The organism is Pseudarthrobacter sp. CCNWLW217 (assembly GCF_037203985.1).
GTDB lineage: Bacteria > Actinomycetota > Actinomycetes > Actinomycetales > Micrococcaceae > Arthrobacter.
The window spans coordinates 56129-160709 of sequence record NZ_JBBCBT010000010.1 but is presented as its reverse complement, the minus strand read 5'-3'; the positions used below and the strand labels follow the sequence as shown (position 1 = coordinate 160709).

103 protein-coding genes and 1 pseudogene are annotated in these 104581 nt (G+C 65.5%); 25 read left to right on the top strand and 79 right to left on the bottom strand.

What is annotated here, in order from left to right; all coding sequences use genetic code 11:
- Positions 1 to 137: 137 nt before the first annotated feature.
- The 8 genes from V9L18_RS13355 to V9L18_RS13320 form a co-directional block, all read right to left on the bottom strand.
- Positions 138 to 1430, bottom strand: a complete 1293-nt coding sequence (locus V9L18_RS13355) for an MFS transporter (protein ID WP_337347649.1) — start codon at positions 1428 to 1430, stop codon at positions 138 to 140.
- Between the two features lie 56 nt (positions 1431 to 1486).
- The gene (locus tag V9L18_RS13350; RefSeq protein WP_337347648.1) at positions 1487 to 2410 is read right to left on the bottom strand and encodes an SseB family protein; all 924 of its coding nucleotides are present in this window, start codon (positions 2408 to 2410) and stop codon (positions 1487 to 1489) included.
- Between the two features lie 20 nt (positions 2411 to 2430).
- Positions 2431 to 3177, bottom strand: coding sequence for a bifunctional 1-(5-phosphoribosyl)-5-((5-phosphoribosylamino)methylideneamino)imidazole-4-carboxamide isomerase/phosphoribosylanthranilate isomerase PriA (gene priA / locus V9L18_RS13345; protein WP_337347647.1), 747 nt, complete (start codon positions 3175 to 3177; stop codon positions 2431 to 2433).
- A gap of 54 nt (positions 3178 to 3231) precedes the next feature.
- Complete coding sequence (locus tag V9L18_RS13340; RefSeq protein ID WP_337347646.1) at positions 3232 to 3390, bottom strand: hypothetical protein; 159 nt, start codon at positions 3388 to 3390, stop codon at positions 3232 to 3234.
- Positions 3391 to 4125, bottom strand: a complete 735-nt coding sequence (gene hisH / locus V9L18_RS13335) for an imidazole glycerol phosphate synthase subunit HisH (RefSeq protein ID WP_337347645.1) — start codon at positions 4123 to 4125, stop codon at positions 3391 to 3393. It abuts the gene before it with no gap.
- A complete protein-coding gene (gene hisB, locus V9L18_RS13330; RefSeq protein WP_337347644.1) occupies positions 4122 to 4748 on the bottom strand; it encodes an imidazoleglycerol-phosphate dehydratase HisB in 627 nt (208 codons plus the stop codon). The genes hisH and hisB overlap by 4 nt, the downstream gene beginning before the upstream one ends.
- A 62-nt stretch (positions 4749 to 4810) precedes the next feature.
- Positions 4811 to 5929 carry a histidinol-phosphate transaminase gene (locus tag V9L18_RS13325; protein ID WP_337347643.1) on the bottom strand — a complete coding sequence of 373 codons (1119 nt, stop codon included), beginning with the start codon at positions 5927 to 5929 and terminating at the stop codon, positions 4811 to 4813.
- A gap of 56 nt (positions 5930 to 5985) precedes the next feature.
- The gene (locus V9L18_RS13320; RefSeq protein ID WP_337347642.1) at positions 5986 to 6396 is read right to left on the bottom strand and encodes a LysM peptidoglycan-binding domain-containing protein; all 411 of its coding nucleotides are present in this window, start codon (positions 6394 to 6396) and stop codon (positions 5986 to 5988) included.
- Positions 6397 to 6743: 347 nt separating this feature from the next.
- Between V9L18_RS13320 and lexA the strand changes: the two genes are divergently transcribed.
- Complete coding sequence (lexA, locus tag V9L18_RS13315) at positions 6744 to 7490, top strand: transcriptional repressor LexA (protein ID WP_337347641.1); 747 nt, start codon at positions 6744 to 6746, stop codon at positions 7488 to 7490.
- A 74-nt stretch (positions 7491 to 7564) separates the two neighbouring features.
- Here the strand turns inward: lexA and V9L18_RS13310 are convergent, their stop codons facing one another.
- Together V9L18_RS13310 and hflX are read right to left on the bottom strand one after the other, a co-directional pair.
- Positions 7565 to 9622 (bottom strand): ATP-dependent DNA helicase, encoded by a 2058-nt coding sequence (locus tag V9L18_RS13310; RefSeq protein ID WP_337347640.1) that lies wholly within the window; start codon positions 9620 to 9622, stop codon positions 7565 to 7567.
- Positions 9615 to 11183 (bottom strand): GTPase HflX, encoded by a 1569-nt coding sequence (gene hflX / locus V9L18_RS13305; protein ID WP_337347639.1) that lies wholly within the window; start codon positions 11181 to 11183, stop codon positions 9615 to 9617. Before hflX ends, V9L18_RS13310 begins: the two co-directional genes overlap by 8 nt.
- A 429-nt stretch (positions 11184 to 11612) precedes the next feature.
- Here hflX and V9L18_RS13300 point away from each other — a divergent pair, with 429 nt between their 5' ends.
- On the top strand, positions 11613 to 12227 hold the full coding sequence (locus V9L18_RS13300) for a class I SAM-dependent methyltransferase (RefSeq protein WP_337347638.1): 615 nt from the start codon (positions 11613 to 11615) through the stop codon (positions 12225 to 12227).
- On the opposite strand, the gene dapF is transcribed toward V9L18_RS13300, so the two are convergent.
- The 6 genes from dapF to V9L18_RS13270 form a co-directional block, all read right to left on the bottom strand.
- Positions 12208 to 13152, bottom strand: a complete 945-nt coding sequence (gene dapF, locus V9L18_RS13295) for a diaminopimelate epimerase (RefSeq protein ID WP_337347637.1) — start codon at positions 13150 to 13152, stop codon at positions 12208 to 12210. The two genes, V9L18_RS13300 and dapF, sit on opposite strands and share 20 nt — an antisense overlap.
- Before the next feature lie 66 nt (positions 13153 to 13218).
- Positions 13219 to 14115: a tRNA (adenosine(37)-N6)-dimethylallyltransferase MiaA gene (miaA, locus tag V9L18_RS13290; RefSeq protein WP_337347636.1), complete on the bottom strand. Its 897-nt coding sequence runs from the start codon at positions 14113 to 14115 to the stop codon at positions 13219 to 13221.
- Positions 14116 to 14118: 3 nt separating this feature from the next.
- Positions 14119 to 15666: a tRNA (N6-isopentenyl adenosine(37)-C2)-methylthiotransferase MiaB gene (miaB, locus tag V9L18_RS13285; protein WP_337347635.1), complete on the bottom strand. Its 1548-nt coding sequence runs from the start codon at positions 15664 to 15666 to the stop codon at positions 14119 to 14121.
- Between the two features lie 89 nt (positions 15667 to 15755).
- Positions 15756 to 16253 (bottom strand): regulatory protein RecX, encoded by a 498-nt coding sequence (locus V9L18_RS13280; protein WP_337347695.1) that lies wholly within the window; start codon positions 16251 to 16253, stop codon positions 15756 to 15758.
- 169 nt (positions 16254 to 16422) lie between these two features.
- Positions 16423 to 17478, bottom strand: a complete 1056-nt coding sequence (gene recA / locus V9L18_RS13275; RefSeq protein WP_337347634.1) for a recombinase RecA — start codon at positions 17476 to 17478, stop codon at positions 16423 to 16425.
- A gap of 191 nt (positions 17479 to 17669) precedes the next feature.
- Entirely contained in the window at positions 17670 to 17894 is a 225-nt protein-coding gene (locus tag V9L18_RS13270; protein WP_337347633.1) for a DUF3046 domain-containing protein, read from the bottom strand.
- Between the two features lie 41 nt (positions 17895 to 17935).
- On the opposite strand from V9L18_RS13270, the gene V9L18_RS13265 reads away from it, so the two are divergent.
- A complete protein-coding gene (locus tag V9L18_RS13265; RefSeq protein WP_337347632.1) occupies positions 17936 to 18484 on the top strand; it encodes a MarR family winged helix-turn-helix transcriptional regulator in 549 nt (182 codons plus the stop codon).
- A 52-nt stretch (positions 18485 to 18536) separates the two neighbouring features.
- Here the strand turns inward: V9L18_RS13265 and V9L18_RS13260 are convergent, their stop codons facing one another.
- The 8 genes from V9L18_RS13260 to V9L18_RS13225 form a co-directional block, all read right to left on the bottom strand.
- Positions 18537 to 18989, bottom strand: coding sequence for a helix-turn-helix domain-containing protein (locus tag V9L18_RS13260; protein WP_337347631.1), 453 nt, complete (start codon positions 18987 to 18989; stop codon positions 18537 to 18539).
- A gap of 151 nt (positions 18990 to 19140) precedes the next feature.
- Positions 19141 to 19620: a CinA family protein gene (locus V9L18_RS13255; protein ID WP_337347630.1), complete on the bottom strand. Its 480-nt coding sequence runs from the start codon at positions 19618 to 19620 to the stop codon at positions 19141 to 19143.
- Between the two features lie 42 nt (positions 19621 to 19662).
- Positions 19663 to 20286, bottom strand: a complete 624-nt coding sequence (pgsA, locus tag V9L18_RS13250; protein WP_337347629.1) for a CDP-diacylglycerol--glycerol-3-phosphate 3-phosphatidyltransferase — start codon at positions 20284 to 20286, stop codon at positions 19663 to 19665.
- A gap of 9 nt (positions 20287 to 20295) precedes the next feature.
- Positions 20296 to 23199, bottom strand: a complete 2904-nt coding sequence (locus V9L18_RS13245; protein ID WP_337347628.1) for an FtsK/SpoIIIE family DNA translocase — start codon at positions 23197 to 23199, stop codon at positions 20296 to 20298.
- A gap of 135 nt (positions 23200 to 23334) precedes the next feature.
- A complete protein-coding gene (locus V9L18_RS13240) occupies positions 23335 to 25026 on the bottom strand; it encodes a ribonuclease J (RefSeq protein ID WP_337347627.1) in 1692 nt (563 codons plus the stop codon).
- Between the two features lie 40 nt (positions 25027 to 25066).
- The gene (gene dapA / locus V9L18_RS13235) at positions 25067 to 25975 is read right to left on the bottom strand and encodes a 4-hydroxy-tetrahydrodipicolinate synthase (protein ID WP_337347626.1); all 909 of its coding nucleotides are present in this window, start codon (positions 25973 to 25975) and stop codon (positions 25067 to 25069) included.
- Positions 25976 to 26075: 100 nt separating this feature from the next.
- On the bottom strand, positions 26076 to 26822 hold the full coding sequence (locus V9L18_RS13230; RefSeq protein WP_337347625.1) for a carbon-nitrogen hydrolase family protein: 747 nt from the start codon (positions 26820 to 26822) through the stop codon (positions 26076 to 26078).
- A 48-nt stretch (positions 26823 to 26870) separates the two neighbouring features.
- Positions 26871 to 27293 (bottom strand): hypothetical protein, encoded by a 423-nt coding sequence (locus tag V9L18_RS13225; RefSeq protein WP_337347624.1) that lies wholly within the window; start codon positions 27291 to 27293, stop codon positions 26871 to 26873.
- 123 nt (positions 27294 to 27416) lie between these two features.
- Between V9L18_RS13225 and V9L18_RS13220 the strand changes: the two genes are divergently transcribed.
- Entirely contained in the window at positions 27417 to 28652 is a 1236-nt protein-coding gene (locus tag V9L18_RS13220; RefSeq protein WP_337347623.1) for a heparan-alpha-glucosaminide N-acetyltransferase domain-containing protein, read from the top strand.
- 13 nt (positions 28653 to 28665) lie between these two features.
- Here the strand turns inward: V9L18_RS13220 and V9L18_RS13215 are convergent, their stop codons facing one another.
- From V9L18_RS13215 to V9L18_RS13185, 7 genes are all read right to left on the bottom strand, one after another.
- The gene (locus V9L18_RS13215) at positions 28666 to 29145 is read right to left on the bottom strand and encodes a hypothetical protein (RefSeq protein ID WP_337347622.1); all 480 of its coding nucleotides are present in this window, start codon (positions 29143 to 29145) and stop codon (positions 28666 to 28668) included.
- A 3-nt stretch (positions 29146 to 29148) separates the two neighbouring features.
- Positions 29149 to 29919: a 4-hydroxy-tetrahydrodipicolinate reductase gene (gene dapB / locus V9L18_RS13210; protein WP_337347621.1), complete on the bottom strand. Its 771-nt coding sequence runs from the start codon at positions 29917 to 29919 to the stop codon at positions 29149 to 29151.
- 94 nt (positions 29920 to 30013) lie between these two features.
- Positions 30014 to 30475 (bottom strand): molybdenum cofactor biosynthesis protein MoaE, encoded by a 462-nt coding sequence (locus V9L18_RS13205; RefSeq protein WP_337347620.1) that lies wholly within the window; start codon positions 30473 to 30475, stop codon positions 30014 to 30016.
- Positions 30465 to 30992, bottom strand: a complete 528-nt coding sequence (locus V9L18_RS13200) for a MogA/MoaB family molybdenum cofactor biosynthesis protein (protein WP_337347619.1) — start codon at positions 30990 to 30992, stop codon at positions 30465 to 30467. The genes V9L18_RS13205 and V9L18_RS13200 overlap by 11 nt, the downstream gene beginning before the upstream one ends.
- Positions 30989 to 31483: a cyclic pyranopterin monophosphate synthase MoaC gene (moaC, locus tag V9L18_RS13195; RefSeq protein WP_337347618.1), complete on the bottom strand. Its 495-nt coding sequence runs from the start codon at positions 31481 to 31483 to the stop codon at positions 30989 to 30991. The genes V9L18_RS13200 and moaC overlap by 4 nt, the downstream gene beginning before the upstream one ends.
- Positions 31471 to 32760 (bottom strand): molybdopterin molybdotransferase MoeA, encoded by a 1290-nt coding sequence (locus V9L18_RS13190; RefSeq protein ID WP_337347617.1) that lies wholly within the window; start codon positions 32758 to 32760, stop codon positions 31471 to 31473. The genes moaC and V9L18_RS13190 overlap by 13 nt, the downstream gene beginning before the upstream one ends.
- A 24-nt stretch (positions 32761 to 32784) precedes the next feature.
- The gene (locus V9L18_RS13185; RefSeq protein ID WP_443197950.1) at positions 32785 to 34398 is read right to left on the bottom strand and encodes a molybdopterin-dependent oxidoreductase; all 1614 of its coding nucleotides are present in this window, start codon (positions 34396 to 34398) and stop codon (positions 32785 to 32787) included.
- 141 nt (positions 34399 to 34539) lie between these two features.
- Between V9L18_RS13185 and moaA the strand changes: the two genes are divergently transcribed.
- The 3 genes and pseudogenes from moaA (at position 34540) to V9L18_RS13170 (ending at position 37766) form a co-directional block, all read left to right on the top strand.
- A complete protein-coding gene (moaA, locus tag V9L18_RS13180) occupies positions 34540 to 35667 on the top strand; it encodes a GTP 3',8-cyclase MoaA (RefSeq protein WP_337347616.1) in 1128 nt (375 codons plus the stop codon).
- 4 nt (positions 35668 to 35671) lie between these two features.
- Complete coding sequence (locus V9L18_RS13175; RefSeq protein WP_337347615.1) at positions 35672 to 35938, top strand: MoaD/ThiS family protein; 267 nt, start codon at positions 35672 to 35674, stop codon at positions 35936 to 35938.
- Between the two features lie 156 nt (positions 35939 to 36094).
- Positions 36095 to 37766 (top strand): annotated as a pseudogene (locus V9L18_RS13170) (DUF222 domain-containing protein).
- Between the two features lie 173 nt (positions 37767 to 37939).
- Here the strand turns inward: V9L18_RS13170 and V9L18_RS13165 are convergent.
- The 10 genes from V9L18_RS13165 to truB form a co-directional block, all read right to left on the bottom strand.
- On the bottom strand, positions 37940 to 38401 hold the full coding sequence (locus V9L18_RS13165) for a DUF1579 family protein (protein WP_337347614.1): 462 nt from the start codon (positions 38399 to 38401) through the stop codon (positions 37940 to 37942).
- Between the two features lie 34 nt (positions 38402 to 38435).
- Entirely contained in the window at positions 38436 to 39779 is a 1344-nt protein-coding gene (locus V9L18_RS13160) for a M16 family metallopeptidase (protein WP_337347613.1), read from the bottom strand.
- Between the two features lie 109 nt (positions 39780 to 39888).
- Positions 39889 to 42153, bottom strand: coding sequence for a polyribonucleotide nucleotidyltransferase (locus V9L18_RS13155; RefSeq protein WP_337347693.1), 2265 nt, complete (start codon positions 42151 to 42153; stop codon positions 39889 to 39891).
- 248 nt (positions 42154 to 42401) lie between these two features.
- On the bottom strand, positions 42402 to 42671 hold the full coding sequence (gene rpsO / locus V9L18_RS13150; RefSeq protein ID WP_310166300.1) for a 30S ribosomal protein S15: 270 nt from the start codon (positions 42669 to 42671) through the stop codon (positions 42402 to 42404).
- A gap of 140 nt (positions 42672 to 42811) precedes the next feature.
- Positions 42812 to 44116, bottom strand: coding sequence for a kynureninase (kynU, locus tag V9L18_RS13145; RefSeq protein WP_337347692.1), 1305 nt, complete (start codon positions 44114 to 44116; stop codon positions 42812 to 42814).
- 2 nt (positions 44117 to 44118) lie between these two features.
- Positions 44119 to 44973: a tryptophan 2,3-dioxygenase gene (kynA, locus tag V9L18_RS13140; RefSeq protein WP_337347612.1), complete on the bottom strand. Its 855-nt coding sequence runs from the start codon at positions 44971 to 44973 to the stop codon at positions 44119 to 44121.
- A gap of 30 nt (positions 44974 to 45003) precedes the next feature.
- Positions 45004 to 45987: a bifunctional riboflavin kinase/FAD synthetase gene (locus tag V9L18_RS13135; RefSeq protein ID WP_337347611.1), complete on the bottom strand. Its 984-nt coding sequence runs from the start codon at positions 45985 to 45987 to the stop codon at positions 45004 to 45006.
- Positions 45988 to 46129: 142 nt separating this feature from the next.
- A complete protein-coding gene (locus V9L18_RS13130) occupies positions 46130 to 46588 on the bottom strand; it encodes a hypothetical protein (protein WP_337347610.1) in 459 nt (152 codons plus the stop codon).
- A gap of 19 nt (positions 46589 to 46607) precedes the next feature.
- The gene (locus V9L18_RS13125; RefSeq protein ID WP_337347609.1) at positions 46608 to 46961 is read right to left on the bottom strand and encodes a hypothetical protein; all 354 of its coding nucleotides are present in this window, start codon (positions 46959 to 46961) and stop codon (positions 46608 to 46610) included.
- A 2-nt stretch (positions 46962 to 46963) separates the two neighbouring features.
- Positions 46964 to 47899, bottom strand: a complete 936-nt coding sequence (truB, locus tag V9L18_RS13120; RefSeq protein WP_337347608.1) for a tRNA pseudouridine(55) synthase TruB — start codon at positions 47897 to 47899, stop codon at positions 46964 to 46966.
- A 98-nt stretch (positions 47900 to 47997) separates the two neighbouring features.
- Between truB and V9L18_RS13115 the strand changes: the two genes are divergently transcribed.
- On the top strand, positions 47998 to 49152 hold the full coding sequence (locus V9L18_RS13115) for a pyridoxal phosphate-dependent aminotransferase (RefSeq protein ID WP_337347607.1): 1155 nt from the start codon (positions 47998 to 48000) through the stop codon (positions 49150 to 49152).
- Between the two features lie 11 nt (positions 49153 to 49163).
- Here V9L18_RS13115 and trxA read toward each other — a convergent pair whose 3' ends face one another.
- From trxA to rimP, 7 genes are all read right to left on the bottom strand, one after another.
- Positions 49164 to 49616: a thioredoxin gene (gene trxA, locus V9L18_RS13110; RefSeq protein ID WP_337347606.1), complete on the bottom strand. Its 453-nt coding sequence runs from the start codon at positions 49614 to 49616 to the stop codon at positions 49164 to 49166.
- 21 nt (positions 49617 to 49637) lie between these two features.
- The gene (locus tag V9L18_RS13105; protein ID WP_337347605.1) at positions 49638 to 50123 is read right to left on the bottom strand and encodes a nucleoside deaminase; all 486 of its coding nucleotides are present in this window, start codon (positions 50121 to 50123) and stop codon (positions 49638 to 49640) included.
- A gap of 91 nt (positions 50124 to 50214) precedes the next feature.
- Positions 50215 to 50724 (bottom strand): 30S ribosome-binding factor RbfA, encoded by a 510-nt coding sequence (gene rbfA, locus V9L18_RS13100; protein ID WP_337347604.1) that lies wholly within the window; start codon positions 50722 to 50724, stop codon positions 50215 to 50217.
- Between the two features lie 244 nt (positions 50725 to 50968).
- A complete protein-coding gene (gene infB / locus V9L18_RS13095; RefSeq protein ID WP_337347603.1) occupies positions 50969 to 53863 on the bottom strand; it encodes a translation initiation factor IF-2 in 2895 nt (964 codons plus the stop codon).
- A 152-nt stretch (positions 53864 to 54015) separates the two neighbouring features.
- Complete coding sequence (locus V9L18_RS13090; protein WP_337347602.1) at positions 54016 to 54378, bottom strand: YlxR family protein; 363 nt, start codon at positions 54376 to 54378, stop codon at positions 54016 to 54018.
- 188 nt (positions 54379 to 54566) lie between these two features.
- Complete coding sequence (gene nusA, locus V9L18_RS13085) at positions 54567 to 55547, bottom strand: transcription termination factor NusA (RefSeq protein WP_337347601.1); 981 nt, start codon at positions 55545 to 55547, stop codon at positions 54567 to 54569.
- Positions 55547 to 56161, bottom strand: a complete 615-nt coding sequence (rimP, locus tag V9L18_RS13080; RefSeq protein WP_337347600.1) for a ribosome maturation factor RimP — start codon at positions 56159 to 56161, stop codon at positions 55547 to 55549. Before rimP ends, nusA begins: the two co-directional genes overlap by 1 nt.
- 106 nt (positions 56162 to 56267) lie before the next feature.
- Between rimP and V9L18_RS13075 the strand changes: the two genes are divergently transcribed.
- From V9L18_RS13075 to V9L18_RS13065, 3 genes are all read left to right on the top strand, one after another.
- Complete coding sequence (locus tag V9L18_RS13075; RefSeq protein ID WP_337347599.1) at positions 56268 to 57434, top strand: DUF4439 domain-containing protein; 1167 nt, start codon at positions 56268 to 56270, stop codon at positions 57432 to 57434.
- Positions 57435 to 57479: 45 nt separating this feature from the next.
- Complete coding sequence (locus tag V9L18_RS13070) at positions 57480 to 58238, top strand: VIT1/CCC1 transporter family protein (RefSeq protein WP_337347598.1); 759 nt, start codon at positions 57480 to 57482, stop codon at positions 58236 to 58238.
- Positions 58239 to 58322: 84 nt separating this feature from the next.
- On the top strand, positions 58323 to 59363 hold the full coding sequence (locus V9L18_RS13065; protein WP_337347597.1) for an aminoglycoside phosphotransferase family protein: 1041 nt from the start codon (positions 58323 to 58325) through the stop codon (positions 59361 to 59363).
- 58 nt (positions 59364 to 59421) lie between these two features.
- Here V9L18_RS13065 and V9L18_RS13060 read toward each other — a convergent pair whose 3' ends face one another.
- Genes V9L18_RS13060 through V9L18_RS13050 form a run of 3 tightly spaced genes read right to left on the bottom strand, consistent with a single transcriptional unit; the run spans position 59422 to position 63453 of the window.
- Positions 59422 to 60822, bottom strand: coding sequence for a pyridoxal phosphate-dependent decarboxylase family protein (locus tag V9L18_RS13060; RefSeq protein WP_337347596.1), 1401 nt, complete (start codon positions 60820 to 60822; stop codon positions 59422 to 59424).
- Between the two features lie 9 nt (positions 60823 to 60831).
- Positions 60832 to 61632, bottom strand: coding sequence for a sulfite exporter TauE/SafE family protein (locus tag V9L18_RS13055; protein ID WP_337347595.1), 801 nt, complete (start codon positions 61630 to 61632; stop codon positions 60832 to 60834).
- 9 nt (positions 61633 to 61641) lie between these two features.
- Positions 61642 to 63453, bottom strand: coding sequence for a proline--tRNA ligase (locus V9L18_RS13050; RefSeq protein ID WP_337347594.1), 1812 nt, complete (start codon positions 63451 to 63453; stop codon positions 61642 to 61644).
- Between the two features lie 425 nt (positions 63454 to 63878).
- Between V9L18_RS13050 and V9L18_RS13045 the strand changes: the two genes are divergently transcribed.
- From V9L18_RS13045 to V9L18_RS13035, 3 genes are read left to right on the top strand one after another with little or no spacing between them, the layout of a single operon-like run.
- On the top strand, positions 63879 to 64715 hold the full coding sequence (locus tag V9L18_RS13045) for an ABC transporter ATP-binding protein (RefSeq protein WP_443197951.1): 837 nt from the start codon (positions 63879 to 63881) through the stop codon (positions 64713 to 64715).
- Positions 64716 to 64723: 8 nt separating this feature from the next.
- Positions 64724 to 65467, top strand: coding sequence for an ABC transporter permease (locus tag V9L18_RS13040; RefSeq protein ID WP_337347690.1), 744 nt, complete (start codon positions 64724 to 64726; stop codon positions 65465 to 65467).
- A complete protein-coding gene (locus tag V9L18_RS13035; RefSeq protein ID WP_337347593.1) occupies positions 65464 to 66099 on the top strand; it encodes a TetR/AcrR family transcriptional regulator in 636 nt (211 codons plus the stop codon). Before V9L18_RS13040 ends, V9L18_RS13035 begins: the two co-directional genes overlap by 4 nt.
- 40 nt (positions 66100 to 66139) lie before the next feature.
- Here the strand turns inward: V9L18_RS13035 and V9L18_RS13030 are convergent, their stop codons facing one another.
- The 8 genes from V9L18_RS13030 to V9L18_RS12995 all read right to left on the bottom strand — a co-directional run bounded on the left by V9L18_RS13030 (position 66140) and on the right by V9L18_RS12995 (position 73176).
- The gene (locus V9L18_RS13030) at positions 66140 to 67030 is read right to left on the bottom strand and encodes a GNAT family N-acetyltransferase (RefSeq protein WP_337347689.1); all 891 of its coding nucleotides are present in this window, start codon (positions 67028 to 67030) and stop codon (positions 66140 to 66142) included.
- Positions 66993 to 68159, bottom strand: coding sequence for a flavodoxin-dependent (E)-4-hydroxy-3-methylbut-2-enyl-diphosphate synthase (gene ispG / locus V9L18_RS13025; protein WP_310166360.1), 1167 nt, complete (start codon positions 68157 to 68159; stop codon positions 66993 to 66995). The genes V9L18_RS13030 and ispG overlap by 38 nt, the downstream gene beginning before the upstream one ends.
- 46 nt (positions 68160 to 68205) lie before the next feature.
- Entirely contained in the window at positions 68206 to 68499 is a 294-nt protein-coding gene (locus tag V9L18_RS13020) for a YciI family protein (protein ID WP_337347592.1), read from the bottom strand.
- 77 nt (positions 68500 to 68576) lie between these two features.
- A complete protein-coding gene (locus V9L18_RS13015) occupies positions 68577 to 69095 on the bottom strand; it encodes a hypothetical protein (RefSeq protein WP_337347591.1) in 519 nt (172 codons plus the stop codon).
- Positions 69092 to 69757: a MarR family transcriptional regulator gene (locus V9L18_RS13010; protein WP_337347590.1), complete on the bottom strand. Its 666-nt coding sequence runs from the start codon at positions 69755 to 69757 to the stop codon at positions 69092 to 69094. Before V9L18_RS13010 ends, V9L18_RS13015 begins: the two co-directional genes overlap by 4 nt.
- Before the next feature lie 102 nt (positions 69758 to 69859).
- Complete coding sequence (locus tag V9L18_RS13005; protein ID WP_337347589.1) at positions 69860 to 71191, bottom strand: M50 family metallopeptidase; 1332 nt, start codon at positions 71189 to 71191, stop codon at positions 69860 to 69862.
- Positions 71192 to 71209: 18 nt separating this feature from the next.
- The gene (gene dxr / locus V9L18_RS13000) at positions 71210 to 72394 is read right to left on the bottom strand and encodes a 1-deoxy-D-xylulose-5-phosphate reductoisomerase (RefSeq protein ID WP_337347588.1); all 1185 of its coding nucleotides are present in this window, start codon (positions 72392 to 72394) and stop codon (positions 71210 to 71212) included.
- Between the two features lie 35 nt (positions 72395 to 72429).
- Positions 72430 to 73176, bottom strand: coding sequence for a sulfite exporter TauE/SafE family protein (locus V9L18_RS12995; RefSeq protein ID WP_337347587.1), 747 nt, complete (start codon positions 73174 to 73176; stop codon positions 72430 to 72432).
- A gap of 46 nt (positions 73177 to 73222) precedes the next feature.
- On the opposite strand from V9L18_RS12995, the gene V9L18_RS12990 reads away from it, so the two are divergent.
- On the top strand, positions 73223 to 74698 hold the full coding sequence (locus V9L18_RS12990; protein ID WP_337347586.1) for a lipase maturation factor family protein: 1476 nt from the start codon (positions 73223 to 73225) through the stop codon (positions 74696 to 74698).
- Positions 74699 to 74717: 19 nt separating this feature from the next.
- Here V9L18_RS12990 and V9L18_RS12985 read toward each other — a convergent pair whose 3' ends face one another.
- The 7 genes from V9L18_RS12985 to V9L18_RS12955 are packed head-to-tail and all read right to left on the bottom strand — an operon-like array spanning position 74718 to position 82720.
- Positions 74718 to 75557, bottom strand: a complete 840-nt coding sequence (locus V9L18_RS12985) for an HpcH/HpaI aldolase/citrate lyase family protein (protein WP_337347585.1) — start codon at positions 75555 to 75557, stop codon at positions 74718 to 74720.
- Entirely contained in the window at positions 75554 to 76111 is a 558-nt protein-coding gene (locus V9L18_RS12980) for a MaoC family dehydratase (protein ID WP_337347584.1), read from the bottom strand. Before V9L18_RS12980 ends, V9L18_RS12985 begins: the two co-directional genes overlap by 4 nt.
- A complete protein-coding gene (locus tag V9L18_RS12975; RefSeq protein WP_337347583.1) occupies positions 76108 to 76875 on the bottom strand; it encodes a CoA transferase subunit B in 768 nt (255 codons plus the stop codon). The genes V9L18_RS12980 and V9L18_RS12975 overlap by 4 nt, the downstream gene beginning before the upstream one ends.
- 2 nt (positions 76876 to 76877) lie before the next feature.
- Positions 76878 to 77660, bottom strand: coding sequence for a CoA transferase subunit A (locus V9L18_RS12970; RefSeq protein WP_337347582.1), 783 nt, complete (start codon positions 77658 to 77660; stop codon positions 76878 to 76880).
- 23 nt (positions 77661 to 77683) lie between these two features.
- Positions 77684 to 78847: an acyl-CoA dehydrogenase family protein gene (locus V9L18_RS12965; RefSeq protein WP_337347581.1), complete on the bottom strand. Its 1164-nt coding sequence runs from the start codon at positions 78845 to 78847 to the stop codon at positions 77684 to 77686.
- Between the two features lie 2 nt (positions 78848 to 78849).
- Positions 78850 to 81105 (bottom strand): ATP-binding protein, encoded by a 2256-nt coding sequence (locus V9L18_RS12960; RefSeq protein WP_337347580.1) that lies wholly within the window; start codon positions 81103 to 81105, stop codon positions 78850 to 78852.
- Positions 81106 to 81112: 7 nt separating this feature from the next.
- On the bottom strand, positions 81113 to 82720 hold the full coding sequence (locus V9L18_RS12955) for a carboxyl transferase domain-containing protein (RefSeq protein WP_337347579.1): 1608 nt from the start codon (positions 82718 to 82720) through the stop codon (positions 81113 to 81115).
- 302 nt (positions 82721 to 83022) lie between these two features.
- On the opposite strand from V9L18_RS12955, the gene V9L18_RS12950 reads away from it, so the two are divergent.
- On the top strand, positions 83023 to 83649 hold the full coding sequence (locus tag V9L18_RS12950) for an SACE_7040 family transcriptional regulator (RefSeq protein WP_337347578.1): 627 nt from the start codon (positions 83023 to 83025) through the stop codon (positions 83647 to 83649).
- Positions 83650 to 83716: 67 nt separating this feature from the next.
- On the opposite strand, the gene V9L18_RS12945 is transcribed toward V9L18_RS12950, so the two are convergent.
- The 3 genes from V9L18_RS12945 to pdhA are packed head-to-tail and all read right to left on the bottom strand — an operon-like array spanning position 83717 to position 87326.
- Positions 83717 to 85132: a dihydrolipoamide acetyltransferase family protein gene (locus tag V9L18_RS12945; protein WP_337347577.1), complete on the bottom strand. Its 1416-nt coding sequence runs from the start codon at positions 85130 to 85132 to the stop codon at positions 83717 to 83719.
- Between the two features lie 8 nt (positions 85133 to 85140).
- Positions 85141 to 86151, bottom strand: a complete 1011-nt coding sequence (locus tag V9L18_RS12940; protein ID WP_337347576.1) for an alpha-ketoacid dehydrogenase subunit beta — start codon at positions 86149 to 86151, stop codon at positions 85141 to 85143.
- Positions 86151 to 87326, bottom strand: a complete 1176-nt coding sequence (gene pdhA, locus V9L18_RS12935) for a pyruvate dehydrogenase (acetyl-transferring) E1 component subunit alpha (protein WP_337347575.1) — start codon at positions 87324 to 87326, stop codon at positions 86151 to 86153. The genes V9L18_RS12940 and pdhA overlap by 1 nt, the downstream gene beginning before the upstream one ends.
- 196 nt (positions 87327 to 87522) lie before the next feature.
- On the opposite strand from pdhA, the gene V9L18_RS12930 reads away from it, so the two are divergent.
- A complete protein-coding gene (locus tag V9L18_RS12930; protein ID WP_337347574.1) occupies positions 87523 to 87996 on the top strand; it encodes an Lrp/AsnC family transcriptional regulator in 474 nt (157 codons plus the stop codon).
- A gap of 158 nt (positions 87997 to 88154) precedes the next feature.
- Entirely contained in the window at positions 88155 to 88817 is a 663-nt protein-coding gene (locus V9L18_RS12925; RefSeq protein ID WP_337347573.1) for a hypothetical protein, read from the top strand.
- Between the two features lie 77 nt (positions 88818 to 88894).
- Here the strand turns inward: V9L18_RS12925 and V9L18_RS12920 are convergent, their stop codons facing one another.
- Both V9L18_RS12920 and V9L18_RS12915 read right to left on the bottom strand, forming a co-directional pair.
- Entirely contained in the window at positions 88895 to 90511 is a 1617-nt protein-coding gene (locus V9L18_RS12920) for a solute symporter family protein (RefSeq protein WP_337347572.1), read from the bottom strand.
- Entirely contained in the window at positions 90508 to 90888 is a 381-nt protein-coding gene (locus V9L18_RS12915) for a DUF485 domain-containing protein (RefSeq protein WP_337347571.1), read from the bottom strand. The genes V9L18_RS12920 and V9L18_RS12915 overlap by 4 nt, the downstream gene beginning before the upstream one ends.
- Before the next feature lie 178 nt (positions 90889 to 91066).
- Here V9L18_RS12915 and V9L18_RS12910 point away from each other — a divergent pair, with 178 nt between their 5' ends.
- The 5 genes from V9L18_RS12910 to V9L18_RS12890 are packed head-to-tail and all read left to right on the top strand — an operon-like array spanning position 91067 to position 95586.
- Positions 91067 to 92257 (top strand): sensor histidine kinase, encoded by a 1191-nt coding sequence (locus V9L18_RS12910; protein WP_337347570.1) that lies wholly within the window; start codon positions 91067 to 91069, stop codon positions 92255 to 92257.
- A 46-nt stretch (positions 92258 to 92303) separates the two neighbouring features.
- Positions 92304 to 93026 carry a LytR/AlgR family response regulator transcription factor gene (locus V9L18_RS12905; RefSeq protein WP_337347569.1) on the top strand — a complete coding sequence of 241 codons (723 nt, stop codon included), beginning with the start codon at positions 92304 to 92306 and terminating at the stop codon, positions 93024 to 93026.
- Positions 93023 to 93373, top strand: coding sequence for a DUF485 domain-containing protein (locus V9L18_RS12900; protein WP_337347568.1), 351 nt, complete (start codon positions 93023 to 93025; stop codon positions 93371 to 93373). The genes V9L18_RS12905 and V9L18_RS12900 overlap by 4 nt, the downstream gene beginning before the upstream one ends.
- Positions 93374 to 93380: 7 nt before the next feature.
- Positions 93381 to 94847: a sodium/solute symporter gene (locus tag V9L18_RS12895; protein ID WP_337347567.1), complete on the top strand. Its 1467-nt coding sequence runs from the start codon at positions 93381 to 93383 to the stop codon at positions 94845 to 94847.
- 49 nt (positions 94848 to 94896) lie between these two features.
- The gene (locus V9L18_RS12890; protein ID WP_337347566.1) at positions 94897 to 95586 is read left to right on the top strand and encodes a hypothetical protein; all 690 of its coding nucleotides are present in this window, start codon (positions 94897 to 94899) and stop codon (positions 95584 to 95586) included.
- Between the two features lie 24 nt (positions 95587 to 95610).
- On the opposite strand, the gene V9L18_RS12885 is transcribed toward V9L18_RS12890, so the two are convergent.
- The 6 genes from V9L18_RS12885 to rpsB form a co-directional block, all read right to left on the bottom strand.
- Positions 95611 to 96195 (bottom strand): DivIVA domain-containing protein, encoded by a 585-nt coding sequence (locus V9L18_RS12885; protein ID WP_337347565.1) that lies wholly within the window; start codon positions 96193 to 96195, stop codon positions 95611 to 95613.
- A 93-nt stretch (positions 96196 to 96288) separates the two neighbouring features.
- The gene (locus tag V9L18_RS12880; protein ID WP_337347564.1) at positions 96289 to 97212 is read right to left on the bottom strand and encodes a phosphatidate cytidylyltransferase; all 924 of its coding nucleotides are present in this window, start codon (positions 97210 to 97212) and stop codon (positions 96289 to 96291) included.
- Positions 97212 to 97769, bottom strand: a complete 558-nt coding sequence (frr, locus tag V9L18_RS12875; protein WP_337347563.1) for a ribosome recycling factor — start codon at positions 97767 to 97769, stop codon at positions 97212 to 97214. Before frr ends, V9L18_RS12880 begins: the two co-directional genes overlap by 1 nt.
- A 127-nt stretch (positions 97770 to 97896) precedes the next feature.
- The gene (pyrH, locus tag V9L18_RS12870; protein ID WP_337347562.1) at positions 97897 to 98634 is read right to left on the bottom strand and encodes a UMP kinase; all 738 of its coding nucleotides are present in this window, start codon (positions 98632 to 98634) and stop codon (positions 97897 to 97899) included.
- Positions 98635 to 98763: 129 nt separating this feature from the next.
- On the bottom strand, positions 98764 to 99600 hold the full coding sequence (tsf, locus tag V9L18_RS12865) for a translation elongation factor Ts (RefSeq protein WP_337347561.1): 837 nt from the start codon (positions 99598 to 99600) through the stop codon (positions 98764 to 98766).
- 129 nt (positions 99601 to 99729) lie between these two features.
- The gene (rpsB, locus tag V9L18_RS12860) at positions 99730 to 100611 is read right to left on the bottom strand and encodes a 30S ribosomal protein S2 (RefSeq protein WP_337347560.1); all 882 of its coding nucleotides are present in this window, start codon (positions 100609 to 100611) and stop codon (positions 99730 to 99732) included.
- Between the two features lie 435 nt (positions 100612 to 101046).
- Between rpsB and V9L18_RS12855 the strand changes: the two genes are divergently transcribed.
- Complete coding sequence (locus V9L18_RS12855; protein ID WP_337347559.1) at positions 101047 to 101622, top strand: M23 family metallopeptidase; 576 nt, start codon at positions 101047 to 101049, stop codon at positions 101620 to 101622.
- 40 nt (positions 101623 to 101662) lie between these two features.
- Here the strand turns inward: V9L18_RS12855 and V9L18_RS12850 are convergent, their stop codons facing one another.
- Positions 101663 to 102400 carry a VOC family protein gene (locus tag V9L18_RS12850; protein WP_337347558.1) on the bottom strand — a complete coding sequence of 246 codons (738 nt, stop codon included), beginning with the start codon at positions 102398 to 102400 and terminating at the stop codon, positions 101663 to 101665.
- 100 nt (positions 102401 to 102500) lie between these two features.
- Here V9L18_RS12850 and V9L18_RS12845 point away from each other — a divergent pair, with 100 nt between their 5' ends.
- A complete protein-coding gene (locus tag V9L18_RS12845) occupies positions 102501 to 103310 on the top strand; it encodes an alpha/beta fold hydrolase (protein WP_337347557.1) in 810 nt (269 codons plus the stop codon).
- A gap of 39 nt (positions 103311 to 103349) precedes the next feature.
- On the opposite strand, the gene V9L18_RS12840 is transcribed toward V9L18_RS12845, so the two are convergent.
- Positions 103350 to 104540 carry an acyl-CoA dehydrogenase family protein gene (locus tag V9L18_RS12840; RefSeq protein ID WP_337347556.1) on the bottom strand — a complete coding sequence of 397 codons (1191 nt, stop codon included), beginning with the start codon at positions 104538 to 104540 and terminating at the stop codon, positions 103350 to 103352.
- Between the last annotated feature and the right edge of the window lie 41 nt (positions 104541 to 104581).

Below are 104581 nucleotides of genomic sequence, written 5' to 3'. Positions count from 1 at the left end.
GGGCATGGGTCCGGCCGCGAAGTACCCCGGCGCGTTCATCTGACCAGGCCTCCCCCACGCTGGCGCCCGGCGGGGGGCTCACCTGGGGGGTCCCCCCGCCGCCGTCGTCAATTTTGCGGGTCGTCATGCGGGTGTCGTCAGGCAGCGGTGCGGCTGCGCCGGCGCTGCTGGAGCACCAGTCCCACGAGGCACAGCACAACGCCGGCGACGCCGACGGACACGAACCCGCCGGAGGACCCCATACCGTCAATAAAAATTCCCGCGAGCGGTGCGCCGAGTGCCACGCCGGCAGTCAGCGCGGAACCGTACCAGCCCATTGCCTCTCCGCGACGTTCCTCAGCCACCAGGTCCGCCACTTTCTCGGACGCGGCGGACAACACCGGAGCGCACAGGAGGCCGGGCAGGATCGAGACGAACGCCAGAGTCCACGTATCGTGCGCGAAGCCCATCGGGATGGTCAGGGCGGCCATTCCCAGAAGAAGGACAATCGGCGAAACCGGGCGGTGCATGGCGCCATAAACGAGCCCGCCAACCACGGACGCAGCACACCAGAAAAGGAACACAATACCGATCTCGCTTTGGTGTCCGCCTGTTTCGAGAGCTGCGACGATGCCGACGTCCGTGCCGCTGAGCACCATCCCGGCGCCCGCCGCAACCGCAAAGACGGCCGCGACAGTGGCCGTGAACCACGCGAAGTTGTGGGCCACCCTTCCCCGGAGACCGGGTCCGCCATGGGTAGCGGCGGGCATCAGGTCTGCCGCCGCCTCCTGGACGTGGGCCGGTGCGGCGGAGACCACTGCAACTTCCGCTGCGTGGCGTTGGTCCGCCTCACATTCCTCGGTCTGGGCGACGCTCCGGGTGGGCGGGTTGAACCACATCAGGAACAGCCCTGCCAGTGAGGTGGAGACGCCAACGATGGTCAGCCCCAGTACGGAGTAACCACTGGTAGCCACCACGGCTCCGACGGCGGGGCCGATCATGAACACCATCTCGGTAGTGATGGAGTCCAGGGCGAAGGCGGTCCGCCGCTGGTCGCCGTCTGCCAGGACGCCCAGGGACTGGCGGAGGACGCTGAAGATCGGGAGGGTCAGCAGCCCGCCGATGAAGACCAGCGGCAGCAGCCATTCGTACGTCACATGGGGCACGGCAGACCAGATGACTGTTTCGGAAACCACCGACGGGATGAGGGCCCTTCGCAGGCCCACAGTGTCCACGCGCCGGCCGCGCCATGGCGCCCCGAGCGCTATGCCGATGGTCATCACGGCCGCGGCCGCCCCGGCGGCAGCGTAGCCTTTGTCCAGCGTCAGGACGATGTGCAGGGTCAGCAGGACGCCGGCGGCGGAGTGCGGGATACGGGCAATCATGCCTACGAGCAGCAGCCGCCTAATGGGGCGGACGGAGAGCAGCTCCCGGTATAGGGCGAAATTCACGGAAATTCCTTTGGTCTGCCGCGGGCAGCCCGAGGGGTCACCCCGCTGACCGTCAGCTATTGAACAGCGCGCCTCAACTTGATTTCGATCGAGTCAACCCGCTCCCCAAACAATACATTCCTGGACCAGGCGGATTGGAGGCCGGCCACAAGCTCCTGGACCGCGGCGGCGTCGAGGCCGTCCTCAAGGTAAAGCACCACCTGCAGTTCGGGACCCGCGCCCCCACCCGGCAACGTGTCACCGATCCCAGTTGTTGAGGCGACGCCGGCCCCAGGCAGGAGTCCGATATTCCGGACGGCGGGGAATCCGGTAGCAGCCTCCGCTATGGTGGCGGCCACTTCGCGGTCAAGGTAGGAGGGCACCCAGGTGCGTTGCTGGGCCAGTGCCCACACGGCAGGACGACGGACCACAAACGTGACCTCAGAACCGGGATCCAGCACCAGGAGTTCGGCCTGTTCCGACACTGCGGAGAGGGCAGCCCTCGCGGCGTACACAGCCACCGGCCGGGCATCCGGGTGCCAGTTGGACAGCGCCTGGGCGGATGTGAAGGCGGGCATTGCGGTCCTGCCGTCGGCTGCCTTCAGCATCACGAGCGCCATGTCCGCTTGCTTGTCAGCCGTCAGGCCGTCTTCGCCTTCGGCTTCTTCCGCGAGCTGGGCAATGATGGGGATAAACACCCTTGCTGTCGCCAGCGAGGCGACGACGGCCGCCTCGTCTCCGCTTCCGTTCCGAAGCGCCGCCACCGCGGCGAGGTATCCGGCGTCGGCCGTTCCGTCGTCGTCCTCGAAGTTGTGGATCTTCCCGTCGTCCCCGGCCAGGCTTCGGCCCTGCCACGGCCGGCCCGCCGAGTCTGCCGCTCCACCGGCTCCGGCGAGGGCTGCTGCGATGTGGCCGGGCAGGTGCCGCTGCGCCGGTCCGGCCGTGCCGGAAATGCTGCCGGACGCGCCGTCCAGGCCAGGTGCAGTGCCGTTCGGTTCCATCCTGTCAGGCTGACCGGGGCCTAGCGGCGGCCAGCGACGTCGAGGGCTTCGGGCAGCGTGAAGGCTCCGGCGTAGAGGGCCTTGCCCACGATGGCGCCTTCGACGCCCAGCGGGACAAGGGAACGGAGCACCTTGAGGTCATCGAGGCTGGAAATGCCGCCGGAGGCCACCACGGGCTTGCCGGTCTTCTCCACCATCTGGCGCAGCAATTCCACATTGGGCCCTTGCAGGGTGCCGTCCTTGGTAACGTCGGTGACAACGTACCGGGCGCAGCCGGCCTCCTCCAGGCGGCCGAGGACCTCCCAGAGGTCACCGCCCTCCTTGGTCCAGCCGCGGCCTGCCAGCGTGGTTCCGCGGACGTCGAGGCCGACGGCGATTTTGTCGCCAAAGCGGTCGATGGCCCGGGCCGTCCATTCCGGGTTTTCCAGGGCCGCGGTGCCAAGGTTCACCCGTGCCACGCCGAGGTCCAAGGCAGCTTCCAGTGATTCATCGTCCCGAAGTCCGCCGGAGAGCTCCACCTTGATGTCCAGGCGGCCCACCACATCGCGGAGGAGTTCTGCATTGGAGCCGCGGCCGAACGCGGCGTCGAGGTCCACCAGGTGTACCCATTCGGCGCCCTGCTGCTGCCAGTTGAGGGCGGCTTCCAACGGAGTGCCGTAACTCGTTTCGCTGCCGGCCTCACCCTGGACCAGCCGGACGGCCTGGCCGTTCACGACGTCGACGGCGGGGAGCAGTTCAAGAACCGGCAGATCGTTTGCGGTGGTCATCTCAGAATCCTCAGGTAGGTGTGCAGCTGTTAGTGGGAGGTGGCCCGGTGCGGGCTAGCTTCCGGGAAAGGTCAGCAGGGCGGCAGCCAGCAGGGACATGCCGGCCAGGACGTAGAAGCCAATTTGGGTCCAGAGCGGCTTGTGCTGCTGCCGGAAGGACAGGGCACCGCCCACCAGGAGGCCGGCGAGCCCCATCAGGACAATGGACCACATCTAGGCGTTGCCATCCGCGGGTGCAGGCTTCCGCAGGGCGTCCACCCAGTTGCGCAGGAGGCGGGCTCCGGCGTCGCCGGATTTTTCCGGGTGGAACTGGGTGGCGCAGAGCGGTCCGTTCTCCACGGCAGCGATGAACGGCGCACCGTGCTCGGACCAGGTGACCTTGGGCGGTGCCATGCGCGGCTGCACCACGTCAAAGTTCCATTCCTGGACGCCGTAGGAGTGCACGAAGTAGAAACGCTGGTCCTCGACGCCTGCGAACAACTTGGACCCTTCCGGCACTTTGACGGTGTTCCAGCCCATGTGCGGCACGACCTCCGCCGGTAGGAGTTCCACCTTTCCGGGCCACTCCCCCATGCCTTCGGCCTCGGTGCCGTGTTCCACACCAGCCTCGAACAGGACCTGGAGGCCTACACAGATACCCAGCACTGGACGCCCGCCGGCGACGCGCCGGCCGATGAGGCGGATGCCGTCCACGGCTTTCAGTTCGCGCATGACCGTTTCGAAAGCGCCGACGCCGGGGACCACGAGGCCGTCGGCGTTCAGTACGTCCTCGGGCTTGGAGCTGAGGATGACTTCTGCCCCGGCCCGTTCGAGGGCGCGCACGGCGGAACGGACGTTACCGGACCCGTAGTCGAGCACGGTGACGGTGGGCTTGCCTTCGGGCGATTCCGGCTTCTTCAGGGAAGCCGGGTCGATCACGGCGCCGTCGCGGAGGATCTGGCCGCTCACAGGGCACCCTTGGTGGACGGAATGCCTTCTACACGGGGATCGGGCTCCACGGCTGCACGCAATGCACGGGCGAATGCCTTGAACTGTGCCTCGACGATGTGGTGCGGGTCCCGGCCGGCGATGACGTTCATGTGCAGGCAGATGCCTGCGTGCAGCGTGATGGCCTCGAAGACGTGCCGTGTCAGCGACCCGGTGAAGTGGCCACCGATCAGGTGGTACTCCTGGCCGGCAGGCTCGCCGCCGTGAACCAGGTAGGGCCGGCCGGAGACATCAACTACCGCGTGCGCCAGGGCCTCATCCAGCGGCACGGTGGCTTCGCCGAAGCGGCGGATGCCGGCCTTGTTGCCGAGGGCTGTGCGCAGGACTTCACCGAAGGTAATGGCGACGTCTTCCACGGTGTGGTGGACGTCGATGTGAGTGTCGCCGGTGGCCTTGACGGTCATGTCAATTAGCGAGTGCTTGCACAGTGCCGTGAGCATGTGGTCATAGAACGGGACCGAGGTGTCGATGTTTGAGACGCCGGTTCCGTCGAGGTTGATCTCCACGAGTACTGACGATTCGCTGGTGGCACGCTCCATGCGTGCGATGCGGGACGCGGCAGTGCTGGATCCGGTGGAACTCATGGTCATATGTCCTTTGCGAAGAAGGAGTGATTGCCGGCGCGCGCAGCGCGGCTAACTCAAGTTTAGGCGGGCAGCTTTGCCTGGCTCGCCAGGATGGCTTCCAGGGATGTGAGGAAGGCAGTGGTTTCTGTCTCAGTCCCGGCTGTGACGCGCAAATGGCCGGGGATTCCGACGTCCCTGATCAGGACGCCGGAGTCCAGCAGCTGCTGCCAGACGTCGTGGGGCCGGTCCAGTCCGCCGAAAAAGACGAAGTTCGAGTCCGAAGCGGCGGGTTTGAGGCCCATCCGTGTGAGCTCCGAGACGATGCGGTCACGCTGCTTCTTGATGTCCTCAACATCGGCCATCAGCGCCTCGCGGTGCTGGAGGGCGGCCAAGGCCGTGGCTTGCGTGACGGCGGACAGGTGGTACGGCAGCCGCACGAGGCGCAGGGCGTCCGTCACTTCGGGTGCGGCAGCCATGTAGCCCAGCCGGGCTCCGGCGAGGGCAAAGGCCTTGCTCATGGTCCGGGTGACGATGAGGCGTTCCCGGCCCGGCAGCAAGGTCAGGGCGCTCGGCGTACCGTCGTGGGCAAATTCGTGGTACGCCTCATCCACAATCACGATGGTCTGGCTGTCCTCGCCGGCGGCGTACACGGCCTCCACAACATCCAGCCCCAGCCCTGTGCCGGTGGGGTTGTTGGGCGAACTCAGGAAAACGATGTTCGGCCGGAGTTCCTTCACCTGCAGGGCGGCTGATTCGGCGCTGAGGCCGTAGCCGAGCGCACGCTGGCCGGCAACGTACTTTGTGTCGGTGCCGCTGGCCAGTAGGGGGTACATGGAGTACGTGGGAGGGAAACCCAGGGCCGTGCGGCCGGGTCCGCCAAACGCCTGGAGGATTTGCTGAAGCACTTCGTTAGAGCCGTTGGCTGCCCAGATGTTGGCTGCGTCAAGACCGTGGCCAAGGTATTCAGCCAGCGCAACGCGGAGATCGGAAAATTCACGGTCCGGGTAGCGGTTCAGGCCGGCGGCTGCCTCGGTGACTGCTGCGCTGATCGCGGCCCGTACGTCCGCAGGAACGCCGTGAGTGTTTTCGTTGACGTTCAGCAGAATGGGAACATCCAACTGGGGAGCCCCGTACGGGGTCAGGCCACGGAGGTTGCTGCGGAGGGGAAGGCGGTTCAGACGCTCTAGCTGGTCATTCACCTGAACAGTTTAGTGCCGAAGCATGGACCCCGAAAATGTGACGGTCAGCGGCAGCGTCACTTCACAGGTACAAACAGCTGCTGGCCTGGCACGACAGCGCCGGCAGTGAGGTTGTTGAGCTGGACGATGTCCGCTATCACGTCGCGGGGATCGCGCTCGGGTGCAACCGCTGCCGCGATCGCCCACAGTGACTCCCCGGACTGTACGGTGACGGACACTGTCGGTGTGACTGAGAGATCGGCTGCGGAGTCTGCTGCCTTGGCGGGGGCGTTCAAGAATCCCGCCAGCAGGAAGATCAGGACAGCGAGCAGGACCAGCGGGATGCCGATCAGGACCACCCGTCCGCGTCGCGTCAGGCGAAGGGGCGGCAACTGCTCCTTGCCGGGGCGGACCTGCGGGACTGACGTGAGGTGCTGTACCGAGACGAACTGCGGACGGGAGTCCTGCGATGCTGAAAACGCTGACATGAAATGAGCCCTCCTGGACCATGCTTTGCTGCCCGGAGTGTTCCTTCCGCTTGTCCGGCGAAGCGGACGTTCCCGAAGTATTCGAATCTTCGAACGCTTCCGGAAGCGAATAGAACACATGTTCGAACTTTGCTTCTTCTGTTTTAGCACTTATCAACGAACATTGTCGAGACTCGCTAGAACAAATGTTTGAAAAAGTGTTGCGGCTGGCCTACGTTTGAACCAAGGATCAACCACCCGAAGTACAGCCACCTCTGTAGTTGATCAGCAGGGTCTGACAATCAATGCCGGAGGCTCCCGGCACCCGGCGCCGGAGGCACCGGGGCAACGGAAAGGCATTGGCTAACATGGCAGCAGCAGCCGGCGGCAGGGCGACCCAGAGGGGTCCACAGCCCCAGAGGACTCCCAAGGGGCTGACTGCCCGTCAGAAGAAGATCCTGGAAACGATCCAGCGTTCAGTCAATGACAACGGATACCCCCCGTCCATGCGCGAAATTGGCGACACCGTGGGGCTGGCCAGCCTCTCCAGCGTGACGCATCAACTCTCGCAGCTGGAGAAGTTGGGATACCTGCGCCGGGACCCTAAGCGGCCACGGGCCATGGAGGTCCTGATGCCGCTCACCCTGGATGCCGGGACTGCCAAGGCTCCGGGCTCCGCCGCACCGGCAACCCTGCGGGGCATCAGCGGCGGGAAGGTAACGGAGCTTTCCACTGCCATGGATACGGCCATGGTTCCCCTGGTGGGCCGGATCGCAGCCGGCGGGCCGATCCTTGCGGACCAGGTGGTTGAAGACGTGATGCCCCTCCCCCGCCAACTGGTCGGTCAGGGCGAGCTCTTTATGCTCAGGGTGGCCGGAGACTCCATGGTGGACGCGGCCATCTGCGATGGCGACTGGGTGGTGGTGAGGCGCCAGGCCGACGCCGTGAACGGGGACATCGTCGCGGCCCTCCTGGACGACGAAGCAACCGTCAAGACGTTCCGCCAGCGGGACGGCCACACGTGGCTGTTGCCGCAGAACACGCAGTACGAACCCATCCTGGGCGACCACGCCACCATCATGGGCAAGGTCGTTTCGGTTCTGCGTTCACTCTAGGTACAGTGCCCAGCAGCAAAAAGATCAGCTGAGCCCGCCCACATGGGCTGGCTCAGCTGATCTTCGCAGTTAACTCAGGCGTGCTCTTTGGACAGCCGTTCCAGCGCCGCAAACGCAATCTTGCGATCTGTGGTGGGCCAGAAGGGCGGCAGCGCACCCCGGAGGAACCCGGCGTACCTCTCGGTGGCCAGCCGTGAATCAAGCACCGCCACCACACCTTTGTCCCCGGTGGACCGGATCAGCCGGCCGGCACCCTGGGCAAGCCGGATGGCGGCATGAGTGGCGGAGACCGACATAAAGCCGTTGCCGCCGGCCTGGGCGACGGCCCGGGAGCGGGCAGTCATAAGGGGGTCGTCCGGCCGAGGGAACGGAATGCGGTCAATCACCACCAGCCGGCAGGAGCCGCCCGGTACGTCCACTCCCTGCCACAGGGACATGGTTCCGAAGAGGCATGTGTCGGGCTCGTCGGCGAACTGCTTGACCAAGGCGGTCATCGTGGAATCGCCCTGGCAGAGGATGCTCAGGCCCAGACGGGGCCGCAAGGCGTCGGCTGCTTCTTCTGCGGCGCGACGTGAGGAGAACAGGCACAGTGCACCGCCGCCTGAGGCCCTGATCAGCGCCTCGAGCTCCTCCAGCGCCTCCGCGGACACACCGCGCCCGGGCTTGGGCAGGTGCCCGGCAACGTACAGTATTCCCTGCTTTGGGTAGTCAAACGGGGAACCGACGTCAATGCCCGTCCAGCTCGGGGCGCCCGGGCCCACAAGGCCCAGCCCGCCGGCGGCCGGCTCGAAAGCAGAGCCGATGGCCAGTGTGGCCGAGGTCAGCACTACGGTGTGGCCTTCGAACAGTCCCTCGCGCAGCTTCCCTGCGACGCTGAGCGGTGCGATGTTTATCAGTGCCGGTGCGGCGTCGTCGGGCTGCGCATAGCCTTGCTGCGGATCGAAGGTGCTGGCACGCGAGAACCACACCACTTCCCGGTTCTCCCGGGCCACGATCAGCCGTTCACACAGTTCCAGGATGAGCATCAGGCGTGAGCGCGCGAGCTGGCGCCCGCCGTCGGCCGTCTGGCTGCTGTCCCCCTTCGAGTCGGACAGGGCAGCCCTGCAGGCGTCACGCAGCTGGTCGATGCAGTCCAGCTGCTCGTCATTTAGGCCGTTGGGAAGGAGCCCGTTGGGAACCCCTGCCAATGCCAGTTCCAGGTTGGCGGCCGCAGCGTTGAGGGCGTCCACCGTAATGGCCGTGTGCTTCCGCGCTCCGGCAGCCGCCGCATGGACCATCGCTACGGACAGCTGCCCGGACACCGCACCGGTCACCCGGTCCTGGAGCTCGTGCGCCTCGTCAACCACCACGACGTCGTATTCGGGCAGGACAGCCAGCCCCTCGAACGCGCTGACGGCGAGCATCGCGTGGTTGGTGACCACAACATCGGCGTCGGCCGCGTCCTGGCGGGCGAGTTCGCTGAAGCATTCAGCGGCCATCGGGCACTTCTGCGCCCCCAGGCATTCCATCGACGTCACCGAAACCTGCCGCCAGGCACGGTCCGTGACACCCGGGAGGAGTTCGTCACGGTCGCCGGTAGTGGTTTTTTGCGCCCAGTCGCGCAGCCGCACTACCTCTTTGCCCAACTGCGACGCCGGTCCCCCGAGAGCGGCTGCGAAGTGCGGCACGCTGGTGTCCTCACCAAGGGAAAAAAGCTGGCCTTCGGAGGGTTCCTCCGAGGGAAACCCGCCTTCAAGCTTGTGCCGGCAGACGTAGTTGGAGCGACCCTTCACCAGCGCCACCTTGACGGGGCGGTCCAGGGCCGGGGTGATGGTCTTCAGCAGCCGCGGCAGGTCCCGGCCCACAATCTGTGTCTGCAGGGCCAATGTTGCGGTGGAAACCAAGGTGGGCTTGTTGCTCACCAGCGAGTGCGCAATGAGCGGAATCAGGTAAGCCAGCGACTTTCCCGTTCCAGTGCCGGCCTGGACCAGGAGGTGGTCGCCGGTTTCGATGGCACGGGCCACCTGCCTGGCCATCTCATGCTGGCCGCTCCGGCTTTGTCCGCCCATTCCGGCCACGGCGCGGTCGAGCAGTTCGATCACGAACTGCTCGCTGGCCGTGCCTGAAGGCTCACCTGCCACCGGTTCAGCCATTGCTGACGAATGATTCCAGTTCAGCCGCGAGGCCTTCCCGGACCATCACCACTGCCCGCGTTCCGTCCTCGCCATGGTCAAGGCTGAGGATTTCCGCGTCGGTGTCATGCAGTTTGCTGATCACGTCGCCACGATTGTAGGGAATGAGGAGTTCAAGCTTGACGCTGGGCCGCGGGATCGAGCTGCTGATCTCGCGCAGCAGCTCCGCGATCCCTTCGCCGGTCCGCGCCGACACCACCACATGGCGGGGTTCGCGCTGCTTGAGTCGTTCGATCACAAACGGATCCGCGGCGTCTGCCTTATTCAGGACGATGATTTCCGGCACCTTGCGGGCATCGACTTCGCTGAACACCTTGCGGACGGCGGCGATCTGGCCTTCCGGGTCCGGGTGCGAGGCATCCACCACATGCAGGATGAGGTCCGCGTCCGCTACTTCCTCCAGTGTGGAACGGAATGCCTCCACGAGCTGGGTGGGAAGGGAGCGGACAAAGCCCACGGTGTCCGCCAGGGTATAGCCCAGGCCATCCGCGGTCTCCGCCTTGCGCACGGTCGGATCCAAGGTGGCGAACAACGCGTTCTCCACCAGCACGCCAGCGTCCGTCAGCCGGTTCAGCAACGACGATTTCCCGGCGTTGGTGTAGCCGGCGATGGCAACGGACGGCACTGAATTACGACGCCGGTTGGCCCGTTTGGTTTCCCGGGCCGGCTTCATCGCGGCGATCTCGCGCCGCAGCTTAGCCATGCGGGTACGGATTCGGCGACGGTCCAGTTCGATTTTCGTCTCACCGGGACCACGCGAACCCATACCGGCGCCAGCGCCGCCCACCTGGCCACCAGCCTGGCGGGACATGGATTCGCCCCAGCCGCGCAGGCGTGGCAGCAAGTATTCGAGCTGAGCCAGTTCCACCTGGGCCTTGCCCTCACGGCTCTTGGCGTGCTGGGCGAAAATGTCCAGGATCAGGGCCGTACGGTCAATGACCTTGACCTTGACAATGTCCTCCAGCCCGCGCCGCTGGGAGGGAGCCAGTTCGGCGTCCACCACTACGGTGTCCGCCCCGGTGGACATCACGATTTCCTTGAGTTCCAGGGCTTTGCCTGACCCTAGGAACGTTCCGGGGTCCGGTTTGGCTCGGCGCTGGACCATGCCGTCCAGGACTTCCGAACCGGCGGTCTCGGCCAACGCTGCAAGCTCACGAAGTGAGTTCTCAGCGTCCGCGAGCGTTCCTTCGGCCCACAGGCCAGCCAGGACCACGCGCTCCAGGCGCAACTGACGGTATTCGACTTCGGTGACGTCTTCGAGTTCCGTGGACAGCCCTGCCGTGCGGCGGAGTGCCCGGCGCTCTTCGAGGTCCTGCTGGTCGCCGTCGTAGGCGCTGTGTTCTTCTTCGAGGCGGGAGATCGCCTGGGCTTTGCCGAACACCGCCCTGCCGTCGCCTTCTGCGGCGGGGCCTCGTTTTGCCGGAACATCCTTGGAAAGAATCCGGTCGATGACAGCTTGGATTTCCTCCGGGCTCATATCCTGGGCTGCTGGATCGGATCCGGTGTTGGGCTGGCTGGTCATGGTCTCCTTTGAAGATTCGGCATTTCCAGAATAGTGCCGATTGCTGGTGAGTGGGGACGTATTCGCGCTGGGCTGACGGCTGGCGGTCATCCAGGACTCCTGTCTGTTGCGCACACCGTACAAGCGATGGCGTGCAGCGTAGGATCCACGCCTTCGAAAGGGTGGAGGAAGTGGTATGCGCAGGCAACGTCAGGAGGGGCGCAGCGGGAAGCTGGCTTCGAGTATTGCCCGGCGGTCGGACCAGCCGGCGAAAGCTTGGTCGATGACGCATCTGCGGAAGGTAGGAAACCTGCATCGCTGCGGGACATGGCTGCGGGACGGGTTCAACCCGTGCCGGCTACTCGAAGATCAGGAACATGCCTTCCAGATTAGCAGACCCGATCCCCCGCGGTTTCCCTTACGCTTCAGGGCCAACTAATCTGGCCAGTTATGGAGTCCGCACACTATTTCAGCGCATCGCCCGCAGGGCCCTTTACCCGCAAGCCGCTCACGGTGGATCTCGCTGGGGAAACGCGCACACTGCAGACATCCGGTGGCATCTTCAGCCCTGACGGGATAGACAAGGGCACCGCCGTCTTGCTCGCCGAAGTCCCGGCGCCGTCGCCGTCGGGAAACCTGCTGGACATCGGCTGCGGCTGGGGTCCGATTGCGCTCACGATGGCCCTGAAGTCGCCGGCAGCCCATGTCTACGCCGTGGACGTCAACGAGCGCTGCATCACGCTGACAAACGAAAATGCGGCTTCGCTCGGCCTGGGCAACGTGACGGCCAGCATGCCGGAAGACGTGGACCCGGAACTCCGCTTTGACACGATCTGGTCCAACCCGCCGATCCGGATCGGTAAGGAGGAACTCCACTCGCTGCTGAAGCTGTGGATTCCGAGGCTGGCGCCTGGCGGCTCAGCATGGCTGGTGGTGCAAAAGAACCTCGGCTCCGATTCCCTTCAGCGCTGGCTGTCCCAGGAGCTGGACGCCTCGTTCACCGTCACCCGGGAAGCCACGGCCAAATCCTTCAGGATCCTGCGGGTCAGGAAAGCGTCCCGCTAGCCACAATCACGGCCGGGCCGCTGAGTTCGACGTGCTCGTGCCCACCGGCTCCGGCAAAGAATTTAACGCCGACGACGCCGCCTGGCACCTTGACGTTCCAGGCGTCTGGTGCGCCGGCCCCGGCCCAATGCCGGATTGCCACGGCAGCGGCGCAGGCGCCTGTGCCGCAGGATTGCGTTTCGCCGACACCGCGTTCGTGGACCCTCATGGTGATGGTGCCTACGCCGTCGTGCACCAGCGGCTCCGCGGGGACCACGAATTCGACGTTGGTTCCGTTGACGGGTGTTGGATCGACATGCGGCGCGGTGTAGAGCCGGGTGGCTTCCAGCTCGGAAAGCTCGGCGAGGGCCACTACGGTGTGCGGGTTGCCCATGCTGACGGAGATGGCGGGGCGGGGTACTTCCAGGCCATCGGCCGTGACCAGGGAGTCCATGGCTTTGGCGGTGGCCGCGCCGGGGAAGATGAACTGCCAGGGGCCCATGTCGACGGCGTAGTCCTCGCCCGTGCGGACGACGGTCTTGACCCCGCCGCGGGTTCCGATGGTCAGGGCCCCGCCGTCGGGCAGGTCAACCAGGCCCTCGGCCCGGAGGAAGTGGACGAACACACGGACGCCGTTGCCGCACATCTCAGACAGGGAGCCGTCTCCGTTGCGGTAGTCCATGAACCATTCCGCGTCCGGTGTTCCTTCGAGCAGTTCCCGGCCCTCGGGCAGGTATCGCGATGGCACGGCGCGGATGAGTCCGTCGCCGCCTATGCCGCGGTGCCTGTCGCACAGCGCGGCCACCTGGTCTGCGGCAATAGTGTGGACACCGTCAGGGTCAGCGACCAAGACAAAATCGTTTCCTGTACCGTGCCCTTTAGAGAAGCGGAGTCCGCCCAAGGCGGCGAAGGTTGGCTCGAGAGTCACAGCAGGGGTAGCGTCCATGCTCCAAGGCTACCGGCCAAAGGCAGGGCCACAGAAACCCGCCCCCGGCCAGGGAGCTGCGTGGGTTCAGGTGCAGAGCGCCGCCGCGCGGGTTTCAAGTTCGGGATCCTGCCAGTCCAGCCAGCTGATCCGGGGATCGGCGCGGAACCAGGTCAGCTGCCGCCTGGCAAACTGCCGGGTCGCCACGATGGTCTCCTCGACGGCTTCCTCGACGGTGGCGCCGCCGTCGAGGACTTTGAGGAACTGGGAGTAGCCCAAAGCCCGCGGGGCCGTCTTGCCGCGGCGCAGGCCTGCCGCGTCCAGTCGGCGGACCTCTTCCAGCAGCCCCTTGTCCACCATGCTATGAACGCGCTGCGCCAGCCGTTCGCGCAGCTGATCCCGGTCTACGGCCAGTCCGATCTGGAGGGCGGGCTGGAAATACTCCCGCCGGGGCATGAAAGAACTGAAGGGCCGCCCAGTGAGCTGGTGGACTTCCAGCGCCCTGATGATACGCCGGGCATCTGAGACACGGTCGGCCGAAATGGGGTCGACGACACGGAGCCGGGCAAGGAGCGGCCGCGAACCTTCGGCCGCAAAGTCCGCTTCCAGCTGGCCGCGTACGTCAGGGTCGGTTCCCGGGAACTCCAGGACGTCCAGCGCCGCACGGACATAGAGTCCGGAACCGCCGGCCAGGATGGCACGCTTACCACGTTGGTGGATGTCCGCGATGATGGCGCGGGCCTGCCGCTGGAAGTCCGAGACGCTCGCTTCCTCGGTGACGTCCAGGGTGTCGAGCAGGTGGTGGGGAACTCCCCTGCGTTCGGCGGTGGTGATTTTCGCCGTGCCAATGTCCATACCGCGGTAGAACTGCATGGCGTCGGCGTTGACCACCTCGCCGTCCAGGGCCAGGGCCAGGTTGACAGCGAGGTCGGACTTACCGGACCCGGTGGGGCCAACAACGGCAATGACCGGTGGGTGTGCCACCGGTCAGGCGCTGCGGACCGGCAGGGACGGCATGCCAAGCGAAACCCCGGTGCGGCCGGCTCCGGTCTTTGCCGAGCCCGGTGCCGGTGCGCCGCAGGAGTCGGCCTGCGACCTGTCCCAGGCGTCGCCAGCTCGTGAACGCCGAAGGCTGTAGTCCTCCACAGTGGGGTCGGCCACGAGGTGGAAAGCTGCGGCTTCGGTAATGGTAACAGTCACGAGGTCACCGGGGCGGGGCGACGGCGCCCCGACCGGGACTGAGAAATGCACCAGCCGCTGGTCCTGGGAGCGACCGGAGAGCCGGTGGGTTTCCCCGGCTTTGCGTCCGGACTGTGCGGTGACCATGACTTCCACCCTGCGGCCCAGCTGTTTGGCGTTTTCCTCCGCCGCGATTCTGTCCTGCAGGGCGGTAAGGCGCTCGAATCGTTCCTGGACGATGGCTTTGGGCAGCTGGTCCGGAAGGTCGGCCGCCGGGGTGCCCGGGCGCTTGGAGTACTGGAACGTAAAGGCAGTGGCAAAGCGGGATTTCTCCACGACATCCAGGGTGGCCTGGAAGTCCTCCTCGGATTCGCCGGGGAAGCCCACGATGATGTCAGTGGAAATGGCGGCGTGCGGGATTTTCTCTCGGACCTTGTCCAGGATGCCGAGGAATTTGGTGGACCGGTAGGACCGCTTCATGTCGCGCAGGACTTTATCCGAGCCGGACTGCAGCGGCATGTGCAGCTGTGGCATGACGTTGGGCGTTTCGGCCATGGCGTCGATGACGTCGTCGGTAAAAGCCGCCGGATGGGGGCTCGTAAACCGCACCCGTTCCAGGCCTTCGATCTCTCCGCAGGCACGCAGGAGTTTAGAAAAGGCCTGCCGGTCGCCGAACTCAACGCCGTAGGAGTTCACATTCTGGCCGAGCAGGGTGACTTCAATGGCGCCGTCATCCACGAGGGCCTGGATTTCGGCCAGGATGTCGCCCGGGCGGCGGTCCTTCTCCTTGCCGCGCAGGGCTGGAACGATGCAGAAGGTACACGTGTTGTTGCAGCCGACTGAGATGGATACCCAGCCGGAGTACACCGAGTCCCTCTTGGTGGGCAAAGTGGAGGGGAACACGTCAAGGGATTCGAGAATCTCCAGCTGCGCTTCGTTGTTGTGGCGCGCGCGGTCAAGAAGGGCGGGCAGAGCGCCCACGTTGTGGGTTCCGAAGACGGCGTCCACCCACGGTGCCTTCTTGAGGATCGTTTCGCGGTCCTTCTGGGCCAGGCATCCGCCGACGGCGATCTGCATGCCGGGGTTGGCCGCCTTCACCGGAGCCAGCATGCCGAGGTTGCCGTACAGCTTGTTGTCGGCGTTCTCCCGGACCGCGCACGTGTTGAAGACCACCACGTCGGCGTGGTCACCGTCTGCCGGCACGTAGCCGGCGTCCTCGAGCATGCCCGCCATCCGTTCGGAGTCGTGCACGTTCATCTGGCAGCCGAAGGTGCGCACCTGATAGGTACGCGGCTGCACGGCAGGGTCGGCTGACGGGACGGTACCGGATGCGGGGGAAGGAATGGTCAAACTCACCTGTTAAGGGTACCGGGTCGGCGGAAGAGCCGCTTCGCTGGCGAACCAACACAACCGATTACCCAAACCGGGGCGTCACGCGGACGGGCCTAGTCGTAGGGCAGACCATCCGGCGGACCGTCCTCACCCGCGTAGCCGGCGCGCGAGGCCAGCACTTCACCCACGATCCTGAATGCCTGCGATGGCTGGTATCCCTTGCGCGCAAGCATGGACGCGAGCCGCCGCGTGGTCTTATCCCGCTCTGACCGGTCCGACAGATCCGTGCCCGGACGGAGCTTCCGCTCCACAAGCACGCGGGCCGCGGCTTCCTCGTCCTCATCGGAGAGTTGTTCCAACGCTGCGGCGGCCGTATCAGAATCGATCCCCTTGTCGGCAAGCTCGCGGCGAAGAGCGCCCTTGGCCAGTTTCCGCGACTGGGCCCGGCTGCGCACCCACATGTCCGCAAACTCGGCGTCGTCGATGAGCCGCACTTCCTGGAATCGGTCCAGCACGGACTCGGCAACTTCCTCGGGGATGTTCCGCTCCGCCAGCTTTCGCGACAGCTGCAGCCGGCTCTTGGCCGAACTGGTCAGCTGGCGCAGCACTATCGCCCGCGCAACCGAGGCAGGATCCGGTTCCGGGTCTGATGCAACTGAGGAATCCGGGCTTGGCCCGTCCGATCCGAAGCCGGAGCGTCCGCCGCCCCGGCCCCTCCGGCGTCGACCTGGGCCGGTGCCAACGCCCGGGCCCTGCCCGTCCACGAAGTCCGGGGTACCCCTAGAAGCCGTCAACAGCCTTCAGCTTCGGCGTGTCCTTGGAATCCGCCTCGGCAGGCTTGACGCCAACCCCAAGCTTTTCCTTGATCAAGCGCTCAAGCTCGGCAGCGAGTTCCGGGTTGTCACGCAGGAACCGACGGGAGTTCTCCATACCTTGGCCCAGTTGGTCGCCGTCGTATGTAAACCATGAACCGGACTTCTTGATGATGCCGTGTTCCACACCCATGTCGATGATGCCTCCCTCGCGGGAGATGCCCTGGCCGTAGATGATGTCGAATTCGGCGATCTTGAAGGGCGGTGCCATTTTGTTCTTGACGATCTTGGCCTTGGTGCGGTTACCGACGGAATCGGCGCCTTCCTTGAGCGTCTGGATGCGGCGTACATCGATGCGGATGGAGGCGTAGAACTTCAAGGCCTTACCACCGGTGGTGGTCTCGGGGGAACCGAAGAAGACGCCGATCTTTTCGCGGAGCTGGTTGATGAAGATTGCTGTGGTTTTGGTCTGGCTCAGGCGGCCGGTGATCTTACGCAGCGCCTGGCTCATCAGGCGCGCCTGCAGGCCAACGTGGCTGTCGCCCATGTCTCCTTCGATTTCCGCCCGGGGCACCAGCGCCGCCACGGAGTCGATGACGATGACGTCAAGCGAGCCTGAGCCGATAAGCATGTCCATGATTTCCAGGGCCTGCTCGCCGGTATCCGGCTGTGAAACCAGAAGGGCGTCCGTGTCCACGCCCAGCTTGGCGGCGTACTCCGGGTCCAGGGCGTGCTCGGCGTCGATGAAGGCGGCAATACCGCCCTGGCGCTGGGCGTTGGCCACGGCGTGGAGCGCAACGGTGGTCTTACCTGAGGATTCCGGTCCGTAGATCTCCACAACGCGGCCACGGGGAAGCCCGCCAATTCCGAGGGCGACGTCCAGCGCGATGGATCCGGTGGGGATGACCTCGATGGGGGCGCGGACTTCGTCGCCCAGCCGCATAACCGAGCCCTTGCCGAACTGCTTGTCAATCTGTGCCAGCGCTGCGTCGAGCGCCTTTTGACGATCCGGGGCTGCCGCCATGGTTCACACCTCTAATGCTTTCTCATTGTGGAGTGGCCTCAGCGGCCGTTTCTTGGTCATCTCTGACGCTAATGGCACCCACAGACATTCTCGCCGGATGACATCGGCTATGTGGATAACCCACTACGAAAAGCATAGCTTTACCCGAACAGATATTCGAACAATCCGGCGGCGTGTCAGGTTGATGGCGGTCAGTCGCGGGCCGGCTTGATGTCCCGGCCCAGGCGGCGTTCCGGCGGGACGTCCTGGACGTCACACATCGCCAGCCAGACCTGCCGGGGACTCACTCCCGCGGCGAGTGCCTGGTCCGCGGTACGCCCGCCGACCCCGGCCAGGATCAGGGTACTGCTCAGGACCCGGGAGTAGCCGGAACCGAATTCGTCGTCCATCAGACGCCAGTAGTCACTGATTCGCACCAATAGAGTCTCTCATGGAGCGGGACCCTAGAATTGTTGCCATGAGCAACTCCCCTGACGTTTCCGCTCCTGCCAACCCTGCAGATAACACCGTTGACGCGGCGTTGAAGACTGTGGAGCACCAGATCAGCGTCTTTTGGCGAAGGGCACGGTCCGTCTCCCATCAGCTGTCCCGCCAGGTCCATCCCGACATGGAACCTGCCGCCTACGGGCTGCTGACGGTTATCCGGCGGGAAGGACCCATCCGGCTCACTGACCTTGCCCTGAGTATCGGCGTCGGGAAACCCTCGGTCAGCCGGCAGATCGCGTTCCTGGAGAGCATTGGCCTCATCTCCAAGGAGGCTGACCCCCTGGACGGCCGCGCGCAGGCGATCCGGCTGACGCCCAAGGGCGAAGAAAAAATGCACCAGGTCCAGGACGCCCGGCGTGAAGTCTTCCGCGAACGGCTGGGGGAATGGCCGCTTGAGGATCTGCAGGCACTGGCGAAATACATGGCCAAGCTCAACGCCACCTATGAGCGCGATGGCTTCCCCCAGGACGTGGCGCCCGCCAAAACGGAGCCCCAGCCACGAGACACCGAAAGCCTTTAAACACAGAAAGCCTCCGGCTGGTGCCGGAGGCGACTGTTATGGTTCAGGGTGCTTACCGTGCGCCGGAAAGCAGTCCCTTGGAAAGTTCGTTGGTGAGTTCGGCGTTCAGGTCGCGGTCAAGATCGCGGCCGTAGCGCTGCGAGAACTCCTGGGGAACGGTGTCCGGAACAGCCACGCCCTCTGCGACGGCAACGCGGTCGCTGACTTCACGGAGCATGCTGGACAGGGGTACGTCCAGAGCAGAGCAGATCGAGGACAGAAGCTCTGACGAAGCTTCCTTCTGGCCGCGCTCCACTTCACTGAGGTATCCCAGGGAAACACGGGCACTGTGCGAAACTTCGCGGAGAGTACGCCCCTGACGCTGGCGGACATCGCGCAGAACATCACCAATTTCGTGACGAAGTACAACCATCTTGCGCTCCTTCTGTTCGCTCTTGCCCTGATCGGCGAGGCCCACATCCTTCCAGCGGACAACGCCGTTTACGGATACGGGCTGCTTTACCATCTGTATCGCCTTGCTCCTTATAAGTCCGGTTCGCCGTGGAGCGAACCGTGGTGGTGTATTCATCCTAGGCGCCTCCGCTATCCGGAAGCGACACAATGTAATAACTAATGGGTACCAGGATTTGTTCCCGGCTACTTTACCCCCGGTAACTTCAGGAAGATAGGGCCGCGAGGAGGCGCTCCAGCGCAGCGCCGCAGGCTTGGCCCCGGATCTCCGCGCGGTTGCCGGAAAAGCCGTAGTCGAAGGACTCGGTGCCGTCCGCGGTCGCGATCCCGATGTACACCGTCCCCACCGCCTTTCCGTCGTGTTCGTCGGGGCCGGCTACACCCGTGGTGGCAACGCCGATGTCCGAGCCCAAAGCCGTGCGGACGCCGGCAGCCATGGCAGCGGCTACGTCCCCGTCCACGGACCCGGCGGACGCAAGCAGCTCTGGCGAGACACCCAGGACGTCCACCTTGACGGAGTTCTGGTAGGCCACCACTCCGCCCTGCAGCATTCCGGAGGCACCAGCGGTGTCTGCCAGGATGGCTGACACCATTCCGGCCGTCAGGGATTCTGCTGTAGCTACGGTCAGCCCCCGGCCCAGGGCATTCTTGACTGTTTCCCCTGCGAGGTGGTGAAGGTTTGTCATGCCTGCTCCTTGTCTACAATGGCGTGCCGGATCAAGAGCCGCCTACTGGCTGGCAGCGCGTTTGCCCTGCGAACGGAGCCGCAAAGCTTCAACTACATACTCGACGCCGGTCCAGACCGTGATCAGCACGGCCGCCATCATCACGGCGAAAGCCACCCAAGCCAGCCACGGGGCGAGGGCGGCCAGCGGCAGGAGGTACAGGAAAATCGCGGCGGTCTGAACCACCGTCTTGAGCTTGCCGCCGCGCGATGCCGGGATAACACCGTAGCGGATCACAAAGAAACGCAAGGCCGTGATGCCCCACTCACGGACAAGGATCACGATAGTGACCCACCACGGCAGTTCCCCAAGGACGGAAAGCATGACCAGCGCGGAGCCGATGAGCAGTTTATCGGCGATGGGATCGGCAATCTTGCCGAAGTCTGTGACGAGGCCGCGGCTCCTGGCGATGTCGCCGTCGAGCTTGTCAGTGTAGATCGCGACGGCGAACGCCAGCACTGCCGCCCAGCGCCACAGCCCCGACTCACTGCGCAGCCCGGGCGCATCGGCCACGAGGAACCAGATGAAGAACGGCACGAGCGCGATGCGCAGCATGGTCAGGATGTTGGGTAGATTCCAGATTCCTGAACTGCTGGAGCCGGCGGCGGTTGCTTCGGTGCTAGTCACCTTCCTAGGCTACCGCCCGGTGAGTGACCAGGCGTCTTCGGAACCGTCCTCGTCGTCGTTATACGAACTGGTGTCCGCCCCATCGAAGTATTCAACGTTCTGGCTGCGCTGGTCCAGGTCCTTGGCAACGAGGTCCTCGGCGTAGCCGCCCTGGGCAATGTTGGCGTTAGCGTTGTCGCTCAGGGCAGCAGTCTGGGAATCCGGGGCCGCGGGGGCATCCAGGCCCTTCATGGCGGCCAGGACAGCGGCCAGGTCATCCGGTTTCACCAGGACGTCGCGGGCCTTGGAGCCTTCTGACGGGCCAACCACTCCCCTGGACTCGAGCAGGTCCATGAGGCGCCCGGCTTTCGCGAAGCCGACCCGGAGCTTGCGCTGCAGCATGGAGGTAGAGCCAAACTGTGTGGTGACCACGAGCTCCGTGGCCTGCAGCAGGACCTCGAGGTCATCCCCGATGTCGTCGTCGATCTGCTTTTTCTGCGCCTCAGGAGCGACGTCGTCGCGATACACGGCCTTCAACTGGCCCTTGACGTGCTCAACAACCTTGTGGATCTCGGACTCTGTTACCCACGCGCCTTGGACGCGCATGGCCTTGGAGGCACCCATGGGCAGGAAGAGGGCATCGCCCTGGCCGATGAGCTTCTCGGCGCCAGGCTGGTCCAGGACAACGCGGGAGTCGGTCACCGAGGACGTGGCGAAAGCCATCCGCGACGGGACGTTGGCCTTAATCAAACCGGTGACAACATCCACGGACGGACGCTGGGTGGCAAGGACCAGGTGGATGCCGGCGGCGCGGGCAAGCTGGGTGATGCGGACAATGGAATCTTCCACGTCACGCGGTGCCACCATCATGAGGTCGGCGAGTTCGTCCACGATCACCAGCAGGTACGGATAGGGGCGGATGACGCGCTTGGAGTCGACCGGCGGGTGGACCTTGCCGGCGCGGACTGCCTTGTTGAAGTCGTCGATGTGCTTGAAACCGTAGTTGGCGAGGTCGTCGTAGCGGGCATCCATCTCACGGACCACCCACTGCAGGGCTTCCGCCGCTTTCTTGGGGTTGGTGATGATGGGCGTGATGAGGTGCGGAACGCCTTCATAAGCCGTGAGCTCCACGCGCTTGGGGTCCACCATGACCATGCGGACCTCGTCCGGGGTGGCGCGCATGAGGATGGAGGTGATCATGGAGTTCACGAATGAGGACTTACCCGCACCAGTGGCACCTGCGACGAGCAGGTGGGGCATCTTGGCGAGGTTGGCCACGACGTAGCCGCCTTCAACATCCTTGCCCACGCCCATCACCATGGGGTGGTCCGTGCGGCGGGCGTTCTGGCTGCGGAGCACATCGCCGAGCGAGACGGTTTCGCGGTCCGTGTTGGGGATCTCGATGCCGATAGCTGACTTGCCCGGGATGGGGCTGAGGATCCGGACGTCCGAGCTGGCCACGGCGTAGGAGATGTTCTTCGAAAGCGCCGTGACGCGTTCCACCTTGGTGCCGGGCGACAACTCGATTTCGTACCTGGTGACCGTGGGCCCACGGCTGAAGCCTGTCACCTGCGCCTCGACGTTGAACTGGTTGAGGGTTTCAGTCAGGGACGCCACGATGGCATCGTTGGCCTCGGTGCGCTCCTTCGGAATGGAGCCGGGCGTCAGGACATCCGAGGATGGAAGCGTGTAGGTGACGTCGCCGGCCAGCGAGAGCTGTTCCGTCCGCTGCGGAATCGGTGTGGGCAACGGCGCCGGCGCGACCGGGTTGGCGGGCACCTTGACCGGGTTCAATGAGCCCGCGGCAACCATGCCGGGCGTCACCAGCGGAATTGCCTCAGTGGCGTTCTCCGCCGCCGAGGGCGCAGGTGATGCCGTTCCCAAGCCCTGGGCGGCCTTGATTTTTTCGACGGCGATTTCCGCCTGGGTGGGGCGGCGAACGCCGGGGGCCAGACGGGGCCCCGAGCCCGGCTTGGGGTCGTTGGCGGGGTCGTCGTCGTCAATGACGGCATGCTCGAACGCTTCGTCCCCCACGTAACCCTCAAGGCCGGCGTCGGGGTCCTCGTCTTTTCCAAACAGACGCCGCTTCTTCTTTTTGGGCGCCGCCGCAGCCGCCGTCTGCTCCAGGTAGCTGCGATCGTGGCCATCCCCGGCCTCGTCCGGATCCTGCAGGTCAATTCCCATCAGGTGCTCGTAGGCTGCCCGGAGGCGCCGCGGAATCGCACCGAACGGCGTGGCCGTAATGATAAGCAGCGAAACAAATGCCAGCAGCCCATAAAGGGCCACCGGAACGGCCGCGTGAATGGCAGCAAGCGGAGAAGCGGCCAGGAAACCCAGCATGCCACCGGCCTGGCGAAGCCCGTCGAAGCCGTCAGCAACAGTGGGCTGGCCGCCAACGATATGGGCCAGGCCGCAGCCAGCGAAAGTCATAATGAGGAAACCGATGCCCACCCGGTTGTTGCCCCGCCCGTCGGACGGCTGCCGGAAGAGACGGAACGCACAAACAAAAAGCATCAGGGGCAGCAGCAGGGACATCCAGCCGAACGTGCCGTTGACCACGCTGTAGACGGCGTCGGGGAACCACCCAGTGAGGCCCCACCAGGCAAAGGTGGCGATGAAGACGCCGAGCCCAAGGTTGAACAGTGCGGCGCCGTCCCGGCGGTCCTCTGCCGGCAGGTCGCTGACGTCGTGGCCGATCCTGCGGACGCCGCCTCCCACCAGGTGGCCAATGCCCAGCCACGCACCGCCCACCACGCGCACCGGCCACGGCTGGCGCTCTTCGACGGCAGGCAACTGGCGCGTGCGGGCAGTGCTGGAGGTCCGGCCGCTTTTTGACGCCGTGGAGCCGGCCCCGCGGCCAGTGCTGGTGCCGGATTTGGCACCGGCGGTGCCTCTGGCGGGGCCCTTGGGCGCGGAAGTAGTACGAGTGGCCATAGTTGCCACGCTACCCGAACCACGGCGGAATTCCGCGGATTTCCGGCCTGTTCCGGCCCTCATGTTGCCCAAAGGGAAAGGGCCCGGTTCCGAAGAACCGGGCCCTTCAGTTACCCCACTGGCGGCTCGAGGTTGTTACGCCTCAAGCACCACGGGGATGATCATGGGGCGACGGCGGAGCTTCCGGTTGACCCAGGTGCCCACCACCCTGCGGACAACCTGCTGCAGCTGGTGGCTGGTGTGGTCGGAGTGGTTCAGCACCGCCTCTTCCAACGCGGCGTTGATCTTGGGGATGATGTCGTCGAAGACAGAATCATCCTCGGCGACGCCACGGGCGTGGATTTCCGGTCCGGAGACCACCTTCCCCGTGGCACGGTTGATCACCGTGATGATGGAAATGAAGCCCTCGTCCCCCAGGACCCGGCGGTCCTTGAGGTCCGCATCGGTGATTTCGCCAACGCTGGAGCCGTCCACGTAGACAAAGCCCACTTCAACCTGGCCAACGACGTCGGCGCGGTGGTCCTTGAGGTCGATGACAGTTCCGTTGTCCGCCAGGATGACGCTGGCCGTGGGTACGCCGGATTCGATGGCGATTTTGCCGTTCGCGATCAGGTGGCGGGTCTCGCCGTGCACCGGCATGGCGTTGAGCGGTTCCAGGATGTTGTAGCAGTACAGCAGCTCCCCCGCGGCGGCGTGCCCCGATACGTGCACCTTGGCGTTGCCCTTGTGGATCACGTCTGCGCCCAGCTTGAGCAGGCCGTTGATGATCCGGAAGACCGCATTCTCGTTGCCGGGGATGAGGCTGGAGGCCAGGATGACGGTGTCGCCGTCGCCCACCACCACGCGGTGGTCGCCGTTGGCCATCCTGGACAGGGCAGCCATCGGCTCTCCCTGGGAACCCGTGGACATCAGGACCACGCGGTTATCGGGCAGGTTGTCGATGTTCTTGATGTCGACGATGAGGCCTTCAGGAACGTCCAGGTAGCCAAGCTTCGCCGCGATGGCCATGTTGCGCACCATCGACCGGCCCACAAAGGCAACTTTGCGGTTGTGCTTGGCCGCGGCATCCAAGACCTGCTGCACGCGGTGCACGTGCGAAGAGAATGAGGCAACGATAATGCGTTTGGTGGCCTGGCCGAAGAGCCGTTCCAGGGTGGGACCGATTTCCTTCTCGGCCGTGGTGAAGCCGGGAACGTCCGCATTGGTGGAGTCGGACATAAAGAGATCCACGCCTTCTTCGCCCAGCTTGGCAAAGTGGCGGAGGTCAGTGATGCGTCCGTCCAGCGGCAGCTGGTCCATCTTGAAGTCACCGGTGTGCAGGACTGTGCCTCCGGCCGTGCGGATGAAGACTGCCAGGGCATCCGGAATGGAGTGGTTGACCGCGACGAATTCGCATTCGAAGGGGCCGAACTTCTCCACCTGGCCCTCTTCAACCGTCAGGGTGTAAGGACGGATGCGGTGTTCCTGCAGCTTGGCCTCGATCAACGCGAGGGTCAGCTGGGAACCTACCAGGGGGATGTCGGCCCGCAAGCGCAGCAGGTACGGGACGGCCCCGATGTGGTCCTCGTGGCCGTGTGTCAGGACGACAGCGACAATGTCATTGATCCGATCCTCGATATACGAGAAATCGGGCAGGATCAGGTCGACGCCGGGCTGCGTTTCTTCAGGGAACAGGACACCGCAGTCCACCACGAGGAGCTTGCCGTCGATTTCGAACACGGCCATGTTCCGGCCGATCTCCCCGAGCCCGCCCAACGGAACGATCCGAAGGGTGCCTTGCGGCAGGGCGGGAGGGGTAACAAGGCCGGGAAGGGCGATTTGGGTCATAGTGCACTACTTTCCAGGCGGAAGGGTGCCGGTCTTAGCCTTAGGAAAAGACCAGCCCTCCTTCAGCCAAGTCCTCGCGGATGGTTTCGATCTCGGCTTCGTCCGGCTCCACGAGGGGCAAACGGACAATCGAGTTGGGCAGGACTCCCTGCCATTTAAGAATTTGTTTGGCCGCAACGGCTCCCTGGACGCGGGTCATCGTGGCCCGAATGACCGGGTGGAGCTCGAAGTTGATCTTCCGGGCCGTTGTGAGGTCGTTCGCGTTGACGGCGTCGATCAGTTCGCGGAATCGGCGGGTCGCGACGTGCGTGGTGACTCCGACGAGGCCGACGGCGCCCAAGGCCATCCAGGGAAGCGTCAGTCCGTCATCCCCGGAGTAGAAGTAAAGATCGGTTTCCGCCAGGACGCGCGTGGCTGCGGTGAAATCGGCTTTGGCATCCTTGACGGCGACGATGTTCGGGTGCTGCGCGAGGCGGATCATGGTCTCGGGCTCGATCGGAATGGACGAGCGGCCCGGAATGTCGTAGAGCATCACGGGCACATCGGTGGATGATGCGATGGCCTCGAAGTGTGCCCGGACGCCCGCCTGGCTCGGCTTGTTGTAGTAGGGCGTGACGAGCAGGAGCCCGTCCACGCCCAGCGCGGCCGCCTGCTGGGAAAGGTGCACTGAGTGCGCCGTATCATTCGTTCCGGTTCCGGCAATGATGGCGGCGCGATCGCCGACAGCCTCCTTGACAGCACGGAACATGCCGAGGTTTTCCTCATCTGTGAGGGTGGACGTCTCGCCAGTGGTTCCGGTGACCACCAGGCCGTCGCAGCCGTCATCCACGAGCTTGGTAGCCAACTCTGCCGCCTGCGCGTAGTCCACTGCGCCGTCCTTGGTGAACGGCGTGACCATGGCGGTCAGGAGGGTACCGAGGGCAGGAATGTTCGCGGAGGTGTGAGGCATGGAAAAAACGTTACCCTGTCTGCGGCTGGTTAGGACAATGGCGGAGACGTGATGAACGTCAAATAGCGCCCTGCGGTGTCACGTTGTTGCGGCCACCGGCTCACCGGAATTTCTGCAGCGCGCTCCGCTGAAGGGTTGCCGTGACCACTTCCGTGCCCCTTCCTGCCGCTTTCTTCATCCGCAGTCCGTCCGGGCCCCAGAAGCCGCTCAGGCCACAGGAGGGGCCCAGTGGGGTAGTTCCGCCAAGGTTGGCCAGGATGCCGAACATCCTGTTGTCCATGGCACGGGCGCCCAACTGCAGCTCAAGCCTGTGGTCTTCGTCCTGGGTGTAGGCGGCAGAGACGGCATATGCGTCCGCGCCGGCCTCGCCTGCCCCTGTGGAATGTTCCGGCACGGCGGCATCGAAGCAGATGGCCAGGCCGATCCTCCACCCGTCAAGGTCCAGGAGGCTGGCACCGCTGCCAGCGACGAAAATGTCCTTTTCCTGGCCGTGCAGGTGCGTCTTGAACGCGGCCTGGGCGGTGCCTTCCGGATGGATGGCCAGCGAAGCCAGCCTCGGGGTACCCCCGGGCTCCCTGTAGGCGCCTCCCACGACGGCGGTAATCCCAGTGCGGCGGCAGATTTCACGGAGATCCTCGAGCCGGTTGTCATCCTGGACCAGCCACGATTCCGGGGATTCCAGGAGGGCCAGGTTGTAGCCGGTCAGGGAAAGTTCCGGAAACACAGCCAAGCGGGCGCCGTGGGATTCCGCATCCTCGATCAGCCGGACGTGCTCCATAACGTTGGGCAGAACTCCGCCGTCGAGGGCCTGGTACTGGATGGCGGAAACAGTCAGGGCTAGTGTCACCACTTCATCCTAGGGAACAGGCCGGGACCGTGTCAGCGCAGGGCCGTGTCAGGACGAGGAAACTCCGCCCCGCTGGCGGCCCTGGTCCGCGGGCGGCATGTCCGGGCCGCAGTACCGCCCAACGGCAGCCTCCCGCAGGCCCTCCGCCCAGGTAGCGAGGCGCTGGGCAGCCCTGACGTAGTGGAAAAGTTCCGTGGGCGTCAGGGCGTCCAGATCCGTCTCCGCCAGTCGGCGCGCCAGCTCCGCTCCGGCCGGCTGCGCAGCCAGGGCAATGCCTTCCTGCTGCCACTGGACGTCCTCAGGCGATTCGCCGGCGACGAGCTGGCGGAACAGATAGTCCACAACGCCCGGGCTCATGGCCTTCATCAGACCTGCGGGCGCCACTGGGCCATCCAGGCTCCTGGTGGTCCGGTTCGATCCCTTCCCCGCCGGAATGGCCGACGGGGGCTGTGGCTGCGATGGGGTGTGCATGCCCACCATGCTATTCGAACATATATTCGAATACAAGGACTCGAGGTCAGTGTCCTGCCTGTTACAGCGCTGCCCTCAGGCGCGTGACTGCCTGGGCCCGGCAACGTGTGAGACGATCGGCTCATGACCTCCCGCGCCACGGCAAAACCATCCAGGGCGCCCCGAAGCTCATCGGCCACGGAACGGCTCCGCGGCATTGACGCGGCCCGGGGGCTGGCCCTCCTTGGCATGATGGCCACCCACCTGCTCCCCACATTCGAGTCCAATGCCGACCTCACGCCAACGTGGATCGGGCTGACATTTTCGGGCCGCGCAGCCGCCCTCTTCGCCGTGCTGGCGGGAATCGGCCTCGCCCTGTCAACGGGAAAGCAGGTACCGGCGGAGGGGGCCAGGCTGGGGGCGGCGCGCCGCGGGATTGCGCTGCGCGCGGCGGTGATTGCCGCCGTCGGACTGACGCTGGGCGGGCTGGAAGTGAACCTGGCTATCATCCTGGTCCACTACGCGCTGCTGTTCCTGTGCGTGCTTCCGTTCCTGGGCCTTCGGCCGAAGGCGCTGTGCGCCTGGGCGGCAGGATGGATCCTGGTTTCGCCGGTCCTTGCCTACCTGCTCCGGCCTTGGCTGCTGGCGTCCAACCCGCCCCTGCACCTTGGGCACAATCCCTCCTGGGAGGACCTGTCCACGCCAGGACCCTTGTTGGGCGATCTGTTCTTCACCGGTTACTACCCCGTCCTCCAGTGGATGTCCTATCTGTTGGTGGGCCTGCTGATCGGACGCCTTCCCCTGACCAAGGCCTTGGTGCCATGGCTGCTGCTCGCGGGCGGGACGTTGCTGGCCGTCCTCACCAAGTCCTTGGGTATTGCAGCGATGGAAAGCTGGGGAGGCAGGGCCGCCCTCGAGGACGTGCTGAATGCGCCCAACTATCCTTTGGACAGCGTGCTCCAGGTCAACCTCACCGGCGTGCCTCAGGAGGGCTCCTGGTGGTGGCTGGCTTCTGCTGCGCCCCACTCGGGCACCGCCCTTGATCTGGCGCACACGTCCGCAGTGGCGGCCGCTGTGGTGGGCGCCTGCCTGCTGCTGGGCAGGCTCGCGGACTGGCTGGACCTGGACCTGCTGCTGCCACTCCGGGGCGCGGGTGCCATGACGCTGACCCTGTATACCGTCCACGTCTGGGTGGTGGCGGGCTTCTACCTGAAGCCGCTCCCTGCTGGATGGACCGAAGACGGGATGTACTTCGCCCATGCTGCCACCGCCATTATTGTTGGCATGGTTTTTGTCCTGCTGAAGTGGCGGGGCCCCCTGGAATGGCTGGGCCATGGCGCCAACGGGCTTGGCCGCATGGAGCGGGACACCGGCCGCTGATTCTGCGCAGCGGCTATGCGGGAACCTTGCCGCGGAACAGCTTCACGGCGTCACGCATGGACGCCCGGGCACGCTTGCGGTCGCCCGCGGCGTCGTAAGCGCAGCTAAGCCGGAACCAGGAACGCCAGTCCTCAGGAGCTGCCTCAGCCTCTGCCCGGTACTTTTCGAACTCCGCGTCCGCCGCTGAACGGACAATGCGCCCGGCAGGGGTTCGCGGCAGTTCATCCACGGGGAGCCCGCCTTCGGCCTCCAAGACCTTCGCCATCTGTTCAGTGCGGGCACCGAAGAGCAGTTCACGGACCATGGCCCACCCGCCAATGATGGGCAGGACCAGGTACGCGGCGCCGATCGCCTTGGCGGCAGGGTTGCTGTCCAGCAACAGCAGGACGGACCGCTGGAACGACACCACCAGGTAGAACACCAACAGGAGCGTTATGGCACCCACCCAGATCTTGGTGCGGTTCTTCCGGAAGGCGGCCACCACGTCAGCCACGGTTCAGAGCCCCAGATCGAGGTAGCCGTCAAGGCCTACTGTGAGGCCCGGGCGGGAGGAAACATTGCGGACACCGAGCAGTACGCCAGGCATAAAAGAGGCGCGATCAAAGGAGTCGTGACGGAACGTCAGCTGCTCCCCCGGTCCGCCAAGGAGCACTTCCTGGTGGGCTACCAGCCCTCGGAGGCGGACGCTGTGGACGCGGACACCATCCACCTCGCAGCCCCTGGCACCGGCGAGTTCGCTGGTGGTGGCATCGGGGCTGGGCGGCACATCAGCAGCTTGTCGCTCGGCGGCAATGAGCTGGGCGGTGCGCACGGCGGTGCCCGACGGCGCGTCCACCTTGTCCGGGTGGTGCAGTTCGATGATTTCCACTGACTCGAAGTACTTGGAAGCCTTGGCCGCGAACGCGGAGGCCAGCACGGAGCCGAGTGCAAAGTTGGGGGCGATCAGCACACCGGTTTCCGGGTGCTCCGCGAGAAGTGTTTCCAGGGCGGCGAGACGGCCGGTGTCCCAGCCGGTGGTGCCCACTACGGCATGCATTCCGTGCTCGACGGCGAACCGGATGTTCGCTTCGGTGCTCTCCGGAACCGTCAGGTCCACCACGACTTCGGCACCCGATGCGGTCAGCTGCTCCAGGGAGTCGCGACGCCCGAGCGCTGCGACCAGCTCCAGGTCTGAGGCGGCTTCAACGGCCTTGACGGCCTCGGCGCCCATGCGTCCGTTGGCGCCCAGGACGGCGACGCGCCGGGGAGCGGAAAGTTGTTGGGTCATGCCATTAACCCTACCGTCGGGCCGGCCGCGGGATGGAACCGATGGCTGTGCGTTACCTCCCACTGTGGGCCGGCAGGCAGGAGCAACCGGTAGCTCAGCTGCCCGCGCCCACCCACTCAACCGTGCCGTCGGCGAAGAACTGTTCCTTCCAGATGGGCACCTGCTCCTTGATTCGGTCCACCAGTTCGGAGCAGACCGCAAAAGCCTGGCCCCGGTGCGCCGCCGAAACCGCGCACACCAGCGCGGGATCGCCGATTTCCAGCATGCCGATGCGGTGGGCAGCCCAGATCCGCACCGGCTGGGTGGAGGAGCCCTCGCCCGCGTGTTCGGCAACGAGCCGGGCGACGACGTCGGCCATCACCTGGTGGGCCGTGGGGTGGGCGCTGTAACTGAGCCGCTCGACTTGCTTGCCGCCGTCGTGGTTCCTCACCACGCCGCTGAAGCTGACCACTGCCCCGGCGGTATCCGATTCGACGGCCGCGATGGCCTGGTCCACGGAGATGGGCTCGGAGCTCAGGACTGCGTGGACTACCTCGAACATGGATTCAGTGCCCATGGCTGCCCTCCAACTGGTCGCAAAGGTGCCCGATCACGGGGTCCAGGACGGACAGTCCGTCCATGACGCCCTTGGGTGAACCGGGCAGGTTGACGATGAACGTGCCGCCGTGCGCGCCGGCATGGCCGCGACTGAGCGCTGCAAGCGGTGTTTTGGCCGCCCCTGCCCGCCGGATGGCCTCCATGATGCCCGGGATTTCCCGGTCCAGCAGGGGCAGCGTGACGTCGGGCGTGCGGTCGTCCGGGCTGAGCCCGGTGCCGCCGCTGGTAATCACGACGGCGGGACGCTGGGTGAGCAGCGCCCTGATCGCCGCGCCGACGGGCTCGCCGTCAGGCACCACCATGGCAGGGAACGCCTCGAAGCCGTGCTCGGTGAGCCAGTCGATGATGACCGGCCCGGTTTCGTCCTGGTAGATCCCGGCCGCGGCGCGTGTGGACGCGATGACCACGCCGGCTTTCCGGCCCTGGACGTCGCCATGCCGGTGCGGCTCCGGCAGGAAAGTACTTTCAGTGCTCACAGTTTCCAATCCCCGCTCTTGCCGCCGCTTTTCGCCAGCACCTTGATGTCCGTCAGTACAGCGTGCTTGTCCACGGCCTTGATCATGTCGTACACACTGAGGGCGGCAACGGAGGCCGCCGTGAGGGCCTCCATCTCCACGCCGGTGACTCCCCGGGTCTTGACCGTGGCCAGGATGGCGACCGAATCCGCCCCCAGCTCGAAATCCACGGTCACCTTGGACAGTGGCAGTGGATGGCACAGCGGGATGAGGTCGGGGGTCTTTTTGGCAGCCATGATGCCGGCGACGCGGGCCACCGCCAAGGCGTCCCCCTTGGGCAGTCCGCCCGATCCCAGCAGGCCCAGGACTTCTGCAGTGGTGTTGACGGTGGCCGTGGCGGTGGCTTCCCGGGTGGTTTCGGCTTTCTCCGACACGTCCACCATCTGCGCACTGCCGTCCTGGCGCAGATGCGTCAGCACAGGGGGGCTTTGTTCTGAATTCACAACATCCATACTTCCACCTCGTCACCCTCCACGAGAGCCGAGAGCCCAACAGGGACGTGCACCAAGGCGTTGGATCCTGCCAGTGCGTGCATCAGGTGGGAACTTTCGCCGCCTTCCAGCCGGACTGTGCCATCGTTGTGGAGGCTTCCGCGGCGGACCTGGTGCTTGTGGGCGGGTGAGGTGAGGCCGTGCGCCAGCCGGGCCCGGACAGATGTCCGGTGCGCGGGCGTTCCAAAGAGCTCGGACAAAACCGGCCGCAGGAACATTTCGAAAGACACCAGGCAGCTCACCGGATTCCCAGGAAACCCGAGGAAGGGCACGCCCTCGAACGTGCCAATCCCCTGCGGCCCTCCCGGCTGCATGGCGACGTGAACGAAGTCGGCGCCCTGCCCCTCAAGCACCTGGCGTACCACCTCGTAAGCCCCCATGCTCACGCCGCCCGTAGTGACGATCAGGTCCACCGAAGACGCTTGGCTGCCCAGCAGCGCCTGCAGTTCACCGGGGCTGTCCGTGGCAATCCGCGTGCGCACCACCGTCAGTCCTGCCTGGCGCATGGCGCTCTCCAGCAGGGTTCCATTGGAGTTGTAGATTTTGCCGGCTGGCAGCGGCTGGCCGGGTTCCACCACTTCATCGCCCGTGGTGACCAAAAGGACTGTCAACCCCTTGTGCACGGTCACTTCGTCGATACCCAGCCCTGCCAGGAGCCCCAGTTGGGCCGGTCCGAGGAAGGTCCCTGTAGCCAGCGCCTGCTCTCCCGCGGCGAGGTCGCTGCCGACGGACCGCACAAACGTTCCAGACGCCGTGGATGGCAGCCACACAGTGCTGTCCGTTTCCGGGTCCGGGAACCGGTCCGGTACTGCTTTCTCGACGGGGACGACGGCGTCCGCGCCGGCCGGGATCATGGCGCCGGTCATGATCGGGGCGGCCCAGCCCGGCTCCAATGGCGCCGGCATGGCACCGGCCGGGACCGGGGCAGCCACACGGAGCTCCGCGCCGCCGTCGGGCATTGCTGCACTGTTGACGGCAAAACCGTCCATTTGCGAGTTGGCGAACGGCGGCAGGCTGACCGGCGCCGTCACCTCGTGCGCCAGGCCCCTGCCCAGGGCATCCCGCAAGGCCACCCGTTCAGTGCGGCCCGCAGCTCGCAGCGGTGCCAGCAGCTCCACGACAGCCGTTCGGTGCTCCTCCACCGACCTGGCGCGGTGGTTGCCTGTGCGGTGCGAGCCGCCGGAGGGGACGCCGTCGTGGGCGGGCGCGTGGCCGTGCGGATGCGGGACACTGGGCATGTGACTGCTTTCGGTTGCGGCCAGTTACGGGTTCACGTCAACTCTAATGGTGTGGAAGCCGGTGGCTCCGTCGGGCGCAACGGCCCGGCGTTCCTCTGCCTGCGGTTCGCCATCCAGGTCGGTGGCGCGCACTTGGACCTCATACTGGCCGGGACTCAGTTCGATCCCGCACTTCCACTGATACCAGGTGTCCACCGAGATCCCGGGGGCAAGCTCGGCCTCCTGCCAGGCACCCCTGTTGACACGCACCTCCACCTTGCCGATCCCGGTGTGCTGGGCCCAAGCCACTCCGCCGAACACGACAGTGCCCATGGTGACCGCCCGGCCGCTGCGCGGCACGTCGATCCGGGACGACGTTTTGATGGGGCCGTGGTCCGACCAGCCACGGGTTGTCCAGTAGGCGACGTCGTCCGCGAACCTGGTGACCTTCAGTTCCGTGAGCCATTTGGTGGCTGATACGTAGCCGTAGAGCCCGGGGACCACGAGACGCACGGGAAACCCATGCTCCAGCGGCAGCGGCTCACCGTTCATTCCGATGGCCAGGATGGCGTCCCGGCTGTCAGTGAGGACGTCCAGGGGCGTGCTCGCCGTCCAGCCGTCGGTGCTCCTGGAGAGGACCATGTCCGCGTCCGGCCGCGGCCGGGCCAAGGCAAGGAGTTCGCGGACCGGCCAGCCCAGCCAGCGGGCATTGCCGATCAAATCGCCGCCCACCTCATTGGACACGCAGGCGATGGTCACGTGCCGTTCGATCAGGGGCTTGGCCAGCAGTTCGCCGAAGGTCAGTTCGACTTCCTCAGCCACGAGGCCGGTGACGCGCAGGACCCATTTCCCGGGATCAATCGCGGGCACGGCGAGGGCTGTGTCGATTCGGTAGAAGTCGATGTTGGGCGTCACCAACGGTTCCATGCCGTCAAGCCCTACCTCCGCGCCGGACGGAATGGGCGGCGCGGCCGATCCCGCGGCAGGGAGCCGAAGCTGCTGGCGGGCTTCGTTCACAAGGGTGGCCGCACCCCGCCACACCGTGGCGAGGGCTCCGCCCAGCGCGGTGACCGCCGCCCCGCCGGCCAGGAACTGCAGGAAGCTTCGCCGGGGCTGCCCTGCGACTTCGGCATTAGCCGGGTTGTCCAGCCACCTGTGCAGCCTGCCGGTCAAAACACGCAGCAGAATCACCGCTGCCAGCGCTACCAGCAACGGAACCGCGACGGCGGCAGGGGTCGCCTGCTGCCTGGTCAGCACAGCGGCCGCTCCGGCGAGCCCAAAGACAGCAATCACCAGCGCGCCGGCAAAACGCCTGCGGTATTCGATGACTCCCGCCAGGGCAGCCAACGCGGCGATGACAAGTGCCATCCCCACCAGCAACGCCACTTTGTCGGAAGTGCCGAACACCGCGATGGCCCAGTCCTTTACTGCGGGCGGCACGGCGTCAATCACGGCTCCACCGACCGCGGTCAGGGGAGATACAGCCGGGCTCACCAGGCCGGCGACCAGCTCTCCGAACACCACCCCGCCGCCCACCGCCACCACTCCGGAAGCCGCGGCCCAGCGGGCGCTCCGGTTGCCTGCACCGGCGGTTCCGGGCGTTGCCGGGGGTCGAGTGCCGCCGTCGGCCGTTCCCTCACTGCGCTCGGGTTTGTCCACAACTCCAGCATAGGTTCGCCCGCCCCCGGCGGCACTGGCCAGGCGCGAAGGCTTCGCTGATTTGCGGAGACTGGTATGTCAGTCGCGGTTCAATGCGTCACGGACGTCCTGCCCGGGCGAAAGTTGGCGTAGCCTGAATTCATGAGTGTTCAGCTTGGCATGCCGCAGCCACGGGACGCCGCAGGCGCCTCCCTGCCGCCCAGGCCTGCCGCGCGCCCTGCCGATGCCCCTGCGGGGCTGGTGGACCGCTACGGCCGCAGGGCAACGGACATGAGGCTGTCGCTGACGGACAAGTGCAACCTGAGGTGCACGTACTGCATGCCTGCCGAGGGCCTGGAGTGGCTGGCCAAGCAGGCGGTCATGTCAGCTGAGGAGATCGTTCGGATTGTCCGAATCGGCGTCGACAGGCTGGGGGTCAGGGAGCTTCGGCTGACCGGCGGCGAACCTCTTGTCCGGCATGACCTCGTGGATATAATCGCCGCGCTCCGGAACAACCACCCCGACTTGCCGATCTCCATGACAACCAACGGGGTGGGCCTGACCAAAAAGGCCGCCGCGCTGAAGGCGGCCGGGCTAACCCGCATCAATGTCTCCCTGGACTCGCTGCATGAGGAGACCTTCACCAAGCTGACCCGCAGGCCATTCCTTGACCAGGTACTGGCCGGGGTGGATGCTGCGTGGGCTGCCGGCCTGGGGCCGGTCAAACTCAACGCCGTACTCATGCGGGGCATCAACGACGCGGAGTCGCCGTCGTTGCTGGCATGGGCGCTGGACCGAGGTTACGAGTTGCGCTTCATCGAGCAGATGCCCCTGGACGCCGATCACGGCTGGACCCGGCGGAACATGATCACGGCCGCCGAGATCCGTTCGCTGCTTTCCGCGGACTACGTCCTGAGCCCGGACCCGCGTGCCCGCGACGGTGCCCCCGCGGAACGCTTTGAAGTACGACGCCGGGTGGCCGGGTCTGAGGACGCGCACGGGCCCGTGCTGGGCACCGTGGGAATCATCGCCTCCGTCACTGAGCCGTTCTGTTCTGATTGCCGCAGGACCCGGATCACCGCCGAAGGCAAGATCATGAGCTGCCTTTTCTCCAGGGAAGAGTTTGACCTCCTGGGGCTCCTGCGGGAGGGGGCCAGCGATGACGCCCTGGCCGAACGGTGGCAGGACGCCATGTGGGTCAAACCCAAGGCACACGGCATGGACCACGTGGGACTGGACGCCCCGGATTTCGTCCAGCCTGACCGCAGCATGAGCGCCATCGGAGGCTGAATTCTTGAACGTACGATACTTCGCTGCCGCGCGCGCCGCTGCAGGTGTGGAAGAGGAGCAATTCGAGCTGCCCGTTGGCGCCACGGTGGAGTCGCTGCTCGAGGCCGTGCTGGCTGTGCAGCGCCCCGAACCGCCGGCCGGCACTCCTCCTCTGCCGCGCATCCTTTCAAGGAGCAGCTTCCTGCTCAACGAGGTGGCTGTGCGGGACCGGGGTGTGGCACTTCAGCCAGGAGATGTGGTGGACGTCCTCCCGCCGTTCGCCGGGGGCTAGGCACCTTCTGTTTCCGCTCGCGCGAACGCATACTTGCTGGCTTCGCGGGCGCGGCCAAAGCCCGCTGCGAATGTGGTCTTGGACGGGGCCGGGAGGTTATCCACATAGCGTGGTTGATGTGCTGTTTTTGTTGGCGGGTCGCTGGATGATGGGGGTATGGAGAGGTCGACAGCGGACGGTGCCTTGGAGGCCCTTATGGCTTCTGCCGCTGCACTTGCCGTCGTTGTTCCGGGTCCGGAATCCGCTGGTGCCTGCGTTCGGGATCCGCTGCGGGCTCAGGCTGATGGCTGGCTGGACTCCCTTCAGGAGGCGTGCCGGCTGCAGGCTGCCACGGCTGCCTTTATCGTTCACGCCGTTGCCGGGTTCGCCGACGCAACCCGGGCGATGTCCCGTCCGGATGAGCAGCCGCACCAGCGCCTTGCCCTGGAGATGGGCATCGTCTCGGAACTCGCGTGTGTGATGACGGTGAGCGAACGCTCCGCGTCCTCCCTGTTGGCGCAGGCCCATGAATTGACCACTGCCCTGCCGTTGACGCTGGCTGCGCTGCAGAAGGGGTCGATGTCATGGCAGCACGCAAGGGCCATGGTCGACGAAGCGGCCAGCCTGGACCCCGCCGGGGCGGCTGCGTTGGAAGCCCACTTCCTGGACCCGGACGCACCGGACGCAGCCAAGAGGTGCCCTGCCGGTGACCTGGTCCCGTCCCGATTCCGGGCCGCGGCCCGGACCTGGCGGGAACGGCACCACCCGGTCGAGAAACGCCATGCCAAAGGCGTCCTGGACCGTCGGCTGGAGTACGCCCCGGACCGGGACGGCATGGCCTGGCTTTCGGCCTACCTGCCCGCGGACCAGGCGGCCGGGATCTGGAACGGCATCACCGCCACCGCCCGGGCCCTCCAGGGCCCGGCCGAGGACCGGACCCTGACCCAGCTCCGGGCCGACATCGCCGCCAAACTGCTCCTCAGCGCCGGCTTCACCCCCAGCAGCCCGGCACCTGGCAGCACCGACACTGCCCCCGGCAACAGCGCCGGCACCAGCAGTGTGAGCGTCAATGGTGGTGTGGCCCGCAGCACCACCGACGGCACCAGAACGAGCACCGGCTTCAGCGACGGAATTGCCACCAGCTCCAACGATGTCGTGGCTGGTGGCGTTCCGGCCGCCGACTCGGCCTCCGTCAGTGATGTCGCGGCTGGCCAAGTACCGTCGCCGGCTGCGCAGGTCCTGGTGACGGTGCCGATGTTCGCGCTGATGGGGCTGACGGACGAACCTGCCGATCTTGACGGGTACGGGCCGATCCCGGCGTCCATGGCCCGGAAGCTGGTCGCTGACGGGTCGTCCTCATTCCGCCGAATACTGGTTGACCCCAGTGATGGGGCGCCGCTGGAGATCGGACGGAACAGCTACCGCATCCCGCCGGCGATGCGGCAATGGCTAAGACTTAGGGACCGGCAGTGTTCGTTTCCCGGCTGCAACAACCAGTCCTTGGACAACGAAGCGGACCACAATCTGGCTCGGGCTCACGGCGGGACCACCGGCGTATCCAACGTCGGGCAACTTTGCCGCAAACACCATCGGCTCAAGCACACCACAACCTGGGCCCCCACCGGCCTGCAAGGACAAACCACCCGGCTGGACATCACCCACGGGCAGGCACTACCCGAGCGAACACCACGACTGGGAACCACCCCAACTGCCTGCTGCGGTGCAGGATGCGTTGCACGCCCTGGACCGCACACCTGCCCGGAACAGGAACCGTGTCCTGGATCCGGACAGCGAGCCGGCCCCGGATCCGCACCCGGCTATGGCCAGTGTTCGGGGCCCGGACTGGTAACAACCCTGGACTCGTGCCGCAGGGACTCATCCGCCCGGTGCAGCAGCGTCATCGCCCGGTGCCGCATGATTGAAATATGCAGGCTGGGAGCCGCTCTTGGGGCGCCGAGCGTACGTTCGCGCCGTGAGTTGCGCCAGTGCCGTGAGTTGCGCCAGTGCCGTGAGCCGCGCTATTCAGGCCCGGCGGCACTCCGAAGTCATAAAAGGCACGAAATGGGGTGCGTCCCCGAGGCGCAACTCTGCGGTGTGCGTGAGCACCCCGTTGTCCACCCGGAATGTATGGCGGGCGGTCCCCCGGTCACTATGGCGCTCCACGCGAAGGACCCCCTCAACCCACGTGCAGCGGACCGGAGCCCCCGGGGGCAGCCCCAGACTGTCCACGTAATACCAAAGAACGTCGTCGTGATCGGGGTCGACCGTGAAGACACCGTGTCCTTCAAAATGGGTGCCGTCCGCTTCCGTATGCCGGTAGCTCTGCACCACCGCGTAGCCACCGGCCGCCCGGGTGTAATTCACTTCCGCTTCGGCGGTGCGTTCGGGGCCCCACGCGGACGCCGCAAGCCGCGTGGTTCCGCGCCAGTGTCCCAGGAAGTCCTCGAGTACAGCGTGCACGGTGCCAGTCTGCGGCCGGTTCATAGCTCCATTATGTCGGGGCGCAGCAACATCCCGCTCAGAGCCCGAAAGTCTCGGTTTCTTCAAACGGGCCAACCACTGTCACCGTGCGGGGCGCTGCGGCGAGCTCCTTCGCAAGATCCTGGACTTCCTCGGCCGTAACGGACTTGATCAGCCGCAGGGTCTCATCGATGTCCTGGTACTCACCGGACACCAGTTCGGCGCGGCCCAGCCGGGACATGCGTGACCCGGTGTCCTCCAGGGCAAGGACAATCCCGCCACAGAGCTGGCCCACGGCCTTGCGGAGTTCGTCGTCGGAAATCCCGCCTTCGGCGAGCTTGTCCAGCTCGGCGCCGAGGAGATCCAGCACCTGGCGGACCTTCGATGGTGTGCATCCGGCATACATCCCGAAGTAGCCGGCGTCGGCGTAGGAGGAAGCGAAAGAGTAGGTGGAGTACACCAGGCCGCGCTTCTCGCGGATTTCCTGGAAGAGGCGTGAGGACATGCCGCCGCCCAGAACAGCGTTGAGTACGCTCATGACGTAGCGGCGGTCATCCGTGGCCACTATGGTGGGGCAGCCCATGATGATGTTTGCCTGTTCCACCGCACGCTTGACCACATGCAGGCCGGCAGTGCCGGTGATGTCCGCGCGCTCAGTGGAGCGCCGCTCCACGGGGGCTGCATCTGGCTCAAGCGACCAACCGGCAGCGTGGAGCGCCTCCACCACCAGGCCGCAGACGACGTCGTGCTCAAGGCCTCCAGCGGCGGTGATGACCAGCTCGTCCGGGCGGTAGTAGCGGCGGTAATGCTCCCAGACGGAGTCGCGGGCAACCGCCCGGATGGCTGCGGGGGTGCCGCCGATAGGGCGGCCCAGCGGATGCGTACCCAGCACGGCAGCCACAAAGTTTTCGTGTGCCACGTCCGTGGGGTCGTCGCTGTCCATGGCGATTTCTTCGAGGATGACGTCGCGTTCCTGCTCCATTTCGGCGGGATCCAGGACGGCGCCGGTGATCATGTCGGCAATGACGTCAATGGCCATAGGCAGATCGGAGTCCAGCACGCGTGCGAAGTAGCAGGTGCTCTCCTTGGCGGTGGCGGCGTTGGATTCCCCGCCCACCTCGTCGAATGCCGAGGCGATTTCCAGGGCCGTGCGCCGCTTGGTTCCTTTGAACAGCAGGTGTTCGAGGAAGTGCGTTGAACCGTGCTGTCCCGGGGCCTCGTCGCGCGACCCGACACCCACCCAGAAACCGATCGTTGCCGAGCGCTGGCCCGGCATCGCCTCGGTGAGCACCCGAACGCCGCCGGGGAGCACCGAACGCCTGACGACGGAGCCGCCGTCGGTTCCGTGGACGAAGGTGTCACCGGGCTGGTTCTGCTCAAGCGGCAGGGGTACAACAGTCATTGAAGCCTTTCGGGAGCGGCAGCCGGATCTGGCTGCCATCGTAACAGCGGCGGGGCCGGTGGATCATCCACCGGCCCCGCCGATTCATGCTGTGTGGTGCAGGAGCCGATTACTCGGAGTCTGCAGAGCCCTCTGCCCCGGCGGAAGCGTGAACGCGCTCGGGCTCGCCGGCGCCTTCCTCTTCAGCCACAACGGGTGAGAGCGACAGCTTTCCGCGGTCGTCGATCTTGGTGATTTCCACCTGGATCTTCTGGCCCACGGACACAACGTCATCAACGTTGTCCACGCGCTTGCCGCTGGCCAGCTTGCGCAGCTCGGAGATGTGCAGCAGGCCGTCCTTGCCCGGAGTCAGGGAAATGAAGGCACCGAAGGTGGTGGTCTTGACGACCGTACCCAGGTAACGCTCGCCGATTTCCGGGACCTGCGGGTTTGCAATGGCGTTGATGGCGGAGCGTGCTGCGTCAGCAGACGGACCGTTCGTGGCGCCAATGTAGACCGTGCCGTCGTCCTCGATGGAGATGTCGGCGCCAGTGTCTTCCTGGATCTGGTTGATCATCTTGCCCTTGGGCCCAATGACCTCGCCGATCTTGTCAACCGGGATCTTGACCGCGATGACGCGCGGCGCGAACTCGGAGAGTTCATCCGGGGTGTCGATCGCGGAGTTGATGACATCCAGGATGTGCAGGCGGGCTTCGCGGGCCTGCTTCAGTGCTGCTGCCAGCACGGAGGCGGGGATGCCGTCGAGCTTGGTGTCCAGCTGGATGGCCGTGACGAACTCGGAAGTACCGGCAACCTTGAAGTCCATGTCGCCGAAAGCATCTTCGGCACCCAGGATGTCCGTGAGGGCTGCGTAGCGGGTCTGGCCGTCAACCTGGTCGGAGACCAGGCCCATGGCGATACCTGCAACTGCTGCCTTCAGCGGCACACCTGCGTTGAGCATGGACAGCGTGGAGGCGCAGACCGAACCCATCGACGTCGAACCGTTGGAGCTGAGGGCCTCCGACACCTGGCGGATGGCGTACGGGAATTCCTCGCGGGACGGAAGCACCGGCACGAGTGCGCGCTCTGCCAAGGCACCGTGGCCGATTTCGCGGCGCTTGGGCGAGCCCACGCGGCCGGTCTCACCGGTGGAGTACGGCGGGAAGTTGTAGTTGTGCATGTAGCGCTTGCGCGTTACGGGAGACAGCGAGTCGATCTGCTGTTCCATCTTCAGCATGTTCAGCGTGGTGACACCCATAATCTGGGTCTCGCCGCGCTCGAAGATGGCCGAACCGTGAACGCGGGGCAGAACCTCGACCTCGGCGGTGAGCTGGCGGATGTCCGTCAGGCCACGGCCGTCGATGCGGATCTGGTCCTTGAGGATGCGCTGGCGCACAACGTGCTTGGTGACCGAGCGGAACGCTGCGGACAGCTCCTTCTCGCGGCCTTCGAACTGGCCGGCCAGGGAAGAGGTGACCTCGTCCTTCAGTGCGTCCGAAGCGGTGTCGCGCTCCTGCTTGTCAGCGATCTGGAAGACAGCGGCGAGCTTCTCGGCGGCAGCAGCCTCAACAGCGGCGTAGACGTCGTCCTCGTAGTCGAGGAAGACCGGGAACTCGACGGTCGGCTTGGCAGCACGGGCGGCGAGGTCGGCCTGGGCGTCGCACAGTGCCTTGATGAACGGCTTGGCAGCCTCGAGGCCTTCGGAGACAACCTCTTCGGTGGGAGCGGTGGCGCCCTGTTCCTTGATGAGGTTCCAGGAGTTATCCGTGGCCTCGGCTTCGACCATCATGATGGCGACGTCGTCACCGGCGATACGGCCGGCCACAACCATGTTGAACACAGAGTTCTCAAGCTGGGAGTGCTTCGGGAAAGCAACCCACTGCGAGCCGTTCTCATCAGCAACGAGGGCAACGCGGACGCCGCCGATCGGGCCGGAGAAAGGCAGGCCGGAGAGCTGGGTGGACATGGAGGAAGCGTTGATGGCCACAACGTCGTAAAGTTCGTCCGGGTTGATCGCCAGGACGGTGACCACGATCTGGACCTCGTTGCGCAGGCCCTTGATGAAGGCGGGGCGCAGCGGCCGGTCCATCAGGCGGCAGGCCAGGATGGCTTCGGTGGACGGGCGGCCTTCGCGGCGGAAGAACGAGCCCGGGATGCGGCCGGCAGCGTACATGCGCTCTTCGACGTCGACCGTCAGGGGGAAGAAGTCGAAGCCTTCGCGCGGGTGCTTGCCGGCAGTGGTTGCGGACAGCAGCGCGGTGTCTTCGTCGATGTACACCATGGCTGCGCCGGCTGCCTGCTTGGCAAGGCGGCCGGTTTCAAAGCGGATTACACGCTTGCCAAAGCGGCCATTGTCAATGACTGCTTCTGAGAACTGGATTTCGGGACCCTCCAAGAGAGTCACCTCCGTTTCTTGATTTGAACGGAAGTCCAGCCGCATCAACCCAGCCCAGCATCTGTCTACTGGCCTGCACTGCACCCGGTCATCGATCGAGACCCACGGGCCGGGCTTCAGTCAACGAAGCTTCCCGGGGATCACTACCGAGGACCGCGAATGCGTGATGCGGTTGATCCTCCTGTTTAGTTTTTCTACTGAAGAAGGCGGCCCGTTCCGGCAAAGGAAAGGGCCGCCCCTAAATCAGACTAGCGGCGCAGGCCGAGACGCTCGATGAGCGCGCGGTAGCGGGCGATGTCAGTCTTCTTGAGGTAGGTGAGCATGCGCTTGCGACGACCAACCATGGCCAGCAGACCGCGCTGGGTGTGGAAGTCGTGCTTGTGCTCCTTCATGTGCTCAGTGAGATCCTTGATCCGCTGAGTCAGGACTGCAACCTGGACCTCCGGTGAACCGGTGTCGCCTTCGCCGGTTGCGTATTCCTTGATGATGGACTGCTTTACAGCGGCGTCAAGTGCCACAATAACTCCTAGAGATGTGCCGTGAGGCCCGAATCAGTAATTCACTGCCGGGTGTGCCAGCGCGGGAATCCCTGGGAAATTCCCGGAGTCCCTGCACATAACAAGAACCAGCCGCCACGGACTGCAGCCGGATCCAACGTTTAGTTTACCGGCATGCCGCGCGGGTTGTCGAAACCGCGGCCTTCCAGCCGTTCCCGGATGGCGGCCACGCCGCGGTGGACTTCCTCGAAGGACGTGCTCAGCGGCGACAAACCGATCCGGATTCCTTGGGGTGCGCGGAAGTCAGGGATGACGTCCTGCTCCCACAGTTCAGCCGTCACGTCGCGGAACGCCGGATGGTCCACCGTGATGTGGCTCCCCCGCTGCTGCGGGTCGCGCGGTGATGTCAATCTGACGCCAAGGGGTTCCAGCCATGCTTCGAACAGTTCCACGGCAAAGCCGGTGAGCTTGAGCGACTTTTCCCGAATTGCCGCCATGCCGGCTTCTTCGATGAGGTCCAAGGTGCCGCGCATCGCGAGCATCCCAAAAATGGCCGGTGTGCCGCTGAGGAAACTCCGGATCCCGGGCGCGGGCTCGTAGCCGGCGGCCATCTCAAACGAGTCCTTGCGGCCCATCCAGCCCCAGACCGGCTGCTGAAGCCCCGACAGGTGCCGGCTGTTGACGTACGCGAAGGCCGGTGAACCCGGGCCGCCGTTGAGGTACTTGTACGTGCACCCGGCCGCGAAATCGACGCCGGCGCCGTCCAGGTCGATCTCCACCGAGCCTGCGGAATGGCAGAGATCCCAGACCACTACGGCACCGGCGTCATGGACGGCGGCAGTAATGGCTTCCAGGTCGGCAAGGAATCCTGAGCGGTAAGCCACGTGGCTCAAAAGTACGACGGCGGTGGCAGGGCCGGTTGCCTCCCTCACCTGTGCGACGCTCACCCCGGACGAGGGATCGGATTCGATCCACCGCAGGGTCAGCCCTTCCTCGCGGGCGATGCCCTCCACGAGGTAACGGTCAGTGGGGAAGTTATCGGTGTCCAGGACAATTTCGGTGCGCTCAGGGCTGCCCACTGCTGCCACGGCCGCGCGGATGAGCTTGTAGAGCACCACTGTTGTTGAGTCTGCGATGACAGTCTGGCCCGGGGCGGCGCCGAGGACGGCGCGGCCCAGTTGGTCGCCAATGGTGTGCGGGAGTTCAAGCCATTCCTCGTCCCAGCCACGGATCAGTCGTCCGCCCCAGCTGTCCCGGATGAAGTCACTGATGTCCTGCGGCGTGCGCTTGAGCGGGCGGCCCAGCGAGTTGCCGTCCAAGTAGGACAGTGGCGTGTCGGTGCCGATGAAGAGGTCCCGGTAGGGAGCCAACGGGTCCGCGGCATCCAGCTCTGCCGCCCGCCGGAGGAGGGCGCCGCCGTCGTGATCCTGCCTTGTTTCCTGGCCGTTCGAATTCCCGGCACCCATGCTCACTGGCCGATCTCCGTCCGGACGGCGAAGAGTTCGGGGAAGAAGGTCAGCTCAAGTGCTTTCTGCAGGAAAGCGGCGCCGCTGGAGCCTCCTGTTCCGGACTTCATGCCGATGGTTCGTTGCACGGTGCGGAGGTGCCGGAAACGCCATAGCTGGAAGTTGTCCTCAAGGTCCACAAGCTCCTCGCAGGCCTCGTAGGCTCCCCAGTTATCGGCAGCGTTTTCATAGATGTGCTTGAACAGCGGCACCAGTTCCGGGCAGAATTCGTGGGCGCGCGTGACGTCGCGCTCCAGGACGGAGAGGGGCACGTCGAAGCCCTGCCTTGCGAGGTAGGACAGGAATTCGTCGTAGATGCTGGGGGCAGTGAGCAACTCCTCCAGCATGGAGTGGGCTTCGGGATCGGATTCGAACACCGGCAGCATCTTGCGGTTCTTGTTGCCGAGGATAAATTCGACGGCCCGGTACTGGCTGGACTGGAAGCCTGATGAGTTGCCGAGGAAGCCGCGGAACTGGGAGTACTCCGTGGGCGTGAGCGTGGCCAGGACCGACCACTGTTCCGTGAGCGTCTTCTGGATGTGCTTGACCCTGGCGATTCCCTTCAGCGCGGAGCCGAGGTCGTCGGCGCGGAGCCAGGCCGCGGCGCTGCGGAGTTCATGAAGAACCAGCTTTAGCCACAGCTCGGTGGTCTGGTGCTGGATGATAAACAGCAGTTCGTCGTGGTGTTCGGGTTTGCTGACGGGCTGTTGGGCGCTGAGGAGGGTGGGCAGCTGCAGGTACGAGGCGTAGCTCATGCGGGAACTGAAATCGCGGACAATGCCCTTGTCCAGTTTCCTGGTGTTCTTTTCAATGGTCACTTCGGCTGCCTTTCCTGGCGGGTGCTCCGATCAGCGGCGGACCAGGAGATCATGGGCCTGGACCACGTCCAGGCGCATCTGGTCCACCAGTGCCTCAGGCCCACGATAGGCCACCATCCCCCGGAGCCTGGCCACGAATTCCACCACTACTGTCTGGCCGTACAGATCGAAGTCCTCCACGGACTCGTCCGGACGGTCGATCACATGGGCTTCGACCTGGCGGCTGACGCCGTCAAATGTGGGGTTGGAACCAACTGAAATGGCCGCAGGCCAGCGGGTGCCGGCCTGGTCAACGAGCCACCCGGCGTAGATTCCGTCAGCAGGGATGAGTCCGGTTGCTTCATGGGCAAGGTTGGCCGTGGGGAACCCAAGCGCCCGTCCCCGGGCAGCACCGTGGACCACCTCGCCGCGCATCCGGTGCGGGCGGCCGAGCACGGCAGCGGCCGTGGCGACGTCGCCCTCCCGCAGTGCCTCACGCACCCAGGTGGAGGAGCAGCGGCGGTCCTTGCCGTCGTCGTCATGCAGGGGGTAGCCCTCCGAGCCGAACTCGCTGATGACCTGGACGTCGAAACCGAACTTCTCGCCAAGCTGCTTCATGGTGTCCAGGTCGCCGGAGTTGCCGCGGCCAAAACGGGCGTCGTGGCCGATCACCACGTGGCTGGCGTGGAGGCTGTCAACGAGTACCTGGCCCACGAACTCCTCGGCCGTAAGGGCCGCCAGGTTCAGGGAGTATTTCATCACCAGGATGGCGTCCAGGCCCAGTTCCCCCAGGGCTTCGAGTTTGTCGTGCAGGCCCATGATCATCTCGGGCGCCGACTCCGGACGGTGGATCACTGCGGGGTGGGGATCGAAGGTCACAGCCACGGCTTTGGTGCCGTTGCGGCGGGCGGACCGGATCAGCTGGGACAGCACCTGCTGGTGGCCGCGATGGACGCCGTCGAAGTTGCCGAAAGTGACAACGGATGGACCGAAGTCCGCCGGGACCTCGGACGGATCGTTCCAGATGTAGACCATCACCCTCGCCTTTTACTGCCTGCAACTGACATGTACGCGGCGCCTGACCGGCGCCGGAACTCTCTAAGATTACCCGGTATCACGGGCGCACCAGGACGGCGCCGCGGACGTGGCGGCCGGCCGGCCCGGGAGCGGAAAACGATCAGGCCGCTGCTTGGCGTTTGCCCGGGCGCCGCCTGTACAGCCAGGCCAGGCCAAGGATCGGCAGCACCAGCGGAATAAAGGCATACCCCCGGCCAAACAAAGACCAGACGGTTTCGTGCGGGAACTGCACCGGGTCAAACACGCTCAGTGCTCCCACTACCACCACGCCCACCAATTCCACCAGCACCGCAGCCAGCGAGACCTTGAACCAGGTACTTCCGGGCTTGGCCAGGGAGACGGTAGCCACCACGTACACGAGGGCGGCAAATGCTGAGAGCAGGTAGGCCAGCGGCGCCTCGGAGAATTTCGTCAGGATCTGGTAGCCGGCCCGGGCGGTGGCGGAGATGGCGAACACAGCATAGACGGCGATCAGGAGCCTGCCGGGGCCGGTGTTCCGCGTGTCCTTGGCAGATGGGTTTGCCTTGTCCGGCGTCGCTTCGGAGCGAGGTGATTTCACGTTGCGGGCTTCTTCCACTTCAGTACCAGATCTGGTTCATTCGGGCGGCCATAACCAGGGCGGTCACCCCGACGGCGGCCAGGACAAAGTTGCTCCAGCGGGTCCGTTCGAGGATGGACCAGTAGACGGCGGCGGGCGGCAGGAGCATGGCTGTAACCAGGTAGCCCCAGAACTCCCAGGCTTCGCCTGCGATTGGTTCGCCGGCCACCACCCTGACAATGGAGCCCACGAGGTAGACCACGAGGGACAGTTCGACGCCGGCAACGGACAGGATAGTGAGGTCGTTGGGGGCCTTCTTGAGGATTCCGGCCACCAGGCAGATGCCGCTGGAGAGGAGGCCGACAGCCAGGATGATATAGAAATATGCGTCCATGCCTAGGACTCCCGGGTGCCATTGCCGGGCGCGAAAACCAGCACAGGTTTGGCAAAGTTACCCGAATCCGCCAGGAGCGCCACAAGGCTGCCATCAGGGGCAAACGCTGCGGCTGGATGATCAGCGGTGGCGGCCTTGGGACTGCCTGCCTCGGCGCCAGCTGCGATCCGGCGGCCGAAGGAGATCTCCGTGGTTTCCTCGGCGGTGAGCTCCCTGTTGGGCATCAGAGCCCTGGCGGCCTCGGACATCTCCAGGACCTGGAGTTCCTCGGCCAACTGTTCCAACGTCCGTGCCTGCTCCAGCGAGTAGGGGCCAACGTGGGTGCGGCGGAGCGCCGTCAAGTGCCCGCCGACACCCAGCGCGTTTCCCAAGTCCCTGGCCAGCGCGCGGATGTAGGTGCCGGAAGAGCACTCCACGGTGACGTCGATGTCCACTACCGTGGAGTCCGCTTGCCCGGTGCCGGTTTCCCGGTGGATGCTGTGCACTTCGAAGCGGTGAATCGTAACGGGGCGGGCAGCGAGCTTGACCTCTTCGCCGGAGCGAACCCGGGCGTACGCCCGTTCGCCGTTAACCTTGATCGCACTGACGCTGCTGGGCACCTGCTGGATCAGCCCCGTAAGGGCCGCCACGCCGTCGTGAATGGCCTCATCCGTAACCGCGGCAGCGCTGGTGGAGGCAACGACGTCGCCCTCGGCATCGTCGGTGACGGTTGACTGGCCCAGCCGGATGGTGGCGGTGTACGTCTTGGAGGTGCCCACGATGTAGGTGAGCAGTCGCGTGGCCTTGTTAATGCCCACCACCAGGACCCCCGTGGCCATGGGATCCAGCGTCCCTGCATGCCCTACTTTCCGGGTTCCGGCGATGCGCCGCATCCGACCAACCACATCATGGCTGGTCCATCCTTGCGGTTTGTCCACTATCACCAGTCCAGAAAGCACGCCTCCCAGTATATCGGCGCCGACGGCGGCCCCGGCCCACACCCCCCCAGGCCAGATCCGGGCCTGCCCGGATCCTGGCCACGGCTAGGATGGCAATCATGCCTGAGCTTGCCGCGCACGCGCGTGACGTACCCGTCAACCAGATCCGCGAAATCACAGAGGCCGCCTGGCGCAGTCCCGGTGCGATCGTCCTGAGTATCGGCGAGCCGGGCTTCGCACTCCCCCGCCACGTCCTTGAAGCCGGAATGGCATGCCTGGACAGGGACGAAACCAACTACACACCCAACGCCGGCATCCCGGCACTCCGCGAAGCGTTTGCTGCCAGGTTTAGCGCCGGCGTCAGCCATGGCATCGGCGCCGAGCGGGTGTACGTAGTGGCCGGCGCGCAGCAGGGCCTGCACCTTGCCATGAGCCTGCTGCTCTCCCCTGGCGATGAGATCCTGATCCCCAACCCGGGCTACCCAACGTTCGCCATGACCAGCCGGCTCCTCAGCGCCGTCCCGGTGGGGTATCCGCTGTATCCCGAGGAGGACTTCCAGCCCCGGATCCAGGACATCGAGGCCCTCATCACGGACCGGACGCGCGTGCTCGTGCTGAACTCGCCCTCCAATCCCTTGGGCGCAGTCCTCGGCGAGGAACTAACGCGGCAACTCGTGGAACTCGCCCGCCGGCACGACCTCTGGATCATTTCCGATGAATGCTACGAGGCTTTCACCTACGATGTTCCCCACGTCAGCCCGGCGCGGTTCGACAGCGACGAGCCCGGTGAGGCGCGCGTCTTCACGTCCCTGACGCTGTCCAAGACGTACGGCCTGACCGGCCTCCGGATCGGTGCCCTGGTCTGCCCGCCCGGGCTGGAGCAGAAGATGAACAACGTGATGGAGGCGATTGTCTCCTGCGTTGCGTCGCCCTCGCAGTATGCGGCGCTCGCGGCCCTCACCGGACCGCAGGACTACGTCCGGGACACCCACGCCCACTACCGGGCCAACCGGGATGCGGCTTCGGCCATCCTCGACGCCAAGGGGATTCCGTACTTGAGCGCGCAAGGGGCCTTCTATCTCTGGGCCGACGTTTCCCACGTGAGCGAGGGCGACGTCCGGGGTTGGGTCCGCCGGTTCCTCGCCGGCTCGGGGGTGGCGCTTGCGCCGGGAACGGCCTTCGGCTCGATCGGCGAGGGTTGGGTGCGGATCGCGCTGTGCGGCGGTCTGGACGAGTTGGTGGAGGGCGTTGGCCGGTTGCCCGAGCGCACCTGAGTCAAGAAACCCTAACTGCGGCTGTCGGCCAACGCCCCATCCAGCCAGGAGCGAAGCGCCGCCGCAGGGGCCGCCCCCGCCTGCCGGGCTACCACTCTTCCGTCGACGATAACCATCAGCGTGGGGATGGCCTGCACGTCGAACCGACGGGAAAGCTGCGGGGAACGGTCAACGTCCACCTTAACGAGCTTGATCCGGCCGGCCCGTTCCACGGCAAGTTTGTCCAGGACCGGGCTCACCATCCGGCAAGGACCGCACCAGGCAGCCCAGAAATCGATGAGTGCGGGAACCGGGGACCGTTCTGCAATCAAGGCGAAGTTGTGATCGCCGGCGGTAACGATCCAGGGCAGGTCCAACCGGCAACTGCCGCAGCGTGGACGGCCGCCAGCGTCGGCGGGAACCCTGTTGGTCTTCCCGCAGTTGGGGCACTTGATGAGCGTTGGTTCCGCTGCGCTGGGCTCCACTGCGCATTCTGCCTTCCGGGGTCAGTAGTGTGTGCGGTGCCTATTGCGCCGCCACGCTTCAAACGGGGCGTCCGACGCCGACACAGCAGCCTGGGCGACCGGCAACAGTTCCGGCCGGGTGCCGCTGAAATAGTCATAGAACACGGCGTCGTCGAAGCCTGCTGCGGCGGCTCCGTGCCGGTCGGCGGCGAAGTAGACACGGTCGATGCGGGCCCAGAGGGCGGCCGCCAGGCACAACGGGCATGGCTCACAACTGGTGTAGAGAACAGCCCCGCGCAGGTCAAACTTCGCTGTGGCCGCCGCGGCCGTCCGGATCGCTACGACTTCCGCGTGTGCCGTGGGGTCGTTGTCCCGGGTGACGCGGTTGATGCCTTGATGGACGCGTCCGTCCACGGTCACCACCAGCGCACCGAAGGGACCACCGCCGTCGGCAACGTTCTTGACGGCCAGTTCAACGGCCCGTTCCAGGTATCGGGAAGCTTCATGGTTCTCGCTCGCCAGGGTCATAGCTAGATCCTAGCCCGGCAGACGCAGGAAGGCCCGGACTGCAGTTGCAGTCCGGGCCTTCCTGTAAGCCACGCTGTGGTGCGTCAGAGGCCTACTTGTTGCCGTCTTCGTCGAGTTCTTCGTCGTCGGTGACGTCAAGGTCCTCTTCGTCGAAATCGTCCTCGTCGATCTCCACATCGGCAGGCACATCACGCTTGTAGGGATCGGCGTCGCCGGCGTGCTTGGCCTTCTCGGCGAGGGCGGCAACCTCGGCGTCGCGCTTCTTCGCGGCCCGGAGGAGTTCCTCGAGGTTGGAGGCAACCACGGGAATCTGGTCGGCCACGAATTCAAGGCTGGGAGTCAGCCGGACCGTTACGTTCCGGCCCACTTCCTGGCGAAGCACGCCTTTGGCCTTCTCAAGACCCTTGGCAGCATCAGCCTGGACAGCCTGGTCACCAAACACGGTGTAGTAGAGGGTGGCGTGCTGCAGGTCGTTGGTCACCCGGGCATCGGTAATAGTGATGCCTTCAAGCCGAGGATCCTTAACCTTCCGGCCCAGGGCCTCGGCAACAACAACCTTAATCCGCTGCGCCAACTTGGCAGCCCGTGCGGGATCAGCCATGAACAACTCCTAAAAATTTGGATGTACGACGGCGGCTTGGCGGCTGCGTCGCACGTTTAGTTTGGATGCCACGCGCCTCAGGCGAGCCTACGACGGACCCGCGTTGGGTTTTTCCGGCGGCCTGGGAGTGGCATCGGGCCTGTCGGAGCCGGGCGGCTGGCGATCGCAGATCGCCAGCCGTCCGGCGAAGGGGCGGGGCCGCCGGGAAAACCCAACGACCCCGACCCTGTGGAACTAAACCGACTTAGACGCGCGGCTTCTCGCGCATCTCGAAGGTCTCAATGATGTCGCCTTCGGTGATGTCGTTGAACGACCCAAGACCGATACCACACTCGAAGTCCGTACGGACCTCGGTGGCGTCGTCCTTGAAGCGCTTGAGCGTCTCAACGGTGAGGTTGTCACCGATGATCTTGCCGTCGCGGCTGATGCGCGCCTTGGTGTTGCGTCGGATGACGCCCGAGCGAACGATGGAACCTGCGATGTTGCCGAACTTGGAGGAACGGAACACTTCGCGGACCTCGGCGGTGCCCAGCTGGACCTCTTCGTACTCGGGCTTGAGCATGCCCTTGAGGGCCATCTCGATGTCATCGATTGCCGAGTAGATGACGGAGTAGAAGCGCATGTCCACGCCTTCGCGGTCTGCCAGTTCGGCAACTCGCTCGGCAGGCTTGACGTTGAAGCCGATGATGACGGCGCTGTCGACCGTCGCCAGGTTGACGTCGTTCTGCGTGATGGCACCAACGCCGCGGTGGATGACGCGCAGCTGCACGCCTTCGCCGACGTCGATCTTGAGCAGCGCGTCTTCGAGGGCTTCCACGGCACCGGACACGTCACCCTTGAGGATGAGGTTGAGGGTGTCGATCTTGCCGTCGGCCACGGCCTGGTCGAAGTCTTCCAGGCTGATGCGCTTGCGGCGCTTCGCCAGGGCGGCGTTGCGGTCGGCTGCTTCACGCTTCTCGGCGATCTGGCGGGCGGTGCGCTCGTCAGCGGTCACAAAGAAGGTGTCACCGGCGCGCGGCACGTTGGACAGACCCAGGACCTGCACGGGGCGGGACGGGCCGGCCTCGGTCAGGGCGCTGCCGTCGTCGTCGAACATGGCGCGGACGCGGCCGTGGGCCGTGCCTGCAACGATGGTGTCGCCGACGCGCAGTGAACCGGACTGCACCAGGACGGTGGCCACGGAACCGCGGCCCTTGTCCAGGTTGGCTTCGATCGCGATACCGCGTGCGTCCTTGTTCGGGTTGGCGCGCATGTCCAGGGCGGCGTCTGCGGTGAGCAGGACGGCCTCGAGCAGCTCGTCGATGTTGAGGTTCTGGCGGGCAGAGACCTCCACGAACATGGTGTCGCCACCGTATTCTTCGGGAACCAGGCCGTACTCGGTCAGCTGGCCGCGGACCTTGTCCGGGTTGGCGCCTTCCTTGTCGATCTTGTTCACGGCCACCACGATCGGCACATTCGCTGCCTGTGCGTGGTTGAGGGCTTCAACGGTCTGCGGCATTACGCCGTCGTCCGCTGCGACCACCAGGATGGCGATGTCAGTGACCTTGGCACCACGGGCACGCATGGCGGTGAACGCCTCGTGGCCCGGAGTATCAATGAAGGTGATCTTGCGATCGGTGCCTTCGTGGTTGTGCGTGACCTGGTAAGCACCGATGTGCTGCGTAATGCCACCGTGTTCGCCGGCCATGACGTCCGACTTGCGGATGGCATCGAGCAGGCGGGTCTTACCGTGGTCAACGTGGCCCATGACGGTGACAACCGGAGGACGTGCCTCGAGGTCTTCGTCGCCTTCGGCTTCCAGCTCTGCTTCGAAGTCGATGTCGAAGGTGGAGAGCAGCTCGCGCTCCTCATCCTCCGGCGACACAACCTGGAGCTTGTAGCCAAGCTCCTCGCCGAGCAGTGCGAAGGTTTCCTCATCCAGTGACTGGGTGGCCGTGGCCATTTCGCCCAGGTGGAAGAGAACGGTAACCAGCGCTGCGGGGTTTGCCTCGATCTTGTCGGCAAAGTCCGTGATGGACGAACCGCGGCGGAGCCGCACTACGGTGTTGCCATCGCCGCGGGGTACGCTCACGCCACCCAGCGACGGGGCACTCATCTGCTCAAGTTCCTGGCGCTTGGCACGCTTCGACTTGCGCTGCTTGCCACGGCCTGCGCCGCCCTTACCGAAAGCACCCTGGGTGCCACCGCGTCCGCGGCCACCCTTGCCAAAGCCGCCGCCGGCCGGAGCGCCGCCACCGGCACCGGGAGCACCGGTACCTGGAGCGCCACCTGGACGTCCCGGACCACGGCCACCGGCACCCGGACGGCCTGCACCAGCCGGTGCGGGACGCTCAGTGCGGTTAGGCATCATGCCCGGAGTAGGACGGTTTCCACCGGCACCACCGGGACGCGGTGCCCCGGGTCGCGGACCACCGGCACCTGCTGCGGGACGGGGACCGCCCGCACCGGCTGCTGGACGCGGACCACCGGGACGGGGGCCACCGGCACCGGCTGCCGGACGGGGACCACCGGGGCGTTCGCCGTCGGTACGGCCACCGGCGCGGGGCATGCCCTGGGAGGTAGCGAATGGGTTGTTACCCGGACGCGGAGCGCGCTCACCATCGCCGCGGCCGCGGGGCATGCCCTGGGACGTAGCGAACGGGTTGTTGCCCGGACGGGGGCCGCCGGGACGCGGCGCAGAGCCGCCCTGTGCAGCTCCGCCTGAGCGGGTGGGTGCTGCCGGAGTCTCTGCCTTGGGGGCGGGACGGGCGCCCGGCTTGGCTCCGGTGGACGGAGCGCTTGCTGCCGGAGCGGAAGCAGCCGGGGCTGGTGCAGCCGGAGCTGCAGAAGCGGCAACGGGCGCAGCCGGGGCTGCGGGCGCTGCAGCGGCAGGCGCCGGAGCTTTGGGGGCTGCTGGACCGGGAGCAGGTGCTGCCGGACGTGATTCTGCCGACGGGGCAGGCGCCTTGGGCGCGGCTGCCGGAGCTGCGGCCTTAGCCGCGGCGTCGGGATAGGCGTTGCGGAGTTTCCGCACCACCGGGGCCTCAATGGTGGAAGAGGCGGAGCGAACGAATTCGCCCAGTTCCTGCAGTTTTGTCACTGCATCTTTGGAAGTAATACCGAGCTCTTTAGCGAGCTCGTGTACGCGGACCTTGGCCACATTTCTCCTGTCTCGGTCCGCACCGAGCCAGGCACGAACCGTCTACTTCTTACTGCGGGCCCTCACCGCGGCTGCGGCTGCAGGGCCCATTGCAGAGCGCAACAAAGTTGTCATCGTTGCGCACTCATCGCTGGGAACTCATCGGGTTTCCATCAGTTTTCTGACCCGCTTTCAGGTTGGACGGTTGTTGCTGCAGCTACCGGAGGTAACCGCAGCGGGCCTTCAGCGCCCGCGCCTGCCTTGATCCGGCGTTCGACGTCGGCGGTCCCGGTCGCGCCGTTAAGGGCACGTCCGAATGCTCGCCGCTTGACCGCCAGGGCCAGGCACGATTCGCTGGGGTGCAGCCATGCACCCCGGCCAGCCATCCGGCGTCGTTCATCGACTATGACAGCGGACGAACCGCTGGCATCAGCCACGAGCCGGAGGAGCTCCGACCGCGGACCCTTCTTCCGGCATCCGATGCAGGTACGCTGCGGTTGATTCTCGCTGTGAAGCACTTCTGCCACGGTGAGCATCTTCCTGACGTACTAGCTGCCAGCCCATGCCAGCCCGCCACAGCAAACTGCAGGGAGGGCACGCAAGGGCGCACGAATACCGGCCGTTAGGCGCGGTCATTGTCTATTCTAGCCCCTCGGGGCCATTCTGCCGGAAACCGGCGTGCCGACGGAGGGTATCCGCCGTCGGCTGCCGGACCTGGTGAGGTTCAGTTTTCGCGCGGCGACGCGGCATCAGAGACGATGTCGATCCGCCAGCCGGTCAGCTTCGCTGCCAGGCGGGCGTTTTGGCCCTCCTTGCCAATGGCCAGCGACAGCTGATAGTCCGGGACGACAACCCGGGCCGAACGGGTGGCTTCGTCGATGATCGTGACGGAATTCACACGCGACGGGGACAAGGCGCTGGCAATGAAGGTCGCTGGGTCCTCGCTGAAATCGACGATATCGATCTTCTCGTCGTTCAGTTCAGTCATGACCGCCCGCACGCGTGAGCCCATTTCACCGATGCACGCACCTTTGGCGTTGATGCCAGGGGTGTTCGCCTTGACGGCGATCTTGGTGCGGTGGCCAGCTTCGCGGGCCAGTGCAACGATCTCCACGGACCTGTCCGCGATTTCCGGCACCTCCAGTTCGAAGAGCTTCCGGACAAGGCCCGGGTGCGACCGCGACAGTGTGACGGACGGGCCCTTAGTGCCGCGGTGGACGTCGATAACCAGGGCGCGGAGCCGGTTGCCGTGGGTGTACTTCTCCCCCGGCACCTGCTCGGGCGGCGGGAGCAGCGCTTCCACCGTGCCCAGGTTGACCTGGATCATGTGCGGATTGTTGCCCTGCTGGATCAGCCCGGCAACGAGTTCACCCTCGCGGCCCTTGAACTCGCCCAGGACGGCGTCGTCCTCGACGTCCCGGAGGCGCTGCAGGATGATCTGCCGTGCCGTGCTTGCCGCAATGCGGCCGAACCCGGCCGGAGTGTCCTCGAACTCGCCGATGGGGGCACCGTCGTCGTCGATCTCCACAGCCCAGATGGTCACGTGTCCGCTCTTGCGGTCCAGTTCGGCGCGGGCCTTCTCGAAGGCGCCGGGCGACTTGTGGTAGGCCACCAGGAGCGCCTGCTCAATGGTGGGGATCAGGAGGTCCAGCGGAATTTCACGCTCACGCTCCAGAAGTCTCAGTGCGCTCATGTCAATATCCATCAGGCCTCCTCAGAAGGTCCATTGTGCTCAGGTTCCAGACCGGCCTCGTCGAGGTGGCTGAATTCGATCTCGACTTTTCCGTTGCGGATCCTGTCGAAAGGAAGTTTTACGGGTTCGCCCTGCTTGGGCTTCATACCCTTTTTGACGGCGATCTCCGGGACGAGGGTCACGCCGGATTCGTCCACGGCTTTGACCCTGCCGGTGATGTTGTCGCCTTGGATGACGTTGACCTTGACCAGGCGCCCGCGGGCCCGGTGCCAGTGGCGCTCTTCCGTCAGGGGCCGGCCCACGCCGGGAGAGGAAACTTCAAGGTCATAGGGACGGCCGTCGTCGCCGGGGTCGTTGTCCAGGACGTCGGACAGGACTTTGGAGATATCGGCGATGACGTCCAAATTGACGCCGCCGGTCTCCTCCTGCGGCAGGTCCACCACCACGTGGACCACCCGGTGCGAGCCGGGGATGATGGAGACGTCCTCAAGGTACAGGCGGTTGGCCTGGACCGAGGGTTCAAGTAAGGCCCGAAGCCGGGCAGCTTCCGGATTGTAGGCAGGCGCAACGTCAGCCCTACCCGTTCCGGTACGGTCTGATGAAGTCGTGGCTTCTGCATTACTCACGATGCCGGCCGCCTCCCGATAGATGATGTTGTGACTACTAGCCTAGCGATTTTCCGGGCACAGTGGTGCACCGGGTTTGCCGTCCGGCGTGACAACATGGTCTGTTGTGAAAGCCGACAGCACCGAAATCAGCGCCCGAACGCGGTATTTCCGGTATGCCGTTTTTTCGCTCACAGCCCTGCTCGTGATGAGCCTGGGCATGGTCCTCATCCCCCATCAGCCCCCTGCACCTGCGGAAACGCCTTTTTCCGAGCGTGCCCGGGCTGCTGCACTGGCCGATACCCTGGCTCTGCGGGCAGCCGGGAGGGACCTGACTGAAGCCGGCGCGGGAGCGGGTGCGCGCGACGATACCGCAGTGTTGGACCGCGTTGTGACTTTGCTGACCATCCAGGCCCGGGCCCTGCTGCTGCCCGGTGACACCCCCACCTCCCCTACCCGGTCAGATGCGGGGCAGGCCGCCTCTCCTGACTCTTCCGCCGGCCAGACCGCCTCTCCCGGGGGTCCGACGTCGGCCGTTCCATCTACCGCGGCCGAGCTCGCGGCGGCCCTGTCCGCCAGCGGGGCGAGGCGCCTCACCGATGCGCTGGAAGCCGACGGCGGCATGGCCCGCGTCCTCGCCGGCGCCGGTGCCGCGCAGTTACTCGTGGCCCGGGACGTAGCCGCTTCCGCCGGCATTCCGGCTGAGGAACTGCCTGGCTGGCAGGAGCCCAACGCTCCCGCCGGCCAGGCCACCCGCACCCCGGCCGAGTGCCCCAGTTCCGGACCGTCAGGCGAAGGGGACGACGATCGTGGTGGTGTTGGGGAGGACGCGGCACTCACTGCCGCGCTGGACTCTGAACGTGAGACTATCTATGGCTACCAGGCTGCGCTGACGCGCCTCGACCCGGCAGCCGCGGCCCAGGCGTCCGCCCTGTTGGCGGAACACCTGGACCTCGCCGAGCAGGCTGAGGCCTACGCCACCATGCACTGCGCAGCGGTGCCGCCAACGCCGCCCGGATACGTACTCGACAGTGCATTCCTGAGTGCGCCCGCCGCAGGGTTGTCACACCTTGAGTCCGGCACCCTGCCGGCCTATGGGGACGTTGTGGCGTTCAGCACGGCTCCAACCCGTGGCTGGGCGGTGTCGGCCCTCGTGTCCGCCGCGAAGCGGACCATCGTTTGGGGCGGGGACCCGGGAGCCATTCCCGGCCTTGAACTGGACGAGTCACAGCTTCCCCCCTTGCCGGACATGCCCGGGAACGCCGTCCCCACCACATCTGAGCCAGCCACGTAATTCCTGATGCTGGCAAGCAGGCCCAAGTGGTGGTTTGCTGATTTTATGGATTCCCAGGAGCCAGCCGGCGTTCCGGCGGACAAGAAGGACCTGCAGCGCCACCTCGAAACCGAGCCTCATGACAACGACGTGGCCCAGCGCCTGAACTGGCTGCGCGCCGGAGTGCTGGGCGCCAACGACGGCATCGTCTCCGTAGCCGCCATCGTGGTGGGCGTGGCAGGTGCAACCGCGAACACTGGACCTATCCTGGCAGCGGGCGCTGCCGGCTTGGTGGGCGGCGCCGTGTCCATGGCGTTGGGTGAGTATGTCTCCGTCAGCAGCCAAAGCGACAGCCAGAAAGCACTGATCGAAAAGGAGCGGCGCGAGCTCGCCGAAGAGCCGGAAGAGGAACTCGCGGAACTGGCCGCAATTTACCAGGACAAGGGCCTCACCCCCGAAACCGCCCACCGGGTAGCTGTGGAACTGACCGAACACAATGCCCTTGCAGCGCATCTCTCGGCTGAACTCAACATCGACGAAGAGGACATCGTCAGTCCTTGGCACGCCGCCTTCGCTTCGGCTGTGGCCTTCACGCTCGGCGCGGTCCTGCCGATGCTGGCCATCCTCCTGCCGCCGCCGGGGACCCGGGTTCCGCTGACCTTTGGCACCGTGCTGGTGGCACTTGCCCTGACCGGCGCGCTGGGAGCCTGGATCGGGGGCGGTTCCAAAACACGCGCGGCAGTCCGGGTGGTGGTGGGCGGAGCGCTGGCCCTGGCGGCAACTTTCACCATTGGCAACCTGCTCGGGGCCAGCGGAATGGTCTAACGCTGTCATCCCGGCGCAATGTGCCGGATGAGGACGCGTCGGCATCTCCGCCCCTGGAAGCCTGGGTCAACTACGCTGGAATCGATGAGCCAGCAGATTCAGGTGCCGATCCCCGTAGACCTCGCCAGAAGATACAGCAGAAACAGCGCAGGACGGGCCTGGCTGGCCGCACTGCCTGCCCTGTTGAGCGGCCGGATGGAGCATTGGGACCTTGGCATCGACCTGGCTCCCGGTGGCGTGCCATGGAACGGACACGGCGGAATTGTCGTCCCGGTTCGCCGCAACGACGGAACACTGGCCGCCCTCAAGGTTGCCTTTCCGCATGATGAAGCCCGCGTCGAACGGCACGCCCTGGAGCTGTGGGCGGGGCACGGCGCCGTACGGTTGCTGGAAGCCGACGCCGGAACGTGCTCCATGCTGCTGGAACGGCTGGACGCGGACACCTCGCTGCAGGATGTCCCGATGGATGACGCCGTAACCGTGTGGGGCGGCCTGCTCCGCCAGCTGAGCCTGGAGCCTGACCACCGGCCACAATGGCTCGAGTTCGACCACATCGCCGGGCGGGCCGAGCAGTGGAGCGACGACCTGCCCGCGGACTGGGAGCAGCAGGGCCGGCCGTTCCCCCGGTGGCTGCTGGAAGCCGCCCTGGAAGTCTGCCAGACCCGCGGTGCCGTGGGGCGCCGCTCCGGACACGACGTGCTGGTGCACACCGACTTCCACTTCCTGAACATCCTGGCCCGTCCCACATGGCAGGACAGACCAGGCTTCGCGGCCATCGACCCGCAGCCCATGATCGGCGAACCGGAATTCGCGGTGGCACCGTTGCTCTGGAACCGGATCCAGGACCTCCCCCGCAGCGACCCGCAGGCAGGGCTGCGGGAACGCTGCTGTGACTTCAGCGAGGCAGCTGGCCTGGACAGTGAAGTGGCACGCCAGTGGGGTGTTGCCCGCGAAGTGGAGAACGCCCTCTCCTACGCCGGCCGCCCGCACCACGAAGGGGACCTGGCACGCTCGCTGTGGGTGGCCAGCACCCTGGCCGGCCGGACCCTGGACGTGTTGCCGCCCGCGCATTCCCTGCCGGAACCGGGACAGGCTGGAAGTTTTTGTCCAGAGGCAGCGGGATAAACGGTGGCCACGTCCCCCGATCTTGACAAAAACCGTGGCTCTTGGGGGTAGGGCGATATCAGGCCTTGGCCGCCCGGACCGCCGCAAAGGCCGAAGTGACCGCATCAACCGCGGTGCCGACGTCGTCCGCGTCCGTGCTCCAATTGCTCACTGACACACGCAGGACGTCCCTGCCCTGCCACCGCGATCCGGACATCCAGACCTTGCCGTCCTCGATCACCCGGGCCGTCACCGCCCTCGTGGTGGCGTCATCTCCGAAGGCGAGCGAGACCTGGGTGTACTCAACATCGTTGAGCACCTCGATGCCGTCCACGGCGGCCAATGCCGCTGCAATCCCGGAAGCCGCCTCCACCAGGCCCCTGACCTGCGCGGCCACGCCGTCGCTGCCCAGAGAGCGGAGGGCCGCCCAGACCGGTACTCCGCGGCCCCGGCGCGACAGCTCCGGGGCCTTTTCGAACGGGTCACCCGGACCTTCGGCGTCGTGGATCAGGTAGCTCGTGTGCTGCAGCCCCATCGCGCTGCGCAGCGCGTTGGAATCCCGTACGACGGCGATGCCACAGTCATACGGTACGTTCAGGGTCTTGTGTGCGTCAGTCCCCCAGGAATCGGCGAGCTCCATGCCGTTGGTGAGGTCACTAAGTTCCGGTACCGCCGCGGCCCACAGCCCGAAGGCACCATCGACATGCACCCAAGCACCATGCTGCCGGGCAACGCCGATGGCGTCCTCAAACGGATCGAAAGAGCCCGAGTGGAGGTTTCCGGCCTGGAGGCACACCAGGGCTGGTCCGGAACCTTCGGCCAGCATGCGGTCCAACTCCCCGGGGATCAGCCTGCCTTGGGCGTCCGCGGGGACCTCAGCGGGGCGGCCCAGCCCAAGGTAGCGCAGGCCCAGGTCAATAGTCTCGTGACGCTCCTGTCCCACGAAGCACCTGATCCGGGGTCCGCCCGCCAGGCCGTCGGCGTCCAGGTCCCAGCCGGCGTCCGCCATAAGGCGCCACCTCGCGGCGGCCAACCCGGTGAAGTTTGCCATGGTGGCACCGGTGGCAAAGCCGACGTCGGCGTCCCCGGGCAGGTGCAACAGCTGCAGCAGCCAGTGGCCGGCGGCTTCTTCAATGGCCGCTATCGCCGGGGTGGCGTAACGCAGGCCGGAGTTCTGGTCCCAGGCGCTGACAAGCCAGTCGGCCGCCAGTGCAGCAGGCAGCGTCCCGCCGATCACCCAACCAAAAAAGCGGCCGGACGGCATGGCCATCAGGCCCGGCTCCGCCTTGAGCGCGAGGTAGTCCACCACGTCTGCTGCGGGCATGCCCTGTTGTGGCAACGGTCCGGCGAAGACGTCCACGAGATCGTGGGCTGCCACGCCCGGACCAACGTGCCGGTCCGGCAGGCTCGCCAGCCACTCCTGGGCGTGGCGTGCGGCGGCCTCAAGTGCCTCGGAATATTGCCCAGCGCCTGCTGACATAGGAGCATGCTACGCCTCCGCGAAGTTCTCCTGCCAGACGTCGTAGCCGAGTTTGATGATCAAGGCACCTACCACCACCAGGAAGACGATCCGGACGAAGCGGCTCCCCTGGCTGACCGCGGTGCGGGCGCCGAGGTATCCACCCGCCATGTTGGCCGCGCCCAACAGCAGCCCGACGCCCCAGAGCAGGGAGCCGTGGGGCAGGAAGAACAGCAGCGCACCGGCATTGGTGGCCATATTGACGATCTTCGCCTTGGCACTGGCTTCCAGGAAGGCGTACCCCATGGCTGAGACCAGGGCGATGACCAGGAACGAGCCGGTGCCCGGCCCGATGAGGCCGTCGTAGAAGCCGATCACCGCCCCAATCAGGCACGCCACCACGTAGTGCGTGTGTCCGTCGTGGCGCAGCACCGTGATGTCCCCGACGTTGGGCTTGAGGGCAGTAAAAAGCGCGACGGCGACAAGTGCTACCACGATGATGGGCTTGAACACGCTTGCCGGCAGGGTGGCCGCCAGGACCGCCCCGCCGAAACTGCCGCCGAGGGCGATCACCGCCATGGGCAGTGCAGTCTTCAGGTCCGGTTTGACCCGCCCGTAGTAGGTGACAGCGCTGGTTGTGGTCCCGAAAATCGAGCCCATCTTGTTGGTGGCCAGCGCCTGGACGGGGGTAATGCCAGGCACCAGGAGCAGCGCCGGAAGCTGGATCAGTCCCCCGCCGCCAACAACTGCATCCACCCAGCCGGCAGCGAATCCAGCCACCACAATCAAAATGAGGGTGGTGAGCTGGACCGATTCGAAACCCGAGATCAACGCTGCGGGTCAGCTGTTGCGGACGGCAGTGACCACGTAGTCAACCGCCTTGTCCACTGCAACGTTCTCCGCTTCGCCGCTGCGGCGGTCCTTGATCTCCACAACGCCGTCCACCAGGCCGCGGCCAACAGCCAGGATCGTGGGGACGCCTACAAGTTCGGCATCGCCGAACTTGACGCCCGGGGACACCTTGGGCCGGTCGTCATAGATGACGTCCAGGCCTGCGGCCTCAAGATCCAGGGCCAGTTTTTCGGCTGCGGTGAAGACCTCTTCGCCCTTGCCTACAGCCACCACGTGGACATCCGCGGGAGCGACGGCGCGGGGCCAGGTCAGGCCCTTGTCGTCATGGTTGGACTCAGCAAGGGCGGCGACGGCGCGGGTGACGCCCACGCCGTAGGAACCCATGGTGACCACTACCTGCTTGCCGTTCTGGTCCAGGACCTTCAGTTCAAGGGCTTCGGCATACTTGCGGCCAAGCTGGAAAATATGGCCCATCTCGATGCCGCGGGCAATCTCCAGCGGGCCGGAGCCGTCCGGGGCAGGATCGCCTTCGCGGACGTCGGTGCATTCGATCACGCCGTCCCAGCCGAAGTCGCGTCCTGCGACGAGGCCGTACACGTGCTTGCCGGCCTCATTGGCTCCGGTGATCCAGGCGGTGCCGCTGACAACGCGGGGATCAACCAGGTACAGGAGGTTGGCGGAGCTTTCGCTGCCCAGCAGGGGTTCGTCCAGGGTCAGACCGGGGCCCAGGTAGCCCTTGACGATGAGGGGCTGCTTCTTGAGGTCGTCGTCGTTGGCTGCTTCCAGTCCGATCTCGCCTGCGATGGGCAGGAACGAACCAATGTTGGCTTCCACGCGCTTCAGGTCAACGCCGCGGTCACCCGGCAGGCCGATAACCACAAGCTGGCGTTCTCCGGTGGGCAGGGTGACTGCCAGGACAACGTTCTTGAGGGTGTCGGCGGCCGTCCAGGGGCCGCCGTCGGCCTCGCTGCGGGGAGCAAGCTCGTTGGAGGCGGCAACCAGCGTGTCGATCGTGGGGGTGTTCGGGGTGTCCAGGACTTCCGCGGCGGGGGCATCCGTGAAATCAATGTCCTCAGGGACCACGGTGGTGACTGCCTCCACGTTTGCCGCGTAACCGCCGGCGGAGCGCACAAACGTGTCCTCGCCGATCTCGGTGGGGTGCAGGAATTCCTCGCTCTTGGACCCGCCCATGGCGCCCGCGGTGGCCGCAACCGGAACAACCTCCAGGCCCAGGCGCTCGAAGATCCTGAGGTAGGCGCCACGGTGGGCCATGTAGCTCGCGTCCAGGCCGGCGTCGTCCACGTCGAAGGAGTAGGAGTCCTTCATGATGAACTCGCGTCCGCGCAGCAGACCCGCGCGGGGGCGCGCCTCGTCGCGGTACTTGTTCTGGATCTGGTAGAGGCTTAGGGGAAGGTCCTTGTACGAGGAGTACAGGTCCTTGACCAGGAGCGTGAACATTTCCTCGTGTGTGGGTGCCAGCAGGTAATCCGCGCCCTTGCGGTCCTGGAGCCGGAACAGGCCCTCACCGTATTCGGTCCAGCGGTTGGTGGCCTCGTAGGGTTCCCGCGGCAGCAGCGCCGGAAAGTGAACTTCCTGGGCCCCGATCGACGCCATTTCCTCGCGGATGACGGCTTCGACCTTGCGCAGCACACTGAGCCCGAGCGGCAGCCAGGTGTAGATGCCGGGCGCCGCGCGCCGGATGTAGCCGGCCCGGACCAGAAGCCGGTGGCTGGCCACCTCGGCGTCGACGGGATCTTCACGCAGGGTGCGCAGGAAAAGCTGGGACAGTCTTGTGACCACGGGGCGGTATCCGTTTCTGGGGAATGGCTGCTGGATGCAGGGCCGGGCAATTCGTCTGGGTACTAATCTACCGGCAAAGCCTGCCCTTCCCCTGCGGCAGGACTCCTTGCGGGCCACTCAGGTCATCGGCCAGGACGCGATAGAGCCACGCCCGGCGATGCAAAGCCCCTGGCCGTAAACGGCTGGTCATTGCATCCGGGCGTGGCTCCACGGCGTTGACGCTTGGTACTGGTGAGGACTGGTGAGACCGCCCACCCACACTCCAGCGCAGCTAGATCGAACTTATGTGATCGCCGACACCTTGACAAGGGTTTTTTCCATTCGAAGTTGTTGACGACCCTCCAATGGGGGTCTATTTTTAATTCATCAAGTGGTGAATTTATAGATTTTCGCCAGCGTACAGTCACCATCACCCGGAGGCAGTCGTGTCCCACTCAGCAGCAGCGGCCCTGGCCAGGCCCGGAGATGACGTCGCGGTGGCCACCAGGTCCCTGCACGTGGTCCGGGGAAAGATTCCCGTCCTTCGGGGCCTGGATTTTGCCATCCCGGCCGGAAGGATCACCGGCCTGCTGGGGCCGTCAGGGAGCGGAAAGACCACCCTGATGAGGGCCATCGTGGGAGTACAGCGGCTGAGCTCGGGATCCGTGACGGTACTGGGCCTTCCGGCCGGCCATCCGTCGCTACGGCACCGGGTGGGCTACGTAACCCAGTCCCCCAGCGTCTATCCGGACCTGACCGTGGAAGCCAATGTCCGCTATTTCGGAGCGATGCACCGGAAAGGGCGACGCGATGCCGCCGAGGCAATTGCCGCCGTCGGGCTTGAACAGCAGTCACGGCAAAAAACAGCCGACCTCTCCGGCGGCCAGCTCAGCCGGGTTTCGCTGGCGTGCGCCTTGGTTGCCCGTCCCCGCCTGCTGGTCCTCGACGAGCCCACAGTGGGCCTTGACCCTGTTCTTCGGGCCGACCTCTGGGACCGCTTCCGGTCCATGGCGGAGGCGGGGACCACGCTCCTGGTCTCCAGCCATGTGATGGAGGAGGCAAGCCACTGCGGTTCCCTGCTGCTGCTGCGCGAAGGCAGGCTCCTGGCCCAGCTGACGCCGGCCGAACTCAGCAGGCGCGGTCACAGCACAGACCTTGAGAGGGCGTTCCTGCATATGATCCGGGAAGCGGAAGGAACGGCGGCAACCGAAGTCGCAGTCACCCGCGACGGCACAGCCTCCCCGGAAAGCAGCACAACCCCGAAAAGGACGGTGCGGTCATGAACCTGTTGATGATGCTGGCCACAACCCGAAGGGTCCTGGACCAATTGCGGCACGACCACCGCAGCGTCGCCCTGATCCTGGTGGTCCCGGCGCTGCTGCTGACGGCGGTGTATTTCCTTTTCGAGAATGAGACGCTCCCGCCGGGGATGCCCAGGACGTTCGACCGGGTGGGCCTGATGATGCTGGCCATTTTCCCGTTTGTGGTGATGTTCCTGGTCACCTCGATCACCATGCTGCGGGAACGGACGTCCGGGACGCTGGAGCGGCTCCTGACCACGCCCATCCACAAGGCCGATCTGCTGTTCGGTTACGGGCTCGCGTTTTCCATCATGGCCGCCCTGCAGTCATTGGTTGCCACGGCCGTCGCCTACTGGATCTTCGACCTGGATATCAAGGGCAGCCCCGGCCTGGTGGTCATGATTGCGGTGATCAACGCCGTACTGGGTGTGGCCCTGGGACTGCTCTGCTCTGCGTTCGCCCGGACCGAATTCCAGGCCGTCCAGTTCATGCCGGTTGTGGTGGTGCCCCAGATTCTGCTGTGCGGATTGTTCGTTGCCCGTGACCGGATGAACGAGGTCCTCGAATCCATCTCGAACGTCCTGCCCCTCACGTTTTCGGTCGATGCCCTGCAGGAGATCGCTGCGAACACCGAGGCCACGGACCAACTGTGGTCGGATGCCACCACCATGCTGGCCATCGTCCTGGGGGTCCTGGTACTGGCGTCCCTCACGCTCCGGCGGCAGACTGCATGAGCGGCACGCAGGAGGTCCGAAAGCCAGGATCGGGCAGGAGGGGGCGGCGCGAAGGAGCAAGCGAGTCCCGGGAACACATCCTGGCCACGGCCCGCCGCCTCTTCGCCGAGCATGGCTTCGAGGGCACAAGCCTTCGGCAGGTGGCACGGGAGGCCGGCGTTGACCCCGCCATGATCCATCATTTCTTCAAGGGAAAGGATGAGCTCTTCGCGCTGAGCGTGGCACTCCCGGCCGACCCGGCACAGGTCCTGGAGGGCGTGGACCAGCACGACCCCGAGCATCGGGCGGAAGCAATTGTGCGGGCGGTACTGCGGCTGTGGGAGAGCCCGGCCCAGCACAGCCTGGTGGCGTTCATCCGGGGCACCATTGGCTCCAAGTCCAAGACGTTGTTGCTGCGGGAGGTGGTGACCAGGACGATCATCAGCCGCATCATGGCCGGCATTCCCGGCCCACCCGAGGAAGTGGCATTGCGAGGCAACCTGGTAGCCACGCAGATGGTGGGCCTCATGCTGGTCCGCTACGTGGTCAAGTTGGAACCGCTTGCCTCTGCCTCGCCTGAGGATGTGGTTCGGCTGCTGGCTCCGAACGTCCAGCATTACCTCACGGGAGAACTGGACGGACTGGACAACTGACACGCGCCCATGACGAGCACGGCCCCCTCAAGATACTGGCTTAGAACAGCACAGTGGCAAAGGTTCCCCGTTGGGTGAACCCGACGCGCTCATACGTGGATCTGGCGCGGGAATTGAAGCCATTCACGTACAGGCTGGTGACCGGTGCGATCTTCCGGGCGTGGTCGACAACGGCGGCCATGTAGCCCGCGCTGAGGCCCTGGCCCCGATATTGAGGGTTCATCCACACACCCTGCACCTGCGTTACCTCCGCTGTCACGGCTCCAAGTTCGGCCTTGAAGACGACGTCGCCGGCGGGGTTGAGGTGTACCAGCGAATGTCCTTGCCGGATCAGCCCTTCGACCCGCCGGCTGTAGAACTCGCGGCCCCCCAGGAAAGGCGAATAGCCCACTTCTTCCTCAAACATGGCGGCGCAGGCAGGGAGGATGCGGTCAAAGTCCGCGAGCCTGCCCAGGGTGAGTTCCGTGTTTGGTTCCACCGAAGGCGGGCCCGCGAGGGTCAGGAGAGGCTGCTCGGAGCGCACCTCGTGGGCCGTGTGGCCCAACAGCTCCAGTTCAGCATGCAGGGCGAGGACGGGTTCCGCGGGGCCAAAAGCCGAGGCATACCGGCGGCCCGAACGGTTGGCCGCCGCGGCAACCAGACCGGCATAGGCGGGATCCAGCTCAACCGGGACCAGGTTGGCTCCCGTCCAGCAGGCACCCACCAGCATGCCGTCGTCGAACACGCCAAGGACCGATGCGCCACCCGTGGTGGGTGCGGCGGTCCCGGCCGAGCGCAAGTGGGCAAGGATGAAGACGTTGGCTACCGGATCCTGCTGGGCCAGGCGCCGCAGTGCCGACGTGTCCGCACCGGCCAGGGTTCGAACGGAGATCCCTGCCGGCGCGGTGCCGTCCTTATGAGACGCTAACCACGGGGCTACCCTTGACAGCATCTTCGCCATCGGCCTCCCCCATCTCTTCGGCGATACGCATGGCCTCTTCGATCAGTGTCTCAACAATCTGGTCCTCGGGGACAGTCTTAATGACTTCACCCTTCACAAAGATCTGGCCTTTGCCGTTGCCCGATGCCACGCCGAGGTCAGCCTCACGGGCCTCGCCAGGTCCGTTGACGACACAGCCCATCACTGCCACGCGCAGCGGGATTTCCATGCCTTCCAGGCCTGCGGTGACCTGTTCGGCCAGGGTGTAGACATCCACCTGCGCGCGGCCGCAGGACGGGCAGGAGACGATCTCCAGTTTGCGCGGGCGCAGGTTGAGGGATTGCAGGATCTGGTTGCCGACCTTGATTTCCTCCACCGGCGGGGCGGAAAGTGAGACCCGGATGGTGTCGCCGATGCCCCTGGACAGCAGTGCGCCGAAGGCGGTGGCGGACTTGATGGTTCCCTGGAAGGCCGGCCCGGCCTCCGTGACGCCGAGGTGGAGGGGCCAGTCTCCCTTTTCGGCCAGCATCTCGTAGGCCGCCACCATGATCACGGGATCGTTGTGCTTAACCGAAATCTTGAAATCGTGGAAGCCGTGCTCCTCGAACAGGGACGCTTCCCAGACTGCCGATTCCACGAGTGCCTCAGGGGTGGCTTTCCCGTATTTCTTCATGATGCCCGGCTCCAGGGAGCCCGCGTTGACGCCGATCCGGATGGACGTGCCGTGGTCCTTGGCCGCCTTCGCGATTTCCTTGACCTGGTCGTCGAACTTGCGGATGTTCCCCGGGTTCACGCGGACCGCGGCGCAGCCTGCCTCGATGGCCGCGAAAACGTACTTGGGCTGGAAGTGGATGTCCGCGATGACCGGAATCTGGGACTTGCGGGCAATGATGGGCAGCGCCTCGGCGTCGTCCGCGGACGGGCAGGCCACCCGAACGATGTCACAGCCGGACGCCGTGAGCTCGGCGATCTGCTGCAGGGTGGCGTTGATGTCCGTGGTGGGTGTGGTGGTCATGGACTGCACGCTGATGGGGCTGTCCGAGCCGACCCCCACGGATCCGACCTTGATCTGGCGCGTCTTCCGGCGCGGGGCAAGAACGGGCGGCGGTGCTGACGGCATTCCCAGGCTGACCGAGGTCACGTGGACTCCTTGGGTAGGTGGATCGAAAGAGGAGGGAGGTCAGATATCAGGACGCGTGGGCGGCCAGGATGCCGATCACGGGGGTCCATTCGGTGGTCCGGATCCCGGCGATGGTGCCTGCCAGCGCGAAGGGATCCTGCTTGAGCAGTTCGTTCAACTCCGCCTCGTCCTGGACCTTGAAGATCAGCAGGGCACCGGCGCCGTCGCCATAGGGTCCGCTGGTCAGGAGCCGGCCGTCCTCGGCAAGGGTGGACAGCCAGGCACGGTGTGCGGGACGGCTCTCATCGCGGGCGGCAGAGGAATTGGCAGCGTAAACGTACTCAACAGCAAAAACAGTCATAAGGACACCCTATCCCCCGCGGCGGGCCTTCGCCGATCCGGGCAATGCCGCAAAACCCCACATGCCGGGCCGGTGGCTTAGGACAGAAACAGCACTTTGACGATAGCCGCAATCCCGGCGGCCCACAGCATGGAGGTGAGGGTCCCGATAATGAACCGCTCCGCGGCCACGGGTGTTTCCTTCAGCTCGGCGAACCTTCCCAGTCCTTTGATCGCCACCACGTACGCGATGGCCACCGGCTGGCCGGCCAGGATGGCCAGGCAAACCGCAAGGCGCTCCAGCACGCCGATGATCGCCCCACCACGCAGGATCCGCTGGGCCGCAGCGGGTGGCGCCGGAGAGGGAACGTCCGACGACGGCCTCCCGCCGTCCGCTGTCAGCTCGCCGTCCACGGATTGTCCTGGGCGGGGCTGCGGGACTGCGGGAAAGGTGTCCACCGTAACGTCGGCTGACGGGTCCTCGAGCGCCCGGTCCGCTGCACTGGCCGCATCCGCCTTGTCATCGATGGTCCTGGCCAGCCGAAAGACCAGCGCGGTCACTGGCCAGCCGGCGAATCCGGCCACCAGCAGGGCCGCGGTTATCCAGAGTGCGTTCACCGGTCTCCTTCTATCTGGGAATGAGCGTGCGCCAGGAGCATTGCCGCGGCGGGCCTAGCCGCCCATTCTTCCTGCCATCCGGACCTGAGCACGGCACGGCTCACCGACTGTTCCGTAATTCCCAACTCCTTGGCCACCTCCTTCTGGCTGCCATGCCGGCCGCCACCGCCCTGCAGGAGCCGGAGCCGGTCCACCACCCGCCATTGGGCTGGAGTCCGTTCCTGAACCAGGCGGCCGATCAGGCGGAGCACCGCCTCGGCATGGGCGCAGGCCACGGCTCCTTCCCGGGCATGCTGCGGTACTTCCGCTGTCCGTCCGATACTGCCGGACACCACCGACAACGGGACCTGTCCGGCTGCGGTCTTGGCGAGATCAACGGCCTTACGGGCGGCCACGAAGCCCGTTCCGGTACCTTCCCGGGGGCTGGCCCCGGGAGCGAGCACCACTGAGCCGATGCCGATCCCCACGTACCAGTGGCCACTGCGCAGCGCGTGCAGGGCAATGTCCACTACCTCGGCCGGGTCGGCTACGAGTCCTTGGAGTTCGTCGCCCACAGAGCGCTCGAACGCCTCCGAAGTAAGGCCGGCCAGTTCGGAGATCAGCTCCGGAACCCGGTCGACGTCCTCGCTGCTGCCGCGCTGGTCGATGGTGAGGATGTACATGGCTTAACCGTAGGTGGCTGATTTCAGATAATCAATCGTTTGCAGCTGATTATCCAAAATAAGCCTTATATGGCTGATTCTCGAATATCAGCCGAAAGCGGCTTAGCCGAACAGGTTGATGGGCTTCACGATGTCCGCATAGATCAACAGCGCGCTCATCCCCATCAGCAGGGCGGCTACGACGTACGTCGCGGGCAAGAGCTTGGCGATATCGAAGGCGCCGGGGTCGGGCCTGCCGAAGAGCTTCGCCACCCGGCGCCGGACCCCTTCATACAGTGCACCGGCGATATGGCCGCCATCGAGCGGCAGCAACGGAACCAGGTTGAAAACGGCCAAGGCGAAGTTCAGCCCGGCGAGCAGCCCAACCAGGGCCCCCAGCCTTGACTGGAGCGGCACCTCTTCCATGGCCGATATCTCTCCGGCCACGCGCCCCACACCCACTACGCTGATGGGTCCGTTGGGATCACGGGGCTCCTCGCTGAAGGCCGCCTGCGCAACCCCGACTACACGCGCCGGAAGGTTGAGGACAACACCGGCCACTTGCCGGATGTTCTCCCCCGCCATGGGCAGGACAGTCGACGCCGGCTGTGGCACCAGTTCACTCTGTGCACCAATGCCCAGGAAGCCGACGTCCTGGTACAGGAGGTTGCCGGCGTCATCCTTGGCCTGGCGTCCGTCGACACCGACAACAGGGCGGGCGGACAGCACAGGAGTCACGGTGGTGGTGACCGTGCCGCCGTCGCGCTCTACGGTGATGCTGACTTCCTTCCCGGCGGACGTACGGATCCACTCCGTCAGCTGGTCCCAACTGGTCACTGCCTTCCCATCAAAGGAGGTGACCCGGTCATTGGGCAGGAGGCCGGCGGCGGCCGCTGGCGTCAGTTCGCAGTCTGCAGAATCAGGATCCACGGTCTCGCCGGCGGCGACCTGGCACTTGGAAACATCGGCGATGGTGGTGGTGGGCGTGGAAATGCCGAAGCCCATGAGGAGGACCGCCGTAAGGGCCAGGCCGATAAGCAGGTTCATCGCCGGGCCGCCGAGCATCACAATGACTTTCTTCCACACCGGGAGCCGGTAGAACACCCGGTCCTTGTCGTCCGGACCCACCTCCTCGTGGGCAAGGGACCGCGCTTCCGTGGCCAGGGTCTGGAACATGCCGGTGCTCGATGGCCTGACTGTTCCGTCGTCCTTGTTCGGCGGATACATGCCGATCATTGAGACGTAGCCGCCAAGGGGGATGGCCTTGACCCCATATTCGGTTTCGCCCTTGCGCTTTGACCACAGGGTGGGGCCGAAACCAATCATGTACTTGGTGACACGGACCTTGAACAGCTTGGCGGGCACCAGGTGGCCGACTTCGTGCAGCGCAATGGACACGGCAATGCCGATCGCCACAAACACGACACCGAGGATAAAGAGGAGTACGGGACTCATGGGTGGATTGACTGCTTCCTAGAGACTGCTGACTGCTAAACGTTCGTGGGCCCGCGCCCGTGCCCAACTTTCAGCTTCCAGCACGGACTCCACTGTCAGCCCGGAGGATCCTGGGTGTTCGCTGAGTACGCCAGCGACGGTGTCCACGATGTCGGTGAAGCGGATGGATCCTTCGTGGAAGGCTGTGACGGCTTCCTCGTTGGCGGCGTTGAACACCGCAGGAAAGGTGCTTCCCTGCTTGGCTGCGTCCTTGGCGAGCTCCACAGCCGGGAAGGCCTGCGAGTCCAGCGGCTCGAACGTCCAACTGGTGGCTTGGGTCCAGTCGCAGGGGGACGCAGCCTTGGGCACCCTGTCGGGCCAGCCCAGCCCCAGCGCAATGGGCAGGCGCATGTCCGGCGGCGAAGCCTGGGCGATGATGGACCCGTCGACAAACTGGACCATGGAGTGCACCACGGATTGCGGGTGGACCACAACGTCGATCCGGTCCAGCGGGATGTCGAAGAGCAGGTGGGCTTCGATGACCTCGAGGCCCTTGTTGACCAGGGTGGCCGAATTGGTGGTGACCATCAGCCCCATATCCCACGTAGGGTGTGCCAGCGCTTCCCGGGGCGAAACGTTGTGCAACTGCTCCCTGGTCCGGCCGCGGAAGGGTCCGCCGGAGGCCGTCAGGATCAGTTTGTCCACTTCGTTGGCCGAGCCGGAGCGCAGGCACTGGGCGATGGCGGAATGTTCGGAGTCCACAGGCACAATCTGCCCCTCCCGGGCGGCTGCCTTGACCAGCTCTCCACCAACAATGAGGGACTCCTTATTGGCCAAAGCCAGTAACGCCCCCGATTTCAGGGCCGCCAGCGTCGGGGCGAGTCCGATCGAGCCGGTAATTCCGTTGAGCACCACGTCGGCGGGGATTTCGGCAATCCGGGTGGAGGCGTCGGGGCCGGAGATAATCTCCGGCCGGTAGTCTTGCCGTCCTGATTGGCGGGCGGCGTCGTTGATCAGGTTTTGCAGCTGCCGCGGATCCCCGGACGCGATGCCGACGGCGGCGGCCCCCGTGTGGACGGCCTGGCGGGCCAGCAGTCCCAGGTTTCCGCCCCCGGCGCTGAGCGCCACCACTTCAAAAAGGTGCGGGGCGCCGTCGACGACGTCAATCGCCTGGGTGCCGATGGAACCGGTGGATCCGAGGATGACGATTCTGCGAGGCTGCATTGCTTAAGTATCCCGCACCGGCAGGCTGTGCCCGCTCACCCAAAAGCCAGTTCCACGAAACCCTTGGTCAGTGTGGACGCGGCTCCGAGGTAGGCGATGGCCACCACGATCCGCCGGACGGAGGCAGGCTTGACCTTGCCGGACAGCAAGTCGCCGGCAACGATTCCGACCACCATGGCAGCCAGAATGCTGAGCCACTGCCATCCCTCCAGGCCGGGAAGGTGCCCGCCGGAGAGAACATATTTGCTCACCAGGGACGTCAGCCCCGTGGTCACGAAATACGGCTGCAGCGTGGCGCCGAAGCTCTTTTGGTCCCAGCGGGTGGCGATGGCGTAGGCGGTAATGGCAGGGCCGCCCACGCCGGCGGCCGCATTCATCAGTCCGCTGGAAAAGCCGAGTGATGCCATGGGGACCGGACCGCTGGCGCGCCATGAGCTGCGGGTCAGCCGCTGCGAAGCAAGCAAGGCGACGATGAGCAGGACGCCGATACAGATCTCCAGCGGTGCTTCCGGCACGTTGCTGGCCAGCCAGGCGCCCGGCAAAACCCCTGCCACGGCCGCGAGCGCCAGGCCGAAGTAGCGTCGCCACTGAACGTGCCGCCACACCCTGGACAGGATCAGCAGCGACGAAGCGGCCCCGCAGAGGTTGATGATCATCACGCCGTCGAACGGCCCCAGGAGTACCACCAAGACCGGGGAAACGAGGAGGCCGAATCCGAGGCCGGCCAGCCGCTGGGCCAGTGCCCCCGCAATGACGGCAATCAGCACCAGTGCAAACACCATCCGATCCTAGTGCGCGGAACCTGGGGGCGGGCGTAACGTGGACACCGTGGACTGGGTTTCCTGGTTCGATGCGCCGGAGTACGAATTCGCCCGGCAGGTGCTGCAACGCGGCGTCGCAGCACTCTTCCTTATTGCATTCCTCTCCTCCTTCAACCAGTTCCCGGCACTGCTGGGTGCGCGCGGGCTGCTGCCGGTGTCCGACTATCTTGAGGGATTCAGAGCTATGAGGCGGCCCACCCTGTTCCGCTGGCGGTATTCGGACCGGCTGCTGCGCGCAGTGTGCGTCGCCGGGATGGCAATCGCGGCGCTCCTGGTGGCAGGCCTTCCCCAGCTCGGGCCGCCGTGGCTGCCCCTGATCGCCTTCCTGGCCCTGTGGCTGCTGTACATGTCCATCGTCAACGTGGGCCAAACGTTCTATGGCTTCGGCTGGGAGATGCTGCTCCTGGAGGCCGGGTTCACCGTGGCTTTCCTCGGATCGGACCAGACTGACCCGCCGCGCACCATCCTGATCCTGGTGGCCTGGCTGGTGTTCCGCCTGGAATTCGGGGCAGGGATGATCAAGATCCGGGGCGGCCGGGAATGGCGCGACCTGACTGCGCTCTACTACCACCACGAAACGCAGCCGATGCCCGGACCCCTGAGCCGGCAGGCGCATTTGCTGCCCAGGCCGTTCCATCGGCTGGAGGTCCTGGGGAACCACTTCGCGCAGCTTGTGGTGCCGTTCTTCCTCTTCGCGCCGCAGCCCGTGGCCAGTGCCGCCGCCGGTATCATCATCTTCACCCAGTTGTGGCTTGTGGCCAGCGGCAACTTCGCGTGGCTGAACTGGATCGCCATTGTGCTGGCCTTCGCCGCCGTGAGCGACCCCGTCGCCCACGCCGTTCTGCCCTTCCTGCCGCTGGAGTGGCACGAAGGCTCGGCGGACGGCAGGGAGACACCGGTGTGGTGGCTCGCCATCACCCTCGCCGCAACCCTGCTCCTTGCGGTGCTGAGCTATTGGCCGGTGCGCAACCTGTTCTCCAAGCGGCAGCTGATGAACGCTAGCTTCAACCGCTGGCAGCTCGTCAATACCTACGGCGCGTTCGGCACGGTCACCAAACAGCGGATCGAGATCGTTGTCGAGGGCACCCTGGATGAGGATCCGGACGAATCCGCCGACTGGCGGGAGTACGGCTTCAAGGGAAAGCCCGGGGACGTGCGCCGGCTGCCGCGCCAGTGGGCCCCCTACCACCTCCGGCTGGACTGGCTGATGTGGTTCCTCCCGCTCCGGACAGTCCATGAGGAATGGTTCTATGCCTTCCTCGCCAAGCTGCTCGAAGCCGACCGCCAGGTGCTGCGGCTGCTCCGCCACGACCCGTTCGACGGCGGCCGCCCGCGGTGGGTGCGCGCCCGCAGCTACCTGTACCGGTTCGCCACCCGGGCTGAGTTCCGTGACACCGGCGAACGGTGGGTCCGGACGCCACTGTATGAGGCCATTCCGCCGCTGTCCCTCCGCCGGACTCCGGGACGCCGTCCGACAAGCTGAGCGATAGGGCGAGGGATCCCTAGCTGTGGATGCCCGCCCGGCGGATGGTGGCTTCGGCATGCTTGAGGATGGGGCCGTCGATCATCCTGCCGTTGTACTGGAAGACGCCTGACCCGGCGGAGGCTGCCGCCTGCAGCAGCTCCGTCGCGGCAGAAACATCGGCCTCGGACGGGGCATAGGCGCCACGGACAACGGCCGCCTGGGTGGGATGGATGCAGGCCTTGGAGCTGAACCCGGATGCGACGGCATCGGCGGCCTCCACGGCAAGACCCTCCAGGTCCGGAATGTTGACATAGACCGCGTCCACCGCGGCCTTTCCGAAGGCGCCGGCGGCCAGGAGAACGCTTGAGCGGGCGTGCAGGGCTACGGCGCGGTATCCGCCGTCGTCCTTCCTGCTGGACGTGCCACCCAGGGATGCCAACAGGTCTTCGGCACCCCACATCAGCGCCACCACGTTCGGCTCAGCGGCGATCGCGGGGGCATTCAGGACGCCGGCCGCTGTCTCGCAGAGGGCAATCACATGGAAGTCCTCAAGCTGTCTGAGCTGTTCGGCACTCTCCGCTTTGGCCAACATGACCGTCTTGTACGGCGTGTGCGCCAGGCAGTGCAGGTCCTTCTCGAACTCTTCGGTGCCGGCAGGGTTGATCCGGACGATGGTCCGGCTCGGGTCCAGTTCGGGTACTTCGCCGCCGGCGCCCAGCTGGGCGAGGATCGCGCCGCGGGCCCTTTGCTTGTCCGCGGGCGCCACCGCATCCTCGAGGTCGAGGATGACGGCGTCTGCACGGTCGGAGGCTTTCTGGTACCGCTCGGGCCGGTCTGCAGGGCAAAAGAGGAGGGCTGGCCCCATCACAAAGGTCATACAGCCATTGTCCCCTTTTGACCCCCGGTTTGCTGCCCGGCATGAGCCTCCCGCGTCCACATCAGGCAACTCCTCGTGGCCAACGCCACCACGGTGCCGTCCTGGTTGCGGCCGGTGTGCTGCATGGTCACAATCCCCTGTCCGGGCCGGGAGCCCGAGAGCCGCTTCCCGGTGATCACAGTCTCGGTATACAGCGTGTCGCCGTGATACAGCGGGTGGGGAAAGGACACATCGGTCAGGCCCAGCTGGGCGACGATGGTGCCCTGGGTCAGCTGCGACACCGACTGCCCCACCACGGTGGACAGCGTGAACATGGAGTTGACCAGCCGCTGGCCGAACGGCTGGCCGGCGCTCCACGCTGCGTCAAGGTGCAGCGCCTGGGTGTTCATGGTGAGGGTAGTGAACAGGACATTGTCCGTTTCCGTTACGGTGCGGCCCGGCCTGTGCGCATACAGGACGCCCTCCTCCAGTTCGTCGAAGTACAGGCCGCGCTGTTCAACGACGCGCGGTTCAACGGCAGGCTGTTCAACGGCAGGGGGATTGTCCGCCGTCATACGGTAAGTTCCTGGTCCTCTTCGAAGAGTTCGGCGCCGGTGGCCGCAGCCACTTCCTCGACCGACACGTTGGGGGCCAACTCGCGCAGCACCAGCCGTGAGGACCCCCCTTCGGTGACGACGTCGATCACGGCGAGGTCGGTGATGATCCGGTCAACGCAGGCTTTACCGGTCAGGGGCAGAGTGCACTGCTCCACGATTTTGGGGCGGCCGTTGCGGTCCACGTGCTCCATCATCACAATCACCTTCTTGGCGCCAAAGACCAGGTCCATGGCTCCACCCATCCCCTTGACCATCTTGCCCGGGATCATCCAGTTGGCGAGGTCGCCGTTTTGGGCCACTTCCATCGCGCCGAGCACGGCCACGTCGACGTGTCCGCCGCGAATCATGCCAAAGGACGAGGCTGAATCGAAGAACGCCGCACCCTTGTTGACCGTGACGGTCTCCTTCCCGGCGTTGATGAGGTCGGGGTCCACGGCATCCTCGGTGGGATACGGTCCCACGCCCAGGATCCCGTTCTCAGAATGCAGCACAACTTCCACACCGGCCGGGATGTAGTTGGGGATGAGCGTCGGCATGCCGATGCCCAAGTTCACGTACTGCCCATTGCTGAGTTCCTGGGCCACCCGGGCGGCCAGTTCATTGCGTGTCCACCCTTTGGTCTCCGGGTTAGCGGCGTCCGGGTGGCCGACGGCGGCGCGCCGGTATTCCGGGCGCACGGCTTCGGGGCGGGGAGGCGCTCCCTGCGGTCGGTTGGACTCCATGGCTACACTCCTGCCTGTTCTGTGGCCGCCGGCCGGTTGAGGGCCACGGTCCGCTTTTCGATCCGTTTCTCGCCGGCCGGAACAACCACCACCCGCTGGACGAAGATACCTGGGGTGTGGACATGCTCCGGATCGAGTTCCCCCGGTTCCACCAGCTCCTCCACCTCGGCGATGGTGATCCTGCCGGCCATGGCGCAGAGCGGGTTGAAGTTCATGGCCGTTGCGTGGAAGACCAGGTTGCCGTGGCGGTCGCCCTTCCAGGCGTGGACCAGGCCGTAGTCCGGAGTCAGGGACTCCTCGAGGACGTAATCGACCCCGTTGAAGGGACGGACCTCCTTCGCGGCGGAGGCGATGAGGACGCCGCCGTCGGCGTCGTATTTTTGCGGCAGGCCGCCGTCGGACACCTGCGTGCCTACCCCCGCCTTGGTGTAAAAGGCAGGGATACCGGCGCCGCCGGCCCGGAGTTTCTCCGCGAGGGTCCCCTGCGGCGTCAGCACAACTTCCAGTTCACCGGAGAGGTACTGGCGCGCGAACTCCTTGTTCTCTCCAACGTAGGAACTGATGGTCCGACGGATCCGGCCGTCGCGGAGCAGGACGCCCAGCCCCCAATCGTCCACGCCGCAGTTGTTACTGACGGTCTCCAGGTCCGTGGTGCCATGCCGGTGCAAGGCGTCGATCAGGGCCACGGGGATTCCGCACAGGCCGAACCCTCCCACCGCGAGGGAGGCGCCGTCGGGGATGTCCGCTATGGCTTCCTCGGCGCTGGCAACAACCTTGTTAATCATCAGTGATCCTCTCCGGCCGGCTATTACAGTCCGAGTTCGCGGGCGATCAGCATCAGCTGGACCTCCGTGGTGCCCTCCCCCACTTCAAGGATCTTGGAGTCGCGGTAGTGGCGTGCCACAGTGAATTCGTTGATGAAGCCATAGCCGCCGAATACCTGGGTGGCATCCCGCGCGTTGTCCATGGCCGCCTCGCCTGCGACCATCTTAGCGATGGCCGCCTGCGTCTTGAATGGCTTGCCTGCGAGCATCCGGGCGGCGGCGTCGTAGTAGGCCAGCCGTGCAGTATGCGCGCGGGCCTGCATGCGGGCGATCTTGAACGCGATGGCCTGGTGCTTGCCGATGTAGTGGCCAAACGCGCTGCGCTCCTTGGCGTACTTCACCGACAGGTCCACGCAGCCCTGCGCCGCCCCCGTGGCCAGTGCGGCGATGGCGATCCGGCCTTCGTCGAGGATGGAGAGGAAGTTTGCGTAGCCGCGCCCCTCGGCACCCAGCAGGTTTTCCTCCGGCACCCGGACGTCCTTCAGCGTCAGCGGATGAGTGTCGGAGGCGTTCCAGCCCACCTTGTTGTACGCCTTTTCAGCCGTGAACCCGGGCGTGTTGGTGGGCACCAGGATGGTGGAAATCTCCTTCTTCACGCTCCCGTCCTTGCGTTCCTTCTGGCCCGTCACCGCCGTAACGGTCACCAGGCGGGTGATGTCCGTCCCGGAATTGGTGATGAACTCCTTATTGCCGTTGATGACCCACTCGCCACCCTCTCGCCGGGCGTGGGTCTTGGTGCCGCCGGCATCCGAACCGGCTTCCGGCTCCGTGAGGCCGAAGCCGGCGAGCGCCTCACCAGATGCCAGGACGGGCAGCCATTCCTCCTTCTGCGCGTCGGTGCCGAACCGGTAGACCGGCATGGCGCCAAGGGAGACCCCTGCCTCCAGGGTGATGGCCACGGACTGGTCCACCCGGCCCAGCTGTTCGAGGGCCAGCGCCAGGGCGAAATAGTCGCCGCCCATCCCGCCGTACTCCTCGGGGAAGGGCAGCCCGAACAGGCCCATGTCGGCCATTTGCTTAACGATTTCGTACGGGAAACTGTGCTCCTCGTCGTGCTTGGCCGACACGGGGGCCACCGCGTGGTCCGCGAAGTCCCGTACGGTGTCGCTGAGGTCCTGGTATTCCTCACTGAGTTCAAAATCCGGCATGGCTAGGCTCCCTCGCCTGTGTTGAGTGTGTCTTCGATGTTGTGCCCCGGCTGTGCCGGGCCTTCTGTGTGGGCGTTGGCATGGATAGTGGCCAGCACCTGGCCGGCCCTGACGGGCTGACCGGGCGTGACGGTGAGATGGACTGTGCCCGCCACCTCCGCCAGCAGTTGGTGTTCCATCTTCATGGCTTCCACCGCGAGGAGAACCTGGCCGGCCACAACGGCGTCGCCGCTGCTGACGGCCACCGAAACCACCGTGCCCGGCATGGGCGAACGGACCTCAGGGTCTGCCGTCCCTTCCTCCCGCTCGATAGCGGCCAGCACCCGGGCGAGCCTGGACTCACGCGTGAGTACCTCCAGCCGACAGGACCAGCCGCCGTTTCCCAGGAAGAGTTCCGTGGGCACGGCGGGGGTCGGATTGTCCCAGGTGGGCGTGACGGGACCGGTGAACACCGGCGCGATGGAATAGTGTGTGTCTTCGCCGTCGAGGGACAGAACAGCCGCCCTCGGCGAGCGCCATTCCAGCGACGCCGTCTGTTGGTGTCCGCCGTTGACGCTGACAAGAACAGGCCCGTCGCTGGTACTGCCGGACACCTGCACTGTTGCGATGCCGCCGTCGGGTGTTCCCAAGCTGATCCGGCGCGGCGCGGGTTCGCCGAGGCGCCAGCCGTTGCGGGCCTGCCACGGACCGGAGGCCGGGACAGGGTGGTTTCGTTCCTCGTGGGCCGAGGCGTACAGCGCTGCGGCAACCAATTCGGCATCCTCCACGCGCCGGAAGGCAAAGCCCGGCAGCTTCCGCTCGATCAGGCCGGTGTCGAGGCGCCCGGCGCGGACGTCGTCGTCGTTGATCAGCAGCCGAAGGTACTCCACGTTGGTATCCAGTCCAAGGGCGGTGTACCCGGCGAGCGCTTCATCGAGCGTGTCCAGGGCGGCCCTGCGGTCCTGGCCCCAGGCAATGACCTTGGACATCATGGGGTCGTAATTCGAGGAGAGTTCAAGCCCCTCGCGCAGGGAGGAATCGACCCGGACGCGTCCGTGGCCTGCAGCCACTTCGCCGCGGGGAGGGGCGCTTGGCCGCGGGGCTGGCCCTGGAAGTTCGTCGAGCAGCAGGACCGTTCCCGTAGAGGGAAGGAAATTGCGCTCCGGGATTTCCGCGTAGACCCGGGCTTCGACGGCATGGCCGGTGAGTTCGACGTCGGCCTGGCGGACGGTCAGTTCCTCACCGGCGGCGATCCGCACCTGCCATTCGACGAGGTCCACGCCGGTGACCATTTCGGTGACCGGGTGCTCCACCTGGAGGCGGGTGTTCATCTCCATAAAGAAGAACTCGTCCGGGGCTTCGTCGGACACGAGGAATTCCACAGTGCCCGCGCCGCTGTAGTGGACGCTGCGGGCTGCCTGGCAGGCGGCCTCACCAATGCGCACACGGGTGGCGCCGCCGTCGTCCAGCGAATCCAGCAGTGGCGACGGTGCTTCTTCGATGACTTTCTGGTGGCGGCGCTGAAGGGAGCACTCGCGCTCCCCCAGATGGATGACGTTGCCATAGTGGTCGGCCAAGACCTGGACCTCGATGTGGCGGGGCGTGCGGACCAGCCGCTCCAGGAAAAGGGTGTCGTCGCCAAAGGCGCTCGCGGCAACACGGCGGGCCGTGGCCAGCGTGGCCGCGAGCTCCTCCGAGCCCTCCACGATGTGCATGCCCTTCCCGCCGCCGCCGGCGGAAGGTTTGATGAGCAGCGGAAAGCCGACGGCGGCCGCCGCCTCGATGAGTTGGCCGTCCGTCATGCCAGGCTCGGCAATCCCCGGCACCACGGGAACCCCATAGCCCGCGACGTGATTCTTGGACCGGATCTTGTCGCCCATGACGTTCAGGGACTCGACACCCGGGCCGATAAAGGTGATGCCGGCGGCTTCGAGGGCGCGGGCAAAGTCCACATTTTCGCTCAGGAAGCCGTAGCCGGGATGGACCGCCTCGGCGCCGGTGTCCCGGCAGGCCTGGATGATGGCCTCGATGTTCAGGTAGCTCTCCGCTGCGGCTGCCGGGCCGATCCGCACGGCACGGTCCGCTTCGCGCACATGCCGGGCGCCGGCGTCGGCATCGCTGTAGACGGCCACCGAACGGATGCCCAAGGCACGCAGGGTGCGGATCACCCGGCACGCGATCTCACCGCGGTTGGCAACGAGCACGGTACCAAAGAGGGGTCTCCGGGGGCCCGACGTGGTGCTCTGAGAGGGAGCAGTGGGTGGGGAAGGGACGGTCATTGCTGGCTCACATCCGAAAGAGGCCGAAGGAAGTCTCCGGCAGCGGGCTACGGGAGACGACGTCGAGCGCCAGTCCCAGGACGGTGCGGGTGTCCGCGGGGTCGATCACGCCGTCATCCCAGAGGCGGGCGGTGGAATAGTAAGGGCTGCCCTGGTCCTCGTACTGTGCCTTGATGGGGGCCTTGAACGCTTCCTCGTCCTCGGCGGACCATTCCTGCCCGGCGGCCTCGTACTGGTCCCGTTTCACGGTGGCGAGCACGCTGGAGGCCTGGTTTCCGCCCATGACGGAAATCCTGCTTGCCGGCCACATCCAGAGGAAGCGCGGTGAGTACGCCCGGCCGCACATGGAGTAGTTCCCTGCACCGAAGGACCCGCCGATCACCACGGTCAGCTTGGGCACGCGCGCCGTGGCCACCGTCGTGACCATCTTGGCGCCGTTCTTGGCGATGCCGCCCTGCTCGGAGTCCTTGCCCACCATGAAGCCGGAAATGTTCTGCAGGAAGACCAGGGGAATTCCGCGCTGGTCGCACAGCTCGATGAAGTGTGCGCCCTTGAGCGAGGACTCGCTGAACAGCACGCCGTTGTTGGCTACGATTCCCACCGGGTGTCCGTGCAGCCTCGCGAAGCCGGTGACCAGGGTAGCGCCGTATTCCTTCTTGAACTCATGGAACCGGCTCCCGTCAACCAGCCGCGCTATCACCTCGTGGACGTCATACTGGGCGTTGACGTCAGTTGGCACAGCACCATAGAGCCCTGCGGGGTCCGCAACGGGTTCGACGGCGGTGTCCACGTCCCATGCGGGGGCCGCCGGCCTGGGAAGGGTGGCCACGATGTCGCGGATGATCTGCAGGGCATGCTCGTCATTTTCGGCCAGGTGATCGGTGACGCCGGAAATCCTCGAGTGGACATCGCCACCGCCGAGCTCCTCGGCGGTCACGATTTCACCGATGGCCGCTTTCACCAGGGGCGGGCCGCCCAGGAAGATGGTGCCCTGGTTCCTGACGATCACCGTTTCGTCGCTCATGGCTGGGACGTAGGCGCCGCCGGCGGTGCATGAGCCCATGACGGACGCTATCTGCGGGATCTTGGCGGCGGACAGCCGGGCCTGGTTGTAGAAAATCCTGCCGAAGTGCTCCTTGTCCGGGAACACCTCGTCCTGTTTCGGCAGGAAGGCCCCGCCGGAGTCCACCAGATAGATGCAGGGCAGCCGGTTTTCGAGGGCGATTTCCTGGGCCCGGAGGTGCTTCTTGACCGTCATGGGATAGTAGGTGCCGCCCTTGACGGTGGCGTCGTTGGAGATCACCAGGACCTGCCGGCCATGGACCAGGCCGATGCCGGCGATGACCCCGGCGCCGGGCGACTCATCGTTGTACATGCCGTTGGCCGCGAGCGGAGCGATCTCCAGGAACGGACTGCCGTCATCCAGCAGTTGGTCGATGCGTTCGCGCGGGAGGAGCTTCCCCCTGGCCACATGGCGTTCGCGGGACTTTTCCGGACCACCCAGGGCGGCCTCAGCGAGCCTGGACCGGAGTTCGGCGGCGAGCGCAAGCTGCGCCGAGTTATTGGCGGCAAAGGCATCGCTTCCGGTATCAAGCCGGGTGGCGAGAGTCTCCATCGACTGGTCCGTTCCTGTTCTGTTAAGAGCCAGCTTCATAGACCACAAAGGCCAACTCGGTTAGTGCTGTGTAACTGAGATTAGGTTAGTCTTTATTAACTGTGATGTCCAACATATGGAGGCGTTGCTAGAATTTGCTGGTCCGAGGAGGAAATGTGCCCACTACCCGGCCGGTGCAGCCAACCCAGCAGGCCCTGTCCACCCCATCCGTTCCAGCAACCAGCGGCTCTGCCATCAACGGGAGTACTGCAGCTAAGCCAGTTCCAGCAGCCCAGACTGCTACAAGGAGCCAGGCAGCTCCCGTGACCCAGCGCAGCCAAGCCAAAGAGTTGCGACGCCAGGCCTTGCTGACCGCTGCTGCCTCGCTGTTCGCCAAGAACGGGTTCAACCGGGTGTCCCTGGAGGACCTGGGCGCCGCCGCAGGCGTGAGCGGCCCTGCCGTCTACCGCCATTTCCGCGGTAAACAGGCCGTCCTGGGCGATTTGTTGCTCACCGTCAGCCGGGAACTCCTGGACGGCGGACTCAGGGTGGTGGCTGAAACCACTGATCCACTCGTGGCACTGCGCCGGCTCGTGGCGTTCCAGGTTGATTTTGCCCTGGGCAAGCCTGACGTGATCCGGGTGCAGGACCGCGACTTCAGCAACCTCACGGAGAAAGACCAGTCCGAGGTGCGTACGCTGCAGCGGAACTACGTTGAGCTTTGGGTGGACGTCCTCACCCGGCTGCATCCTGACACCGATGCCGCCGAACTGCGGATGCGGGCCCACGCAACTTTTGGCCTGATCAACTCCACCCCGCACTCGGTACGCAGCCATGGCCGGAAGATCGCCGTGAAGTCCGCCCGCCCCCTGCTGGAGGGCATGGCCTTGGCTGCCCTGACCGTGGACACTTCCCAGACAGCACCCCAAGAGCGGCCCCAGCCCGCTTGACCGGTGCGGGCCAGCAACGGTTAAGCGGGTCAGGGCCGCTTGTGCGGGGATTCGCACGGCTCCCGCTTTAGACCATGGCCAGCACCATGCCGGGTTCGGCCAGGATCGCGCCGACGTCGGCAAGGAACCGGGAGCCCTGTTCCCCGTCCACCACGCGATGGTCGAAGGACAGGCTCAAGGTCATGACCTGGCGCAGGGCCACCTCCCCTTGGTACTCCCACGGCATGTTCCGGACAGCCCCCACGGCCAGGATCGCAGCCTCGCCGGGATTGAGGATCGGTGTGCCGGCGTCAATGCCGAAGACCCCGATATTGGTGATGGAGATAGTGCCGCCGCTCAACTCGGCCGGCGTGGTCTTTCCGGCCCGGGCCGACTCAGTCAGAGCCGTCAGTGCCTCGGACAGCCCGGTGAGGGACAACGTGTCCGCATCCTTGATGTTCGGCACCGTGAGGCCGCGCGGTGTAGCTGCCGCGATGCCAAGGTTGACGTAATTGAACTGGACAATCTCCTGGCCAACTTCGTCCCAGCGGGAGTTCAGCGACGGGTTCCGCCGCAGCGCAATGAGGACAGCCTTGGCCACGATCGTCAGCGGCGTGAGTTTGTACCCGGCAAAAGCCCGGTTGGCCTTCAGCCTTGCGAGCAGGTCCATGGTGGGGGTGACATCAACCGTCAGGAATTCGGTCACGTGCGGGGCGGTGAAAGCGCTGGCCACCATCGCGGCAGCCGTGAACTTCCGGACCCCCTTGATCGACGTGCGTGTCTCGCGCTCGGGCTGGCTGGCCCCGGAGGGCTCGCCATGCCGGTCATCAGGCACTGCCTGCAGATGCTGGGCGGCCGCCGGGAGGTCCCCGCCTCCCACGAAGTTGCGGACGTCGTCGCGGCTAATCAGCCCCCCGGGGCCCGTGCCTGCAACCTCGGCCAGGTCGACGCCAAGGTCCTTGGCGAGTTTCCGCACGGGCGGCGTGGAGCGGGGGCGTTCGGAAGTCACCACCCGCTCCCTGGCCTCGCGGGGCCGGCCAGGGAACCCTGCGGCCGCGGCCGCCGGCTCAGCCGGCGGCTCCGCGGGATTCTCGACCAACGCCAGGTTGCGTTGACGGCGGGCTGGGCGGCCGGAACTTTCGACGACGGCGCCGTACCCCACGAGGTTCGGTTCCCTTTTGCCCGCGGCCGCCGCGCTGCCGGCATCAATTGCCTCCGGGGCAGCGCCGGTGGATGTGTCCACCGATGGCGCCGCGCCGCCGTCGTCCGGTACTTCGAAGGAGACGATCGGCTTGCCCACCTCGACAATCGTGCCTGGCTGTTCGTGAAGCTCCTTGATGACGCCGGCGAAAGGTGACGGCAGTTCCACCACGGCCTTGGCGGTTTCCACCTCGGCAATGACCTGGTTGAGGGCTACGGTGTCCCCCACCCCGACCTTCCAGCTGAGGATTTCGGACTCGGTCAGTCCTTCGCCGAGGTCCGGGAGCCTGAATTCCTTGATCATGGTGGCGCTCATCCTTCCAGCCCGCTCAGGGAGTTCGGCCGGCCCAGGGCCCGGTCAACGCCGTCGAGGATCCTGTCCAGGCCAGGCAAATGGTGCATCTCCAGCTTGGAATACGGGTACGGAATATCGAAGCCGGTGATCCGGACCGGGGCGGCTTCAAGGTGGTAGAAGCACCGCTCGGTGATGCTCGCCGCGACCTCTGCGCCCAGTCCGCCGGACTGGCCCGCCTCATGGGTGATCACCAGCCGCCCGGTCTTGCGGACGGACGCCTCCACCGTCGCGTAGTCCACCGGCGCCAGCGAGCGCAGGTCGATGACTTCGATGGACACGCCTTCATCTGACGCCGCAGTGGCGGCATCGCGTGCCGTCTTAACCAGCGGCCCGTAGGCCACGAGCGTTACGTCAGTCCCCTCTGTGACTACACGGGCGCGGTCCATGGGCAGGGCTGTGGAGAGGTCAACGGCCTCGTCCACTTCGCCTTTGTCGTGGTAGCGGCGTTTGGGTTCGAAATACAGGACGGGGTCATCGCTGGCAATAGCCTGCTGGATGACAGTGTGGGCATCCTGCGGGTTGGACACCGTCACCACGCGGAGCCCGGAGGTGTGGGTGAAATAGGCCTCGGGTGATTCCGAATGGTGCTCGGGTGAGCCGATGCCGCCGCCGAAAGGCACACGGACGGTGATGGGCATCTTGACGGCACCCTGCGTGCGGTAGTGCAGCTTGGCCACCTGGCTCACGATCTGGTCGAACGCGGGGTAGATGAAGCCGTCGAACTGTATCTCCACCACTGGCCGGTAACCGCGGTAGGCCAGGCCGACGGCTGTGCCCATGATGCCGGATTCGGCGAGCGGCGTGTCCACGACCCGGTGTTTGCCGAAGTCCTTCTGCAGGCCGTCCGTCACCCGGAAGACGCCGCCGAGGGTTCCGATGTCCTCCCCCATGAGGATGACTTTGGGATCGTTCTCGAGGGATTTGCGCAAGCCTGCGTTGATGGCGCGGGCAAAGGTCATCTGGGTCATCAGCGTGCACCTTCTTGGGAAGTGGCTCCGGCGGGATCACCGAAGGAAGCCAGGTAGCGGGAGTAGTGGTCCTGCTGACGGTCAAGCCAGGAGTTGGGCGAGCTGTAGACGTGCTTGAAGATGTCCAGGGGCTCGGGGTCGGGCATGTTGGTGCAGCCGGCACGCATCTCGCGTGCCACGGCGTCGGCCTTGTCCTTGACATGCTGCTGCAGGTCACTGGTCAGGAGTCCCTTGCGGTCCAAAAGCGACTTGACCCTGTCGAGGGGATCCTTCGCGGCCCAGTCCTCCAGTTCGTTGGGGTCCCGATACCGTGTAGGGTCATCCGCTGTCGTGTGCGGGCCCATGCGGTATGTGACGGCTTCGATGAAGGTGGGTCCGCCACCATTCCGCGCTCTGTCCAGGGCGACCCGGGTGGCTGCCATCACGGCGAGGACGTCATTGCCGTCAACCCGGAGGCTGGGGATGCCAAAACCGGTGGCCCTGTCCGCCAGGTGGATGTGGGACTGCAGCCTGACCGGTTCCGAGATGGCCCAGTGGTTGTTCTGGCAGAAGAAGACCACGGGCGCCTGGAAGCTGGCGGCGAACACCATGGCTTCGTTGACGTCGCCTTCACTCGTGGCACCGTCGCCGAAGAATGTCACCGCTACGGAGTCGGCGCCGTCGTTCTGGATGCCCATGGCGTACCCGGTGGCGTGAAGCGTCTGTGCGCCGATGATGATTTGCGGTGTGGCCATGTTGATCGTGTACGGATCCCAGCCCGCTGACGCATTTCCCCGCCATACCCGGATGATGTCCGTCAGGTCCACGCCACGGCAATAGGCGACACCGTTTTCGCGGTAACTGGAGAACACAAAATCGTCGTCCCGCAGTGCCCTGCCCGCGCCGACCTGCGAGGCTTCCTGCCCCAGCAGCGGCGGCCACAGGGCCAGTTCGCCCTGGCGCTGGAGAGCTGTGGCTTCGACGTCGATCCGCCGCACCACGGCCATGTCCTCGTAGAGGGAACACAACCGCTCATCGGTGATGTCCTGCACCCATGGATCGAATTCCGGATGACTGATCCGCTCCCCCGCGGGATTGATCAGCTGGATCAGGTACCGCCCGGATCCAGGGATTCCTGCACTGTTGCCCGGGCCTTCCGGGGTTGTTCCGCCATGGCCCGTTTCGTCTGTAGACACGATCGCCCCGCAACCTTCTCACGTCGTTTGACCGGGGCTTAGGGACTCGTGGTCCTGCCGCCGTCCGGCCTCCCGGGCGCCGTTGCCCCGGATAATTGTGACCCTACTCACAATGCTCAATGGGTACAACCACCGCGCAAATAACTGAGCATAATGCCCTGTTTGAGAGCACGAGACCGTGCTAGCGTTGCGCATTATGCAAGCTTTGGATGGCACCGACACCCGGCTGCTTTCGGCCATGGCCAAGGACCCCCGCCGGACGGTGGTGGCCCTTGCCCAGAAGCTGGGCCTGTCGCGCAACACGGTTCAGGCCCGGATGGCCCAACTGGAGAAGAAGCACGTCTTCCTGTCCTTTGAACGGCGGATCAATCCGGCGTCTTTGGGCTATCCGCTAATGGCCTTCATCTCCGTCCACGTGCAGCAGCAAAAGCTGGGGCAGTTGGCCCATGACCTGGCCAGCATCCCGGAGATCCTGGAGGGCTACGGCCTCACCGGATCCGCTGACCTCCTGTTGCGCGTGGTGGCCCTGGACGCCGAGGACCTGTTCAGGATCAACGGCAAGATCCTGGCCTGCGACGGAGTGGAGCGCACGGATACCGCGTTGGCTATGGGTGAGCTGATTCCCTTCCGCATCCAGCCGCTGCTCGAACGCGGCCCGGCGGAGGCCTAGGATCCGAGCGTTCGCTTCGTCTTTCGGTCCTGCGGATGCCGGGGCGGGACAGGCCGGGTTATAGGCTGGTCGAAGTTGAATCGAATGGGGTGCCGGTCACCGGCTCCCGCAACGAGGCAGTCCCAGTGCAGGCTGCACACTGCCGGAAAGGCTCCATCTTGAGCAATCCTCAGGAACCGTACCAGCCGGGTCATGCCGACGCCGGCGCGCGGCCGGCTGCCCCGCCGCGGCAGCCACCTGCGCAGCAGCCCGGGCAGTTTGGCGGGCAGTTTGGCGCGCCCGGGCAGCAGCCCGGGCAGCTTGACGCCCCCGGGCAGTACCCGGGGCAGTTTGGCGCGCCCGGGCAGTACGCGGATCCAACGCCCTTCGGCCTTCCGGGCCAGCCGCCCGCCAAGGACCGGAAGAAGCTGTGGATCATCCTTGGCATCGTCGGTGGCGTGGTGCTGCTGGCCATCGTCGGCATCATCGTCCTGTTCAATGTCTTCGGCGGCGCCACAAACCAGGCCCGTGGACTCGCGGACGGCTTCACTAAGCTGGTCATCGCCGGTGATTCCTCCCAGGCCTACGACGACTACCTTGACCCCGCACTCCAGGAACAGCTGTCGAAGGAAGACTTCATCGCCGGCGTCGAAAGCCTGGAAATGGACGAGACCTGCGAGCCGGCCTACAACGACCTGAAGGTCAGTTCGGAAAACGGCAACAACGCCGCCGACATCGCAGGCGTGATCACCTGCGACGGACGGCAGGTTGACCTGGCCTACCGTTTCGAAGGCACTGACGAGCTGAAAATGACCAACATTAAACTCCGGCCGAAGGCATAACCGGACTGCCCACGTGAAGAGCCCCGTGCTGCTGGCACGGGGCTCTTCACGTTAAGGGTGATGTGTGTTGGCTGCCGTCAGTGGTCCACGGCCTTCTCGGCGCCGACGCCGGTGAGCGAGCGGACTTCCATTTCGGCCTGCTTGGCGCTGTCTTCACGCTTCTTGTCCAGGACCGTGCCCAGCCAGCCCAGCAGGAAGGCCAGTGGAATGGACACAATGCCCGGATTGCTCAGCGGGAAGAAGGCAAAGTTGGCGCCGGGAATCATGGACGTCTTGGCCCCGGAAACCACCGGGGAGAAGATGATCAGGATGATGGCCGAGCCCAGGCCGCCGTACATGCTCCACACTGCGCCCTGTGTGGTGAACCTGCGCCAGAACAGCGAGTAGACGATCGTCGGGAGGTTCGCCGACGCCGCGACGGCGAAGGCGAGCGCCACCAGGAAGGCCACATTCTGGCCGTTGGCGAAGATGCCACCCAGGATGGCCATGACACCGATGACCACTACGGTCCGCCGCGCAACCTTGACCTCGGTGTCGGCGTCGGCCTTGCCCTTGGAGATGACGCTCGCGTAGATGTCGTGGGCGAAGGACGCCGCGGCTGTGATGGTCAGGCCTGCCACTACCGCCAGGATGGTGGCGAACGCCACCGCCGAGATGAAGCCCAGCAGCAATGGTCCGCCCAGGTGGAAGGCCAGCAGGGGTGCAGCGGAGTTCACGCCACCCGGTGCGGTTTTGATGGTTTCGGCACCCACGAGGGCTGCTGCGCCGTAACCCAGCACGAGGGTGAACAGATAGAACAGGCCGATCAGCCAGATGGACCAAACCACGGACTTGCGGGCTTCCTTGGCCGTGGGCACGGTGTAGAAGCGCATCAGGACGTGCGGCAGGGCTGCGGTGCCCAGGACCAGGGCCAGGCCCAAGGACATGAAGTCCAGCTTCGAGGTCTCGGTCTTGCCGTACTGCAGGCCCGGGTTCAGTACCGCCGGGTTGTTGGAGGTCTCCACGGCCGCGCCGAGCAGGCTGGAGAGGTTGAAGCCGTAGATGGCCAGGACCCAGAAGGTCATCACGGCCGCGCCGGCGATCAGCAGGATGGCCTTGATGATCTGGACCCAGGTGGTGCCCTTCATCCCGCCGATCAGTACATACATGATCATCAAGGCGCCGACGACGATGATCACCAGGGCCTGTCCGCCCCAGTCGCTGATACCGAGCAGCAGGGAGATCAGGCTGCCGGCGCCTGCCATCTGCGCCAGCAGGTAGAAGAAGCAGACGGCCAGGGTGGAAATGGCAGCCGCGATCCGGACCGGACGCTGCTTGAGCCTGAAGGAAAGGACGTCCGCCATGGTGAACTTCCCGGTATTCCGGAGCAGCTCCGCCACCAGCAGCAGGGCAACCAGCCAGGCCACGAGGAAGCCGATCGAGTACATAAAGCCGTCGTAGCCGTTGATGGCAATGGCGCCGGTGATCCCCAGGAACGAGGCGGCCGACAGGTAGTCGCCGGCGATGGCCGTTCCGTTCTGGGACCCGGTGAACGACCGGCCCGCAGCGTAGTAGTCGGCCGCGGTCTTGTTGTTCCGGCTGGCCCGCAGCACGATCACCATGGTCACGGCCACAAACAGGCCGAAGATGCCCATGTTGAGCAGCGTGGTTTCCTTGAGGTCGGCGACGTCGACCGCCGTGGCAATCCCGATCATTTGGCTACTCCGCTCACGACGTTGCCGTCTTTATCAAACTCATGGCCTTCGATTTCGTGGCGGATCTCCGCAGCGATGGGATCCAGCCTCCGGTTGGAGTAGCTGACATACCAGCCAGTGATGGCGAACGTGGAGACAAACTGCAACAGGCCTAGGATCAGGCCGACGTTGATGTTGCCCCACACCTTGGTGGACATAAACTCGACGGCGTAGTCAGCCAGCAGGACATACGCGAAGTACCACAGCAGAAAAGCGACGGCCATCGGGAATACAAAGCTGCGGTGACGTTTGCGCAGTTCCTGGAACCGCTCCGTCGACTGGACCTGTTCGAAGTCCACGGACGCCGCTGCGTCCGGAGTGTGGGCATCGTTACCCATCGTTCCTCCTCGTTGAGTCTTGCCTGGTTCACACCGGCGGGCGCCCCAGCACCATTCCGCTGATGTGACTGCAATCACTCTGCGCCGTGGCGGCACGGCACAACAGGGGCAGCGGCGGAACGCTCGCTCAACGGTCGCGATGCTGCGACAAACGGCACCCGCCGCTACGCTGGGCACCATGCCGGACTCCCCTCTCCTGACCGCCGCAGCAGTTGCGGTGATTGTTTTGGCGATCGCCGTCGTCGTCGGCGTGGGAGCTAAAGTGCTGCGGTCCTTCCGTGAACTCGGCACCGATGCCGAGCGTGCCACCTACAACACCCTCCACGCCGCGTCCCGTGCCGGGCAGCACCTGCGCACCGGGCTCAATCCGGCGGGCGCCGCGAAGGCGTGCCGGCAGTTGCGGACCCTCCTGGGCTGCAGTGCGCTGGCGATCACCGATACTGCCGGCGTGCTCGCCTGGGACGGTGTCGCCGAGGAACTGAAACCCCGCTTGATGGACCTGGCCGCAGACGTCCTGATCGGAGGCCGGACTACTGTGCTCCAGGCGCGTGACCTGGCTGCGAATCCTGCCGCTGGCAACCTCGCCGCCGTCATCGCGCCGGTGCGTGCCGGATCACGGGTGGTGGGGGTGGTGGCCGCCTTTGCCCCCCTTGCAGGGGCCGGGCTGGTCCGCGCCACCAGTGAAGTGGCGGACTGGGTGGCGGTCCAGGTGGAACTGGCCGAGCTGGATGCTTCCCGGACGCTGCTGATGGAAGCGGAGGTTCGTGCACTGCGGGCGCAGATCAGCCCGCACTTTATCTACAACTCGCTCAACGCGATCGCGTCGTTCATCAATACCGACCCGGCGCGGGCCCGCGAACTGGTGGTGGAGTTCGCGGACTTCACCCGGTACTCCTTTCGCCGCCACGGCGATTTCACAACCCTCGCCGAGGAACTCCGCTGCATCGACAGGTACCTGCTCCTTGAACGTGCCCGCTTCGGCGAACGGGTTCAGGTCAGCCTCCGAATAGCCCCGGAAGTGCTGGGCACCGTGATCCCGTTCCTGAGCTTGCAGCCGCTCGTGGAGAACGCGGTGCGGCACGGGCTTGAGGCCAAGGAGGGGCCGGGGCACATCAGCATCACCGCCAATGATTCCGGCGCTTTCGCGGAGGTCACCATCGAGGACGACGGCGTGGGCATGGACCCTGCCCAGCTCCAGTCGATGCTTGCCGGCCACACCGACGGCGAACACGTGGGGCTGCGCAACGTCGATGCCCGCCTCCGGCAGGTCTATGGCGATGACCACGGCCTCGTGATCGAGACGGCGCCCGGGGAGGGGACCCTGATCACCATGCGCGTGCCCAAGTCCCAGCCCGACCACGACGCCTGAGCCACCCAATCTGATTCCAGCCGCCCCCGGCGGATAATGTAGGACCATGATTAATGTCCTCGTCGCCGATGACGAGCTGCCCGCAGTGGAAGAACTGGCCTACCTCCTGGGCCGGGACGACCGGATCGGCACCATCCACCGCGCCACCTCCGGCTCAGAAGCGCTGAGGGCCCTCACCACTCAATCCGTGGACGCTGTCTTCCTGGACATCCACATGCCGGCAGTGTCCGGGCTGGACATTGCCAGGGCCATCGCGCGCAGCAGCCATCCGCCGGCGGTGGTCTTTGTCACTGCGGACGAGGACTGCGCCCTGGAGGCATTCGAGCTGGCCGCCGTGGACTACCTGCTGAAGCCGGTCCGCGCCGAACGGCTGTCCCGGTCAGTGGGACGGATCAGCGAACTGCTGCGCGAGGGCGGCGGCCCGGCTCCGGAGATGATCACCGTGGACCAGGGCGGCACCACCCGGATGATCAGGCGCGACGACGTCACGTACGTCCAGGCCCAGGGAGACTACGCACGGCTTCACACAGTTGATGCGAGCTACCTGATCAGGGTTCCCCTGGCCGACTTGGAGCAGCAGTGGGCGGCTGCGGGCTTCATCCGTACGCACCGGTCCTACCTGGTGGCCCTGAAGCACGTGGCCTCGATGAAGCTGGCCGCGGACGGACCAAGCGTCACAGTCGCCGGGGCCAACCTCCCCATCAGCCGCCGGCACCTGCCCACTGTCCGGGAGAAGCTGGAAGCCACCCGCATACGGCCGCAATCATGACGCGGGTCCGGGTCACGGCCCCGCACTCCGCAGCCCGGCCGGCGATGCAGTCGCGGGAGGCCGCCGAGGAATCGGAGGTGGGGCAGCTTTTTGTCAGGTCGCTGATCCGCACCCAGCTCCGGCTGGCGCTGGTAGTGGCCGGCGGATTCCTGCTGGTCCTGTGCTCGTTTCCGTTGCTGCTGGCGGCAGCACCGGGCCTGGCCGAGATCCGGGTGGCCGGCATCCCTTTCGACTGGCTGCTGTTGGGCGCCGGCATCTACCCGGTGACCGGGCTCAGCGCCTGGCTGTACATCCGCAGCGCGGCCCGGAACGAGTCCCGGTACCGCGACCTGGCCGAGGACAAGTGATCCTCCCGTGAGTCCCGCCGTCGGACTGGTGGCCCTTGTGGTGGTTTCCGTGGCCACTGCGGTCATCGGGTTCTATGGCCTCCGGATCTCCCGCACGACGGGCGATTTCTATGTTGCCTCCCGGACGGTCCGTCCGTGGTGGAACGCCTCGGCGATTGGGGGCGAGTACCTGTCCGCGGCCAGCTTCCTGGGCGTGGCCGGCCTGATCCTCCTCTCGGGGACGGACGCCCTGTGGTTTCCGGTGGGCTACACGGCCGGGTACCTGATGCTGTTGCTCTTCGTGGCCGCCCCGCTGCGCCGCTCGGGCGCGTACACCATCCCGGACTTCACGGAAGCCCGGCTGGATTCACGGGCAGTCCGGCGCGTGACCAGCGTTGTGGTGGTTGTGGTGGGGTGGCTGTACATCGTGCCGCAACTCCACGGTGCGGCATTGACCATCAGGATCACCACCGGGCTTCCGGGTTGGGTGGGATCCGTGTGCGTGGTGATCGTGGTGTGCCTGACGGTGGTGGCCGGCGGGATGCGCTCCATTACCTTTGTCCAGGCCTTCCAGTACTGGCTAAAGCTCACGGCACTTGCCGTCCCTGTCCTCTTCATCGTGTTCACCCTCCTGGGCAGCGGAAGCACCGCCGTCGCTCCCGCCGTCGTGAACCCCACCGGGCTTGCTCCCGCGGGCCCGTACCAGAACATTTCATTGCTGGTGGCACTGCTGTTCGGCACCCTGGGCCTGCCCCACGTCCTGGTCCGCTTCTACACCAACCCTGATGGGCACTCAGCGCGCCGGACCACGCTGATCGTGCTCGGGTTGCTTTCGGTGTTTTACCTGTTTCCCACCGCGTACGGGCTGCTGGGACGGATGTTCAGGCCCGAGCTCGCGCGCTCAGGACAGGCAGATGCGGTGGTACTGCTCCTGCCAGGGCAGCTGATCGGCGGAACAGCGGGAGACCTGCTCTCGGCCCTGGTGGTGGCCGGAGCGTTTGCGGCTTTCCTCTCCACTACATCAGGACTGGTGGTCTCGCTCGCCGGTGTGATCAGCCAGGACGTCCTGGGCGGCAGTGTCCGCGGTTTCAGGCTTGCCGCCGTCATCTCGTCGCTGGTCCCCTTGGGCTTTGCCTTAGCCACCGACTCCCTGGCCCTGGCCGGCAGCGTGGGCCTGGTGTTCGCCTTTACCGCGTCCACCGTCTGTCCGGTCCTCCTCCTGGGCATCTGGTGGCGGGGCCTTACCGACACCGGCGCCATTGCCGGGATGGTGACCGGCGGCCTTCTCTGCGGCGGCGCCATGGTGTCCGGTTCCGTCCTGGGCGCCGCGGGCACCCCTTTCTGGCTGGCCCAGCCGGCGGCCTGGACGGTTCCGGCCGCGTTCGCCGTGATGGTGCTCGTCTCGCGCGCCACCAAAGGGCGCGTGCCACGGACCATGTCACGGCTCATGACCCGGCTGCACACCCCGGAAAGGCCATTGGTCACCGAACGCTGAAAACCGGCTGCCCCTCGCGCGGGAACTGCCCAGGGTGGACAATTACGGCATGTCCACGCAGGACGAACGAACACCCGCCGAGTCCGAAGGTGTCCCGCCGTCGGTCCGGGCGCAGCTGCTCGCCACCGAACACTGGAGCCTGCTGGCTTCCCGGAGCACCACCCAGGGTGAAGTGCTGACCCGGATCAGCATGTTCCTGATGTTCACCTCCGCGAGCCTGGTCAGCCTTGCGCTCGTGGGCCAGGCAACCAGGTTCTCGGACACGTTTGTCATGCTGGCTATGATCGTCCTCTCCACCGATCTGCTGATCGGCCTCCTCACGCAGGTCCGTGTCCTCAACGTTGCCATGGAGGACCTGATGTATGTCCTGGCCATGAACCGGCTGAGGGCGGCCTACGTGGACCTGGATCCCGGCATTGCGAAATATATGCTGGCGGGCACACACGACGACCAACCGGGCATGGACCGGACGTATTACTTCCTCAGCGGCCGGAGTACGTGGAGCCACGTTGCCGGGAGCAGCATGGTCTTCATCATCATGGCCAACGCCGCCCTGACGGCCATCCTGCTGGGCACGTCCGTCACCCTTCTGGGCTGGCCAACACCGACGGCGGTCCTGCTGGGGTCGGCCAGCGGACTCGTCTTTGCCGGGGCTTCAATGGTGCACGGCTACCGGCAGTACCGCGACGTGTGGCCGGCGTTCACGCCGCTGTCCCCCACTCCACCGGGCGGGGACTGAGCCAGGCAGTCAGCCCGGACGGATTCAGTCGATGGCGGCCATCAGTTCAACCACCCGGTCCAGGAAGGCGTCCACCTGGCTTTCTTCGTAGCCGTCCTTGCCGACGGCGGGACGGAAGACTGCGCGGCGGACGTTGTCCACGCTGAGCGGCTTGTCCTCTTCCAGGTAACCGATCAGCTCACGGCAGAGCCGATCCACATCCACCGTGCTGTAGCTGCGGGCCTTGTTTTTGGACGGCCGGCGGAACCGCTCGCCGTCGGGCCTGTGCAGGCGGCCGCGGAGGATTCCGGACAGGTTCCCGATCTCGCGCAGCCAGGCTTCTTCGCCGCTGGCGGCAATCAGTTCATCCCGTTCACGACGGGCAAACGCATCTTCGAGCCTGTCCAATGCGGCATCCACCACGGCGGCAGAGTAACCGCCCTTGACGGGGTCGAAGGACACGGCGCGGACGTCTCCGCTTTTGACGACGTGGGTGGCGGCCTTCGGCGTTTCCAGTGACACGCGCGCCCGCTGGAGGAACTGGTCCACCTGCTTGGCGTTGTACCCGTATTCGCTGCGCGGCACGCGTTCAAAGGACGCGGGGATGTGCCGGTGAAAGTCCAATGCCACTATGTTTCCTTCAATGCTGTTCAGCCGGATCGGTTGGGTACCAGTCTAAGGGCGCCTCCGGGCCGGCATGGTTTTCCAATTGGGGATTCCCGGTCAGGCGCCTGCCACCAGGACGTACAGGACGAAAGCCAGGGGACATGCAAAGACTATGGAATCAAGGCGATCCATAACACCGCCGTGGCCAGGAAGGATGCTGCTCATGTCCTTGATGCCCAGCTCGCGTTTGACCATGGATTCGGCGAGGTCCCCTGCCGTCGAGGCAGCCACCACGCCCACCGCCAGGACAAGGCCCACCCACCACGGTTTGTCCAGCAGGAAGATGCTGGCCAGCACACCGATCAGCATGGCGCCCGCAATGGAGCCGGCAAAACCCTCCCACGACTTCTTGGGGCTGATTTTCGGGGCCATGGGATGTTTGCCCAGTGATGCTCCCACCAGGTAGCCGAACGTGTCGTTGGAGACCACCAGAAGCAGCATGACGGCCACCTGCCAGGCGCCTTGGGGAACCGTGCCACCGGGCCACAGCCCCAGGGGCGTCACACCGCCAGCAGCGTGCAGCGGCAACGCGGCAAAGCTGATGAAGAACGGCACCCAGCCGAGGGTGAAGACGCCGGCGAAGATGCTGTTGGCCGAGCCGGCAGCACTTTCGATCGAACGCCACAGCAGCACGGCGATACAGCTCAGGAGCATGGCAAAGAGCAGGCTCTCGAGTCCACCGAAGTAGGCGACAAAAGGCATGGCCACCGTCCCTGTCATGACCGGAACAATGGGCATCCTGGTGCCGTTGGCCTCGAGGGCGCGGAAGATCTCCCACACTCCGAAGATCGCGAACGTAGTGGTTACCGCCACGAACCCCAAGGGAAGAAAGAGCAGCCCGCCCAGGACGGCAATCAGCATGGCCAGCCCCACAGCCGTGGCTGCCGGGAGGTTCCGCCCGGCTTTGGGGGTGGGGTTGGCCCGGGCCAGCCTGCCTTTCATGTGCGCCCGTTGTGCGGGAGCCTGCTCTGCCTGGCCCATCAGACTTCGAGCAGCTCTGCTTCCTTGCGCTTGAGCAGCTCGTCGATGCCGTCAACGTGGGCCTTGGTCAGGGCGTCGAGTTCCTTCTCGGCGCGGGTGCCTTCGTCTTCGCCGGCCTCGCCGTCCTTGACCAGCTTGTCCAGGGTTTCCTTGGCCTTGCGGCGGATGTTGCGAATGGAAACCTTCGCGTCCTCGCCCTTGGTTTTGACGATCTTGACGTATTCCTTGCGGCGCTCCTGTGTCAGGTCCGGAATGGTGATGCGGATGACGTTGCCGTCGTTGGACGGGTTGGCGCCCACCTCGGAGTCGCTCAGTGCGCGTTCGATGTCGCGGAGTGCGGTTTTGTCGAACGGGGTGATGAGGATGGTGCGCGCGTCCGGGATCGCGAAGGAGGCGAGCTGCTGCAGCGGCGTGGGTGAGCCGTAGTAGTCCACCAGGACCTTGTTGTAGAGGCCGGGGTTTGCCCTGCCGGTGCGGATCGAGGCGAAGTCTTCCTTGGCTACCTCAACGGCCTTGTCCATTTTCTCTTCGGCTTCGAGCAAGGTTTCTTCGATCACGGTCTCTCCTCAGAAATCAGTGCAGTCCGGGTGCCGGTTTCCTGCACAAGCTTGGTTCAGTGCTGCTGGTTCCATCGTGGGTCCCGCCAGCGGGGATGGATCTGTCCTGAAAACATCCTAGCCGTTGCTAGGCGGTCACCAGGGTGCCCAGCTTTTCGCCGAGGATGGCGCGCGTGACGTTGCCTTCGCCTTCCATACCAAAGACCACCATGGAGAGGTTATTGTCCTTGCACATAGTCATGGCCGTCTGGTCCATGACCCTGATGTCGCGGCGCAGGGCGTCGTCGTAGCTCAAGGTCTCCAGGCGCTCGGCCGCGGGGTCCTTCTTGGGGTCGGCGGTGTAGACGGCATCCACCCCGCTCTTGGCCATCAGCACCACATCCGCATGGACTTCGAGTGCCCGCTGGGCCGCCACCGTATCGGTGGAGAAGTAAGGGAGGCCGGCGCCCGCACCGAAAATGACCACGCGGCCCTTTTCCATGTGCCGGATGGCGCGGCGGGGAATATAGGCCTCAGCCACCTGGCCCATGGTGATGGCGCTTTGGACGCGCGTCTCAACGCCGGCCTGCTCCAGGAAGTCCTGCAGGGCCAGGCAGTTCATGACCGTGCCGAGCATGCCCATGTAGTCGGCCCGCGACCGGTCCATGCCGCTTTGGGACAGTTCCGCGCCGCGGAAGAAGTTACCGCCGCCGACGACGATGGCTACTTCCACGTCAGGAACCGCCGCTGCGATCTGCTTGGCGACGTCGCGGACGGTTTCGGGATCAACGCCCAGCTTTCCGCCGCCGAAGACCTCACCTGAGAGCTTCAGGAGGACGCGGCGCCTGCTCTTCTCCGACTCGTTGGACGTTTTGACGGCTTCCATGGGTGCCTTCCCGTTCGTGAACTCTGAAAAAAGGTTATCCTGCCGGGCGGCCAAAGGTCTCATCCGGCGTTTGGCCCGGCGCATGCAAAAGGGGCGGCCACCGAAGTGGCCACCCCCTTGCAGGTTCGACTAGGAGCCGACGCGGAAACGCGTGAAGGCAGTAGCCTTGACGCCGGCCTCTTCGAGGACCTGCGCCACGGACTTCTTGGCATCCTTGGCGAATGCCTGGTCAACCAGGACCTCGCCCTTGTAGAAGCCCGTTACGCGGCCTTCGACAATCTTGGTGAGGGCAGCTTCAGGCTTGCCTTCAGCCTTGGCAGTCTCTTCGGCGATGCGGCGCTCGGACTCAACCAGCTCGGACGGAACGTCCTCGCGGGTCAGGTAGTTCGGGGCCATGGCGGCAACGTGGACAGCGACGTCGTGTGCGGCGGTGGTGGCGGCTTCGCCTTCACCGTCGACAGCGAACAGGACGCCGACCTGGGCCGGGAGGTCCTTGGAGGTCTTGTGCAGGTACGCGTCGACCGTTGCGCCCTCGATGCGGGAGATGCGGCGGACAACAACCTTTTCGCCCAGGACAGCGCCTTCTTCGACGACGACCTCGGACAGCGGCTTGCCATCGACGTCGGTGGCCAGCAGGGTGTCGAGGTCGGCTGCGCCGGACTCCACAGCCACGGCCAGGACCTTGTCGGCAAGCTGGATGAACTTGTCAGCCTTGGCAACGAAGTCGGTCTCGCAGTTGACCTCGATCATTACGCCGACGCCGTTGGTGACCTTGGCGGCAACCAGGCCTTCGGCGGTGGAGCGGCCTTCACGCTTGGTCGCGCCCTTGAGGCCCTTGATGCGGATGATCTCGATGGCCTTCTCGGCGTCACCGTTGGCTTCGTCAAGAGCCTTCTTGACATCCATCATGCCGGCGCCGGTGCGCTCGCGCAGAGCCTTGATATCAGCGGCAGTGTAGTTCGCCATGTGAACCCCTCTGTCTAGAAAATGTATGTGGTGTACGGACCGACAGGACAGCAGCCCACGAGAGTGGGCCGCCGTCCTGTCAGCAGTTCCGGTGCTGCTGGCAGCGCCGGTAATCCGGATTTACTTGTGTTACTTGTCGGCGTCGGCGGCGGGAGCCTCGGCAGCGGCCGGTGCTTCCTCAGCTGCGGGAGCCTCGGCAGTTGCCGGTGCTTCCGGGGCGGCCGGAGCGGCAGCCTCTTCAGCCTTGCTGCCTTCGAGGAGTTCGCGCTCCCACTCAGCCAGCGGCTCTTCCGGAGCCTCCGTGGTGCCGGTGGCGCGCTGGTTGCGGGCGATGAGGCCCTCAGCAACGGCGTCGGCGACAACGCGGGTCAGCAGGTTCACGGAGCGGATGGCGTCGTCGTTGCCCGGGATCGGGAAGTCGACTTCGTCCGGGTCGCAGTTGGTGTCCAGGATGGCCACAACCGGGATGTTCAGCTTCTTGGCTTCGTCAACAGCAAGGTGTTCCTTCTTGGTGTCCACGATCCAGAGCACCGAGGGTGCCTTGGTCAGGTTGCGGATACCGCCGAGGTTGGTCTCAAGCTTGGTGAGTTCGCGGCGAAGGAGCAGCAGTTCCTTCTTGGTGTATGCAGAGCCGGCGACGTCGTCGAAGTCGATCTCTTCCAGTTCCTTCATGCGCTGGATGCGCTTGGAGACGGTCTGGAAGTTGGTCAGCATACCGCCGAGCCAGCGCTGGTTCACGTAGGGCTGGCCAACGCGGGTAGCCTGCTCAGCAATTGCTTCCTGGGCCTGCTTCTTGGTGCCGACGAAGAGTACGGTGCCGCCGTGTGCAACGGTGGCCTTGACGAACTCGTAGGCGCGGTCGATGTAGGACAGCGACTGCTGGAGGTCAATGATGTAGATGCCATTGCGTTCCGTGAAGATGAATCGCTTCATCTTCGGGTTCCAACGGCGGGTCTGGTGTCCAAAGTGGACGCCGCTGTCAAGCAGCTGGCGCATAGTTACGACGGGCATGCCGGCGCTCCTTCCGGCAGGTCATTCATGAGAAGGCCCTGAGGCCCTCTTACCCTGCCAATAGTTGACGGTTGTTAGCGTAGTCCGGGACGGACCGTGCTCCTGGCATCCCTTGCACTTCCCATCAGGACCATGGGGCCCTGACCGCGGGAGGCACAAGCCTCCTCACACGAAGCCGGGGGCGACAGATGAGGAGGGCTGGATGCGCGTAGTCAGCTGCTGCTCCCCCGCACCTCTGAATGAGACGTGCTGACGCATAGCGGACACACGGATTTCCCGCTGACACGACAAACGTTGAGGGCACAGCAAACTGCTCCACCAAGTGTACTACAGGCACCCCGATCCTCCGGACATCGTGGAGGCCACCGCAGAGCGTTTTCCACATAGCCAAAGCGGTCCCTGCCGCAGGTTGGAATGCAGCGGCATGCTGGGCGGATGAAAGCTCCAGCGTTGCTCGCCGCGGTCCTGCTGCTTCCGGCATCCATCGCGCCATCCGGAGAGGTTCTCACCGCCGGCCCGGCCCCCGTCCCGGGAGGCCGGATTCCGGTTCTTCCGGCATCTGCCGGACGAATGCCGGCCGAGCCGGCCTGGGAGTGGCCCCTCGCGCCAAGGCCTCGGGTGCTGCGCGCGTTTGATCCTCCGGACAAGCCATGGATGAGCGGGCATCGCGGGGTGGACCTCGGAGCCGCGCACGACGGCATTCCGGTTACCACGCCCGAGTCGGGCACCGTCAGTTTTGTGGGCGTGGTGGTGGACCGGCCGGTGGTCACCATAGATCACGGGAACGGACTCCGCAGCAGTTTCGAACCCGTGGACAGCTCGCTGCGGGCCGGAGACGCGGTGGCCAAAGGGGACACGATCGGCACCCTGCTGCCGGGACACTGTGGCACCCGGCCGTGTGTCCATTGGGGCGTCCGGCGGGGGGAGGAATACCTCAATCCACTTCGTTTCGTTGTGGACCTCAGGCCATCCGTCCTGCTTCCCCTTGGCCCCGGCCAAGGAACGCATTGAGGAGCCTGGGCCGCGTGGTCAGGAGTTCGGGGGCTTTGCCTCAGCCCGGGGTGAGGACGCAGAACTCGTTGCCCTCCGGGTCGGCGAGGCAGACCCAGGGCACATCGCCCTGGCCGAGGTCGGCCTCGGTGGCACCCAGGGCCCTCAGCCGGGCCACCTCCGCCGCTTGATCGTCACCGGGGTACGGCATCAGGTCGAGATGGACACGGTTCCACACCGTCTCCTCGCCGGTCGTACGAAGCAACTCCAAGTACGGCCCCACACCCTCGGCCGAACGCAGCCTCGCGTGGTCGTCGTTTACTTCGTGAAGGGTCCAGTCCGTAGCTTCGCTCCAAAACCGGGCCATGGCCCGCGGATCCGCGCAGTTGACCACCACCGTGGCGATCGGCCCGGTGTCCCGGTAGAGCTCCCGAGGCTCCAGCACGCAGAACACATTGCCCTCCGGGTCGGCCAGGACCTTCCACGGCACATCACCCTGACCAATATCCGCAGGCGTTGCGCCGAGTTCAAGCAGGCGCGAGACAAGCTCCTTCTGATGCGCCACCGAGGTGGTGGCGAGATCGATGTGAGTGCGGTACCTCACCGTCTCAGGGTCCGGGACTGTGACCACATCTACACAGACCGCGGCGGGGTCCGGCCAGGCGAAGCCCACAGGCTCCACATTGGTCACGCCGGGCCCCTCGCTGGAAACACCCCAGCCAAGCGCCTCCGCCCAAAACCGGCCGAGGGACGAATCATCCCGAGCCTTGAAATTCACCTGAACAAGTCGCAGTGCCATAACTCCCGATCCTAGTACCGAGGCAACCTGGCCCAGTTTCTGGCACCCTTGACTGCCGCCGAGCGTTGCCGGCTTGTTGAGCGGATGCCACAATGCGTAGGTGGGCGCAGTTACGGTGACGGGCCTCGAGATTACCTACCAGCGAGCAGGATCAGGGGAACCACTCATCCTTCTCCATGGCGGCTTTGGATTCGACAGCCGATCCTGGGGCCCGCAGCTCGACGGCCTCGATGACGAGTTTGACGTCATCGCTTGGGACGCTCCGGGCTGTGGAGGATCCGCGGATCCGCCTGAGTCCTTCTCCATGGATCACTACGCGGACAGCCTTGCCGAGTTCGTGAGGGCGATCGGCCTGACACGCCCGCACCTCCTTGGCCTTTCGTTCGGTGGCGCGCTCGCCCTGGCCCTCTATGCGCGACATCCCGCCCTGCCCAGGAGCCTGATCCTGGCCGGGGCGTACGCCGGGTGGGCCGGCTCCCTGCCGCCTGACGAGGTGCAGCGGCGAGTCCAGCGGATCAGCGAGGAAGTTGCCCAGCCGCCCGAGGAATGGCTGCCCAAGTACCTGCCGGGCATGCTCACCGCGTCTGCCCCTCGAGAAATGGCCGAACAGACACTCGCGCTGATGTCCGATATCCATCCGCGTGCCAGTCTGACGATGCTCCGAGCCATGGCGGATGCCGATCTTCGAGGCATACTCCCTGCCATTGATGTCCCGACGCTGGTGCTTCATGGCGAACTCGACGAGCGATCGCCGCTGGCTGTCGGGAAAGAACTGCACACGAAGATCCCCGCATCGCAGTTCGTCGTACTCCCCGGCGTCGGGCACCTGAGCAACATAGAGGCCGCCGACGCCTTCAACCTCGCCGTAAGGACGTTCCTTCGTTCGCTCAGCGGGCCCACCAGGCTTTGACCGGCAGCCAGCCTGCTTCAGGCTTTGCCTGGCCGGAGCTTAGACGATTGCGGAAATGCCCGTGATGGCGCGTCCGGTTACCAGGGTATTGACCTCATGCGTGCCCTCGTACGAGTAGATGGCCTCCGCGTCTGCGAAGATCTTGGCCATCTCGAAGTCAGTGACGATCCCGTTTCCGCCCAGGAGGCTCCGCCCGATCCCTACGCTTTCGCGCATCCTGGCCGTCGTAAAGGCCTTGGCCAGCGCCGACTGCTCGTCCTTGGCCTGGCCGGCGTCCTCGAGCTGGGAGAGCCGGACCATCATGCCCAGGGAGCTGACGGCGTTCCCCAGGATCTGCACCAGCTGGCTCTGGACCAGCTGGAACGATGCCAGGGGGCGGCCGAACTGGTGGCGCTCCACGGCGTAGCGGCGGGCTACGTCAAAAGCGGCCAACTGCTGGCCAACGGCCTGCCAGGCAACACCGAGGCGGGTGACCTTGAGGACCTTGTTGGTGTCACGGAAGCTGTTGGCGTTGGCGAGCTTGAAGAAGTCCGGCACCACCACGCTGTCCAGGCTGATGTCGGCGTTCTGGACGGTGCGCAGCGAGATCTTGTTTTCGATCTTGGTGGCAGTGAAGCCGGGGAGCTTTGTATCCACCAGGAAGCCCTTGACCTGGTTGTCGGCGAGGTCCCGTGCGTAGATGACAACCCAGTCCGAAAAAGTAGCGTTGCCGATCCACCGCTTGGCGCCATTGAGGATCCACGAGTCGCCTTCGCGCCGGGCTGTGGTGCGGGTCCCTCCGGCCACGTCCGAACCACCCAGCGGCTCAGTCAGGCCGAAGGCCCCGATCTTCTTCAGCGAATAGATGTCGGGAAGCCAGACATCCTGCTGTTCCTGAGAGGCCAGCGCCTCAATGGAACCGGTGAAGAGGCCATCGTGGACTCCCATAAACGTCGAGATGGAGGTGTCGGCCCGGGTGACTTCCGCGTGCATCAGGCCAGCGAAGAGATTGGAGTGCCCTTGGCGCCTGACCGGGCTGACCAGGTCGATCTCGGCCAGCCTGGGAATGAGTTCCATCGGGAATTCGCCCCTGTTCCAGCAGTCCACGGCGATCGGGCGGACTTCGCGGGCCAGGAAGTCCCGCACTTCCGCGAGCCGGTCCTGCTCTTTGCCGGTGAGGAGCTGTTCAAAAGCGAAAAAGTCACCGTCGGCGTAGGGAAGGTCGTTGATGTCAATGGATTTCCTGGACATGTTTTCCTCGCTGGGGATCAGTGCTGGCGGAAGGGCTATTA

Coding starts and splice junctions, on each gene's coding strand:
- V9L18_RS13350 (WP_337347648.1), bottom strand. CDS start 2,410: ATGGAACCGAACGGCACTGCACCTGGCCTGGACGGCGCGTCCGGCAGC.
- priA (WP_337347647.1), bottom strand. CDS start 3,177: ATGACCACCGCAAACGATCTGCCGGTTCTTGAACTGCTCCCCGCCGTC.
- V9L18_RS13340 (WP_337347646.1), bottom strand. CDS start 3,390: ATGTGGTCCATTGTCCTGATGGGGCTCGCCGGCCTCCTGGTGGGCGGT.
- hisB (WP_337347644.1), bottom strand. CDS start 4,748: ATGAGTTCCACCGGATCCAGCACTGCCGCGTCCCGCATCGCACGCATG.
- V9L18_RS13320 (WP_337347642.1), bottom strand. CDS start 6,396: ATGTCAGCGTTTTCAGCATCGCAGGACTCCCGTCCGCAGTTCGTCTCG.
- lexA (WP_337347641.1), top strand. CDS start 6,744: ATGGCAGCAGCAGCCGGCGGCAGGGCGACCCAGAGGGGTCCACAGCCC.
- V9L18_RS13310 (WP_337347640.1), bottom strand. CDS start 9,622: ATGGCTGAACCGGTGGCAGGTGAGCCTTCAGGCACGGCCAGCGAGCAG.
- hflX (WP_337347639.1), bottom strand. CDS start 11,183: ATGACCAGCCAGCCCAACACCGGATCCGATCCAGCAGCCCAGGATATG.
- V9L18_RS13300 (WP_337347638.1), top strand. CDS start 11,613: ATGGAGTCCGCACACTATTTCAGCGCATCGCCCGCAGGGCCCTTTACC.
- dapF (WP_337347637.1), bottom strand. CDS start 13,152: ATGGACGCTACCCCTGCTGTGACTCTCGAGCCAACCTTCGCCGCCTTG.
- recA (WP_337347634.1), bottom strand. CDS start 17,478: ATGGCGGCAGCCCCGGATCGTCAAAAGGCGCTCGACGCAGCGCTGGCA.
- V9L18_RS13265 (WP_337347632.1), top strand. CDS start 17,936: ATGAGCAACTCCCCTGACGTTTCCGCTCCTGCCAACCCTGCAGATAAC.
- V9L18_RS13260 (WP_337347631.1), bottom strand. CDS start 18,989: ATGGTAAAGCAGCCCGTATCCGTAAACGGCGTTGTCCGCTGGAAGGAT.
- V9L18_RS13255 (WP_337347630.1), bottom strand. CDS start 19,620: ATGACAAACCTTCACCACCTCGCAGGGGAAACAGTCAAGAATGCCCTG.
- V9L18_RS13245 (WP_337347628.1), bottom strand. CDS start 23,199: ATGGCCACTCGTACTACTTCCGCGCCCAAGGGCCCCGCCAGAGGCACC.
- V9L18_RS13240 (WP_337347627.1), bottom strand. CDS start 25,026: ATGACCCAAATCGCCCTTCCCGGCCTTGTTACCCCTCCCGCCCTGCCG.
- dapA (WP_337347626.1), bottom strand. CDS start 25,975: ATGCCTCACACCTCCGCGAACATTCCTGCCCTCGGTACCCTCCTGACC.
- V9L18_RS13225 (WP_337347624.1), bottom strand. CDS start 27,293: ATGCACACCCCATCGCAGCCACAGCCCCCGTCGGCCATTCCGGCGGGG.
- V9L18_RS13220 (WP_337347623.1), top strand. CDS start 27,417: ATGACCTCCCGCGCCACGGCAAAACCATCCAGGGCGCCCCGAAGCTCA.
- dapB (WP_337347621.1), bottom strand. CDS start 29,919: ATGACCCAACAACTTTCCGCTCCCCGGCGCGTCGCCGTCCTGGGCGCC.
- V9L18_RS13205 (WP_337347620.1), bottom strand. CDS start 30,475: ATGGGCACTGAATCCATGTTCGAGGTAGTCCACGCAGTCCTGAGCTCC.
- moaC (WP_337347618.1), bottom strand. CDS start 31,483: ATGGATGTTGTGAATTCAGAACAAAGCCCCCCTGTGCTGACGCATCTG.
- V9L18_RS13190 (WP_337347617.1), bottom strand. CDS start 32,760: ATGCCCAGTGTCCCGCATCCGCACGGCCACGCGCCCGCCCACGACGGC.
- moaA (WP_337347616.1), top strand. CDS start 34,540: ATGAGTGTTCAGCTTGGCATGCCGCAGCCACGGGACGCCGCAGGCGCC.
- V9L18_RS13165 (WP_337347614.1), bottom strand. CDS start 38,401: ATGAACCGGCCGCAGACTGGCACCGTGCACGCTGTACTCGAGGACTTC.
- V9L18_RS13160 (WP_337347613.1), bottom strand. CDS start 39,779: ATGACTGTTGTACCCCTGCCGCTTGAGCAGAACCAGCCCGGTGACACC.
- kynU (WP_337347692.1), bottom strand. CDS start 44,116: ATGGGTGCCGGGAATTCGAACGGCCAGGAAACAAGGCAGGATCACGAC.
- V9L18_RS13135 (WP_337347611.1), bottom strand. CDS start 45,987: ATGGTCTACATCTGGAACGATCCGTCCGAGGTCCCGGCGGACTTCGGT.
- V9L18_RS13125 (WP_337347609.1), bottom strand. CDS start 46,961: ATGGACGCATATTTCTATATCATCCTGGCTGTCGGCCTCCTCTCCAGC.
- V9L18_RS13115 (WP_337347607.1), top strand. CDS start 47,998: ATGCCTGAGCTTGCCGCGCACGCGCGTGACGTACCCGTCAACCAGATC.
- V9L18_RS13105 (WP_337347605.1), bottom strand. CDS start 50,123: ATGACCCTGGCGAGCGAGAACCATGAAGCTTCCCGATACCTGGAACGG.
- rbfA (WP_337347604.1), bottom strand. CDS start 50,724: ATGGCTGATCCCGCACGGGCTGCCAAGTTGGCGCAGCGGATTAAGGTT.
- V9L18_RS13090 (WP_337347602.1), bottom strand. CDS start 54,378: ATGCTCACCGTGGCAGAAGTGCTTCACAGCGAGAATCAACCGCAGCGT.
- nusA (WP_337347601.1), bottom strand. CDS start 55,547: ATGGATATTGACATGAGCGCACTGAGACTTCTGGAGCGTGAGCGTGAA.
- V9L18_RS13070 (WP_337347598.1), top strand. CDS start 57,480: ATGGATTCCCAGGAGCCAGCCGGCGTTCCGGCGGACAAGAAGGACCTG.
- V9L18_RS13065 (WP_337347597.1), top strand. CDS start 58,323: ATGAGCCAGCAGATTCAGGTGCCGATCCCCGTAGACCTCGCCAGAAGA.
- V9L18_RS13060 (WP_337347596.1), bottom strand. CDS start 60,822: ATGTCAGCAGGCGCTGGGCAATATTCCGAGGCACTTGAGGCCGCCGCA.
- V9L18_RS13040 (WP_337347690.1), top strand. CDS start 64,724: ATGATGCTGGCCACAACCCGAAGGGTCCTGGACCAATTGCGGCACGAC.
- V9L18_RS13035 (WP_337347593.1), top strand. CDS start 65,464: ATGAGCGGCACGCAGGAGGTCCGAAAGCCAGGATCGGGCAGGAGGGGG.
- V9L18_RS13030 (WP_337347689.1), bottom strand. CDS start 67,030: ATGCTGTCAAGGGTAGCCCCGTGGTTAGCGTCTCATAAGGACGGCACC.
- V9L18_RS13020 (WP_337347592.1), bottom strand. CDS start 68,499: ATGACTGTTTTTGCTGTTGAGTACGTTTACGCTGCCAATTCCTCTGCC.
- V9L18_RS13010 (WP_337347590.1), bottom strand. CDS start 69,757: ATGTACATCCTCACCATCGACCAGCGCGGCAGCAGCGAGGACGTCGAC.
- V9L18_RS13005 (WP_337347589.1), bottom strand. CDS start 71,191: ATGAGTCCCGTACTCCTCTTTATCCTCGGTGTCGTGTTTGTGGCGATC.
- dxr (WP_337347588.1), bottom strand. CDS start 72,394: ATGCAGCCTCGCAGAATCGTCATCCTCGGATCCACCGGTTCCATCGGC.
- V9L18_RS12995 (WP_337347587.1), bottom strand. CDS start 73,176: ATGGTGTTTGCACTGGTGCTGATTGCCGTCATTGCGGGGGCACTGGCC.
- V9L18_RS12985 (WP_337347585.1), bottom strand. CDS start 75,557: ATGACCTTTGTGATGGGGCCAGCCCTCCTCTTTTGCCCTGCAGACCGG.
- V9L18_RS12980 (WP_337347584.1), bottom strand. CDS start 76,111: ATGACGGCGGACAATCCCCCTGCCGTTGAACAGCCTGCCGTTGAACCG.
- V9L18_RS12975 (WP_337347583.1), bottom strand. CDS start 76,875: ATGGAGTCCAACCGACCGCAGGGAGCGCCTCCCCGCCCCGAAGCCGTG.
- V9L18_RS12970 (WP_337347582.1), bottom strand. CDS start 77,660: ATGATTAACAAGGTTGTTGCCAGCGCCGAGGAAGCCATAGCGGACATC.
- V9L18_RS12965 (WP_337347581.1), bottom strand. CDS start 78,847: ATGCCGGATTTTGAACTCAGTGAGGAATACCAGGACCTCAGCGACACC.
- V9L18_RS12960 (WP_337347580.1), bottom strand. CDS start 81,105: ATGACCGTCCCTTCCCCACCCACTGCTCCCTCTCAGAGCACCACGTCG.
- V9L18_RS12955 (WP_337347579.1), bottom strand. CDS start 82,720: ATGGAGACTCTCGCCACCCGGCTTGATACCGGAAGCGATGCCTTTGCC.
- V9L18_RS12945 (WP_337347577.1), bottom strand. CDS start 85,132: ATGATCAAGGAATTCAGGCTCCCGGACCTCGGCGAAGGACTGACCGAG.
- V9L18_RS12940 (WP_337347576.1), bottom strand. CDS start 86,151: ATGACCCAGATGACCTTTGCCCGCGCCATCAACGCAGGCTTGCGCAAA.
- V9L18_RS12930 (WP_337347574.1), top strand. CDS start 87,523: ATGCAAGCTTTGGATGGCACCGACACCCGGCTGCTTTCGGCCATGGCC.
- V9L18_RS12920 (WP_337347572.1), bottom strand. CDS start 90,511: ATGATCGGGATTGCCACGGCGGTCGACGTCGCCGACCTCAAGGAAACC.
- V9L18_RS12915 (WP_337347571.1), bottom strand. CDS start 90,888: ATGGGTAACGATGCCCACACTCCGGACGCAGCGGCGTCCGTGGACTTC.
- V9L18_RS12910 (WP_337347570.1), top strand. CDS start 91,067: ATGCCGGACTCCCCTCTCCTGACCGCCGCAGCAGTTGCGGTGATTGTT.
- V9L18_RS12905 (WP_337347569.1), top strand. CDS start 92,304: ATGATTAATGTCCTCGTCGCCGATGACGAGCTGCCCGCAGTGGAAGAA.
- V9L18_RS12900 (WP_337347568.1), top strand. CDS start 93,023: ATGACGCGGGTCCGGGTCACGGCCCCGCACTCCGCAGCCCGGCCGGCG.
- V9L18_RS12890 (WP_337347566.1), top strand. CDS start 94,897: ATGTCCACGCAGGACGAACGAACACCCGCCGAGTCCGAAGGTGTCCCG.
- V9L18_RS12880 (WP_337347564.1), bottom strand. CDS start 97,212: ATGGGCCAGGCAGAGCAGGCTCCCGCACAACGGGCGCACATGAAAGGC.
- pyrH (WP_337347562.1), bottom strand. CDS start 98,634: ATGGAAGCCGTCAAAACGTCCAACGAGTCGGAGAAGAGCAGGCGCCGC.
- tsf (WP_337347561.1), bottom strand. CDS start 99,600: ATGGCGAACTACACTGCCGCTGATATCAAGGCTCTGCGCGAGCGCACC.
- rpsB (WP_337347560.1), bottom strand. CDS start 100,611: ATGCCCGTCGTAACTATGCGCCAGCTGCTTGACAGCGGCGTCCACTTT.
- V9L18_RS12855 (WP_337347559.1), top strand. CDS start 101,047: ATGAAAGCTCCAGCGTTGCTCGCCGCGGTCCTGCTGCTTCCGGCATCC.
- V9L18_RS12850 (WP_337347558.1), bottom strand. CDS start 102,400: ATGGCACTGCGACTTGTTCAGGTGAATTTCAAGGCTCGGGATGATTCG.
- V9L18_RS12840 (WP_337347556.1), bottom strand. CDS start 104,540: ATGTCCAGGAAATCCATTGACATCAACGACCTTCCCTACGCCGACGGT.